This window comes from Endozoicomonas elysicola, from assembly GCF_000710775.1.
In the GTDB taxonomy this organism is placed as follows: Bacteria; Pseudomonadota; Gammaproteobacteria; order Pseudomonadales; family Endozoicomonadaceae; genus Endozoicomonas; species Endozoicomonas elysicola.
Genome location: NZ_JOJP01000001.1, coordinates 176764 through 292106 on the forward strand (window position 1 = coordinate 176764; position 115343 = coordinate 292106).

93 protein-coding genes (1 of these 93 running past the window's edge) are annotated in these 115343 nt (G+C 46.1%); 45 read left to right on the forward strand and 48 right to left on the reverse strand.

From position 1 onward, the window contains the following. Positions 1-10790, reverse strand: a 10790-nt coding sequence (locus GV64_RS00790) for a hemagglutinin repeat-containing protein (RefSeq protein WP_034843871.1), incomplete at its 3' end; no start/stop codon positions are given. A 151-nt stretch (positions 10791-10941) separates the two neighbouring features. Continuing rightward, positions 10942-12714 carry a ShlB/FhaC/HecB family hemolysin secretion/activation protein gene (locus tag GV64_RS00795; protein WP_020582110.1) on the reverse strand — a complete coding sequence of 591 codons (1773 nt, stop codon included), beginning with the start codon at positions 12712-12714 and terminating at the stop codon, positions 10942-10944. A 1154-nt stretch (positions 12715-13868) separates the two neighbouring features. Between GV64_RS00795 and GV64_RS00800 the strand changes: the two genes are divergently transcribed. The 7 genes from GV64_RS00800 to GV64_RS24100 all read left to right on the forward strand — a co-directional run bounded on the left by GV64_RS00800 (position 13869) and on the right by GV64_RS24100 (position 23551). Further along, entirely contained in the window at positions 13869-14699 is an 831-nt protein-coding gene (locus GV64_RS00800; protein ID WP_020582109.1) for a DUF2059 domain-containing protein, read from the forward strand. 85 nt (positions 14700-14784) lie between these two features. Next, positions 14785-15201, forward strand: coding sequence for a VOC family protein (locus tag GV64_RS00805; protein ID WP_020582108.1), 417 nt, complete (start codon positions 14785-14787; stop codon positions 15199-15201). 135 nt (positions 15202-15336) lie between these two features. Next, positions 15337-15822 carry a GNAT family N-acetyltransferase gene (locus tag GV64_RS00810; protein ID WP_236632905.1) on the forward strand — a complete coding sequence of 162 codons (486 nt, stop codon included), beginning with the start codon at positions 15337-15339 and terminating at the stop codon, positions 15820-15822. Positions 15823-15908: 86 nt separating this feature from the next. Next, positions 15909-17180, forward strand: coding sequence for an exonuclease subunit SbcD (gene sbcD, locus GV64_RS00815; RefSeq protein WP_020582106.1), 1272 nt, complete (start codon positions 15909-15911; stop codon positions 17178-17180). Then, positions 17180-20860 (forward strand): AAA family ATPase, encoded by a 3681-nt coding sequence (locus tag GV64_RS00820; RefSeq protein WP_020582105.1) that lies wholly within the window; start codon positions 17180-17182, stop codon positions 20858-20860. Before sbcD ends, GV64_RS00820 begins: the two co-directional genes overlap by 1 nt. A 21-nt stretch (positions 20861-20881) precedes the next feature. Beyond that, on the forward strand, positions 20882-22108 hold the full coding sequence (gltS, locus tag GV64_RS00825) for a sodium/glutamate symporter (RefSeq protein ID WP_020582104.1): 1227 nt from the start codon (positions 20882-20884) through the stop codon (positions 22106-22108). 240 nt (positions 22109-22348) lie between these two features. Continuing rightward, positions 22349-23551 (forward strand): ankyrin repeat domain-containing protein, encoded by a 1203-nt coding sequence (locus GV64_RS24100; protein WP_081622088.1) that lies wholly within the window; start codon positions 22349-22351, stop codon positions 23549-23551. Here GV64_RS24100 and urtE read toward each other — a convergent pair. From urtE to urtA, 5 genes are all read right to left on the reverse strand, one after another. Further along, the gene (urtE, locus tag GV64_RS00835) at positions 23511-24206 is read right to left on the reverse strand and encodes an urea ABC transporter ATP-binding subunit UrtE (RefSeq protein WP_026258197.1); all 696 of its coding nucleotides are present in this window, start codon (positions 24204-24206) and stop codon (positions 23511-23513) included. The genes GV64_RS24100 and urtE overlap by 41 nt on opposite strands. Before the next feature lie 24 nt (positions 24207-24230). Further along, on the reverse strand, positions 24231-24989 hold the full coding sequence (gene urtD, locus GV64_RS00840) for an urea ABC transporter ATP-binding protein UrtD (protein WP_020582100.1): 759 nt from the start codon (positions 24987-24989) through the stop codon (positions 24231-24233). Then, on the reverse strand, positions 24982-26151 hold the full coding sequence (gene urtC, locus GV64_RS00845; RefSeq protein ID WP_020582099.1) for an urea ABC transporter permease subunit UrtC: 1170 nt from the start codon (positions 26149-26151) through the stop codon (positions 24982-24984). The genes urtD and urtC overlap by 8 nt, the downstream gene beginning before the upstream one ends. Before the next feature lie 3 nt (positions 26152-26154). After that, positions 26155-27801 carry an urea ABC transporter permease subunit UrtB gene (gene urtB, locus GV64_RS00850; RefSeq protein WP_020582098.1) on the reverse strand — a complete coding sequence of 549 codons (1647 nt, stop codon included), beginning with the start codon at positions 27799-27801 and terminating at the stop codon, positions 26155-26157. Between the two features lie 68 nt (positions 27802-27869). Continuing rightward, on the reverse strand, positions 27870-29099 hold the full coding sequence (urtA, locus tag GV64_RS00855; RefSeq protein ID WP_236632987.1) for an urea ABC transporter substrate-binding protein: 1230 nt from the start codon (positions 29097-29099) through the stop codon (positions 27870-27872). Positions 29100-29530: 431 nt separating this feature from the next. Here urtA and GV64_RS00860 point away from each other — a divergent pair, with 431 nt between their 5' ends. From GV64_RS00860 to GV64_RS00895, 8 genes are read left to right on the forward strand one after another with little or no spacing between them, the layout of a single operon-like run. Further along, on the forward strand, positions 29531-30421 hold the full coding sequence (locus GV64_RS00860; protein ID WP_020582096.1) for an urease accessory protein UreD: 891 nt from the start codon (positions 29531-29533) through the stop codon (positions 30419-30421). A 42-nt stretch (positions 30422-30463) separates the two neighbouring features. Beyond that, positions 30464-30766, forward strand: coding sequence for an urease subunit gamma (locus GV64_RS00865; protein ID WP_020582095.1), 303 nt, complete (start codon positions 30464-30466; stop codon positions 30764-30766). 9 nt (positions 30767-30775) lie between these two features. After that, a complete protein-coding gene (locus tag GV64_RS00870; protein ID WP_020582094.1) occupies positions 30776-31117 on the forward strand; it encodes an urease subunit beta in 342 nt (113 codons plus the stop codon). Next, a complete protein-coding gene (gene ureC / locus GV64_RS00875) occupies positions 31114-32832 on the forward strand; it encodes an urease subunit alpha (protein WP_034843876.1) in 1719 nt (572 codons plus the stop codon). Before GV64_RS00870 ends, ureC begins: the two co-directional genes overlap by 4 nt. A 16-nt stretch (positions 32833-32848) precedes the next feature. Further along, a complete protein-coding gene (gene ureE / locus GV64_RS00880) occupies positions 32849-33337 on the forward strand; it encodes an urease accessory protein UreE (protein ID WP_020582092.1) in 489 nt (162 codons plus the stop codon). Beyond that, on the forward strand, positions 33321-33995 hold the full coding sequence (locus GV64_RS00885; RefSeq protein WP_020582091.1) for an urease accessory protein UreF: 675 nt from the start codon (positions 33321-33323) through the stop codon (positions 33993-33995). The genes ureE and GV64_RS00885 overlap by 17 nt, the downstream gene beginning before the upstream one ends. Before the next feature lie 37 nt (positions 33996-34032). Further along, positions 34033-34683 (forward strand): urease accessory protein UreG, encoded by a 651-nt coding sequence (gene ureG, locus GV64_RS00890; RefSeq protein WP_020582090.1) that lies wholly within the window; start codon positions 34033-34035, stop codon positions 34681-34683. A gap of 47 nt (positions 34684-34730) precedes the next feature. Continuing rightward, positions 34731-34934 (forward strand): HupE/UreJ family protein, encoded by a 204-nt coding sequence (locus GV64_RS00895; RefSeq protein ID WP_020582089.1) that lies wholly within the window; start codon positions 34731-34733, stop codon positions 34932-34934. 65 nt (positions 34935-34999) lie between these two features. Here the strand turns inward: GV64_RS00895 and GV64_RS00900 are convergent, their stop codons facing one another. Continuing rightward, positions 35000-36010: a hypothetical protein gene (locus tag GV64_RS00900; RefSeq protein ID WP_020582088.1), complete on the reverse strand. Its 1011-nt coding sequence runs from the start codon at positions 36008-36010 to the stop codon at positions 35000-35002. A gap of 107 nt (positions 36011-36117) precedes the next feature. After that, a complete protein-coding gene (locus GV64_RS00905) occupies positions 36118-37554 on the reverse strand; it encodes a hypothetical protein (RefSeq protein WP_020582087.1) in 1437 nt (478 codons plus the stop codon). A 440-nt stretch (positions 37555-37994) separates the two neighbouring features. Between GV64_RS00905 and GV64_RS00910 the strand changes: the two genes are divergently transcribed. Then, on the forward strand, positions 37995-38348 hold the full coding sequence (locus GV64_RS00910) for a hypothetical protein (RefSeq protein ID WP_020582086.1): 354 nt from the start codon (positions 37995-37997) through the stop codon (positions 38346-38348). A gap of 56 nt (positions 38349-38404) precedes the next feature. On the opposite strand, the gene GV64_RS00915 is transcribed toward GV64_RS00910, so the two are convergent. Then, on the reverse strand, positions 38405-38905 hold the full coding sequence (locus tag GV64_RS00915) for an asparaginase domain-containing protein (protein ID WP_152553886.1): 501 nt from the start codon (positions 38903-38905) through the stop codon (positions 38405-38407). Positions 38906-39108: 203 nt separating this feature from the next. Here GV64_RS00915 and GV64_RS00920 point away from each other — a divergent pair, with 203 nt between their 5' ends. Then, positions 39109-39885, forward strand: a complete 777-nt coding sequence (locus GV64_RS00920) for a hypothetical protein (RefSeq protein WP_033402897.1) — start codon at positions 39109-39111, stop codon at positions 39883-39885. Here the strand turns inward: GV64_RS00920 and GV64_RS00925 are convergent. From GV64_RS00925 to GV64_RS00950, 6 genes are all read right to left on the reverse strand, one after another. Further along, positions 39849-40154 (reverse strand): ArsR/SmtB family transcription factor, encoded by a 306-nt coding sequence (locus GV64_RS00925; RefSeq protein WP_345917545.1) that lies wholly within the window; start codon positions 40152-40154, stop codon positions 39849-39851. The two genes, GV64_RS00920 and GV64_RS00925, sit on opposite strands and share 37 nt — an antisense overlap. Positions 40155-40216: 62 nt before the next feature. Further along, positions 40217-41326: a permease gene (locus GV64_RS00930; RefSeq protein ID WP_020582081.1), complete on the reverse strand. Its 1110-nt coding sequence runs from the start codon at positions 41324-41326 to the stop codon at positions 40217-40219. 361 nt (positions 41327-41687) lie between these two features. After that, positions 41688-43406, reverse strand: a complete 1719-nt coding sequence (arsA, locus tag GV64_RS00935; RefSeq protein ID WP_020582080.1) for an arsenical pump-driving ATPase — start codon at positions 43404-43406, stop codon at positions 41688-41690. An 11-nt stretch (positions 43407-43417) separates the two neighbouring features. After that, complete coding sequence (arsD, locus tag GV64_RS00940) at positions 43418-43789, reverse strand: arsenite efflux transporter metallochaperone ArsD (RefSeq protein WP_020582079.1); 372 nt, start codon at positions 43787-43789, stop codon at positions 43418-43420. Positions 43790-43872: 83 nt separating this feature from the next. Continuing rightward, positions 43873-44904, reverse strand: coding sequence for an ACR3 family arsenite efflux transporter (arsB, locus tag GV64_RS00945; RefSeq protein ID WP_020582078.1), 1032 nt, complete (start codon positions 44902-44904; stop codon positions 43873-43875). 152 nt (positions 44905-45056) lie between these two features. Continuing rightward, on the reverse strand, positions 45057-45374 hold the full coding sequence (locus GV64_RS00950; protein WP_020582077.1) for an ArsR/SmtB family transcription factor: 318 nt from the start codon (positions 45372-45374) through the stop codon (positions 45057-45059). Positions 45375-45537: 163 nt separating this feature from the next. On the opposite strand from GV64_RS00950, the gene GV64_RS00955 reads away from it, so the two are divergent. Then, positions 45538-46035 (forward strand): phosphatase domain-containing putative toxin, encoded by a 498-nt coding sequence (locus tag GV64_RS00955; protein ID WP_020582076.1) that lies wholly within the window; start codon positions 45538-45540, stop codon positions 46033-46035. 159 nt (positions 46036-46194) lie between these two features. On the opposite strand, the gene GV64_RS00960 is transcribed toward GV64_RS00955, so the two are convergent. After that, on the reverse strand, positions 46195-46713 hold the full coding sequence (locus tag GV64_RS00960; protein ID WP_034843880.1) for a cysteine hydrolase family protein: 519 nt from the start codon (positions 46711-46713) through the stop codon (positions 46195-46197). 387 nt (positions 46714-47100) lie between these two features. Here GV64_RS00960 and GV64_RS00965 point away from each other — a divergent pair, with 387 nt between their 5' ends. From GV64_RS00965 to GV64_RS23505, 4 genes are read left to right on the forward strand one after another with little or no spacing between them, the layout of a single operon-like run. Further along, the gene (locus GV64_RS00965) at positions 47101-48453 is read left to right on the forward strand and encodes a hypothetical protein (protein ID WP_020582074.1); all 1353 of its coding nucleotides are present in this window, start codon (positions 47101-47103) and stop codon (positions 48451-48453) included. Next, positions 48443-49195 (forward strand): chromosome partition protein MukE, encoded by a 753-nt coding sequence (locus tag GV64_RS00970; RefSeq protein WP_034843884.1) that lies wholly within the window; start codon positions 48443-48445, stop codon positions 49193-49195. The genes GV64_RS00965 and GV64_RS00970 overlap by 11 nt, the downstream gene beginning before the upstream one ends. After that, positions 49192-53604: a chromosome partition protein MukB gene (gene mukB / locus GV64_RS00975; RefSeq protein WP_020582072.1), complete on the forward strand. Its 4413-nt coding sequence runs from the start codon at positions 49192-49194 to the stop codon at positions 53602-53604. The genes GV64_RS00970 and mukB overlap by 4 nt, the downstream gene beginning before the upstream one ends. Beyond that, complete coding sequence (locus tag GV64_RS23505; protein WP_020582071.1) at positions 53604-54575, forward strand: Wadjet anti-phage system protein JetD domain-containing protein; 972 nt, start codon at positions 53604-53606, stop codon at positions 54573-54575. Before mukB ends, GV64_RS23505 begins: the two co-directional genes overlap by 1 nt. Here the strand turns inward: GV64_RS23505 and GV64_RS00985 are convergent, their stop codons facing one another. From GV64_RS00985 to GV64_RS01025, 8 genes are all read right to left on the reverse strand, one after another. Then, entirely contained in the window at positions 54576-55760 is a 1185-nt protein-coding gene (locus GV64_RS00985; protein ID WP_020582070.1) for an iron-containing alcohol dehydrogenase, read from the reverse strand. It abuts the gene before it with no gap. Then, on the reverse strand, positions 55757-56293 hold the full coding sequence (locus GV64_RS00990) for a hypothetical protein (protein WP_020582069.1): 537 nt from the start codon (positions 56291-56293) through the stop codon (positions 55757-55759). The genes GV64_RS00985 and GV64_RS00990 overlap by 4 nt, the downstream gene beginning before the upstream one ends. A 659-nt stretch (positions 56294-56952) precedes the next feature. Continuing rightward, positions 56953-57678 (reverse strand): glutathione S-transferase family protein, encoded by a 726-nt coding sequence (locus GV64_RS01000; protein ID WP_020582067.1) that lies wholly within the window; start codon positions 57676-57678, stop codon positions 56953-56955. Between the two features lie 235 nt (positions 57679-57913). After that, a complete protein-coding gene (locus tag GV64_RS01005) occupies positions 57914-59104 on the reverse strand; it encodes a MalY/PatB family protein (RefSeq protein WP_201772453.1) in 1191 nt (396 codons plus the stop codon). Positions 59105-59221: 117 nt separating this feature from the next. Beyond that, positions 59222-59788 carry an RNA polymerase sigma factor SigZ gene (gene sigZ / locus GV64_RS01010; RefSeq protein ID WP_051087804.1) on the reverse strand — a complete coding sequence of 189 codons (567 nt, stop codon included), beginning with the start codon at positions 59786-59788 and terminating at the stop codon, positions 59222-59224. 72 nt (positions 59789-59860) lie between these two features. Further along, on the reverse strand, positions 59861-61216 hold the full coding sequence (gene yegD, locus GV64_RS01015; protein WP_020582064.1) for a molecular chaperone: 1356 nt from the start codon (positions 61214-61216) through the stop codon (positions 59861-59863). A gap of 228 nt (positions 61217-61444) precedes the next feature. Next, on the reverse strand, positions 61445-62074 hold the full coding sequence (locus tag GV64_RS01020) for a LysE family translocator (protein ID WP_020582063.1): 630 nt from the start codon (positions 62072-62074) through the stop codon (positions 61445-61447). A gap of 232 nt (positions 62075-62306) precedes the next feature. Next, positions 62307-63272, reverse strand: coding sequence for a hypothetical protein (locus GV64_RS01025; RefSeq protein WP_020582062.1), 966 nt, complete (start codon positions 63270-63272; stop codon positions 62307-62309). A gap of 214 nt (positions 63273-63486) precedes the next feature. Between GV64_RS01025 and GV64_RS01030 the strand changes: the two genes are divergently transcribed. Further along, positions 63487-63954, forward strand: coding sequence for an Lrp/AsnC family transcriptional regulator (locus GV64_RS01030; RefSeq protein ID WP_020582061.1), 468 nt, complete (start codon positions 63487-63489; stop codon positions 63952-63954). A gap of 220 nt (positions 63955-64174) precedes the next feature. Here the strand turns inward: GV64_RS01030 and glmS are convergent, their stop codons facing one another. Together glmS and glmU are read right to left on the reverse strand one after the other, a co-directional pair. Then, positions 64175-66007, reverse strand: a complete 1833-nt coding sequence (gene glmS / locus GV64_RS01035; protein WP_020582060.1) for a glutamine--fructose-6-phosphate transaminase (isomerizing) — start codon at positions 66005-66007, stop codon at positions 64175-64177. An 83-nt stretch (positions 66008-66090) separates the two neighbouring features. Further along, positions 66091-67467, reverse strand: coding sequence for a bifunctional UDP-N-acetylglucosamine diphosphorylase/glucosamine-1-phosphate N-acetyltransferase GlmU (gene glmU, locus GV64_RS01040; RefSeq protein WP_020582059.1), 1377 nt, complete (start codon positions 67465-67467; stop codon positions 66091-66093). A gap of 406 nt (positions 67468-67873) precedes the next feature. On the opposite strand from glmU, the gene GV64_RS01045 reads away from it, so the two are divergent. The 9 genes from GV64_RS01045 (at position 67874) to GV64_RS01085 (ending at position 78716) form a co-directional block, all read left to right on the forward strand. Further along, entirely contained in the window at positions 67874-69031 is a 1158-nt protein-coding gene (locus GV64_RS01045) for a hypothetical protein (protein WP_020582057.1), read from the forward strand. A gap of 260 nt (positions 69032-69291) precedes the next feature. Continuing rightward, a complete protein-coding gene (locus tag GV64_RS01050; RefSeq protein WP_020582056.1) occupies positions 69292-69648 on the forward strand; it encodes a hypothetical protein in 357 nt (118 codons plus the stop codon). A gap of 97 nt (positions 69649-69745) precedes the next feature. After that, positions 69746-70486, forward strand: a complete 741-nt coding sequence (locus tag GV64_RS01055) for a TrmB family transcriptional regulator (RefSeq protein ID WP_020582055.1) — start codon at positions 69746-69748, stop codon at positions 70484-70486. A 149-nt stretch (positions 70487-70635) separates the two neighbouring features. Further along, entirely contained in the window at positions 70636-71493 is an 858-nt protein-coding gene (locus tag GV64_RS01060) for a nucleoside-specific channel-forming Tsx family protein (protein ID WP_201772454.1), read from the forward strand. Positions 71494-71759: 266 nt separating this feature from the next. Beyond that, the gene (locus tag GV64_RS01065; RefSeq protein ID WP_020582053.1) at positions 71760-72716 is read left to right on the forward strand and encodes a bifunctional UDP-sugar hydrolase/5'-nucleotidase; all 957 of its coding nucleotides are present in this window, start codon (positions 71760-71762) and stop codon (positions 72714-72716) included. 178 nt (positions 72717-72894) lie between these two features. After that, on the forward strand, positions 72895-74241 hold the full coding sequence (locus GV64_RS01070; RefSeq protein ID WP_020582052.1) for an OprD family outer membrane porin: 1347 nt from the start codon (positions 72895-72897) through the stop codon (positions 74239-74241). Between the two features lie 368 nt (positions 74242-74609). Next, positions 74610-75251 (forward strand): META and DUF4377 domain-containing protein, encoded by a 642-nt coding sequence (locus tag GV64_RS23510; protein WP_020582051.1) that lies wholly within the window; start codon positions 74610-74612, stop codon positions 75249-75251. Positions 75252-75626: 375 nt separating this feature from the next. After that, a complete protein-coding gene (locus GV64_RS01080; RefSeq protein WP_157236976.1) occupies positions 75627-76994 on the forward strand; it encodes an AAA family ATPase in 1368 nt (455 codons plus the stop codon). 192 nt (positions 76995-77186) lie between these two features. Then, positions 77187-78716: an AAA family ATPase gene (locus GV64_RS01085; protein ID WP_020582049.1), complete on the forward strand. Its 1530-nt coding sequence runs from the start codon at positions 77187-77189 to the stop codon at positions 78714-78716. A 22-nt stretch (positions 78717-78738) separates the two neighbouring features. Here GV64_RS01085 and deoD read toward each other — a convergent pair whose 3' ends face one another. From deoD to deoC, 4 genes are all read right to left on the reverse strand, one after another. Further along, a complete protein-coding gene (gene deoD, locus GV64_RS01090; RefSeq protein ID WP_026258189.1) occupies positions 78739-79443 on the reverse strand; it encodes a purine-nucleoside phosphorylase in 705 nt (234 codons plus the stop codon). 94 nt (positions 79444-79537) lie between these two features. Next, a complete protein-coding gene (locus tag GV64_RS01095; RefSeq protein WP_020582047.1) occupies positions 79538-80773 on the reverse strand; it encodes a phosphopentomutase in 1236 nt (411 codons plus the stop codon). 23 nt (positions 80774-80796) lie between these two features. Continuing rightward, on the reverse strand, positions 80797-82116 hold the full coding sequence (gene deoA, locus GV64_RS01100) for a thymidine phosphorylase (RefSeq protein WP_034843890.1): 1320 nt from the start codon (positions 82114-82116) through the stop codon (positions 80797-80799). A 1-nt stretch (position 82117) separates the two neighbouring features. Beyond that, positions 82118-82894 (reverse strand): deoxyribose-phosphate aldolase, encoded by a 777-nt coding sequence (gene deoC, locus GV64_RS01105; RefSeq protein ID WP_020582045.1) that lies wholly within the window; start codon positions 82892-82894, stop codon positions 82118-82120. A 907-nt stretch (positions 82895-83801) separates the two neighbouring features. Here deoC and GV64_RS01115 point away from each other — a divergent pair. From GV64_RS01115 to GV64_RS01125, 3 genes are all read left to right on the forward strand, one after another. Then, a complete protein-coding gene (locus GV64_RS01115) occupies positions 83802-85196 on the forward strand; it encodes a glutamate decarboxylase (protein ID WP_020582042.1) in 1395 nt (464 codons plus the stop codon). A 118-nt stretch (positions 85197-85314) separates the two neighbouring features. Beyond that, positions 85315-86265, forward strand: coding sequence for a LysR substrate-binding domain-containing protein (locus tag GV64_RS01120; RefSeq protein ID WP_152553888.1), 951 nt, complete (start codon positions 85315-85317; stop codon positions 86263-86265). A 187-nt stretch (positions 86266-86452) separates the two neighbouring features. Then, positions 86453-87331 (forward strand): metallophosphoesterase, encoded by an 879-nt coding sequence (locus tag GV64_RS01125; protein ID WP_157236974.1) that lies wholly within the window; start codon positions 86453-86455, stop codon positions 87329-87331. A 6-nt stretch (positions 87332-87337) separates the two neighbouring features. Here GV64_RS01125 and GV64_RS01130 read toward each other — a convergent pair whose 3' ends face one another. The 4 genes from GV64_RS01130 to betB all read right to left on the reverse strand — a co-directional run bounded on the left by GV64_RS01130 (position 87338) and on the right by betB (position 93006). Continuing rightward, the gene (locus GV64_RS01130) at positions 87338-88318 is read right to left on the reverse strand and encodes a zinc-dependent alcohol dehydrogenase family protein (RefSeq protein WP_020582039.1); all 981 of its coding nucleotides are present in this window, start codon (positions 88316-88318) and stop codon (positions 87338-87340) included. Between the two features lie 179 nt (positions 88319-88497). Then, positions 88498-89715, reverse strand: a complete 1218-nt coding sequence (locus tag GV64_RS01135) for a BCCT family transporter (protein ID WP_020582038.1) — start codon at positions 89713-89715, stop codon at positions 88498-88500. Between the two features lie 115 nt (positions 89716-89830). Further along, complete coding sequence (gene betA, locus GV64_RS01140; protein WP_020582037.1) at positions 89831-91531, reverse strand: choline dehydrogenase; 1701 nt, start codon at positions 91529-91531, stop codon at positions 89831-89833. A 20-nt stretch (positions 91532-91551) separates the two neighbouring features. Then, positions 91552-93006: a betaine-aldehyde dehydrogenase gene (gene betB / locus GV64_RS01145; protein ID WP_020582036.1), complete on the reverse strand. Its 1455-nt coding sequence runs from the start codon at positions 93004-93006 to the stop codon at positions 91552-91554. A gap of 696 nt (positions 93007-93702) precedes the next feature. On the opposite strand from betB, the gene GV64_RS01150 reads away from it, so the two are divergent. Next, positions 93703-94167: a hypothetical protein gene (locus GV64_RS01150; protein WP_020582033.1), complete on the forward strand. Its 465-nt coding sequence runs from the start codon at positions 93703-93705 to the stop codon at positions 94165-94167. Between the two features lie 368 nt (positions 94168-94535). After that, positions 94536-95405 (forward strand): SDR family NAD(P)-dependent oxidoreductase, encoded by an 870-nt coding sequence (locus GV64_RS01155; RefSeq protein ID WP_020582032.1) that lies wholly within the window; start codon positions 94536-94538, stop codon positions 95403-95405. A gap of 9 nt (positions 95406-95414) precedes the next feature. On the opposite strand, the gene GV64_RS01160 is transcribed toward GV64_RS01155, so the two are convergent. After that, positions 95415-95876 (reverse strand): nucleoside deaminase, encoded by a 462-nt coding sequence (locus GV64_RS01160; RefSeq protein WP_020582031.1) that lies wholly within the window; start codon positions 95874-95876, stop codon positions 95415-95417. Positions 95877-96023: 147 nt separating this feature from the next. On the opposite strand from GV64_RS01160, the gene GV64_RS01165 reads away from it, so the two are divergent. Then, on the forward strand, positions 96024-96620 hold the full coding sequence (locus GV64_RS01165; RefSeq protein WP_152553889.1) for a hypothetical protein: 597 nt from the start codon (positions 96024-96026) through the stop codon (positions 96618-96620). An 88-nt stretch (positions 96621-96708) separates the two neighbouring features. On the opposite strand, the gene GV64_RS01170 is transcribed toward GV64_RS01165, so the two are convergent. Together GV64_RS01170 and GV64_RS01175 are read right to left on the reverse strand one after the other, a co-directional pair. Continuing rightward, positions 96709-97599 (reverse strand): DMT family transporter, encoded by an 891-nt coding sequence (locus tag GV64_RS01170; protein WP_020582029.1) that lies wholly within the window; start codon positions 97597-97599, stop codon positions 96709-96711. 157 nt (positions 97600-97756) lie between these two features. Continuing rightward, positions 97757-98026: a hypothetical protein gene (locus GV64_RS01175; RefSeq protein ID WP_020582028.1), complete on the reverse strand. Its 270-nt coding sequence runs from the start codon at positions 98024-98026 to the stop codon at positions 97757-97759. 230 nt (positions 98027-98256) lie between these two features. Between GV64_RS01175 and GV64_RS01180 the strand changes: the two genes are divergently transcribed. The 3 genes from GV64_RS01180 (at position 98257) to pyrF (ending at position 101318) form a co-directional block, all read left to right on the forward strand. Next, positions 98257-98856 (forward strand): glutathione S-transferase family protein, encoded by a 600-nt coding sequence (locus GV64_RS01180; protein WP_020582027.1) that lies wholly within the window; start codon positions 98257-98259, stop codon positions 98854-98856. A gap of 420 nt (positions 98857-99276) precedes the next feature. Beyond that, entirely contained in the window at positions 99277-100314 is a 1038-nt protein-coding gene (locus GV64_RS01185) for a hypothetical protein (protein ID WP_152553890.1), read from the forward strand. A gap of 164 nt (positions 100315-100478) precedes the next feature. Then, on the forward strand, positions 100479-101318 hold the full coding sequence (gene pyrF / locus GV64_RS01190) for an orotidine-5'-phosphate decarboxylase (RefSeq protein ID WP_020582025.1): 840 nt from the start codon (positions 100479-100481) through the stop codon (positions 101316-101318). A gap of 45 nt (positions 101319-101363) precedes the next feature. On the opposite strand, the gene GV64_RS01195 is transcribed toward pyrF, so the two are convergent. From GV64_RS01195 to GV64_RS01205, 3 genes are all read right to left on the reverse strand, one after another. Next, positions 101364-102212, reverse strand: a complete 849-nt coding sequence (locus GV64_RS01195; RefSeq protein ID WP_020582024.1) for an ABC transporter ATP-binding protein — start codon at positions 102210-102212, stop codon at positions 101364-101366. Positions 102213-102278: 66 nt separating this feature from the next. Further along, entirely contained in the window at positions 102279-103307 is a 1029-nt protein-coding gene (locus GV64_RS01200; protein WP_020582023.1) for an ABC transporter permease, read from the reverse strand. A 42-nt stretch (positions 103308-103349) separates the two neighbouring features. Beyond that, entirely contained in the window at positions 103350-104771 is a 1422-nt protein-coding gene (locus GV64_RS01205) for a CmpA/NrtA family ABC transporter substrate-binding protein (RefSeq protein WP_034843897.1), read from the reverse strand. Between the two features lie 394 nt (positions 104772-105165). On the opposite strand from GV64_RS01205, the gene can reads away from it, so the two are divergent. The 4 genes from can to GV64_RS01225 all read left to right on the forward strand — a co-directional run bounded on the left by can (position 105166) and on the right by GV64_RS01225 (position 107535). Continuing rightward, positions 105166-105837, forward strand: coding sequence for a carbonate dehydratase (gene can, locus GV64_RS01210; protein ID WP_020582021.1), 672 nt, complete (start codon positions 105166-105168; stop codon positions 105835-105837). 120 nt (positions 105838-105957) lie between these two features. Next, positions 105958-106383: a hypothetical protein gene (locus tag GV64_RS01215; protein WP_020582020.1), complete on the forward strand. Its 426-nt coding sequence runs from the start codon at positions 105958-105960 to the stop codon at positions 106381-106383. Positions 106384-106465: 82 nt separating this feature from the next. Next, the gene (locus GV64_RS01220; RefSeq protein WP_020582019.1) at positions 106466-106891 is read left to right on the forward strand and encodes a hypothetical protein; all 426 of its coding nucleotides are present in this window, start codon (positions 106466-106468) and stop codon (positions 106889-106891) included. A 110-nt stretch (positions 106892-107001) separates the two neighbouring features. Continuing rightward, positions 107002-107535, forward strand: a complete 534-nt coding sequence (locus GV64_RS01225; RefSeq protein ID WP_020582018.1) for a cytochrome b — start codon at positions 107002-107004, stop codon at positions 107533-107535. 58 nt (positions 107536-107593) lie between these two features. Here GV64_RS01225 and GV64_RS01230 read toward each other — a convergent pair whose 3' ends face one another. The 7 genes from GV64_RS01230 to GV64_RS01260 all read right to left on the reverse strand — a co-directional run. Continuing rightward, complete coding sequence (locus GV64_RS01230; RefSeq protein WP_020582017.1) at positions 107594-108697, reverse strand: extracellular solute-binding protein; 1104 nt, start codon at positions 108695-108697, stop codon at positions 107594-107596. Between the two features lie 93 nt (positions 108698-108790). Next, positions 108791-109831, reverse strand: a complete 1041-nt coding sequence (locus GV64_RS01235; RefSeq protein ID WP_020582016.1) for a histone deacetylase family protein — start codon at positions 109829-109831, stop codon at positions 108791-108793. A gap of 116 nt (positions 109832-109947) precedes the next feature. Further along, complete coding sequence (locus GV64_RS01240; protein ID WP_020582015.1) at positions 109948-111009, reverse strand: Fic family protein; 1062 nt, start codon at positions 111007-111009, stop codon at positions 109948-109950. 264 nt (positions 111010-111273) lie between these two features. After that, complete coding sequence (locus GV64_RS01245) at positions 111274-111714, reverse strand: hypothetical protein (protein ID WP_020582014.1); 441 nt, start codon at positions 111712-111714, stop codon at positions 111274-111276. A 215-nt stretch (positions 111715-111929) separates the two neighbouring features. Then, complete coding sequence (locus GV64_RS01250; RefSeq protein WP_152553891.1) at positions 111930-113567, reverse strand: hypothetical protein; 1638 nt, start codon at positions 113565-113567, stop codon at positions 111930-111932. 212 nt (positions 113568-113779) lie between these two features. Beyond that, positions 113780-114517 carry a tRNA pseudouridine(65) synthase TruC gene (truC, locus tag GV64_RS01255; protein WP_020582012.1) on the reverse strand — a complete coding sequence of 246 codons (738 nt, stop codon included), beginning with the start codon at positions 114515-114517 and terminating at the stop codon, positions 113780-113782. A gap of 65 nt (positions 114518-114582) precedes the next feature. Continuing rightward, on the reverse strand, positions 114583-115343 hold the 3' portion of the coding sequence (locus tag GV64_RS01260) for a DMT family transporter (protein WP_020582011.1). The gene runs 124 nt beyond the window's last position; 761 of the gene's 885 nt are visible here — the last part of the coding sequence; its start codon lies beyond the right edge, outside the window; its stop codon occupies positions 114583-114585.

Here is a 115343-nt window from a genome sequence, read left to right on the forward strand (position 1 = left end):
TCATAGTCAGGATTTTTCTCCTTAACCGTTACTGTTTTCTCCGGTTCATAGTCAGGATTTTTCTCTTTAACTTTTTTGGTATAAGCAGGCTCATAGTCAGGGTTTTTCTCCTTGACCTTTTTAGTGTAAGCAGCCTGATAATCAGGATTTTTTGCTTTTTCTACAACGACTACTTTCTCAGTACGAGATTTCTCTGTCATCGTTATCTTTTTAAAGTCATCAAATGACATCAGGCTCTTATCAGAATCCAACTTCTTCTTGATCGCAGCGACATCAGCTTCACTCATCTTTTCTTTGATTAGCCCATCTGCTCGTAATGCATCAATCGCTTTCGTTAGTTGTTCTCCAGTCTTCTTATCAACCGTGGGCTTACTTGCATCAGCCAACATACCACCAGGTTCACTTGTTGAAGTCTTTTCATTGGACTTAAGTATGGCCGCAATATCCTGCTTCTTAGCACCCGTTTTTGATTGCCCATCTTTTGTTCTTGTTTTCAGCCCACCAGGAACATTGGTTGATGAAGAAACGGTAGTTCCTTGTGTAGAATCAACTGATGATATTTTTGTTTGGCTGAATGATCCAATCTGATTGTCTTTTAACTGTTTCTCTAAGGCCTTAGCATCACCTTTTCTGTAGTCGGGAAGCTTCTTAAGTGCATCATATCCTCCTACCGTTTCAAATTTCCTGGCAGCTATATAGAAAGTATCGCTGGCGTAAAGCGCTCTTTGCTCCTCAGGCATATCTTTAAGGTACTCTGCTTTTTCTTTCTTAAACTCGGCTGTCTGTGACTTAGACAATGAATCAGAAAGCCTGGACAGTTCAGCATTTTGTTCCTTTGTTAATTTTCTCGAATCAAGGCTTTTGACAACTTCATTCATTGCCTGCTGTTGTTTACCACGTAAAGCAACATCACCGGTATCTTTCCTGACACCTGCTTTTTGTCCAGATGCGTTAGATGTAACATAACTGGCTCCACCAAAAGCAGGTTTGGATATCTTTTCTTCAATTTTAGGAACACCAAAGTCGAAATCCTTGACCGTAATCTCTTTTTCAACTTGCTTGTCAATATATTCTTTTCCAACAGCCTCCACTACGACTTCTCGCTCAATGTACTCTTTACCTTTAGCCGGTACATTTACGTCTTTTTCGATATATTCAGTGCCTTTCGCAGGAGTAGTCACCGTTTTTTCAACATATTCAGTGCCTTTTGCAGGAGTAGTCACCGTTTTCTCAATATATTCAGAGCCTTTTGCAGCAACCGTCACTTCTTTCTCAATATATTCAGAACCCTTAGCAGGCGTAGTGACCGTTTTTTCTATATATTCAGGACCTTTTGCAGCGACTTTAACTTCTTTCTCAATATATTCAGAGCCTTTTGCAGGGGTAGTCACCGTTTTCTCAATATACTCAGGTCCCTCTGCCGGTCTTGTTTCATATTGAGCATCTTTACCAGGAACCACTTCTTTTTTAACATCTATCTTGGCTTTTTCCCCGGGAATGTATTTAACTGCATATGGGTCCGCTTTATTGGAAGCGGTAGTCGTATCTCGGGTTTTACGTTGACTTGATGAACCACTATCTTTCTTTTTCTTTTTATTCATCAGATTGCCTTCAGAAGATACCGGCCCCGTTGTCAGTCCGAAGCTGACCGCCTTCTTAATGTCTGTTTTCTTTAAATCAACAATATTATTTGCATTTTTTTCGACATTATCGGCTTGCAGCTCTGCTTCCTGGTTTCTTATCGTATCAGCATTGAGCACAATACTTTTCCCGGAAATATTTGAAGCTTTACCTGTCTGCTGTTCTGAGTCGTCATACTCCATACTAAAACCAAATCTAAACCCGGAAGTGGTTCCACCAGCAACCTCAACATCAACTGAAGTTGAAAGAGATCTACTTTTTTCAACATCTTTGGCTTCGAGCATATTGATACTATTCTTCGCATCCAGGGTTATGAAGCCTGCATCGGCATCATTGCTGTCTGCGCTTATATTCGTCCCTTCCAGATTAATATCATTGGCGGATTTGATACTGATATTTCCTCCTCCAGAGCTAATATTGGCAACATTATTTGTCAGTGAATACTCATCCGTCATATCCATCTGATTAGAAACGCTGGTTGATGCATAATCAGCAGAAGCCTGAACATTCAACGATGAATTGGTATCCAAAGAAGAAAAGGTACGAATATCTTTAGCCGATTTGAACGATACATCGCCACCAGAATCAATACTGATATCATTTCCTGCATCTAAATCAGTACCAACAAAGGTAGCATCACCTTTAGTCTTGATATTGATATTGCCACCAGCCCCCATAGAACCGGTTTTTGCTGTTGATTCGAATAAATCAGATTTAGATGTCGCCACCGAAGTATCATTGGAAACTTCAACATCAACAAGAGTAGCACCAACACCAACACCTGCGGTTGTTGTCGTGTCAACACTATAAGATTCTGAAGACTCTATATTAATATCCCTGGCTTCTGCGTAGGTCAGTGTGCCTGCATCAATATTAATATCTCCGCCACTGCTCATGTCCGTTCCAAGAAAGTTCGCATCTTCCTTAATAGTGAAATTGATGTTACCACCAGATTGATAAGAAGCCGTTTTGGCGGTTTTAGATAACTTATTGGACTTTTCAACATCAACCTTAACCTGAACCTTACCACCAACAGAGGCGCCTGCCGCAGCCCCCCCCATCGCACCAGTCGTACCCGCAGCAGCATCGGCGGAGGCATACGCTTCAAAAGAGACTCCAACTCTATTCTCATTAGTTACTTTGTTGTGAGTGGTTGATTCTGAGTCATAAAGTGCCAACTCAGTATAAGACTGACCCGTAGTGTTAATATCACCAGCTGCACTCAATTGCGTTCCTTGATCAACAATCGCTCCTTCAGCCTTACGATTAATATTGCCACCTGCGGTGATCGTACTTCCAACACCTGTGCTTCTATTGTAAGTAGATTTCTCAACGGTTGTTTTTTGCCTGACACCAACGCTGGCACTGGTCCCGGTCTGAGCATCCACAGAGGCCCCACCACCAATGGCACTAGCACCGGCTTCTGCTGAAGCCGATGCATTACCATCGACAGAAGCGTATAAACCCACAGAGGTTTTCGTTGAATCGCTTGTTTCGGTATAAGTATCTTCAGCCGCTAATGTATAAAGATCACCGCCAGCATCCAGATTGACATCATTTGATGCCGCAATATTTGCTGCCTGTAAAGCAATATCATTTTTTGATTTAATATTGATATTAGAGGCTCGGAGTTGACTACCTGTATGAGTGACCCTGTTTTTTTCTTTGGATTGAAGAGTTATGGTCATCAAATCAACAGTAAGATCTGACTTTGCTTCTGCATTTGCAGAAGCACTGCCTGAAACTGAACTTACATCCTGGTTTCCTCTGGCTTGTGCATTCGCTCCAGCAGTGTTGTTAGTTTCAAACATTAAACCGACTGTAGCTGTCTTAACAGACTTTTTAGCGTAATCAACATTTCTACCAGCGAGGATATTTACCTCATCACCCGTGATATTGATATCATTTCCGGCACCAACATTAGCACCGACCATAGTGACGTCACCACCTGATGTTAAGTTCAGGTTGTTACCAGCCCTGATATTACTGGCTTTACTTCGACCAGAGAATTTAAATTCATTTTCAGTCTGCACCTGCATTGCAGCAATTCCTACAGATGCAGAAGCCGATGCATTGGCTCCTGCAGAAGCACTGCCTTCATGACCAGTGTTATTAAGGTTAGATTCACCACTGGCATCGGCATTTGCACTGGCATCAGTTTTGGATTGTGGGCCTAATATTTTACCAAACGCAACCGTTTCAGTTTTTGTTTTCTCTGTTTTGTAATTTATCCCGTCGAGAATGGTAAGACCATTAGTGGCATCTAAATCAATATTACCTCTTGCGGTGATATCAGAACCTCGAACAGTAACTTCATTACCAGAGTTTATTTTAATATTGTTACCAGCCGTAATTTTCGAACCAACACTCTTACCCTCTTCAGTGAGCTTTTCTGTCGTTTTTGATCCCCATATCCCACCACCGACACCGAATCCAGAATTCCCGTCTTTTTTGGTAGTCTTCGTTATATCAACTGCGTCGAGTATATTAATATCATTTTTTGCATCCAGAGATATGACACCTGCACCATTTTCAGTACTGCCTGCCGTTAGTGTCGCAGCCTCAAGAGTCATATCTTCACCAGACTTTATAGTTATATTTCCGGTTGAAGATAAAATATCTGCGCCTTTATTGGTTAACGTATATTTACCAACTCCATCCTCCTTATTTGGTGATAGATCGACAGCAAATTTGTCTTTGGAAATTTCAAAGCCGATTTTAGTCCCTGTTGATGAAGAAGAGCGATTGTGTTCATCTTTAGCTGCTTCAAAGGTCACATCACCAGCAGAGTCAATGTTCACCTCATTTTTAGCATTCAGTTCGGTGCCTACAAATGTTGCATCACCTTTGGACGTTATATTGATCGATGAGGAATTTATAGCTGAAACTGTATTTTGTAATGAAGACTCATCAAGTTTATCAATCTGGTTTGAAAAACCTGCTGCAAATTTATCTGCAGAAAGCTCAATTCCTACAGAAGTACCTGTTTCTGTTGATGTATAACTGTAGTCATCTTTAGCAGATTCAAATGTTACATCACCGGTAGAGTCAATAGTAACGTCATTTACGGCATTCAGTTCAGTTCCTACAAACTTGGAATCACCCCTAGACGTAATATTGATGGATGAAGAGTTAATGGATGAAACATTATTTTTCAATGAAGATTCTTCAACATTGCCGGTTTGGTTTGCCCCCCCAGCAGCAAGCTTATTAACAGAGAGTTCGAGCCCAACCGAAGTATTTGTTTTAGATGATGTGTAACTGCTCGTATCTTTAGCGGACTCAAAGGAGACATCACCACCAGAATCTATATTAACACCCTCAACAGCACTTAGCTCAGTACCAACAAAGGAAGCATCACCTTTGGTATTGATATTAATATTACCACCGGCCCCCATAGAACCGGTTTTTGCTGTTGACTTCGATAAGGCTTCATTAGAAGTTGAGAACGAAGTATTACTTGAAATGCCACTTTCACTAACACTTGAACCAACACCAACACCAATAGAGGTCGATGAGTTTAAGTTTGACGATTGAGAAGACTCTTGATGAATATCTCTGGCCTCTGAATAGGTCAGTGTTCCTGCATTAATGTTGATATCACCGGCACTGTCCATGTCGGTACCCAGGAAACTGGCATCCTCTTTAATATTGAAATTAATATTTCCACCAGAGTTGTAAGATGCTGTTTTGGCGGTTTTTGATAACTTACTCAAATTCGCCACATCAACATTAACATCTACACCTAATCCAGCCGATCCACCTCCTGCTGACTTTGAAAAGGTAGCGCCAATCTTAGTTTCTGAGTCCGTTGTAAAAGATGTGGATGTTTCAGAGTCATATAATTCCAGCTCAGTATATGATGTAGCTGTTGTATTAATATCCCCACCTGCACTGAACTGGGTTCCCTGGTCCACAATAGACCCTTCTGCCTTGCGTGTAATATCTCCGCCGGCAGTTATCAGGGTTGCCACACCAGTACTTTTGCTCTTGGTAGAATTTTCTGTTGACGTTTTTGCGCTCGCGCTGAGGCTACCACCGCCACCAGCAGCAGGACTACCATATATGGATAAATTTATACCCAGCGAACTGCTTGCTGAAGTGGTCTTTTCAGTGGATATATCTTCAGCAGCCAGTGAGTAAATATCACCACCAGCATCAAGGCTAACATCATTCGTCGCTTGAATGTCTGCCGCTTGTAATGCGATATCACTGTTTGCCGTAATATTGACATTATCGCCTTTTAGCTGGCTTCCTGAGTGAGCAATGTTCGTTTTTTCTGTAGTATTAAGATCTACATTCATGAAATCAACATTAAAGCCAGTGCTTGCACTTCCATCGTCAGCAGTTGAGCTTCCTTTTGAGAAGTTCACACCAATTCGTGTTGTTTCGACAGTTGTTTTTGAATAGTCGGTATTTCGGCCTGCCAGGATATTTACATCATCTCCTTTGAGACTTAAATCCTCGCCTGCACTGACATTAGAGCCAACCATGGTGATATCACCATCCGATGCTATATTCAGATTTTTCCCTGCAGTAATATTGCTAGCTTGACTTCGTGTGGAAGCACTGTCTTCATTGCGCTTTTCGGTTTCGGAAAGAGAGAGCCCGCTGGATGACAGCTTACCGATAGTCATCGTCTCAGTGGATTTGTTAACCTCTTTGTAGTTAATTCCATCAAGGATCGCGACACCTTTAGAGGCATCCAAATCAATATTCCCACCAGCTTTAATATCTGAACCACGAACCGTGATTTCATTGCCGGCACTTACATTAAGGTTGCCACCAATGTTCATTGAAGAGGCGACACTGTTGCCTTCCTTAGTCGTGGTGGTGGTTTTTTCTTTCCCCCATAAGCCACCACCTACGCCAAAACCAGATCTTTCTTCTATAAAGACAGTTTCCACCTTATCAACGACATCGAGAATTTTAAAATCATTTTCTGCATTAATATCCGCATTATTACCAACATTTACATCCGTTCCAGCTAATACAATATCATTACCGGACTTCATTGATAGATCATTACCAACATCGATTGATGACTTCAGGTTTTTCGTTTCTGTCCTTTTGTCATTGTCAAAACCAGTTACCGTTACTAATTCCTGTGTACCGACATTAATATCCCCCCCAGAAGTGAGGCTGGCATCATTGGTTGCTGAGATTGAAGAACTCAGAATATTAATATCTTTATTAGCCTCTAATGTTACATTCTCACCGGATATGGAGGATTCTTTGCCAGCGACTGCATTTAGCACCCCTTCCTCAAGGTATCTTTTCGTAGTAATACTACCTTCAGTACTTTTGAGATTTACATTTTTACCCGATATAGTTCCGCTGGTGTTAACAATGTCATTTTTTGCCTGTATGGTTAGATCGTCGGTTGCTTTGATAGTACCACCGGTATTTTCAACACTGTCCAAATCTGCAACTAACGTGTTTGCTGATATCACTGCTCCTGAATTGACCAGCGCCCGAGTCTCACTGGAAAGAAATACCTTGGGAGCCAGAACCGTCTCCCCATTTACCACTGTTGAAACTACCCATACGATGTCTTCAGTCAAATTAGCCAGTTGGACAGGAGAGGGCTCTTTACCATATTCAAACCCAAGTGCGTCGGCCTGCTGTGCCCCCTGCTCCATAAGTTGCCTAAATTGATCCTGCCTGTTGAATCCAGAATACAGGATATTGGAACCGGTTAAAGTGGTCAGCTGCTTCTCAACTAAATACGATTCATAATTAGCATCCCCCAACCTTCTCAGCCTTTCTTCTGGGCTGTACCCATATCTATCTTCAAAGTATTTTGTCGAAATACCATTAGTCACCGTATTGTATAGTGGGTTTGTCTCTACAAGGTACTCGGAGGTTGGATTAGACGAAAAAACAAAGTATCCATTTGGATTTGAAGGTAAAAGAGCAGAAAGGCTAGGTATGCTGAGCTGAGTAATATCATTACTACCTGCCTGCAATTTAACGACACCACTATCGGCTGTTTGAGCATTTGTGGTAGTCGTTTGAGGCTGAGATGGGGATCCTTTATTAACTAAAGAAAACCCAGAGGCGTACATTGTTCCTGCAAATACCCCTGATGGATACGGAATTGGTTGAGTAGCAATAAGGGATCTATTTTGAAATGAATAACCAGGATCATGCGGACCAGATGTTATAAATACACCTCCAGCCGTTTGGCTCCAAGTAACCGTTTTTGTATATCGATCATCATAAGTTCTATTTTCCAAGTCACCCGATTGGTTTGTAAAAACTGCACCGGCATTGCTTGAAGAAATTGTCAGGTTATTTAAAGCAGAGATAATGGCAAAGGTATTATTAACATTGTTAAAATTGGTGACACTTAAGTTACGGGCAGTAATTATTGGATAAAATAAAGGATCTGATGGGTAACTTTCATCCACTTGCACTCTGTCTATGCGTTGATGTGTTCGATGACAGTGCTCCACAGCATCAAAGAAATCATAAGAACAATTTTGACTGATCACTGATTCTGAGGAGCTAACAGTATATTCATTCACATTTTTAGTCGGTGAAAATGGGTTTATATTTTGAATATTAGAAGCATTGATTGAAATATCGCCCTGTGAAGAGATCTCGCTTCGATTTGTCAATTGATTGGTGGTAATAGAGATATTACCATCTGAATAGATCTCACCAGATAATGAAGATGTACCGTTTGAATCGTTGGTAATTGAATTACTAAAATTCAACCCTAAACTCGACGATGAAAAAACAAGCCCTTGATTATATAAGGTGGTACCAGCCAGAGTTAAATTATTCAGTGATGAAATAGCGGCGGTATTACTATTAACGATATTACTGGAATTAACAGTCAAGTTATTTCCCGAGTGAATCAGCCCATTATTCTGAAGATTATTTTGGATATTGAAGACAACATTACCAACCCCTGAAGTAGCACCAATAATCCTTGATGTACTGACAGGAAGTGTCAAATTTGGAACATCCAGGTTCATATCTGTAGCTGAACTAATGGATGCACTATTTCTGAAGTCTAACGAGGTTGCATCGATATCAACAACATTACCAGTTATTACTGCGTCATCTATAACCAGACTGGACACATTCAAATCAATATTACTATCAGAATCAATTTTAGCGTTACTTTTTAAATCTAACGTCGACACATCAATATTCACAGCATTTGCTGCCAGATTCGAATTACTTAAAAGATTAACAACACCAACATTACCAGCTCCATCATTGATGTTCACCAGGCCGTCTGACTGTATATTGCCAGAGTTATTTAACATGCTTGTAGCAGTGATTGTAGAGTTGCCTACTGAATTTATCAGACCGGAATTCTGAATATTTGCATGTGACAATGTCATCATTCCCAATGATGACAGTTCACCACCTGGATTTACCGTAAGACTATTTGAGTTTGCAGTAATGTTTTGACTTGACTTCAATATGTTCAGGCTTAGTGCATCGGTTAAGTTAATATTTATACTCCCTGAAGCCCTGACCTCTCCATCTAAAGCTGCATTATCACCACTGACATTCAAGTCCGATAGCGTTGATATTACAGCACTATTATTGATAGTACTGGAATCAATTGTCATTGTCCCATTTGACTGAACATTATTACTGTTATTGAATACATCAGAATTTATATCAAGCAAACCATTTGCGCTGTTTATTAATCCAGTATTAACCAGATTATTACTGGCATCTATGTCTATATTGCCATTGATGCTTTTTACAAATACATCATTTGGATTAGCTCCAGAACCAACCAGTAAATTTATATCTCCTGCTGTACTTCTTAAGGTAATGTTTTGCTCAGTTTCCACACTTGAGTTGGCAAGATTTATATCACCAGTATCTGAAATAATCGAAGCGGAGTCAGAAACAACTTTGACCGTATCGGTAGAAACGTCACCATTACTGCTAATGTCCAATGATCCTGCTGACGACTTCCAAATTGAATTAGATGTTGTTAAATTACCAGACGTATCAATATTTATGGACCCGGTATTAGCAACCCGCTGCCTCTCGCTACTGTTTGCATCAGTCAAGTTATTAGAATCAATATCAATGCTTGACTCTGCATAAATAGTGGAGTTACTTAATGTCAGGTCACTATTCACAGCATTGATTACAATATTATTATCTGCCGAAAGCCCTGAAGTATCCTCAGAAATAATTACCTCATCAACGTTCGCCTCAGCAATAATATTTATGTCTTTAGCACTTTTTATTTTTGACTTTATCTCAATTCTACCATCAGCCGTAATTACAAAATCATCCGAACTTGATGCAGCATTACCCAGCATCTTAACGCCAACACCATTTTCCGTCGCTCTGAAGGTAATTCTTCCCGCGTACATACCTCCAAATACCGTAGAATCTATTCCATAGTCAGGAGTATTTGAGTCCCCACTGGTCTCAACCACATTACCTGTTTCGTAATCCCACTGGTTAGTTCCTGATACTAGCTGAAGTGTTCCATTTGGCTCAGTACCACTACCTTCATCTGGCTTATCCATAACAATATGACCATCTACAACGATTTTTCTGGCCACAATATTGAACTTTTGCTGGTTGGTTAAATCCGCACCGTCTCTTCCTATACTGATTGTTCCATTTTGCACATCAAAGCCATTCAAGGCTCCTGTGCCATCAATCATTGGATTCCCAGTGGTAAGACTTACTTGATTGGTATTGATAAACCCACATCCATTACAGGTAATACCATTTGGGTTTGCTACGACAACATCTGCATTTTTTCCCACAACCTCGGTATAACCAGACAGTTCACTGGGGTTAGTGGTAACAACTTCGTTTAAAATAATATCAGCTTGTTTAACAGAGTATTGATTTGCCGGAATAGACCCTGCCAAATCTGAAGAATGTGTTAGCCCAGATGCCGTTGTATTGTTTAATACGACTCCTTGGCTGTCGACATTATAATGATGGAATTTATTATGTGATAATCCTTGGGAGTTAGCTGTTGAAATCTCGACAATGGTTGTGCCATTCGTACTTTGGTAAACATTTGTCGTAGATTGTGCAGAAACTACATTACCACCATAGACAAGTCCTGCTTGCTGTGAAAGAAGAAAAGTATAAAGTAATATGTTGGCGGTTGCTTTTTTTACAGCAGAGGGCATCATGATATTTACTCCCTTAAATATCAGTGCACAGACCTCACCACTTCGCCTGTGATGAAAGATCCGTATTATGCCCTTTTCTTTATAAATTTTATTTTAAATATTAATATGACTATTTTTTAATAGTGATTCGAAAAATTATTTTATAAAATTATTATATATCCATATTCAATCTCCACCAGAACTGACCACTTTCCTCAGGCAAAAATCCTGGCCTTTCTATCGGAAAATCATAGGCTAATGTAGCCGCTATTTTTTTCCATAGTATTGTCAATCCTAGTGAACCACCAGATAACGTTCCATCAAAACCATTATTTAGGTCGTGTCTGTTCTTTACCCATCCAATATCATACCCGGCATTAAGCCTGGTTGTTATTTCTCCCGATTTGAACGAAACTGGATTACTCCACAACATTTCATTTCTAATATATCCACCATTATCACCCGATAGTGAATTATCAATATAGCCACGAACACTGAATTTAGAGCCAATCGACATCCTTTGAGAGGATGGCAAGTTATTTAATGCATATTGACCACTCAGGCTACTGGTTAGTGATACATTATCTGAAAAAAATGTTAATGGTTGAGTATAGGATATATTGCTTGAAAATTTGCTAAATAAATTGATTGGAAAACTTGGATGGGTGCCAATTTCATTTTTTTCTGCCCCAAATAGTGAAACCCCCCTAGAATAATCCAGTGAAATTGAAAATGGATTATCAAAAAGCCTGGTGTTGATAGCACTTCCCAGAGTAATAGTTGTTGTGTCTTTACTGCTAACATCAAGGTAAGTACCGTTTAAATAGTTTTTACCTCGATTAAAATTTAATTTTAAATATGAATTAGTTATTGTATCTGCATTCCTGAACATCACTCTATCAATTGTTGCATTTACACTGTCTGTAGAGCCAGAACTCACGAGTTGAGCTCCAGAAGGTGTATTTAAATTACTTTCGTATGTTGATTTTGAATAGCTTAACGTGTGAGTAAAATAGCCAACGGGAATTACCAGCGCTATAGAGTCACTCACAGACTTTCCAGGAGAATTGACTGGTAACTCTGAAATAGATTGCCGGCGAGTGAATGTCAGGATATCATTTAATCCAATCAGGTTATCGGCTGTCAGTGTTGCAGCAGCTTGTACTTGGCCTGTAGACAGAGAACCATGATTATCAACGGACACATTTAAATGTAAGGGAAATCCACGCGTATTTTTGACCACAATAATACTATCACCTGCATTTTTGCCAGGAGCCACCTCCATTTTTGCATTATTTGATCTCTGTTTATTAGCTTGAAAAATACCTTGTTCTATTTTCGCAAGTTCTAATATTTTCCCTTTCATAAAAGGGAATAGTGTTGGTAGAAAAATACTGTCTTTACCACCATCTTCCAAAATAATATCTGAGACAATACCTTCTTGAATTCTTAATTTAAGTACTCCTGACGTCAAGTTCTGGGCTTCTAAATAAACCCTTGTTGTAGTAAAACCTTCATTTATAAACCAATTAACAACGTCCGACATAATTGATTCAATATCAATTGCAGTCAGGCATTTATCAAGGTATTCACTTTTAATTTGCTCTCTAATTTCAGAAGCAACTTTCTCTCCACCCTCAAACTCTATCTTGCTGATATTAATACAATTATCATTCGGACCTGATTTTTTTTTGTTTTTTTCCTGATTTTTGTTTTTTAACTCATCCTGATCCGTTAAGTTATCATAACTACTTTTATTGCCAATCCCTCTCTCTATATCTTCTTTTGTTTGCTCATCAATATTTCTCTGAGTATTAGTTAACTTATTTTGGTACCACTGAAGATCTTCAGGTGTCACAGCAAAGGATTGCTTAGCATATATAAGGGTTAAAAATACGACTGTTTTTATTAAAAAGTCACTCTTCTTGCAAACAAGAGAAATCATGGCTCTTCATAATCCTTTGAATTAATTATACTTTCCGCCAAACAACCCAAAGAATTCATGCTATTAAAAGTCAGCTGAAAGTATTCAGCCAGACCGCATCTCTGGTTAAAGCTCCAAACTACATTTAACTATATGGAATTTAAGGATTAACAATTCAAATAAAACCAAAAACTCAACTTCATAATTAAATGCCATTATTTTAAGCTTAGTATTTCTTTAACCTTGTTCAATATTTAAATAATCTACATACACTCTGAGACTATCTAAAACAAATCAGCCCCTAAAGTTAAACCCATACGGAAAAATATGTCGAGACATGATTACTTCCTGATGGATGGTACAAAAATTTATCACTGCATATTTTTTCTATCCGTAAAATATTTATTTAAAAAACCCGGTTACTGCTGAGCCAGGCAACATGTAAACTAAATAAAAACTCACTCATTGGAAATGATCAAAAATATATCGAATTCATCGTATAAAATCTTGCAGGCATTAATCTAACTTCACCCTCTTTAGTCATTTTTCTCATTCTGTTTAAGCTATTGATTTACCAATAAGTTTAATCCTAAATTTGGCAAATAACTTATTTCCCCAATTTAGAGATAGAACTAGAGAACCGTGTAGATATGGACTTTGTTGTAGTAAACAAAGACTAGCTGAGACAACCTGACTTTTAAGATACTCTGAACCCAGTCTGAATATTTTATAAATAAACACAACTTATTGTTTTAATTCATTTATAATTACTTTTAGTATAAATATAGTCAGTTATTTGACCATTCACATAAACATCAAAAAGCCATTTAATATAATAAGTTGAAAGGCATGAAGCTTCATTTAACCTACCAACTCCTTTGAAGTTCTAGCAATACTGACTAACCCCGAAATAGTAGACAACAATCATTTTTATGATTTCAGTACAGCCAGTTATCGTCACAGGAAAGCAGGTAGAAATAAATCAATTAGTACAGAGTGGTCAGGCAATAGGACTTTTCAGTGTACATTTATAAGAAAACTACAAAATCACATAATTCACCTTATTAGATTTTATACATATTGCACCCAACTGGAACGTTTAATGCGGTACACTGAAATAATGAATCCAAGAAATTATTTTTAAATAAGATATTTAACATTCAGGGCATGCTGTTATGAAAACGTCCACATCAAAAACCAGTATACTGTTGGTTATTTTCTTTTCACTAATTTCACCAATGACTGGTGCAAATGGTCAGAATCAACTGGAAAAACAACTATTAATTGAATCACTCTACGTTGATAGTCAGATGACCAAGCGTGTAACCTTTATGATTAATAATAAAAAGAAGCATTTATCGGATGGCCTAATCAGTTTCTACCAGGAAAAAACTGAGGAAGGTATCAAACTAAAGCCGATTGAAGAATCTCAAAAAAAGATAACGAGTAATATCAATCAACATATGACGGTTGATGCTATTCGACTGGAGTTCACTGGAATTCTTCAAGACGAGCTGACCCTCAAAGAGCTGAAGTCTCTTTTCAAGTGGTTTTCTTCTAGCACTGGCAAAAAATTCCTTAATGATGAGCTGAACAGCGTTCTCTCCGGTGGAGCTTCTGACCAACTTATGGCAGCCAACGCCGGTCACCCGCAGCCAAGCCAGGAATCATTGAGAAGTGCACAGCAACTTATAAAAGTTATGGGTGACAACGACTCTTTTGTCCGTGATCTTGCACTCGATTTTCAAAACTCTTTTCAGGTGATTCTTCAAGAATTTCCTCAGGTAGACCAGCAGCTGCCACCAATAGATAAAATGACTAAAGTCATGGGAGCAGTAATGATCCCAGCCTATACACAAAAACTTGCACTTCGCCTGCAATTAATGAATCCCCAGCAAAAAAATGAGTTACTTTCATTTGCCAAGAGTTCACCAGCATTGAAAAAATTCTATGCTGCAATGAGTCAGTCCTATATCAACGTAATTCAAAGAATGGTTAATAAATAATTTTCGCCAGAGAATTACATTTTTTTCACAGCAAGTGCCAAATTAAGCTAGTTTGACTGCTTATTAGTCAAAAATGGTAATAGCTATGAATCCCTGCATCAATATGATTACGTTGGGTGTTCATGACTTCAAAGTCTCACTGGATTTCTATCAAAACGGTTTGGGTTTCCCGCGTTATGCATATGAGGGAGAAGAAGAGGTCGCTTTCTTTGAACTGACAGGAACCTGGCTGAGTATTTACCCCATTCAGTTATTGGCTGCTGATGCGGGTATCACAACAACACCTCTCCAGTCTGAATTCAACGGAGTTACTATCTACCATAATGTTAAAACACCTGCGGAGGTTGAAGCTATTTTTCATATGGCCATAAGTGCCGGTGCAAAAAAACTCAGGCAACCCGATCAGGCTGACTGGGGAGGCTACACAGCTTACTTCAATGATCCAGATGGCCATGTATGGGGGGTGATACATAACCCTTTTTTCTGGCCAGGTCCCGTGTAAAACAGTGATGAGCTGCAAAAATGTCCCCTGCAGAAAATACTTCGGACAAAACAACCAGAATCGGGTAAAAAGAAATATTCCAAGATCATACTCACTGCCCCCATGTTTAGAAATATAACAACAGAAAGGCTGATATTGAGGCCATTTACCCTTGAAGATGCCAGCCGAATTCAGGCTCTTGCGGGAGACAGGCGCGTATCAGAAATGACAGCCAATATCCCTTACCCTTATCTGGATGGGATGGCTGAATCATGGATACGAGAACACCGTCGGCAAACGAAAGAAGGACATGCTCTGGTCTACGCGATAACCATGCTGAGTTCGGGTGAACTGGCTGGCGCTATTAGCCTGACAGAAATAACCGGTCATGATGCCAACCTGGGATACTGGCTTGGAGTACCTTACTGGGGAAAAGGTTACTGCACTGAAGCAGCAAGGCCATTCCTCAGATTTTGCTTCAGTGAACTCAAGCTTCCGATGGTCTATGCCCGTCACCTTGTTGAGAATCAGGCATCCGCCAGAGTTATTCAGAAGTGTGGCTTCCAATTCATAAGAGAGGTACACCCATCAGGGCAGGGTAAATCACAAATTCTGAAGCATTATGAGCTGCACAACCCATAACCGGACTCAGATCATTGGTCACAGTCTACTTCTGGTGTAGTTTCCCTTTCTCATTTTTTCACAAGCTTCCTGACGCTTAGGTCATCATGCGTATTCTTCACACATCTGACTGGCACCTTGGCCAGCACTTTATGGGCAAAAGCCGGGAGTCAGAACATCAGGCCTTTCTGGACTGGCTGATCGAGCTGGTGAAAGAGCAGCATATTGATGCCCTGATTATTGCCGGTGATATCTTTGATACCGGTACACCACCGAGCTATGCACGAAGACTGTATAGCCGATTTATTGTCAGCCTGCAGAATACGCCCTGCCAGCAGCTCGTGGTGATTGGCGGTAACCATGACTCAGTGGCCACACTGAATGAATCAAAAGAGCTGCTGGCCTGCCTGAATACCTTTGTGGTTGGTGGCGTCAGTAAAGAATCGCAAGACCAGGTTCTGGTTTTGAAAAACAGTCAGGGCGATCCTGGTGCCGTCATCTGTGCTATTCCTTTCGTCCGCCCCCGGGATGTATTGGAAAGTCAGGCTGGAGAGTCGGGTGAAGACAAACAACAGGCTCTTCAACAGGCAATTGCTGCTCACTATCAGGCAATATACACAGAAGCTGAAAAACTGGCAGGAGAGCAGCTTCCCATTGTTGCGACGGGGCATTTAACGACAGTAGGCGGACAGCTGACCGAATCTGTTCGTGAGATTTATATCGGGACCCTGTCGGCATTTCCGGTATCTGCTTTTCCCAAAGCTCACTACATTGCACTCGGCCACCTGCATCGACCTCAAATCGTGGCAAAGCAGGAGCATATCCGCTATTCAGGCTCACCTATCCCGCTGAGCTTTGATGAAGCCGGCACCGAAAAACAAGTCATTATTGTTGACTTCAAGGAAAATGAGCTGAATAAAATTGAGTCCGTTATGGTGCCTGTCTTCAGACCCCTGATCAGCCTCAAGGGCTCGCTGGACAGTATTGATCAACAGCTGGCCACAGTGGCAGGTGAGAAACATCAGTCTGAGCTCAACCCATGGCTGGAGATTGAAATCACCACCGAAGCTTACCTTCATGACCTGCAAAGCCGGGTCGAACAGCTGATTCTTGCCAGAGAGGAGCTGTCTTCATTCGAACTGCTGAGAGTAAGAAGAAAACGGGAAAAAACAGCAGCATCATTAACGGTTGCTGACCAGGAGAGTCTGGCTGAGTTGAATGTTGAAGACGTATTCCAGCAACGGCTTCAGCAGGAAGAGCTTACGGACGAACAATTACAGCAGCTGACCAGCGCCTTTCAGGAAGTACTCGAAAACGTGTTTGAAACCGATAAAGAACCTCCCCTTCTGGCGCAGCATGATCAGGAGGACAATGCCTGATGAAAATCCTCAGTCTGCGCCTGAAAAATATTAATTCCCTCAGGGGCGAGTGGAAAATAGACTTCCAGAAGGAACCGTTTACCAACAGTGGTCTGTTTGCCATTACCGGCCCTACCGGTGCCGGAAAAACCACGCTGCTGGATGCCATCTGCCTTGCCCTTTACCATCAGACCCCCCGCCTGACCACGATTTCAGCATCCGATAACGAACTGATGACAAGGCACACGTCAGAGTCTCTCTCAGAAGTTGAGTTTGAAGTGAAAGGCAAAGCCTATCGTGCCTTCTGGTCGCAACGCAGAGCCAGGGGAAAGGCGGATGGCAAGTTACAGGCTCCACAGGTCGAGCTGGCCGACAGTGATGGTACGATTATTACCACCCGTATTAACGATAAATTGAAAAAAGTCAGTGAGCTAACTGGGCTGGACTTCGGGCGTTTCACCAAATCCATGATGCTCGCCCAGGGTGGTTTTGCTGCTTTTCTGGAAGCCAGCGCCAATGACCGGGCAGAACTGCTGGAAGAGCTGACAGGTACTGAGATCTATGGAGAGATCTCACGACGGGTCTTTGAACGCATGCGTACCGAAGAGCAGAACCTCAGCCTGTTAAAAGCCAGAGCAGGTGGCATTGCCCTACTAAACGACGATCGACTTTCAGAGCTAAGAGAAGAACAGAATCAGCTGACCGAACAGCAACAGGAAACCAGCAACGAACGACTTTCCTTTACTCACCAGAAGCGCTGGCTGGAAGAACTGACCAGCAGAGAACAGGAAGAGGTTAAAGCCCGAGAGTCATTGAATCTTGCCATTCAACAGGGCGCAGAACACAGCGAGCAATTAAACCGCCTGGAACAGTCCCTCCCCGCTATGGAGCTTCTACCGGACTGGGAACGGTTGAACGAATGTCAGCAAAAGCATCAACAGTTACAAAAGACACTGGCTGATCATCAACAGAAACAACTGACCACAGCTGAAAAGGCGGAAACAGCCCAAAAGCAGCATCAGATTCAATTAAGTGCCTGGGAAAACCATCAACAGGAACAGGAGCAGACTGAATCCCTGCTGGTAGAGCAGGTCATCCCCCTGGATTCCGACATACAGAGGCTTACTAACGAACAACAGACCATCAAAGGCAAACTGCTGGCGGCAGAGCATGAGCAGGAAGTACTGAAAAAAAGCATTGCTGATGACCAGCAGTCCCGGCAGCAACTGACTGACCAGCTTCAGGTGGCTAACAATTACCTGAAACAAAATACACACCAGCAAAAGCTGGGAGAACAGCTGCCGGTATTACAAACCCTGTTTGAGCAGCGGGAGTCAACCAGCCAGACTGAACAACAGTATATTCAAGCCATTCAAACGTTAGAGCGGGAGAGCCAAAACCTAAACGCTCAACATCAGAAACTGGAAGACCACATTCAGTCGCTGACCAGTACTATCGAGCAACGCGCCAGCCAGAATAAAACGCTGCTTGAGAACAAAGCAGCCATATTAAATGGCCAGGAAGAAGACCAGCTTCAGGCGGCTCATCAGCAATGGAATGAACAGAACCCACTATGGCTGCATCTGAGTAACCTTAACCAGCAATATATAAACTGCAGCAGTGATTTACAGAAAGAGCAAAACCTCCAAATCAACCTGCAGCAATCAGTAGCGCAGTACACTAATAAAATTAAAGGGCTGAGAGCCGAGTACAGAAATGCCAAACAGCACTGCCATGATCTGGAACAGCTGCTGATTCAGGAACGGCAGATTACCAGCCTTAAGGACTATCGCAATAGACTTCAGGCGGGAGAAGCCTGCCCTCTTTGCGGTGCTAAAGAACATCCAGCGATTGAGCATTATCAGCAGCTGAATATTTCAGACACCGAACAACGGTTGAAAACCAAACAGCAAACGCTGGAACAGCTACAGACTGAGGGAGAGAGTCTGAGTAGAGAGGCTGCGCGTATACAGGCACAGCTGGAATCTTCAGAACAAACCATTAGCAGGCTGCAGAATCAGATTTCTCAGGTCACATCAGACTGGTCCGCTACCAGCAATACACTGTCTCTTACATTCTCGATAAACAACACGGAAGAATATCAGAGCCACTTTAAACGGTTTACAGAAAGTGGGGAGACCCGAAAAAAACAGCTGGAAGAATTCAGTCAGCTCAATCGTAGTATTCAACTTGAGCAGCAGCAGCTGGATCAACTCAATAAAGACATTACCCAGCACAACCATCGACGGGATGTTAATCAGTACCAGAAAAGCCAGATTGACCAGCAGCTGTCCGATAAACGCCAACAGCTCGAGCAGAGCAAACACGCCAGTCAGGCTTTGGAAGAAAAGATCAGGCTCAGAATTCAACATGAGCTGCATCTGCAGATCCCGATCCTTTCAGAGCAGTCAACATGGCTTAGTCAGCAGGACAAAAACTGGCAGCAATGGCAAAAAATCACTGCTGAGCAAAAAGTACTGGATGAAAAAATCCAGGCCATTAGCCTGCAGCTCAGCCATAAGCATCAAAATCAGCAAAAGGCTGATGAAGTCATCCAGGAATTTCAGAAAACACTGAATAACGCCAACGCTCAGCTACAACAACAGCAACAGAAACGGCACGAGCTGTTTGGCCAGAAAATAGTGAATGAGGAGCGACAGCGACTCAAGTCACTGGTTGTTGAAGCCAAGACACACTACCAGCAAAGCCAGAGCCAGTTGAAAACGATTAATGAACAACTGGGCGAGCTGACCGGAATCATTCGTCAGCAGACCATTGAACAGGAATCATTGAGCGAAGGACTGAAAGTCGCAGAGAAAACGTGGCAAATATCATTAAATGAAAGCCCATTCCAGGACAGTGAACATTTCCAGAAAGCGTTGCTGGATAAAGAAGAGCGAAAGACGCTAACAGAACTTAAGCAATATCTTGAACAGCAGTTGCATGAGGCAAAAGGCAAGGTTGCCTCGGCTGAAGCCAACCTGAAAGCACATATTGAACAGCCAGCGACTAAACTGTCATTGGATGAATTAACTGAAAAACTGACCGAGTTGGATAATCATATTCGTTTAATCAATCAACGACAGGGCGAAATTACTCAGGCACTGAAAGACGACGAAGAAAAACGTCTTGGCCAGGCAAGCCTCTTCAAGGATATTGCAGCACAAGAGCATCAATACCAAGTTTGGGCTCAACTCAGTGGCCTGATTGGCTCCAGTAAAGGTGACAAGTTCCGTAAATTTGCCCAGGGCCTGACGCTGGATCATCTGATTCTTCTGGCCAACCGACAGCTGGAGCAGCTGCATGCCCGCTATCTGCTCAATAGAAAGAGCAGCGATGAACTCAGCCTTGAAGTTCTGGATACCTGGCAGGGTGACACAGCACGGGATATCAAAACCCTGTCTGGCGGTGAAAGCTTTCTGGTCAGCCTGGCACTAGCACTAGGGCTTTCGGACCTGGTCAGCCACAAAACCCGTATCGACTCGCTGTTTCTGGACGAAGGGTTTGGTACACTGGATCAGGAAACACTGGAAACCGCACTCAGCGCCCTGGATAGCCTGAATGCCAGTGGGAAGATGGTTGGTATCATCTCCCATATCGAGTCCCTGAAAGAACGGATTCCCACCCGGATAGAAGTGATAAAAGAAACCGGACTGGGTTATAGCAAATTGGATAGACGCTTTGCCTGTATCTGCGACTGATCACTTTTATTTTGAGGGTTTATGAATCAACTATTGACTGTTGGCGCTCTTGAGTCGTTTCTCATTGCCATATTTGTGCTGTTCCTGGGGCATTTTATCAATGCCCGAATCCCTGTATTGAAGAAGTTCAATATCCCTGAGCCCATTGTTGGTGGACTGATCGTTGCAGCGGGTATTGCATGGCTTCATTTCAACGGTACCGAAGTTGAGTTCCATCTGCCCTTGCAGGACACCTTCATGCTGATGTTCTTTGCAACGGTCGGGCTGGCCGCCAGTTATACCCAGCTCATTAAGGGAGGGGCTAAAGTACTGGTTTTCCTCGGTGTAGCATCGGCCTACATCGTGTTGCAAAACGGCATAGGCATGTCATTGGCCACCATGCTGGGGCTTGATCCTCTTATGGGATTGATTGCCGGATCCATTACGCTTTCCGGTGGACATGGAACCGGTGCAGCCTGGTCTCAGACATTCCAGGAAGTCTACGGCATGAACAATGTGCTGGAAATTGCCATGGCATCAGCAACATTTGGCCTGATCATGGGGGGTATTATAGGTAGCCCGGTAGCCCAGAGACTGGTGGATAAAAATGGTCTGAAATCACAGTACGGCAACAACAACAGAACCCACGATCAGTTTCCGGAACTGGTGACATACAATGAAAATGAGGAAGACAAGGTCACCTCAAAGAAGATGATTGAGTCACTGTTCATGATTCTGATCTGTGTGACTGGCGCCAAGTATCTGGAAATCTGGGTCAATGGCTTCGAGATCAAATGGCTGATGATTCCCGATTTTGTCTATGCATTGTTTATTGGTGTCATCATCACCAATACCCTTGAAGTCACCAAGTTGAAAAAGCTGGATATTGAAACCATTGATGTCCTGGGTACCGTTTCACTGGCTCTATTTCTTGCCATGGCCCTGATGAGCTTGAAGCTCTGGAACATTCTTGATCTGGCGATCCCCTTCCTGATCATTCTGATGGTGCAGTCCGCCATGCTGGCAATATTCGCTTACGTTGTCACCTTCAGGGTGATGGGCAAAGACTACGATGCTGCCGTTATATCCAGTGGCCATTGTGGCTTTGGTCTTGGCGCAACCCCGACAGCTGTAATGAACATGGGTTCCGTGGTTAATCGCTTTGGCCCTTCACCTCAGGGCTTCATGGTGGTGCCTATTGTTGGGGCTTTCTTTATTGATATTGTGAACCTGATTATTCTGCAGGCAACGCTATCTATTTTTGGATAATTAGCAACCTTTATACTGTTATTTATCCAGTTAGAGCGGCTTCTTCTAAGAAGCCGCTCTAGAGAAGCACACCCTGTAAAAATTTGAGTTACTCTTGGCTTGGATAAAATTAAAGTACAGATTATAAGTTCAATTATTTTAATACCAAAATCTGCTAATATTTTTATTTAATTTGAACTTGCCAGAAGGCTTCAAGTCGAAGCTAGGATTTACAAATAAAATCTGAATGAGCTAACTTAAATGCCAGCAGTTTCATCTCCCTCAACACAAGCATTTAGCCTTTTGCCTCGCCTCATTAGAACATTAGAGCAAGACCTGCCAGGAACGTTACAACACCGAGCTAATCAACCCACTTGGAATGGACATACGATCAGGTTGGTTCTTAAACATTTCATGGCACAGTACATTCCTCAAAACTTAAGAATAAATCACGATGATCCAACCATGGCACGACAACTTTTATTGTGTGGTTTCTCGACAGATTTATACTCGCAATTTGCAGAAGTAGATACAACCAGAGGTCATCAAGTATCTTTCAGGAATCGCTCTGCAACTGATATTCGCGACACCCCTCGATTGATTTCAATAAATATTAATGACAGAAATGGAATCAATGCACAGGACTGTATGAAAAATACTCCTCTGACTATTTCAACCTATTTTATGAATACTCCTTTAACAAGAGAGTTATTAGAATTAAATGCAAACCCAAACATTCCGAACAGTTTGAATTTATCCCCCCTAAACATAGCAGTGATGAGAAAACTCTGTAGCTCGGACATTCAAAATCTGTACCAGTATGGAGCAAATCAAGATCATCAAGATTTAGCAGGAAATTCTCCTCTTATGTATGCATGCGTATCAGGAAATATGGGATTAGCCGAAGTGCTGCTCACTCAAACTGGAGCAGATGTAAATCAAAGAAACCACATCTATGAAACTCCATTAGTTGTTGCCTGTTCATATGGTTCTAATGATTTTGTTGAATTGTTAGTTCATGCTGGAGCAGTCCTTGATTTTCGCTCTACATGCCAAAGAACCGCTCTTTTTTTTGCCATAATGTATGGATACCCTGAGTGCGTTAATACTCTTCTGAAGTTTGGAGCAGATATGGATCTACAAGACTCAATGGGCAAAACCCCAATAGATTACGCAATAGAAAAACAAAAAAAAGCGGAAACCAAAGAAGATAAGTTCAAGTACGGTGAAATACTCAAACTCCTAGCTAACCCTCCGAAAAGGGTTACTCTCTCCAGGTTTTCAAAATCTAACCAATTGAAAAATACTTGCCGCAACAGGATCCGACAACTCCTGAACAGCAGCTCTCGGGATCATTTATTTACAAAAAAAGTTAAATTACTGCCTCTACCCAACGAGCAAAAAGAATATTTACAAGGTAACTCTACACAGTCATTAAACGACGCACTGCGGCTTCATCCATAGCGTTGCCAGTGCCTTCCAGAGCAACCTCCCCCCTATCCAGCACCACAAAGGTATCCGCCAGATCACGGGCAAACTCAAAGAACTGCTCAACCAGCAGAATAGCCATCTCACCCCGGTCACGGAGCAGACCAATCACCGACTGAATATCTTTAATAATGGAAGGTTGGATACCTTCCGTTGGCTCATCCAGTATCAACAGTTCCGGCTGGGTTACCAGTGCACGGGCAATGGCCAGCTGCTGTTGCTGGCCACCGGACAGGTCGCCTCCCCGGCGATGGCGCATCTGTTGAAGCACGGGAAAGAGATCAAAAATTTCTGGATCAATCCGTCGCTTTGAGCGGGGCAGACAGGCAAAACCGGTTTCCAGATTCTCCTGCACCGTGAGTAATGGAAAAATCTGCCGCCCCTGGGGAACATAGGCAATACCATTCCGCGCTCTTGAGTGAGAAGGGCTGCTGGCAATATCAATCCCCTGCCACAGGATCTTGCCAGAGGCTGGTGTTACCCGACCTGCGACAGCATTCATAAGGGTAGTTTTTCCAACGCCATTACGCCCCATTACGCTGGTGACCTTGCCCTTGCGAGCTTCAATGGTGACCGACTTCAGAGCCTGACTGGCACCGTAAAAAACATCAATGCCCTGTACTTCCAACATCCCTTCCATGACAACTATCTCCCCTTATCTACCAAGATAAACGTCAATGACTTTTTGATTCTGCTGAACATGGTCCAATGAACCCGATGCCAGCACACTGCCTTCATGAAGCACCATCACTGGACACTCAAGCGCCCGGATAAACGCCATGTCATGTTCGACCACAACCACACTGCGCTCTCTGGCAAGGTCTCTTAACAGGTCAGCGGTTCTGAAGGTTTCTTCATCCGTCATACCTGCCGCCGGTTCATCCACCAGCAATAACTCCGGCTCCTGCAACAGCAGCATGCCAATTTCCAGCCACTGTTTCTGTCCATGGGACAATGATGCCCCTAACCACGCTTTACGGTCTGACAGTCGTATCAGCTCCATCACTTCATCGATTCTTCTGGCACCTTTTGAACTGAGAGCACCAAACATGGAAGCAAAAGGCGTTCGACGTCCAGCCAGGGCCAGTTCCAGGTTTTCCCAGACCGTCAGGCTTTCAATCACGGATGGCTTCTGAAACTTCCGGCCAATCCCCATATTGGCGACTTCGGTTTCGTCATACCGGGTAAGATCCACTTCGCCATGGAAAAACACCTCACCAGAGTCAGGCCGGGTTTTGCCGGTTACCACATCCATCATGGTGCTCTTACCGGCACCGTTCGGGCCGATAATCGCACTCAGCTCTTTTTCGCGAACCATAAATGAGAGCTCGTTCAATGCCCGGAAACCATCGAAACTGACCGTGACATTGTTGAGATAGAGTAAGGTGTCATTGGGTATATGCTTATCAACCATGGTCCACTAACTCCGTTTTCTCTATCCGGTTGTTCTGCTGATTCCTGCGTTCAGTAATAAAGCCCACTATCTGCTGATACAGCCCTACCAGACCCTTAGGCAACCAGAGCGTGGTAATAACGAACAGGGCACCCAGGGCAAACAACCAGGCATCTGGCATGACCCCGGTAAACCAGGTTTTCGCATAGTTAACGACGACGGCACCAATCACAGCTCCATAGAGCGTTCCACGACCACCGACAGCTACCCAGATCACCAGCTCAATGGAATTAATGGGAGAAAACTCACCCGGATTAATAATGCCAACCTGAGGAACATAAAGGGCACCGGCAATACCGGCCAGAACCGCTGACAGAGTAAAGGCCACCAGTTTGTAGTGTTCAACCCGATAGCCCATAAAGCGCACTCGGCTCTCAGCATCCCGAACGGCCACCAGCACCCGGCCATAACGGCTGCTCACCAGCCAGCGACACACTAGATACCCCAGTGTCAGCGCCAACGCAGAACTGATCAGAAGAACAACACGGGTGCTGTCACTTTGTAGGCTGAAACCCAGCAGATCCTTAAAGTCAGTCAGGCCATTATTACCGCCAAAGCCAAAGTCATTCTGAAAGAACAACAGCATCAGGGCATAGGTCAGAGCCTGGGTTATGATGGAAAGATAAACACCTGTCACCCTTGAACGGAAAGCCAGCCAGCCAAAAAGGAAAGCCAGTAACCCTGGCACCAGTGCCACCATCACCATGGCAAAAGCAAAAGAGTCAAACCCATACCAGTACCAGGGCAGCTCCTGCCAGTTCAGAAACACCATAAAGTCAGGCAGCTCCGGGTTACCATAAACACCACGGTCACCAATCTGACGCATCAGGTACATGCCCATGGCATAGCCGCCCAGGGCAAAAAACGCCCCGTGCCCCAGGCTGAGAATCCCGCAGTATCCCCAAACCAGATCCAGCGCCAGGGCCAGCAACCCATAGCAGAGATACTTGCCCAGCAGAGTCACGGTATAGTTACTGACATGCAGAGGAGAGCCTTCCGGCATCAACGTATTCAGCAACACAACCACAGCCGTAATTGCCATAACTGACGACAGAAGAAGTTTACCGGCACGATCTTCCAGTAACAGTCGGGTCAGAAAGCCCGGTTGGAATCCTTTCGTCATATCTTACCCCTCAACTGCCCGGCCCTTGAGAGCAAACAGCCCCCGGGGTCGCTTCTGGATGAACAGAATGATGAATACCAATACCAGAATCTTGGCAACCACGGCACCAGCCCAGGGCTCCAGAAATTTATTCACCACACCCAGCCCCATGGCGGCTACCAATGTGCCCCACAGATTTCCTACCCCGCCAAACACGACCACCATAAAGGAGTCGATAATGTAGTTCTGGCCAAGGTTTGGCCCTACGTTGGTCAGCTGTGACAGAGCCACTCCTGCAACACCGGCAATACCAGAACCCAGGCCAAAGGTAAGGGCATCCACCCGGCCGGTAGGAATGCCCATGGAGCTGGCCATGGCACGGTTCTGGGTTACTGCCCGAATATTCAAACCAAAGCGGGTGTAACGCATCACAAACAGCAGAACCATAAAGACCAGCAGACTGAAGCCAACAATGTATAACCGGTTCCAGGTGAGCGACAGAGCCTCATTAATTACCCACGAACCACTCATCCAGGCTGGCGTTGCCACCTCCTGGTTCAATGGTGAGAAAATGGTTCTTACGGCCTGTTGAAGAATCAGGCTGATGCCAAACGTCGCCAGCAGAGTTTCCAGGGGGCGACCATAGAGATGGCGGATAACCAGCCTCTCAATAAGCACCCCAGCCGCACCAGCAACCAAAAAGGCAAGAGGAATGGCGATAAACAGGGACTGATCAATTAACTCCGGAAAAACCGACTGAATGACGAACGTCGTATAGGCACCGAGCATCATCATTTCACCATGGGCCATATTGATCACGCCCATCACCCCGAAAGTAATCGCAAGCCCAATAGATGACAGTAACAATACGGACCCAAGACTCAGACCAAAGAAGACATTTTCTGCCACGGTATAGTACTGCTGCCGCTGGTCAATTTCGGCAAGTGCTGTAGTGATGGCTTGCGCCAGGGCTGGATTTTCAGTACCTGCTAAAGTGTTGGCCAACACTGAACGAATAAAGGGGTTATCAGAGCTGGTAAGTACCTCAAGCGCTTCTATCTGTTCACTGATGGAACCCTGCTGAAAAAGATCCAGAGCCAGGGCCATATCCAGTGCATAGATAACCGCCTGATCCTCTTCGCTGGCTCTCATATTTCGAAGCGTACCCAGCGTTTTGCTATCCAGGGTTTTCAGAGAAGCATATATCGCGCTTATTCGAGTTTCCGGATCACTGGCTTTCAAGTCCCAGGATGCCAGCGCCGTTTTAATGGCTGAGCGGAGTTGATTATTAATTCTTACTTTTTTCAGCGCTCTTTTCTTAACCGTTCCAAGCTCAAGAGATTCGCCTTTCGATTCCCCTTCGGTAAAGAAAGGATTAAAAATCCGATACTGTTTATCGGGCGTTTTTTCTGCAAATACCAGCCGTTTCTGCTTCTTCTCGACAAACAGTTTGCCATTCAGCCAATGTTCCAGAATCTGCTGGCTGGACTCACTGCCTTCTTCAGTCAGAGCCGTGACAACACGTTCCAGCTGTGTCCAGGAGCTTTTGGTTAATAATGGCTTAAGATCTTCGGAAGACACCGCCAAAACAGGGCGTGATAAAACCAGCAACAAGAACAGGAAGAAGCTGGCTGACAGACCATGAAGAGCCTGCCGGACGTTCTGATTCATAATACATCCTTATATGCCCATACCCCCCTTGCGGGATATGGGCATGATTGTTATGCCATCTTTATAAATCAGTAGTTCTGGCCGGAGCAGACACCGGTTGCCAGGTTATAGTTTCCGCATTGAACCGGTGCAGACCAATCAGCAACAATCTTGGAGCTTTCAGGCAGGAAGTCGGTCCATGCATCACCAATAACGCCACCTTTGGTCTCCCAGACAATCTCAAACTGACCATCATCCTGAATCTCACCAATCAATACTGGCTTGGTCAGGTGATGGTTGGTGTTCATCACCGCGGTTCCGCCCGTGAGGTTAGGAACAGTAATGCCATACATGGCTGAGCGCACTGCATCAATATCGGTGGTACCGGCCTTCTCAACCGCCTCAACCCACATGTTAAAGCCGATGTAAGTCGCTTCCATCGGGTCATTAGAAACACGCTCTTCATCCTTAATAAAGGACTGCCATGTTTCAATAAATTCGTCATTGGTTTCACTTTCGGCACTCATGAAGTAGTTCCATGCCGCCAGGTGGCCTACCAATGGCGCTGTATCAATGCCGGAAAGCTCTTCTTCACCAACCGAGAAGGCGATCACAGGAATATCTTCAGCAGAAACCCCCTGGTTACCCAGCTCCTTGTAGAAAGGAACATTGGCATCGCCATTGATGGTCGAGATCACTGCGGTCTTTTTACCGGCATTACCAAACTTCTTGATATCAGAAACAATGGTCTGCCAATCTGAATGACCGAACGGCGTGTAATTGATCAGGATGTCAGCCTCTTTGACGCCTTTGCTTTTCAGGTAGGACTCAAGAATTTTGTTGGTTGTTCTTGGGTATACATAGTCGGTACCGGCCAGCACAAAGCGTTTTACCGCACCACCCTCTTCACTCATCAGATAATCTACCGCCGGAATAGCCTGCTGGTTGGGTGCAGCGCCGGTGTAGAAAACATTTTTGGAGGACTCTTCCCCTTCGTACTGAACCGGGTAGAACATCAGACCATTCAATTCTTCCACAACCGGCAGTACTGATTTACGGGATACCGAAGTCCAGCCACCAAAAATAACATCAACGTCTTCCTTAACCAGAAGCTCTCTGGCTTTCTCCGCAAACAGTGGCCAGTCCGATGCAGGGTCAACGACAACGGCCTCCAGTTCCTTACCCAGCACACCACCATTTTTATTCTGTTCTTCCACCATCATCAGAACGGTATCTTTCAGTGTGGTCTCACTGATGGCCATGGTGCCGGACAAAGAGTGAAGTACACCAACCTTAATCGTGTCTGCAGCCTGAGACATCACTGACAATGACAGTGCTGCGGTAGCCACCGAGGCACTTAAAAAGCTTCTGGATAGTTTGCATAACCGGTTTTTCATAGCTTCCCCGCTATTGATTGTTCGCTGTTCGTTTCCTGAACAGGGGATAGCAAGAGGTGTGCCATGGTCAGCAAGAGTAACGGCAAAACGGGAGAACAGAGCCTTTCTTAAAATTTTCCGATTTGTTTGGCCTTTATAGGAAATAACAGAGGGCATGCCATATTTCGGAGCACAGGAAAAACACAGCAACTTATGTTGCACCAAATCAAGGCATTCATAATGACCATATGGTCAGGTATTATGTCGGCGACAAATGACGTATTCAGCGAAATACGGTGCAAAACGCCGTCTGGCACAGGTTTTGCCATTGATCACCAATAAATAAAAGATCCCGAAAAGCACAAGGCTGTAATATGCAATCATCATCTGGTGAAACAGAGAGCGACCAAAGCAGCAGGCTATGCAGCCCAGAGTCATCTTCATCGGGTTGGCGTGCCGGGATAGAAGTAGAACTGAAACACCTGAATGGCCGAACCCTGATGGGACAAACCCGTCATTACGGGCCCCTGCGTATTCAACGCCCTTTCTGGCCGGAAGGAAAAGACCTTACTCACCTTTATATTCTACACCCCCCAGGTGGTCTGGTAGCCGGAGATGAACTGGTACAGCGCTTTTCCATCAGAAAAGGCGCCAGAGGACTGGTCACAACGCCTGCTGCAGGGAAAGTCTACTTCAACGGCAATGGTCAACTGCAAAAACAGACAACACACATCACCATCAGCGACTCAGCTTCCATGGAGTGGCTGCCTCAGGAAACCATCCTGTTTGATGGCGCCATTACCGAGCTGGATACCCGTATTGAACTGACCGGCAATGCGCTTTATGCCGGTTGGGATATTATCTGCCTGGGCCGAACCGCCAGTGGAGAAAAATTTACCCGAGGGCAACTGACCCAACATCTCAGTCTGACACGGGACAGCAAGCCACTCTATCTTGAAAGGCTCAGTTTTGATGCTGAATCAGAACTGCCAAACTCTCTTTTAGGGCTCCATAACCACACCGTTTTTGGAACCTTTCTGATCACACTGGAAAACCCACCGGACTTATCCAACCTGCATAACCAACTCGTCGATAAAGGCTGGCATCAGGTTACTGCCATCACCTGGCGGGCCGGTGTGTTTATTGTGCGCTACCTTGGTGACTCATCAGAACAGGCCAGAACCATTTTTACCTGGATCTGGGAAGCTGAGAGAGAACAGTTTAATGGCCGAACGGGGTGTCGGCCACGTATCTGGAATACCTAAAACCACTTCATATTTAACGAATAATAAAGCCAGGATCTCACTATGGAACTTACCCCCCGGGAAAAAGATAAGCTGCTCCTCTATACCGCTGCATTGGTTGCCGAACGTCGTTTAAATAGAGGCGTCAAACTGAATTACCCGGAATCAATTGCCCTTATTTCCATGCACATCATGGAAGGTGCTCGTGATGGTAAGTCGGTCGCTCAGTTAATGAATGAGGGCCGAGAAGTCATCACCCGTGAGCAGGTTATGGATGGCATTCCTGAAATGATCCATGAGGTGCAGGTGGAAGCAACGTTCCCCGATGGCACCAAACTGGTCACTGTTCATAACCCCATAGCCTGAGGATTTATCATGATACCAGGAGAAGTGATTGCCTCTGCCGAACCCATTGAGATTAACGCCGGAAGGGAAACTGTAAGCATCTCTGTAGCCAATACCGGAGACCGTCCTATTCAGGTGGGTTCTCACTACCACTTTTATGAAACGAATCCGGCACTCTCTTTTGACCGGGCCCAGACACTCGGGTTTCGATTGAATATCCCGGCAGGTACGGCTGTACGTTTTGAACCCGGTCAGGACCGACAGATAGAGCTCGTTCGCTATGCAGGCAAACAGGAAATTTACGGATTCCGTGGTGAGGTGATGGGCGTACTGCCACAACGGGAAGAAAAAGCGCCGGGAGAAGAGAAATGACCATCAAAACGACACAGATGGACCGGCAAACCTATGTAGATATGTTCGGCCCCACCGTAGGCGACAAAGTACGTTTGGGGGATACCGAGCTGTTTATCAGCCCTGAAAAGGATTACACCGTCTACGGGGATGAAGTGAAGTTTGGCGGTGGTAAAGTGATTCGTGACGGTATGGGCCAGAGTCAGCGGCCCGGTGCTGATGTTGTTGATACGGTTATCACCAATGCACTGATTCTCGACCACTGGGGCATCGTCAAGGCCGATATCGGGATCAAACAGGGTCGTGTCGAAAAAATTGGCAAGGCCGGTAACCCGGATGTTCAGGAAGGTGTGGATATTATTATCGGCCCGGGAACCGAGGTCATTGCCGGAGAAGGCCAGATCATTACGGCTGGCGGTGTCGATGCCCACATTCACTTTATCTGTCCTCAGCAGATTGAAGAAGCCTTAACCTCGGGCGTCACCACCATGCTGGGTGGAGGCACAGGACCAGCAACAGGCACCAATGCCACCACCTGTACGCCCGGTACCTGGCATATCAGCACCATGCTCAAGGCAGTGGATAGTCTGCCCATGAACATTGGCTTTCTGGGCAAAGGCAACGGCAGTCTGCCAGAGGCTCTGGAAGAACAGGTGCTGGCAGGTGCCATGGGCATGAAACTCCACGAGGACTGGGGAACCACACCAGCCTCTATTGACTGCTGTCTGACCGTCGCTGAGAAATACGACATTCAGGTCGCTATCCATACCGACACACTGAACGAATCCGGGTTTGTGGAAGACACACTGGCCGCCTTTAAAGGCCGAGTTATCCACACGTACCATACGGAAGGTGCCGGCGGTGGCCATGCACCGGATATCATTAAAGCCTGTGGCGAAAGCTACGTACTACCATCGTCGACTAATCCAACACGCCCCTACACCGTCAATACGGTTGATGAGCATCTGGACATGTTGATGGTCTGCCATCATCTGGATCCCAATATTCCTGAAGATGTGGCATTTGCCGATTCCCGTATCCGCCGGGAAACCATTGCTGCTGAAGACATCCTCCATGACCTGGGTGCTTTCAGTATGATCGCATCAGACTCTCAAGCTATGGGGCGTGTCGGTGAAGTCGTCAGCAGAACCTGGCAGACAGCCCACAAAATGAAAGTTCAGCGGGGATTACTGCCAGAAGATACGGATGCCGGTGTGGATAACTTCCGGGCCCGTCGCTATATCGCCAAGTACACGATAAACCCCGCCATTACCCATGGTATTGCACATGAAGTCGGCTCCATTGAACCAGGCAAGCTGGCAGACCTGGTGCTCTGGAAACCAGCATTCTTCGGCGTAAAACCCTCACTTGTGCTGAAAGGAGGCGCCATCGCAACGGCACCTATGGGTGACCCGAATGCCTCCATCCCGACACCTCAGCCTGTGCATTACCGCCCCATGTTCGGATCTATGGGACAGGCCGTAGCAGACACCTCATTGTCGTTTGTTTCTCAGGCAGCACTGGATGCCGGCATTGGTGAAAAACTGGGTCTGAAGAAAACCTTATCTGCCGTCAAGAACACCAGGACAGTTCGCAAGGCAGATATGGTACTCAATACCTGGCAACCCCATATGGAGGTTGACCCGGAAACCTATGAAGTGCGAGCTAATGGAGAACTGCTGGTCTGTGAGCCAGCAGAAGAGGTGCCCCTGGCTCAACGTTATTTCTTATTCTAAACACTGAGGACCGTTTATGTTGAAGTTAATCGAGCGCCTCCCAAATGAGAGCAAAGCGTTTACTGACGAACTTCTGCTCCCTTTTGATGAACGCAAGCGTGGACGACTGAAAGCCGTTACGGTGAATGGGCAGGACGCCGGTATCTTTATTGATCGTGGTGAAGTGATGCGAGATGGCACTCTGCTCCAGGCTGAAACCGGAGAGGTCATCAGGATTACGGCTGCCAATGAAGCAGTCACCACAGCCCGCTGCGGTGATCCCCTGACCTTTGCCCGAGCCTGTTATCACCTGGGCAACCGGCACGTCCCTCTGCAGATAGACGACAACTGGCTGCGTTATCAGATTGATCACGTTCTGGATGAAATGGTGAGACTGCTTGGACTGGAGCTTGATCATGAGCAGGCGCCCTTTGAGCCTGAGAACGGTGCCTATGCCAAAGGCCATTCTCACCACCACAGTCATGACCACGGGCACGGACACGAAAATCATGAGCATCACCACTGAGTCTCTGCTGGGACTGCTGCATCTGGCCAGCCCTGCACTGCCAGTGGGTGCGTTTGCTTACTCCCAGGGACTGGAAACGGCCATTGACAGACAGTGGTGCTATGACCGTGAGACGACGGGTAACTGGATCAGCGAGCTGATGCAGCAGGGCATGGCCCGTTTGGATATACCGGTATTTTTCAGGCTGTACGATGCCTTCTCGGTAGAAGATCAGAAACAGGTCACTCATTGGAACAACACCTTGCTGGCATTCAGGGAAACCCGTGAGCTGTACGACGAAGACTGTCAGGTTGGCCGCGCGTTCTCTGTCTGGGTAAAGTCCATGTTTCCAAATGAAACGCGCACGGACTGGCTACAGACTCCCACACAGGCTGCTATGTTTGCCCTGTCCTCGTTATGCCATGGCATCGATAGGAAAATAGCGGCAACCGGTCTGCTCTGGTCCTGGTGTGAAAACCAGGTAACCGCAGCCACCAAGGCTGTTCCGCTTGGCCAGACGGATGCCCAGCACATTCTGAAGCGTCTGATTAACGAGATAGAACCGGCGCTCACCATAGCCAGATCACTGGAAGATCATGAAATCGGTAACAACCTGATGCACTTTGCCATGGCCAGCTGCTGGCATGAGCATCAGTATTCAAGATTATTCAGATCGTAACCAGACAACTTATTCCGCAGTAAAAAGGACAAAAACAATGACAACATCAAGAACTCCACAAACCCTGCGTGTCGGTGTTGGCGGCCCGGTCGGTTCCGGTAAAACTGCACTGCTGACCAAACTGTGTGCTGCCATGCGCGACCATTACAACCTGGCCGTGGTCACCAACGATATTTATACGAAAGAAGACGCTCAATTCCTGATGCGCAATGAAGCACTGGATGAGGACCGGATTATCGGTGTTGAAACCGGCGGCTGCCCACACACAGCCATTCGTGAAGACGCTTCCATGAATCTGGCCGCAGTTGATGAACTGTGCCAGCGCCACCCTGGCCTTGAGCTGGTTCTGGTGGAGTCTGGTGGAGATAACCTGAGTGCGACTTTCAGCCCAGAGCTGTCTGACCTGACGCTTTATGTCATCGACGTGTCTGCCGGAGACAAAATCCCACGTAAAGGCGGTCCGGGCATTACCCGCTCTGACCTGTTAATCATCAACAAGACTGATCTGGCTCCTCATGTGGGTGCGTCTCTGGAAGTCATGGACCGAGATGCAAAAAAAATGCGGGGAGAACGCCCATTTTTCTTCACCAACCTGAAAGCAGACGAAGGGGTTCGGGAGATCATCGATTTCATTATCGATAAAGGCATGCTGGATGCCAAAATGCCGGAAGAAGTGGCTACCGCATAAGAAATCCAACGGTATAACTCATTAGAAACCAAATAGGGAAAACAACAATGAAAACCAAATTACTGACTCTGGCCAGCATGAGTACCCTGATCTCCAGTCAGGCAATGGCCCATCCGGGCGATCACTCTACCGGTGGAGTGATGGCGGCTATCTGGCATCAGCTGACTGAGCCAGATCACCTGCTGTTTGCAGGTTTAGTGGCTGCGGCTGTTATTGTTGGGGTGAAGGTTTTCCGGAAAAAAAAGGCCTGAGCCATTTAAGCATCGGCCTTTGGAAAGGGTCGATGCTGCCCAATAATTAAATTCTGAAAATTCAATCAACGCTCTGACGCAGGGCCTGTCGAGTCAGGTGGAAGGCCAGATAAAATATCCGGCGGCAATTTTGGTAATTCAGGAGGCGTCCCTTCAGTACGCGCTTTTGCTTCTATATAGACCTCACTTTTCGTAAGCTCAGAGGATAAGTACTTTTTATAAACCCTCGGTTCACTGTTTATCTGCTTCCAGCTGAAAGGAACTACTTTTTTCAGCTCTACAAGGTTGATATCACCTTCACTGCTACTTAATAAGTTTTGCAAATTCTGTCGTGCTTCAACTGTTAACTCTGTGTTTAACTGACTCCACTCTTTCAAGCCATTTTGTAATTGCTCAAAAGTCTGGCTATCTCTTTTCAAGACGGGGAACTGATATTTATCACCTTTGAAATTCCAGTCTATACAGGCTAACTCCTCACTACTGAAACCATCACTCTCTTTTGCTTTGGAATATGGGCTTGCTCCTGCAATCCTATCCAGCTTGATTACCAAGTCTTCCAGTTTTTCCAGATGCTGGGTGTGCTGCACAATCTCAGAGGGTGACATTCGCTGAGGTTGTTTATCAAGGCCAAAAAACTTGTGACTAACCAATATGCCTTCGCTATCACTCCCACTTGGAGAATCTTCCAATTCTGCAAATGGCAACTCTTGAAAAGCTGCTAACCGGCCAGCCTCTTCAATGCTGGTTTGCTCCTGTATATAACCATCTACATGAGAAGGCTCCACAGCGTCTCCTATTTCCACCGGATTCTGGTCCGTTCGATCCAGAAAGCGCTGTGTAACAATTGGCTCTGTGGTAATGGAACGATCGCCAACACTCTGACCAGTTTTCGCTCTATCTCCGATATCCATTGTGGGCATGTATTTTTCAACCTGAGAGACAACGGCTACATCATAACCATTAAACAGAGCCTTCAATCCTTCCCATGCTGAGGCCAGGCGGCCAACTCCATTGCTCCGCGAGACCGTATACGCTTCCGACATTGCCTTGAATCCGGCAGAGATATGATTGTCCATAGAGAATCCATGATTCTGGTTGCATCATCATGGATTCATCGACTTACATATGAAAGAGTTAAGCTGTAACAAGGGTGTTCACAATTAGACATGTGACCAGCCCCTAGTCACTCACCGTAAGCCAGTGAATCAACAGCCCCTTGACCACTATGGACTCCACCCTCGGTTACCGATGATGGCTTACTGCGAATCAGGTAGCCTGCGTACCCCAGTTCACTGGTCAGCGAGTGCCCATCCAGATGCAGGGTAAACATACCAATCTCACTGATCAGATCATCCACAGGTGTAGCTTCACCCCTGCGTACAACCAGCGCAGAACGGGAACGGTGTCTTGGATGCAAGCGACGCATCAGGGACCATGCCGAATATTCTTCCTCCTGAAGCCTCTTCAGCTTAGGAAGAATCTCATGGTCAAACACACAATGACCACCGCCTTCACCCTGATTTTTCAATACCCAGTCCTTCGGGCTCTGATGCTCAAACCATCCAGCTGACTGATCATCAACCGGCTTCATTTCTCCAAGGAAAGGTTTGATTCTGCTGGCTTCATCCAGAGTAAGACCAAATTCCATCAGCTGATCAATAGTCATGGATGACAACAACATCTGCACCCGCTTGCTGGTAGCCAGCTGCTGACTGACCGTGGCATTGAGGGCTACTCGATGCTGCTCAATCATCACCCGGGTTTTACCCAGGGCTTCGCAGCACCGAACCTCTTCCAGATCGTGGGCGACATAATCACAATGCTGATAACCTGCACGTAGATAGATAGCATCCACTCCGCCCAGGCCTTCCAGTAATAACCGCTTGTTATCACCCGAAGACAGTTGATCGTAGAGTTGCCGGAATGTCCGGCGTACCGTTTTTACACCCTCTTGCTGGATGGCCTCCTCCAGAAGGTGTTGGTCATAGACATTATCTTCATCCGGTTGAACCACCATAATAAACAGTGGCTGCCCCACATCACCGGATTGAGCCCGGACAGTCTTGGCCGCGCCAGCAATGCCTTTGGCAAGATTTTCGATGCAATGATTAGGGACCAACTCCATTGAGCCAGTTTCTGACCAGCTTTGAAAAGCAGCCGGCCACTGATACCCAAGATAATGATGCAGCTCATGAGCTCGCTGGCCAAAAGGACCCATACCGGCAGCAATGCCATTAAACTCGATCAGTTTGGGCCCATACTCAGCATCATCCATAAAGTCCGTTCTCATCAGCAACATGGGAATCCGTTCTGCAGGCACTGAACTGAGGTGAATGGCCTGATGGAGTTCCAGCAGACTGGCAAAAAAAGCATCGGCGCTGCAAAGCGGTTCGATGGCCTCAATCAGGAACTCATGATTTTCAGAAACCCCATGAATCAGTTTACCCATGAGCGGCACGATGGATTTCAGCAATTCAAAGCGCTCACGCCTGATCAATGTAGGCGCAAAACTGAAAGTACAGTGCATTGCCGAATCCTTCGAGGTTTTCAGTGCCATTCCATGCAGTAAAGACCACTCAATAGCGTCCTGAACAGCAAAGGCAATCATGGTTTCTTTCATGGTTCTATCCCGAGTGCGTAAAAAGAGAAGGTTGTGAATTATGGAGCAATTTTGCAGCACGCAAACGCAGTTGGTTATCAATGTTTACGACTGTCTAAATGACAGATTTGGCTAGGTTCTGTTGACATAAGGTTCCTTTCTCAGCTCAAGCCAGATTACTTCTGACCAGGCGCAAGAACGCAGGAATACCGATGTCTTTCAAGTTCTTGCAACAACGGCAGAAGCATTCTGGCTTGAGCCCTTCGGGTGGTTCGTAAAGCAGCCTTCCAGCTTCGTTGAACTGGTTTGATGTAGAATCACTACACCTGCACCAGCTCGCCTCGTGGAAAGCGGCTTTACGAACCACTGAGTTTGGAAGCTTATGTCAACAGAACCTAAATACCCGGTCATCATCTGCCGATGCAATCAGTTAGACCTTAATGACTGACCGGGAAAAATCCATGGCTAACAAAAGCAAGCCGATGATCAGAACATTTGCCTTTATGCTTTCTGCATTCAGTATTTCTGCTGTAATCGCAGGTCCATCTCCCAAAGAAGTAGAAGTATTTGAGAACAGCTTCAGACAATGCTCCAGCAGCCGCTCAATTATCTCTCCTGGACCAATGGGCCTTTCCGTCACCCACAGAGTTCTGGGACGCACCCCCGGGGGCTGTCAGGTTGAAATACAATTGTCTCACCCGGCAGCCCCGGGAGAAGATACGATTGTAAGATGTCACATGAATCCTGGAGCACCCTATACCCATCAGATTAGTGACCTTTTCAATAATGATTTCAGTGGGTGCACACAGCAATAATAATGGTTTCTGCCAAGAGGATTCCCACTTTCGCGGGAATCCGGTTTATGAATTTCTCAGTGCAACCCACTCCGCGCATCTGGATGAAACAGTTCCCCATTGAATGCCACATAAACACCAGGCTGCTGATTCCTCAACGCACCCAATGCAAATCCGAGGTTGAAACCTGCATCATTCGGTGCAAAACCATCCAGTGGCCACATAGCTCCCGTTAAAACGATAACCTGCTCATGCCCGTCTGGAAGCAACCCTGAGAGACTTCTCGCGGTGTCAAACACAGTGAATGTCCCATGGGTGATTACATGATGCGTTTGTGATGATGTTAGAATCGCATCCAGAACTTCACGAATGTCATCGTCATTTATATCACGACTGTCTTTCATACATATTTCACGAACCTCCAGATTTTCACTGACTACTTTTATGTATTTTTCCAGAAACTCAGGAATGCCTGTACTTTCACGAGGCACCGTAGTGCACTGGTCAATATCATAGTAAGAATCAATGGTTCCCCCGGTAATAATCAACTGCACACTTATAGACTGACTCTGGCTCACGGCTTGACTACTTCCTTTTTTAATACTCAGGGTAAATACTATTTTTTGTTCAACCACCTCGATGAACAATCAATACCTGCAGTTCACCACAAAACACTCAACGTGAACATTTCGTGAAATTGAACAGATCCCATATTCATTACGCAGTAAACTGCGTCAGTTTACGAAGCCTGATTCTATAACCTGTTATTGTGACCACCTGCATGAGCCTGTCTGATAATCTTAGGTATCTTTGTTCTGAGTACAGTTCCATTGCTGAAGTTTGCCGATGTATCCCATTCAATCGACAGCAGTTTAACCGTTATCTTAGCGGTGAAAACCGGCCAAGAGGTCAGAATATCAGGCGACTCTGCGAGTTCTTCGGGATAACAGAAACGGTTCTGCTCATGCCTCATGAACAGTTTCTACAAAACTATAAACGGAAAAGCCCGGCCGTAGAGTTCAATAGTGTTCTGTCTAGTTTTCAAACATTCAGCCAGCAAAGCTCGCCTCAACTGGAAAAATATCTGGGTTATTACTTCCAATACTATTACTCCATGAGCTCTCCCCGACACATTCTTAAAGGTCTGGTACGACTGGAAGAAAAAGAAAATATCGTATGTTATGAACGTATTGAGCGTCTTGAAGAAACCCTCCACCGAAAACCGGTGAATTACTGCCTTTATAAAGGGCTGGCTATTCTTCGAAATGATCGCCTGTTTTTGCTGGATTATGAAAGTGTCACCGGCAATGAGATAGTGGAAACCATTCTTTACCCAAGCTTCAAACACCGTGTTGATTTGCTCGAAGGCACAATGCTGGGTGTTTCAGCAACAAGAAAACGTGAGCCCATGGTACGAAGCGTTGTCTGGGAGTACCTGGGAAAAAAGATACCTTTTCGAAAAAGCCTCAAATCGTGCAGACTCTATCAACCTGACTCATCAGAGATTCCGGCAGGCATCCTTCAGAAGCTGGAAACACCCGAATCTACACAGCACTGATCACGCAGAAAGTCGAGTAATTGATCAAATACCTGAAACTGAGGAATGCAGTATAAAAGACGTCCATCTCTGATCTGTTGAACCAGCCCAACGGAAACCAATGCTGAAAGGTGATGAGATAATGTCGAGCCGGGAATATCCAGTTCTTTCTGTAGAGCACCAACCGGAATCCCTGACCTGCCTGCTTTTACCAGTCTTTTATAGATACTTAACCGGACAGGATGTCCCAATTCCTTAAGCGTTTTAGCGTAGTCATCAATATTCATCATTATTACCTTTACAACAAACGGCTGACTCCCAGGGAAGTCAGCCGCTCTTGTAAAAGAAGGCCTCAGATTAAGGTCATTACCAGGCCCGCAGAGATTGCCATGGTGAAAATCACCGCCAGGAAGGCAACAATCATCGGGTTACGGAACAGACTCTTCAGCAGAATCACCTCCGTCAGGCTGGCACCGGCACTACCGATAATCAACGCCATCAGGGCACCCATTCCCATACCTTTGGCAGCTAGAGCAGCAGCCAGGGGAATAACCGCTTCAGCTCGAATGTACAGAGGTACACCAATGATCGCCGCGAATGGAATCGCCAATGGATTATCCGGGCCTGCGTACTGGGCAATAAAGTCCGCAGGAATGAATCCATAAGTAAAGGCACCAATACCAACACCCAGCATCAGAATCGGGAAGATCTTCTTAAACTGGCTCCAGGTTTCATCCCAGATACGGCCCCAGCGATCATTACTCTTGGGCTTGCTGTCGCCACAGGCGGTTGCACAACCGGAAGCAGCTGGAGCAGGCTTGCTATCACAACAGCTGCTGCTTTTTTCAGAAGACGGAGCTTCTACTACAGGCTTGGCATCGCAACAGCTGGCCTTTGGTGCAGGCTTACTGTCACAGCAACTGCCTGCTTCAGTTTCACCGTATATCACATCTTTGCGAACGTAACGCTCAAAGCCCAGTTTCTCCAGAATGTAACCACCGGCGACAGAAACGGTCAGCGCAATAGCGAAGTATATGACCGTCACCTTCATACCAAAGGTTGCCAGCAACAGACCCATAATAATCGGGTTCATCAGTGGCGAGGTAAACAGGAACGTGATTGTCGGACCAAAACCTGCCCGGGCTTTAAGAAGACCGGTCAGCATTGGGATGGTAGAACAGCTGCAGAACGGGGTCAGCGCCCCCAGAAGGCCAGCTGAAACGTAGCCTTTACCACCCTTGGAACCGAGTATCTTCTGAATTTTCTCTGCTGGCATATACTCCAGGATCACGCCGATAATAAAGCTGACAATCAGGAACAGAATGGTCAGTTCGCCAGCCAGAAAAATAAAGGTACCCAGTGCATCAACCAGATTCTGTGCCATATCAGCACCAATACTGGATTCCAGTGCCGGTTTTATGACCGGACCGATAAAATCGGTTATCTGCTGCTGTATACTCATATCAATAATTCCAGAAAAATAGAAATATAAACCTAAAAAAATTTCCTCTTGCTGACCTGTCTGATCTTCTTATGTAGATAAGATCAGTGATCGCTTCCTTTCATGCGATCATCAGCATGTAGCTTGTCGATGAGCGTATATTAGGTGAATGAAAGAACACACTCAACTATTTTTCTAAAAATATGGAAATATTTATACCTATAGCTATTGAGACACTGCCTTTAACCGAGTGTTAATTACCCTGTAACACTGATGAGAGAAGGGGTTAAAGTCATTTTACATATGCTTTTGGTTTACGGCGTAAAGCAGGAGCCAGCCTATTTTTTACGATGGCTCCAGCCTGAAAACGATGAATTAACAGTCAAAGCAGCCCATTTTCCTGCCAGGGAAGAAGGTACATGACGTCGCTGTGCCTGGAAGCAATCTCATTAAGATAATCAGCCTCTCTCTTCCGACGGGACACCAGCAATGGATCTGTTACCTCCAGCGGCGTCAGTGACTGATTCACCACCCAGCCCGCCGGCTTGATCCCAGCCCTTGCCAGATCTTCCTGAAGGTCAGCCGCCTCATGAACCGGTGTCGCTTCCGGCAGTGTGCAAATCAGGAGCCTGGAAAACTCCGGATCCCGTAATCGTGGTAGCAGCCCGGTCACTTCTTCTGAGTGCGCATCGCCACGCTTCAATACTTCCCGGTGGTAACTCTGGGCGGTGTCCAGCAGTAAGATCGTGTGCCCGGTCGGCGCTGTATCAATAACGGTAATGCGGTTATCGGCATTAAACACGGTACGGGAAAATGCCTGGAAGACCGCAATTTCCTCAATACACGGGGATCTCAAATCCTCTTCCAGCAACGCACGTCCATCATCATCCAGATGAGCAGCGTCAGCCAACACCTCTGAACGGTAACGCTCAATCTCCTCTACAGGGTTGATACGCTCAACCACCAGATTATCCGTCACTTGCCCGACAGCATCGTGCACGTGAGCCGCAGGATCCGTTGTAGTAAGAGTGACTGGTAAGCCCCGTTCAGCAAGCCTTCGGGCGATCATAACGGCAACTGAGGTTTTGCCAACACCACCTTTACCCAATGTCATCACAATGCCACGGCCACTGTCTGCCAGACCATCAATAAATCGGGTGAGGTCTGCACTTTTTGGCGTTGTATAAACTCGTTCCTGTTCAGCTGCTGCTTTACCACTGCTACTTTCAAAAAAAGTTTTGAGCCCTTCAATACCAATTGGAGGATTTGCAGACATGGCAATGGTCGAAACTGGCAGATGACTCAACTGCTCAGGCATATCACTTAGAGCGTTTCTGGCAAGAGCCTCCAGGGCAATGGCAACCCGATCATTTGCATCGGTCGCTTTGAACATTCCATTCACCACCAGATGCTGATTAGTAATACCCAGTTCCAGCAACTCTCCACTGGTACGTGCAGCTTCTTTCAGGGCCGAGTCATCAGGACGAGTGATTAACACCAATCGTGTCTGGTTTTCATCAGAAAGAATCTCCACGGCTCGGGCGTACAGTGCTGTCTGTTTTTCCAGTGCCGCCAGTGGCCCAAGGCAGGAAGACCCTGTCGTATTATCCGCGACAAAGCCCGTCCATGCACGGGGCAGAGAAAGCAGTCGCAGTGTGTGGCCAGTGGGTGCCGTATCAAAAATGACACGGTCAAAGCCTTCGGTGACCTGCTCATCGGCCAGCAACTCGGTAAAGGCATCAAAAGCAGCAACCTCCAGAGTGCAGGCTCCAGACAGCTGTTCTTCCATATTCTCAAGGACTGCGTCGGGCAAAACACCTCTGTAAGGCTCAATGGCCTTTGCACGATAAGCTGCAGCTGCTGCACGTGGATCAATATTCAGAGCAAACAGGTTTTCAACCCGGTTTACCGAAGTCGGTTCGCCACTTAAGCGGGTTTCCAGCACCTCATCCACATTCGATGCAGGATCGGTGCTCACCAGCAATACCTTTTCTCCGGCAAGGGCCTGACGGACAGCGGTAGCACAGGCCGTACTGGTTTTTCCTACGCCCCCCTTGCCGGTAAAGAACAACACTCGTGGCATATTTTCCAGGAAAGTCATCACGTCACTCCTTAACAGGCACCACTGCAGCAACAACCATCTGTAGCCGTTACTGATTTAGCTTCATCCATTTCGACCGGTTCACCAGCCACCATGGCAACCAGTTGCTCACGGGTTGGGTAAGCTCCATAGCTGACCATTTCACCGTCGCGCATAATGATGGGCAGTGCTTCATTTTGATGGGCTTCCAGCATGGCCCTGACTGTCAGGTTGGCAGCAAAAACAGCCGCTTCCTGTGCCAGGTTATGACGGATCACCTGATGCCCCAGGGATTCCAGGTGACTCAGATCTGCCGAAAAAACTGACAACTTCTGGTCCGGCTTTGGACCACAAACACCAGAAGAGCAGCACATAGCAGGATCAAACACGGTAATAGCCGACATCGTTGTGTCCTTATCTCTTTTACATTTCTATGGAATTGGATGACTACCGAAGCCTATCGGTAGTCGAGTAAACGGAAAGATAATTAACCTGCGTGAGCAACCGGGAAACGATCGCGGGTACGATTTGCGTAAGCCACCAGCGCCAGCATGATAGGCACTTCAACCAAAACACCGACCACTGTTGCCAGTGCCGCTCCGGAGTTAAGACCAAACAAGCTGATCGCTACGGCGACCGCTAACTCAAAGAAGTTAGATGCGCCGATCATCCCACCGGGTGCAGCAATACTGTGAGGTTCTTTCCACTTGTACATCCAGTAGTAGGCAATGGCGAAGATGAGTACGGTCTGAATAATTAATGGAATAGCGATCAGTACAATATCCACTGGATTGGCCAGGATCCGTGGAGCCTGAAAACCAAACAGCAGTACTACGGTCAGGATCAAACCGAGAATTGATAATGGTTTCACCCGATGGCCAAAGGTCTGAAGCGCCTGTTCAGATCGCAGAATTTTCCGAGTAAGCAGACCTGCCAGCAGAGGAATCACGATAAACAATACAACGGAAAGAAAGAGCGTACTCCAGGGTACGATGACATCCGTAACACCGAGCAGGAACGCAGCAATTGGAGCAAAAGCCACAACCATCACCAGATCATTAACCGCCACCTGAACCAGTGTGTAGTTGGCATCTCCACGGGTCAGCTGGCTCCAGACAAAAACCATCGCGGTACAGGGTGCAACCCCCAGCAGGATCATCCCGGCAATGTATTCATCACCCAGCTCCGGAGAAATAAGGCCAGTAAAGCTGCCGAAGATATAGCGAATAAACAGGATCGCCAGAAGCGCCATGGTAAATGGCTTAATCAACCAGTTGACAGTCAGCGTGACAATCAAGCCTTTTGGGCGACGATGGATGTTTTTTACAGCAGTAAAATCGATCTGCATCATCATCGGATAAATCATCAGCCAGATCAGCACCGCAATCACAAAATTAATGCTGGCGTACTCCCAGCTTCCCAGGGTAGAGAAGATAGCTGGAAACAGTGTTCCACCGACCAACCCTGCAAGCATGGCCAGAGCCACCCAAACACTTAAATAACGTTCAAAAATACCCATGATTTGAGCCTCTGCAAGCCATCGACAATCGTCGAAAAACGATAATAAAGCACAAAAAAAATCAACTTTCTTTCAAGATTCTCGTTCCCATGTTCAGCATGGGAACGAAGCAGTTCATGTTTAGAGGGTGGAATTGGTATAACTACATCTGGTTAAACACCACCGATATCTGCCAGTAACTGCTGTACACGCTTGATGGCTTCCGGGCGAAGACTGAAACAGGTTTTGGGATGCTTCACTTCAGCGTTGACCAGCCCTGCTTCCCGCAGGATCCGAAGATGTTCTGAAACCGTGGACTGGGCAAGACCAAGCTGCCCTACCAAATCAGAACCCAGACACACCCGACCAGCCAGTATCCGTAACAGTCTTACCCGTGCCGGATGCCCAATGGCTTTGGCATAAGCAGCCAACTCCTTCTCTTCAGACTCGTTAAACTGAAAATCAGCGAGACTTTGAAGGCACTCCATCATTACTACACCCATTTGCACATCATATTAATCGTCAAATCACGATGAACGATACGCCTGTATTTTTCCCCTTGCAAGTACCCATAACAAAAAAATAAAAAAGCGGTAATGTGTACAATACAACTGGTAATCTACCGGCTGCATTTCTGCAATATAGAGCATTCACATGTCCCCCCATCCTTTTGATATTCTGTCATTGCCAAATGGTTCAACCTTTATTTTTACGCCTTGCCCTGGCACCAAAACGGAAACTCTTTCTGACTCACTGAGCACGCTGAAAAAGGCAGGAACTGATGCTATCGTCACCATGCTTCCGGATACTGAAATCAAAGCTCTTGATGTTGCCAGTCTTGGTCAAGAGGCTAAAACTTTTGGAATGCAGTGGTTTCAACTCCCGGTAGAAGATGACTGCGCACCGGAAGAAAGCTTTGAAGTCGCTTTTACAGAGGACAAAGCCCCACTACTCGCTTTGATTGAGAAAAAGGCGACAATCGCCATTCACTGTAAGGGCGGCTCTGGACGCACTGGACTGATGGCAGCAATACTTCTTCTGGAAAGCGGGATGCAATGGGAAGATGTAAAAACACTGGTTCAATCTATTCGGCCAAACGCCTTAACTTTGCCAGTACATCTTGAGTTTTTGCAGAAACACTATGTGCTCTGAACAGAGATAAGCATAACGAGATAGGTTCATCATAGATTAGCCTGATAAGCAGGGTACCGGTTTTATCCCAGTACCCAGCAGGCCACAAGAGTTGTAGAGTCTATCGTAAAAGATAGCGAACACCGTATTGGCAAGTGCAGCCCTTTTGCGAGAGCCTCTTTAAAAAGCCTGATCCATTGTGATCAGTGGAACCCTTGTTGAAACTGCATGCAGAGCAATCATATGAATCATTTCATCCACTGTCGTGCAACAGTCCATCAAAATGGAAACCTTATACTTTTCTGCCGCTTTGGAGATAGCGGTATGAGTGACACAGTTCTGGGTCATCATGCCACAGACCAGTAGCTTGGTGACTCCATGCTCCTGCAACACTGCATCCAGGTTCGTTTTCTCAAAACCATCGGCATACGTTTTAATAACGATATCCGCATCCGGAGCAAGCGCCAGAATTTCTGGTAGCAGATCTTCACCGCCACTGCCTTTATTAAAGAAAGGTGCAAGGCCCAGCGCCGGGTCAGCTATATGCTGAATCAAAACAATGGGAATACCTTCTTTATTAGCTGTTGTCATGGCATTTTTAATATTGGCCAGCGTCTGTTTTGTATTCCAGAGAGGGTACTTACCCCCGGGAAAATAATCTTTCTGCAGGTCAATCACCAGTAAAGCTTTCTTACCCATGACGCATCTCCTGATTTGGACTCAATGCACAGGATTATAGCCCTGATGTACGCAGGTACTTTCTAAAGAAGCTCTATAACATTTAAAACAATTCGGCTCTGCCACATGCAGGACAAGGGTTATACGATGAAGACCAATTAGACATGCAGCAATTTAATAGACAGTAATAATATAGAGCTCTGTCATTCGGTCACCTTTTTCAATGAACTCAACTGTCTTCCAATTGTCTATGACTGGTCAATCAGGAGACTTTCCAGCCAATAGCAAGTTTATTGCTTTACGCTATTGTCAGTTTTTTTCATAATAAATCTGGCCTAAACGCTGAGCCTTACAGGGTTTTGCCTCCCTTCCCCTGATACAGCACCTTAATGATTGATGGAGTAATGATTGCCAGCATCAAAAAACATCCCGTCACTGATCAGCACGATTCTGACTCAGGGTATCAGCCTTAAACTGCAACCCGCAGATCTTGCCTATCTGGCAGCACTGCGCTATTGGAAAGAAACGGAATCACAACCGGAGTTCAGCGAAGAAGAACTGCATGTGGTTTTCCAGAGTGTGGAAAAAGCGAGGCTGGATGATAACAGCGATGATTCATCAAAACGCTGTAATGATGTGATACGACGCCTCCTTCAACAACATCTGCTGATCTGTCTGGAGGGGGGGGATCAGCGAAACCACGCTTATCTGATTACACCATTGTCTGAACAGATTGTTGACTCCGTCTGTGTAGGTATGGAAGCCTCCCAGGAAGCGTTAAGCACGCTCTTTATGACTGTTGCCAGCCATCTCAGGGAGATCCGGGACTCTGCAGAGCAGGGAGGCAATGAACCTTTCTGGAAGCATCAGGTCGAATCACCGCTGAATATTACGGTCAACCAGCTGGTCACCTCTATTGACCATCGTCAGCGACAGCTGGATCAGGAAGCCATCAATACTCGTAAAGAAGTGGTGGAACTACTGAAACAGGACTGGCAAAACAGCATCAGCCAGTGTGAGCAATTATTAACCAGTACCCAATCACACCTTCAGGACCTGCAACGACTGCTGTTAGCTTCCTGCCATGAACTTCGCTCACTGCTGGAGGCCATATCCCGCTCCTGCGAACAGTCACAGCGGAGCGATGCTATCAATAGTGTTCTGCGGCTGGAGCAGCACCTTGACCGGATTGAACACTGGAGTGGTGAACGCATGAACCACTGGGAAGGATTCCATCACCGTGTTCATCAATACCTGCGCCAGTTTGTGACCATGGATGAACGTAAGGCTTTGATGGAGCGGGTACGGGAAGGTATCCGAAACTATCAGGAGATGCCCTGGTATCTGCGCTACACCCATGAAGAACCATTAACCCGGTTACGGGATATTGAGCCACCTCAGCCAAAAGAAAGTCTGGCGCGAGTGATTCATGATGAAGGCGACCCCGCCTCGATTGAAGACTTTGATGCATTAAAACAGCAGGTTAAGGAATGGCTGATTGATCAGCAAAAACAGTCTGGATGCCTGCCATCCTATGAGCATGCGCTGGAACAACTGGCCAGCCAATGGCCCATGGAAAAACTGCATATGGTGGCTGGCTGGCTGTTCAGTGCGCTGACCGAAATGGGTCACCAGCAATCCCAGCAGCACATCGCGGATAGCCAGTGGCACCTCATTATTTCCGAATTTTATGCGGAACGCCTGAGCCTGACACCCAACTCACCACAGCGAGAAAGAGAGAAACAGCTTGTTGACGGATAACCCCTACCAGCAGATCGCTGATCTGATCAATGATGAATGCTTTCCGGAACTGGATACCCGGCTGCGTCGGGGTGAACATATCGATGCTCGCTATCACAGATTATTCAATATCATCCAGGATGGTTTCCCCCTGCTGGCTGAGTACTACCTGCGCTTTGGCAGCGATCTGGTTCAGGCACCGGAGGCATACTATTACCTTCGCCCTGGAACCAGCGGCAAAAGTCTGATCCGCTCCAGAAAACTCGATGAACTGACCATGATCGCAGGTCAGGTGCTGGCCATGTTCCATCTTGACCCGGAACAACTGGAAGGCAGTGGCTGGATATCCACCGATGCAGTGTATGAACGGCTGCGCCTGCTATTGGAGAATGACTATCTCTGCCAGCTACTGGAACGTAAAAAGATTGAAACCCAGGCAGACCGTGACAAAGCCATGGAAACTTTACGACGCGCTATCCGACAGCTGGCAAGGCTGGGCATGGTTCGACTGGAGGGCAACCAGGCCAATCGACTGCAAACCCAGGCACCATTGATGCGATTTATTGACCCAGTCCGTTCTACGGCATCCACAACAGAAGGTACCAGGGCAGCCATGGAGCAACTGGTTCGCGACGGTTATATAAGTCTTGATGAAGATGATGAAAGCCTGAAGCCTGACTGCACCGAATCAGAAGAAAAGGCCAGTAACGAAAACGTCACTGTCGTGGTTGAGCAAGCCATTGAAGAAGAGCAGGAAGCATGAGCCAGAAAAGAACCCAGATCCGCAGCCTGACCATGGTCAACTTCCGGGGTATCTTCTTCAAGACACTGGAAATGCATCCGTTGATGAGCAACCTGATTGGACATAACGGTGCCGGTAAAACCACCATCATGGGGGCGTTACTGATTAACCGTGTGCCTGACAACCGCCTTATCCGCCTGCGCAACAATTCCGACAGTGGTCAGGATCGCAGTGATAATGGTATCTGGGGACGTATCGGTGCCGGCACCTGTTACAGTCTGGTAGATTACGAACTGCACGACGGAAGACGAGTGATAGCTGGCGTTAGAATTCGTCGTCTGACTCAGCCCAAAGTGGAATTAAAGCTCTTTGCCATTACCGGTATTGAAGCCAGTGTACCCGTACGCGATCTGGTGATGAAACCACTACCCGGTGAAGACAATCGCTATGAGCCTCTGGATGGCAAAGCCCTGAGAAACCAGATTACCCTGATGGGCGGCGAACTGCTGACCTTCAATACGACCGCTCAATATATGAACTGGCAGTTTGAACAACGCATTATTCCAAGACGCATGGAAAACAGCCAGGATCGTCAACGCTACTATCGTATGCTAGAAACCAGTCTGTATGGTGGCCTTTCATCAGAGCTGCAAAAAGGGCTGAGGGATTACCTGCTCCCCGCGGATGATCAGGTGCGCCAGTCTATTGGTTCCATGCAGAGTGCCCTGCAGGAGACCCAGACTACCCGCCGGAAAATAGAAACCACCCGCAGTGACCGAAAGGTGATCCGGGAAATTCTGGAGTCCAGTTATGCCCTTGGAGAACATGTACTGGCCTGGGCGGAAAAGCAGAAGATCAAACTTCAGCAGGAGTTAAAAGACAAACAGCAACAGGAGCGCCAGGCTGAGCTCCAACTGGAAACCAAACGACAGCAATTGTCAGCCATCGACGCTCGTCTGCTGACCCTGGACGCTCTTGAGGCCGAGCTGGCAAGTCGTGAAGAGGACGCCAGTGAGCGCCTTGATCATGCAAAAGATCTGGAGCGACTCCACACCGATCTGGAAAGGCTGGAAAACGAGCAAAGCAATCACAGCCAGCAGTTGGAAGAGCTGAACGAACAAAAAAATCTGCTGGATCTTCAGCATCAGGAAGAATCTGCTGACCTTGAGCGCTTACAGGCAGACGTGGCACAGCTGATGGATCAACTGACCAGTGTTGAACAGGCCTATTCCGAAGAGGCTCGCAAGGCAGGTCTGTACCAGGCCGCCCTGAGAGCCCTGAATGAAGTGCGTGAAAGCTTTGACCAGCAGGATCTGACAGCCGATAAGCTCAGTTCTTTGATGGGCACATTGCTACAGGATCACAGCACCACCTCCGAATGCTATTACCGTCAGCTACCGCTATTGGAACAGGCAGAAGCTATTCGAGGTCATTTCAATGCGACCCTGAGCCTGCTGACAACACTTGGCGATCACGAGATTCCCCTGAACCAGGCCGCGAGTCGCAGCGACCACTGGCGACATCACCAACAGCAGCAAACGACACTGGCAGCTCAGATACCGGTGTTAATCCAGCGCCAGCAACAACGTCAGAAAGAAGAAGAACAGCTTAAGAAGCTGCAGCAGGCCATCACCACGCTTCCGGAAAGCTGGCGTCATAATCTTCAGGATGAAGCCAGCTGGAACACCAGCCTGCGCACTGCCGGTCACGAACAGCAATACCAGCAGCAAAAGATGGAAACACTCAGGGAGCAAATCCAGCAGACCCATCGAACTCAGGATCAGGTTAAAGCCAGCCTTACTCAGGCTCGACAGGATCATATCCTGTGGCAGGATGCACGCAAGTTAAGCCAGGATATTCAAACCATTCGTCCCGAAGCCCCGCTGAGCAATCAAGATGATTTTACTGCCCTGCGCCAACAGGTAAGCCATGGCCAGCAGGAAAATCTGCAGGCCAATGCCCAGCTTGGCAAGCAGCTGGATGAACTGCGTGCACGTATGGCCCAGCTGGAAATCAAAGCCTCTAAAGAGCTTCAGCAACTGCAGAAGCTGGCGGATATCACCGGTGGTGTGGTAATCAGTGATTACTTTGATAACGATGATATTTCCCTGGAAGAAGCTGCCTGGCTGGAAGCAAAATTCGGCCCCCTGCGTCATGCTATCCAAGTGCGGGATATCAGTAAGGCAGCCAATATCATTCGGGAAGAAAGCGATCGCCCGGATCATGTCTGGCTTCTCTGCGGTAAGCCTGGAGAGTCTTTCTCGGAAGAAGAATACGTCCATACACCCTTTGATCAGAAAGAAGACGGCAGTGTACTGGTAGAAATTGCCAGTAATGTTGCCCGTTTAAGCAGAGAGCCTGAGTTTCCAACCATTGGCCGACTGGCACGGGAAAAAGAACAGGCCCGCCTTCGGGAGTTGGAAGAGCGTCTGCTGGATCAACTGCAGGAACTGGCCATCGATAAACGACAGCTGGAAAAGTGCCAGCAATACCTGGATCAACTCTCCGCCAGAAGCCAATGGCTGGGAGTCCAGGAGCCACCCATTGAAGAATATGCGGCACAACTTGAAGAGCTCGAACTCCAGGCAGAATCACTGAATACTGAGCTGAATGACACCAGTCAACAACTCAACATACTCAATGGCGTTATCCGCTGCCTTGAGCAATGGCAAACCAGTGCCTGGCTGTTGAACGAAGATCCGGATCGCGAGTCATTAGCTGAAATCAGGGATCAACTGCAAGAAGCCAATCAGGCCAAAGGCTGGTTAGATAAACATCAACGAACCATTCAGAAGCTGAACGACCATCGATTCTATATCGAGCAACCGCCCATCGAGAATCTGGATGCCCTGCGGGCAGAGCTGGCACAACTGAAACAACAGCTAAGTCTGTACAGCCAGCAGAAAGACCTGCTGAGTGCCGCTACAACACAAGCCCCAAACCTTCGCTTTGCAGAGTCTGTTACCCGTCAGGAAGAGACCGAGAGCCTGCAAAAGCAGCTGCGGGGTGAGTACCAGACGAAAAAGCAGACCGAGCAACGACAAAATCAGCAGGTAAAACAACTGGAACAGCAATGTAACCAGCTCGGGCTGAATATAAACTCCATTACTACCCTGTTGGAACAGAATCTGGCTCAACAATCAGAGTTCAAACGACAAATTAATGATATTCCGCTGACGTGGAAAACCGGCCTGAAAGAAGAGTGTGCAGCACAATTAACTGCTATCAGATTGGAAAAAGCCGGGCTCAGTCAGGAAATCAAGCAGCAAAGTGAAAATAAGATCACTGCTAAAGCAGACCGGAATAAAATTGAGGAACAGCTCAGTAACACCATTGCTGATATTCATCAGCTTGAGCCTAAAGTACAGCAAGCCACCCATAACCATGAGCTGATCGTGGAACAGGCTGAACTGTCAGGGCAGCAGCAACGGCTGCATATTCACCACCTGCTCAATCAGGATGATGAGGCTCTGCGTAATGGCATGGCTTCGGCACGCATTGCTTTGGCGAAAGTTCTGGAGACAGAACAAAGCGGCCTGTTTCAACAGATCGAGAAAAGCAGTAGCTCCGACCTGCCGGGACTGTTCCAATGCTTTATTGACGCCCAGCATCATCTGGCCCAGCGCATGGATAAAACGCTGTATCAATCGGATGACCCCAGACAAAACCTGGAGCGGCTTGAAGAGCACCTCACCCGCCTGGAAACCCTGTTAAAAGATGCCGAGCAGCGTTTCCTGGCTGAATCGGATAGCCTCGGGCAGAATATCCAGCGCAAGATCAACAAAGAGCGCAAACAGATTCATCAGTTGAATGCGGCACTGTCCAGCGTCCATTTTGGCACCATTCGGGCGATCAAAATTGAGCTGGAAGTGATCGACAGTTTCCAGAAAATACTGGATGCCCTGCAGCAGGAATTTTACGCTGACCTATTCCGGAAACCGGACATTACTGTGGAAGCGGCTTTGGAATACCTCTTTAAAAAGGAGACTGGGGGAACCATCGTTGGCGATAAACTGCTGGATTATCGCGAATATATCCGCCTGAATATTCTGATTCAACGGGCTGGAAGCAACCAGTATGAGCCTGCTAACCCGACAAATTTATCCACAGGTGAAGCTATTGGCACCGGTCTGGCTATTCTCACAATGGTACTGCATTCATGGGAAGTCGCTACGAATAACCGCGATGGCAAAGGACATGCCGCCAGTCGTCTACTGTTTCTGGATGAAGCGGCACGTCTGGATGCCAGAGCGCTGGCCACTCTGGAAGAGCTATGTGACCATCAGTCTCTGCAGCTGCTGGTTGGTGCGCCTGATAATGTGCTACCTAAAAACGGCGTTACCTATCGAATGGTGCGCCTGATGGAACCTTATGAGCATGTTATTTTCTCGGGCGTAAAGGGTAGACTGCCACAAAGTGCTGAGTCGTGATGTTCTCTCCGGAAGATGCTGTACCCATTGCCCTCGCCCTGCTGGGTGAAGGCTATGTTCAGAAAGGTCAGCAAATGCCGGTCTTTCTGGATTTTCTGATTAACGCTCGCTGGGTAGAAAAGCACAGCTACCGGCAAAGAAACAATCATTTTGCTCTTAGAACAACAGATGACCGCCAGAATTTTCTGGTGTATATGAACAAACATTTTGGTGACAACTGGCAAACATCACTCGAGAAAGGTGAGACACGGGATGAATTTCTCAGCAAACGTTTGCTCTCACCCATACCAGTAAATATCCACAGCCGGGTACAAAATGCCATTTGGGGAGAGCACTCCAAAAAGAAGTTGTCGGCACAGCCTGATATCGAAACAGTAGACAGCGAGCTGATTCAGCTCCGCACCCGGATGGATTGTCAGCTGCACTTTTCAGGAAGGGTCATTAATTGTAAGGATGAAATGGCCTTTTCGGATGCGATCATCATCAATGAAACCGCACTGAGCAAGTTGCAAAGCATACAGTGTGAAGCACCAATTAATATCATCACTGTCGAAAATGCCGGTGCCTGGCAACACCTGCCTCTTCCGGAAAATGTTATTGCTCTGTTTGTTCCCGGTAACAATCAAAAACTGGCATTAAAGCTGCTCTCGTTTTTCCTGAACTACCAATGGGCTCATTTTGGCGACTTAGACCAGAAGGGTTTGGATATTGCAGCAGCATTGGCCAGGGCTCAGAACAGACCACTAAAGCTATTAATTCCTGACTGGTGGAGCGAGTATCGACCCCATTTTGAACTGGACATAAAAAAGAGAAAAACTCTCTGGCGGGAAAACATCTGCCCTCGCTCCAGACAGTACACACGACATCCCTTTTTAAACAGTCTTGCTAATAGAAAAAAATGGATGGAGCAGGAGTCAATTGTACTGGACTCCCGCCTCTTGAATGAGATCAGATGCCTTTTTGATACATGATTACCACGCTGACTTCAAAAGCCCCAGAACCTGCTCATAACTGGCATCCACCCGGTTATAGAGCAGTGCTCCATCATCAATGCTCATACGGGCAACGTCTTCCAGTTGAGACTCCTTAACCTTACCACTCTCTGACAGGGTTCGGGGCAGGCCTGTTTTCTCAAAGAGCTCATCCCGCATTGCACGAATGTAGATAATGGTTTCAGCAGCCCGTCGTTCTTCAGGGATTTTGCTGTAAAAGTCAGCACCGGCCAAGGGAAGCAACAGTTCACCAATCGCCTTTTCGCACTGGGGAAGGTTGTATTCCAGCACATAAGGCAGCATCAGGCTCATGCAGACTCCGTGGGGAAGGTGGGTTATCGCCCCCAGAGAGTGTCCTATGGCATGAACCAATCCAACCATCGAGTTAGAAAAAGCAATACCTGCCATCGTTGCCGACTCAGCCAGTTTCAACCGGATATCTTTGCTCTTGGGCTCGGCGAGCACTCGAATCAGGTTTTCCCGTATGCCTTTAATGGCTGCAACGGCATAGGCGTCACTGAGTGGATTTTTGGCCGTGCCAATAAACGCTTCAATCGCATGGGTCATTGCATCCATGGCCGTTGCTGCCGTGATATGCGGAGGCAACGTCAAGGTCATCCGGGGATCAAGAACCGCTACATCGGGCATCAGGAATGAAGAGCCATAAGGCACTTTGCGACCGCTGGCATCATCGCGAATCACTGCAACTTTAGTCACCTCTGAGCCAGTACCCGCTGTGGTCGGCAGAATAAATAACGGCTTCAGTCGTTTAGTTAGGGCGCCGACACCACTGTATGACAGAAGGTCATTACCGCCTTCGGATACAAGAATATTTACCGCTTTCGATGTGTCGATAACCGAGCCACCACCAATGGCAATAATCCCATCCGCGCCATTTTCACGATAAAACTGAGTGATTGCAGATACGACACTGGTTGATGAGTCTGGCGGAACATCGCTATAAATTCCCGCCATCGGAACCTCACCAACCACCAGAGCCCGCTTAACAGGCTCGATCAAACCGGCGTTAAGCACCCCACCATCGGTAATAATCAATGGCTTCTTAACCCCAAGGCTGGCCAGCTCATAGGGTATATGCTCCAGAGCTTCATTTCCCGAAACGATTTTTACCGGATTGAAGAATTCATAATAGCTACGGCTCATTTCACAAATACCCCCATAACAAAACCAGCAAATACACCCAGGTAGATTTGCAATGCACCCACCATCTTTTCTTTTAAGGATATGTCCGGGTAATGGCGCATGATTTTACGGCCGATAAACTTTGGCAGCGTGACCACTTCAAGCCGTTCAAAACAACGGACCAGCTTCATAGAGGCTGGAATATCACCATCTACCACCATTCTCTCTCTGGCAAAAGCATCAGCTGTGCCTTCCTGAAAGGAGAGCGTGCCAAAGGCATGGGCAAGGTGTTTGAATTGAATATCCACATCGGGCTTTGTTTCACTGTTTTTCCGGCCCGGCTTTATATATCCGTCACCTTTCTTCATATAGAGACAAGGGCCACCGGGCATAACACTCATAGAGAAGGTAAAACCGTCTGGAAGCGATGCGATTTCATTTTGAATCACCTTGTCAGTTCGACAGGCCTTAGCCAGTCCATGACCGATGAAAGCCAGCATAAAACGGACATATAAGCGCTTTATACGCCAAGAAAGGGGAAGAGATGGAGACACCCGATACTCCTGCCAGCGAATCGCTGGACAATAATTATTATTGTTATTCCGGAGCGATATTATCCAAAATCCCTTAAGCCTGCACTATTACAGGCCAACTGAGAGTATAAATTTAAAAAATATTGCGTATTGATGACATTAATAACTCCCAGTCAATACTCACGACATAGTCCGAAAGTAAAAGCGTAACCATAGCTGGAATCCCATCTTTCCAGGTATCAAATAGCAGGTGGCAAATAATCGCACCAAACAACTCTAACAACCCGACAAGAAACATAATCTGCCGATTAAGGCCATACTTCACGAACATCCCAAGCTGGATAGCAAACACCTTCTTTTGCCAACCAAGTATTTTTATTGAACTTGCCAGTAAAAAGAACATAGATAAAAGACTAATGACCAGGGGGCGTTCTCAATTAGCCATGAGACCAGCCACCCACGGTTTGTGCCAGACAAGGCGCGAACTGCGCGATGTGGTTATTCCACATAAGCAGTGAGCAACGATGAATGGCGCAAACCGTGGGTGGCCCTTTGGGTTGATGTACAACCCATTCTCAAACATCTATTGTGCTTGACCAACTGCCTGATAAACGGTCGGTCAAATTATTCTGAAGAGCCTCGCCTGTTAACCCCGCAGTTATCGCTATTGGTGCGGCTATCTAGCCTTCCACATCGCAGCAGCCGGATTCCTGGCAACCCGTATCAAGATTTGCAGCACTGCAATCACAATCATTTTTGCATCGTCCCAGGAATGTTTTTTCAGATAAATAAAAATCACTGAACTTTTCAAGAAAATCTTCAGATACGGTTTTTTCAGCCAAACTGGTGTCCATAAGCGCTGCCTGCCAAGCCTGAACTTTCGGATATCCAACCAGAAAATCATAGCCGCTCTTCTCTCGAATGATCTGAGCACGATGCAATAGTGGCAGCCATGCCAGATCAACCATACTCAGCGTATCGCTGTTGAAAAACCGATACTCTCCAAGCACTTTCTCAACTTTTGCGAATGCCGTTGCCAGCTTCTCGGTCCGTTCCTTCAGAGTCTGAGCATCTTTACTGCTCTGAGCCCCACATTGAGGAAGGTAGTTTTTGGTACCCAGGTAACTCCAGGCTCTATTCAGCGCTTTCTGTTCAGCACTTAACTCTTGCTGCAGAACCGGATAAGCATCCTCCAGATACTCGGCAATAGCATCAGATTCAAAAAGGGCTATACCATTTTCCGTAACCATCACTGGCACCTGACCATTTGGAGAAATATCCATAAACCATTGGGGTTTATCACTCAGACTGATGTATTCCACCTGATAGGAAAGATTCTTGGCTTCCAGCATGGCAGTGATGCGCTGAACAAATGGGCAAATTTTAAAACTGATAACCTTCAACATGATTATGGCCTCTATAGTGAACACAGCCCGCTAAAACGGGCTTTAAATCCATCGGTACCTATACAGACGCTATGGACACAAAAAGGACGCAGTTTTTTACATTTTTCCAACCACATTCCTGTTTTTTAATCAAAGAGATAACTCTGTTATTCCACGTAACCATGTAATGAAGGCCATAAAAAAAGGGCTGGTCATTGACCAGCCCTTTTTTTAATTTCCTACTGAAACAAACGAATTAGGATGCGCTCAAATGTCTATTGACTTCAATTCCTAACCGCTCGAAAGAGTCCTGAATTCTGGCCAATGGTGACGCAATGTTCATCCGTAGAAACTGATCACTTCCCGCTCCAAACCAGCTTCCCGGAGTCAACCCCATGCCCGCTTTATGAAATACCAGAGACTTTAATTCTTCATCGTTCAAGCCCAGTCCAGAGAAATCAAACCAGATCTGATACGTTCCCTCAGGCTTGAACATTCTCACCTGTGGCAGCTCTTCTTTAATAAAGTCCTCAATCCACCCCACCGTCGCTTCAAGATAAGTTAACAAGTCATCAACCCACTGTTCACCTTTCTCATAAGCAGCAATGGTGGCGAAGGTACTGAGCGCATTGCCATGATCGAGATACATAGCTGATGCCAAAGCGTCAACCTTAGAGAACACCGCCTGATTCTCTGTGTAAATGTAACCATTGGAGATGCTGTGCATACCAAATGTTTTGGCAGGAGAGCCCAATAAGGCAATACTCTTGTCATAAGCAAGAGAGACTATGGAGTTGAAGTGATGACCGCTATACACAATATCAGAGTGGATTTCATCGCTGATGATGTATACCTGATGTTTTTCAGCGATGTCGACCAGTCGTTGCAGCTCATCTACTGTCCAGACCCGACCCGTCGGGTTGTGGGGGTTACACAGCAGCATCACTTTTATATTCTCACTGCAAAGTTTTTTTTCCAGATCGTTGAAATCTATTTCATACTTTCCGTTATTAATGACCAGTGGGTTTCGAACAACCTTCCGGTTCACTCTGCTGATTACATTGTCAAACTGATGGTAGGCCGGTACCTGAATCAGAACGCCCTCTTCTGGCTCAGTCAATGCCTGCAACAACAGAGAAATGCCTGTCAAAACCCCTGGTACCTGAATAAATGAATCAGCATTCAGCGATAGATTATTTCTTTTCCCGTACCAGGCTACCAGCGCCTCTAACACACCACGTGAATTAAACTCATAAGCGTAAATCCCTCGATCAACCAGCCTTCTAAGTTCTTCAGTAATGGCGTTGGCAACTGGAAACTCCATATCCGCCACCCAATAGGGCGTGACCGCCTGGGATCCATAGATATTATTGAGCATTTTCGGGTCATGCTTGATAAACATATCCTGAAGACCGTCTTTAATTTGATCAAACATTGTTACTGACACGATAAACACCTCTATATCGAATGGCAGCCAATATTCATGGCTGACCTATACCTTGTCGTTTATAGAGACGCTGATTATTGAAAAAAGACGCAACAGGCATGACTTAACAGGTATTTCTTAACGGTCATTATCCGCAGTGCATTTTTTATAGCAGCTGACGGCATCAGGGGTTTTAGGCTGGTAGCCAATAACGCCACCCTTTCCAACTTCAATGTCACAACACGCTGTGTAGCGTTCTCGTAAGAGTACTCTCCCTCTCTGTATACGACTTTTAGCGCCAGACAGTGACAGGCCCAGCTCTAGCGCAACCTGCTTCTGACTCATCCCCTCCAGCTCTGACATCATCAGTGGCACCCGGTACTTTTCGGGTAGCTCATCCATCATTGGCTTTATACACCAGGCCAGCTCTTGATGAACCTGCTCGACTTCATCCTCCGCGGGGGCTTCAAGAAATTCCGGGAGTTCCTCTATAGGGTATTGCTTACGGTAATGATCGACCACAGTGTTATGAGCAATACGATAAAGCCAGCTGCCTATACTCTCTTCAGACTTTAACCGATGAAGCTGAGTATGAGCCTTGATATATACATCCTGCAAAATATCCTCAACCACAGACTGATCATTTACCTGCATAGCAATGTAGTGCTTTAACCGAACTTTATACTCTTGCCAGTGAGTATCCATGGGGACCTCGAAGGGTACTGAAGAGGGAGGGTATAGGAGTTATACCACACACCTACGCTGTCAGGAGAGACACTACCGTTTAAAGCAAAGATCTGCCCACCGTGCCAGGCCGGATGTAACCGAGCCATCAAAGTCACCACTGACGATAGGCGTATCCTGAAGCACGCTTTTAACCGCCGTCCTTAATATCGGGGAGCGGGCAGATCCACCGGTAATATAAACGACATCAGGTTTTACACCAGACTGAGTGATTGACTCCTGCACCTGTTTTTTAATACTTCTTAATGAGTTTGCAATCGCGTCTTCCATCTGAGCAACACTGACCGGTATTTCCAGCAGTTCTTTCATCAAATCAACACTGGCAGTCGCGTTATTCATTTGACCAAGTGCAATTTTTGTATACTCCGCCTCCTGAACAATCCGATGTCCAAGTGTATTTTGATAAACCTGAAGTAAACGACTGACCATGCTTGGTTCTTTGGCATTTACAACCAGCTGTTTTAGTGTTTTCAGGTTGTCGTGAGTATAGAACCGCCGCTGCGCTTCTACATCATTAATGGCAATGGCATCCATAAAGTAGCCAACCGGAATTTCTTTGCCATCAAGACGCTCGGTTCCCTTACCAAACTCAGCCATAAAACGCCGGAAGGCAATGGCGATATCCATATCATTACCACCGATAAACTTTCCAGTATGGGCAATCATGGAATCAGCCCTGTCTTTTTTACCGAACCATGTCGGTCCCATCTGAAGCATGGAGCAGTCAGTGGTACCACCACCAACATCAACTACCAGAACGATCTGGTTTTCTCTCAATGTTGATTCATACTCAAGACCCGCCGCCACCGGCTCAAACTGAAATTCAATGTCTTTGAAACCGGCCCGACTGGCAGCCTGATACAAAATATTCTGGGCTTGCTGGTTGGATTTCTCCCCGCCCCGGTTATGAAAGTTAATCGGCCGACCAATAACTACCTGGGTAATATCTTGTTCTAACGACTGCTCAGCCAGATGTTTGACATTGGCCATCATGGCACAGACCAGGTCCTCAAAAATGGCCAGTTGCATATCCCGAAGCCCCAACAATCCAAGGAATGATTTTGGAGACTTTACGTAATAGCAATGGGCAGGATCCTCCAGATACAAAGCTGTTGCCTGTTTACCAAACCGAATATCCTCAGGCATCAGTTCCAGCCCCTCCCTCCAGTTCGTGCGAGTGGATGTGCTGAGCAATGCCTCTCCCACTTCACCGATGGGCAGGATATTTAAAAATCGATACAAGTACTCTGTTACAGACTCCCGATTGGGAGCACTCAGCGTTGATGGAATAAATGTTTCTCCATTCACCAGAGGTACTGGTTGGACACTATTGTTGACTACCTGCGCAACAGAGCAATTGGATGTCCCATAATCAAAACCTAAGGCCATATCACCTCTTCTCTACATATCTTCATAAATGGTGTGTATGTTCAACGCTGGCCATTGGTTGAACAATTAAGTGTATCGCCTTGAGCTTCTATACAGGTATCAGATAGCCACTGCCAAAATCAGGTGTAAGATCTTAGACCTTACACTTATAGACGGGTCAATCAGTGAGTGTAGACACACACATGCTTCGTAGATAAGGGATATATGCCCTTTACTTTTGAGTCAGCCTCAGCTGGCGGCAACCTTAATGCCAAAGGCAATCAAAACACCACCCACCAGCTTTTCTATCGTACTCTTTGACTTCATAAACAGAGCCAACAACCTGGGTTGCGTTAAAAATACCGAAACACAACTAAACCAGATCAAGTGAGCCATTGAAATGATTGCGCCGTATAACATCTGTACTACCAGCGGGGTTTGTGGGCTCACAACTTGCGTGAAGATACTGAGAAAGAACAGAGTTGTTTTTGGGTTCAGCGCATTGGTAATGAACCCTTCCTTTAAGGCTGACAGTGCACTTAATGAGCCACTCACCGGCGCAATGTCTATATCGCTCCGGTTTTGAAAGGTCTTCCAGCCAATGTAAATCAAATAGGCAGCGCCAAGATATTTAACGATCGAAAAGAGCAGAATGGATTTCGAGATAATGACCGCAAGCCCTGCAATGGAATAAGCAACATGCAGCCAGATCGCCGCGCAGATCCCCAGTGATGAATACAGTCCGGCTTTTCTACCATAAAACAGGCTGTTTCTTGTCACCATAACAAAGTCAGCACCGGGACTGATCGCCATAAACCCAGCAATCATGACCATCGATATTAATTGAGCCATATACTCTGACACATTAATCGTTTCCATTTTTACTCCTGCTATGAAACGGTGAGTGACGACTTTAAAGTCCCTAGGAGCCTGTCGGACTTACCACTGACCTACTGCGAAAAAGCCGGATTTGGCCATTTTTTATACTGATTTTCGTTTAATAGCCCCGCTATTCGCCTCAAATCAGCATAAAAACTGTCTCAAACCGACTTTTTCTCGCTACGGTCGGCTAAATCCGACAGGCTCCTAGAAAAAATCACATCAGAATCACTTAACCAGACACCGAACGGTAAAAATATTTCTGATACTTCTCAACAACAAACATTCGCATACAAAGGGATATAAACGACACCAGAAGAATTGAAAAGATCATGCGCCCCCAGAGTATGGCGCTGAGGTCAGCGCCGATCAGTAGAATCAATAGCGTGTCTTCAATAACACTGTGCAACAAGTTGAGGAGCATGATGGAACAGAAGATATCTCTGGGTTGAATACGCCCGTTTCGAGCCTCTTGTATCAATAATCCACCGCCATAAGAAAGCCCCAGGGTAACCCCAACAATCGTCAGGTTGGTCGCCTCCCGGCTAATACCAAGAAACCTCAACAGCGGGCTAAGTGCCATAGCCATCAAGGCTTCTATACCCAACAGTTTCAAGATTCGCAGCACCAGCAGCAGCGACGTTAAAATCAGGTAAATCATACCCAGATTCTTTATCTGAGCCATTGCCCATCCTGCCAGACTGGCATCAGCACCCTGCCCGTTTTGCTGCCACAGCATGTTTACCTCTTGCTGAGAAAAGCCGGATATTGCATAGAACTGATAGAGTAGAAATCCAAAAAGAAGACTGGCGCCCACTCTCACTAGCAGTGTGGCCCAAAGTGATACGCCCGCCTGACGAGCAATGGCTCCCTCTACAGGCAATGAGTGTGCAAGCAACATCATACTGCCCAAGATAGAGGCCTGGGCAACACTCAGTTCAATATCTAAATTGATGAGTACCAGTAACCCACTATAGATATTAACCAGCAGCGTTGTCGCCCAGACAAGCCCGAGTTCACTGGGCAGGCCAACAGCAGACATCACTGGACTCAACACCTGGCTCAGATAAACGATGCCACCACTCTCCTCGATAACTTTAAGCACAAGGATGGTCGGAATCATGATCCGAAACAGGGTCCAGCTGACTTTTATACTGTCTTGAAAGATCTGTTTAAAAAATAGAAAAGAACGTTCCATAAATCACACCTTCCCCCTAAAGGTTTTATGGATAAATTGTACTAAAGCTTAATTTTTAATTATTAAAAAATAGAGTATAAAAACTCATGTAAGTTTTGTATTTTGATCACAATTAGAAATTTTAAGATGCTTACAGATCTCTTTATTAATCTATTGTTTTCATGGCCACCCTATATACAGCTCTTTAACCATATTAACAGATACTGAAATCCCTATGAGCCTTGATCGAATCGACAGAAAAATTCTCACACTTTTGCAGGAGAATAATCGTTTAGCCAATGTTGAACTGGCTGAAAAAGTCGGACTCTCTCCACCAGCCTGCCTGAAAAGAGTCAGGCAGTTGCGTGAGTCGGGGGTTATTATTGGTGATGTATCGCTGGTTAACCCGGAGCTATCGGGTAACAAGATGACGATGCTCGTCTCGGTAGAAATGGAAAGGGATCGCAAAGATATCTACGCCCGGTTTCAGGCTTCCATCAACAGGGCACCAGAGGTTATAGAGTGTTATCAGACTACAGGCAGCTATGATTTCGTACTGATCGTATGTGTCAAAGACATTCAGGCATACGAAGTGTTTTTAGAGCGTGTTCTAAGAACAGACCCTAATATTCGTAAGTTCCAGAGCTCAGTGTCCATAAGGCGAATAAAATACGCTACCGCCATTGATATACAGCAGACATAAGGTCATTTCAGTAATACGATGAAATGGATGAATCATGGCCTGACCTGATACTGGCCTTTCCTTACCCAATGCCAGTTCCTTACCTCTGAACTACCTACTGTTCTTTACCATAATAAAAAACCGTCCAGCGCTACCCTCAAGATTCATAGGGTAGCGCTGGACGGTTTCAGTATGAAATATTATTACTCACCAATACAAAGCCAGTGGCTGACAAGACTTATTATTCCACAGTCACTGACTTAGCCAGGTTGCGTGGTTGGTCAACATCCGTTCCTTTGATGATGGCAACGTAGTAAGAAAGCAGCTGAAGAGGAATGGTATAAAGAATAGGAGCAATAATTTCCGGCGCTTCCTCTACCGGCAATACACTCACTCCTTCACCATTCTTCAACTTGGCGTGTTTATCCGCAAAAACAAACAGCTGGCCACCCCTTGCCCGAACCTCTTCCATATTGGATTTCAGTTTTTCCAGCAGGTCATTGTTCGGTGCAACCACAATAACTGGCATATCGTTATCGATCAGTGCCAGTGGACCGTGTTTCAGCTCACCAGCAGCATACGCTTCCGCATGGATGTAGGAGATTTCCTTAAGCTTCAAAGCCCCTTCCATGGCAATCGGGTACTGGCTGCCACGACCCAGGAATAAACTGTGATGTTTATCGGCAAAGGCTTCTGCCATGGCTTCAATATCATCACTCAGAGCAAGCGTATTCTTGAGAATATGCGGCAGGTTTCGCAATGAGGAAACGACATGTGACTCCTGCTCGGGCGTCATACCGGTATGACGGCCAATAGCGGTTACCAACATCAGAAGAGCGGTTAACTGTGTGGTAAATGCCTTGGTAGAGGCCACTCCGATCTCGGCACCAGCCCGGGTCATCAGGGCAATATCAGACTCACGTACCATGGAAGAGCCAGGCACATTGCAGATACTGAGTGAAGCCATGTAGCCGAGCTCTTTAGCTAGTTTTAACGCGGCAAGGGTATCTGCTGTTTCTCCAGACTGAGAGATGGTGACAAACAGACAGTCGTCCGGCACAAAGAATTTCCGATAACGAAACTCGGAGGCAATCTCAACCCGACAGGGAATGCCCGCCAACTCCTCAAACCAGTAACGCGCAACCATGGCCGCATGGTAGCTGGTGCCGCAGGCAACAATCTGTACCGCACGGGTTTTATTGAGAATTTCCTGACCTTCTTTGCCAAGAATATCGAGATTGAGCTGATGTTCACCAAGACGGCCTTCCAGCGTATTGGCAATCGCTTCTGGCTGCTCATGGATCTCTTTCAGCATGTAGTGACGGTAAGGGCCTTTATCTCCGGCATCATGCTCAACATCACTCTCCCGGGCATCGCGTTCAACCGGGTTCCCGGAAGCATCCAGAACTGTGACCTGTGTGCGGGTTACTTCCGCCACATCACCTTCTTCCAGAAACATGAAACGCCGGGTTACCGGGAACAGAGCAAGCTGGTCAGAGGCGATAAAGTGTTCACCAATACCAAGACCGATCACCAGTGGGCTGCCGGAACGGGCAACCACAAGACGTTCAGTATCGTTACAGTCCATCACCACCATGCCATAGGCACCTTCAAGTCTGGCCACTGCTTTCTGCACAGCCACCAGCAGGGAATCACTGCTCTTAAGCTCAAGACTGACCAGATGAGCAATGACTTCAGTATCAGTATCGGAGGTAAAGACGAAGCCCTCTGCCTGAAGAAAGGTTCTCAGCGTTTCATGATTCTCAATAATACCATTATGAACAACCGCAATATGATCACCGGATACGTGTGGGTGAGCGTTACGCTCGTTGGGTTCACCATGGGTAGCCCAACGTGTATGAGCAATACCGGTTCCACCTTGAAGTGGGTTTTGAGCAACCGCATCTGCCAGTTCAGAGACTTTACCGGTGCGCCTTTCTCTCTGGAGTTCACCATTGGCATTAATGATGGCTACACCCGCCGAGTCATAACCACGATATTCAAGGCGGCGAAGCCCCTCCAGCAGAATATCTGCCACATCCCTTTGCGCTACAGCACCAACAATCCCACACATAGTTTTTTGATCCCTTATGTCATCAAAAACGTTGCCAAAGTCATCAGGGAGCGCAATGTCATCCGCTCCCTCTCAGGCGAATTTCAGTCTTCTTTTACCGGGCGCTGCCAACCTTCTATATTCCGCTGCTTCCCACGGGCAACCGCCAGCTGTTCATCAGGAATATCTTTGGTAATTGTGGAACCAGCACCAGTCGTTGCACCACGCCCAATAGTGACAGGAGCAACCAGTGAGCTGTTGCTGCCAATAAAGGCACCATCGCCAATAACGGTTTTAAATTTATTAACACCATCGTAATTGCAGGTGATCGTACCGGCACCAACATTTACTCCTTCACCGATCTGGGAGTCACCCACATAGCTGAGGTGGTTGACCTTACTGCCTTTACCAATAACGGTTTTCTTGATTTCAACGAAGTTTCCAACCCGAGCTTTTTCCTGAAGCTCAGTTCCCGGACGCAGACGTGCAAACGGGCCGACCTCACAGCCTGCGGCAACAACCGCATCTTCCAGAATGGAGTGAGCTTTTATAATGGCACCTTCGCCAATGATAGAGTTGCGAATAACACAGCCCGGTTCGATGTAAACGTTATCTGCCAGTTGAACGTTACCTTCCAGAACGACATTGATATCCAGAGTGATATCCTGGCCTGCTTTCACATCTCCACGAATGTCCAGACGACGCGGATCAATAATGGTGACACCATTAACCATCAGGTTGGTGGCCAGCTGCTTTTGGCGAGCCCTTTCCAGCTCCATGAGCTGAACACGGCTATTAACACCTTCTACTTCAATGGGGATTTGTGGCTGGACATGAATAACCGGCGTGTCTTCTACCACGGCCATCGAGACAATATCCGTCAGATAGAACTCATGCTGGACATTCTCATTCTTCAGGCCATTCACCCAGCCACTCACTTTATTGCCGGGAATGGCCATGATGCCGGTATTCACTTCATTAATGGCAAGCTGCTCAGGGGTAGCATCCTTATCTTCAACAATGGCCTGAATATTGCCAAAACCGTCACGGATAATACGACCATAACCGGAAGGGTTGGCCAGGTTGATGGTCAGCAGACCCAGACGTTCACCATTACTGGCCGCCAGAAGTGACTGTAAAGAGGAAGAATGGATCAGGGGAACATCGCCATAGAGTACCAGTACAACATCAGCACCCTGGCAACCCGGCAGAGCCTGCTGAACAGCATGGCCTGTGCCCAACTGTTCTTCCTGTACCACCCAGTTCAGATCGTAATGACCCAGTGCTGCTTTTACCTGCTCTGCCCCATGACCAATCACTACATGGATCTTTCCCTCACCCACCTTTCTCTGGGTATGCTGGGCACTGAGAATAACGTGCTCCAGCATGGGCTTGCCAGCAATGCGATGAAGCACTTTTGGCAGTTTTGATTTCATACGACTGCCCTGGCCGGCAGCAAGAATAACGATATCAGCTCTCATGGTAGCCTCAATATAAAAGGCGCCTGTTTCTGAAAAAGCAGGCTTTTACTTTTAACTGTGTCGTCTGGTAATTCAAAAACAAAAGAAGCATCAGGCGTAAAGTCTGATAAAACGAAGCTTTTGTCAGGGGAAAGCTACCAGGACAGTGAATCATGTTTTTCGGAAGTGTCAGAAATACTTAACCATTTCAGCTCTTCATACATTCTATGGCTGTTGTTTATTGCCAGTATAGAATTGCAAAAATCCGAATATTTTGACTAGGTTATCGCCAGAAGATAAAAAGACAACCCTATTTGTCATAAAATAATTGACAATAATCCTTCGTATAAGGATACGGTCTGATCATTAGACAGCAACTTCAGCCGATAGCCAGTCTGGGCATATTCATCGAACCAGAGTGAGATCAATGGCGGAAAGCGTTGGCAGACCGAATACCAGTACAGATATAAATACGGTTCAGAAAGAGGGAGCACTAAAGACAGCCTGTAAATGGGGAGAAAGAGTCGTCCGTAGTCTATTGTCAGAAAGAAAAAGTATTAACGCCCCTTTCAATTCAAAAGATAACTCCGAGCAACTGACTGGTAATTTCAAGACGTTAGAAAGTTATAAGATTGAGTCTCGTCCGGTCTTTAACATACTACCTCCATCGAAAAAAAGTCTCCCTGCCATCAAAGCCTTAAAGCCAGAGCTTTTCAGCTATGTTGAACAACAATTAACCAAGAACTTAATAGCTAAAGGCTATTCTAAGAAGGGGGCTGAACTGCATATTGTCAGTTGGAAAGCCGTCTGTAACGACAACTTCGTTCAAATCGCCGATAAGGTCAGGTCTGCACCATTTCTGCAGAGCGATCATCAGAAACGTTTTAACTGGTGTAAAAAGCAACTAATACAACGAGGCTTCTCAACCTATGAAGCAGAACATGAGGCAACCAAGGCCGTTATGATTGACTGCCAGAAGTCCTCTCAGAACAGGTCATACAGCCCAGGCAGCTCCTCTGAGTACCTTATCAATTTGCCTAACCCCAAAAAAAATATTCAGCAAAAATATCCCCCTTCATGGGGTATTGAATGGCTCATGCAAAGTGGCTATTCACAGCTTGATGCTGAAATCTCAGCTGAATGTGCCTGGGAGTTTTTCGCCGAAGACACGGATCTGTTTGCACTATGGGCAAAAGGGCTTTCAACAGGGGAAGTGCAAAACAGGAAGGCAGATGTCCTTTTTGAAAAGTACGGAGGAAATACGCCTGACGGACCTGATGCAGATATTAGAGAAAAAGTGTTTGCAGAGCTTTCTCGCCTTCCAGACAGCTTCCAATCAGAAATACGAGTCAAGCTGGACTGTATATTACCACCAGAAATGATTGCTGATGACCTTCTTGAGCGGTTTGGTATCAATAGTCTGGAGGGTGCTGATTATGATGTTCTTGAAAAAGCCAGACAGATACTTGCCCATCACCCAAAGGGATTTCGAGAAGAAGTTATTGCCTTTATGGAGCTTTTGTTAAATCCCGAGGATGATGCTCCACTTTATCAAGCACCGCCGCCACCAAAAGATAGCGCTTAGCAGCTCCCAGTCTCTCCAAAGAATGTCGACAAGTAGCTTATTTTTTATTCTGAATACAGGAAGCTCTACCATCAGACCCTCAGCTCAGTTAAATGGTAAGTAGTTTCGGATGAGCTCCCTCTCTGAAATATTTTTGCCCTTTCCGGCTACCCTCTTCTCCCCGGTTTGACAATATAACGGCTCTTAAAGCTGAAGCGATTTATCAACGTTATGGAGGAAATTATCCGGATGGATCAGAGCCTGATACTTTGTACAAGGCGATGAAACATGACCTATTAACATCATCCCCAGACTTTACCAGTGGTGTTGTAAAACAGCTTGAGGACAAACTGAGTCCAGAGCGAGTAGTAGAACAATTGCTAATCAAACACCCAGGTGAAGCAGGGCAACAGTTTTTCTCCGGTGATCGAGTCACACTCCCAGACTCATGGGATACTTTGAAAATACTGGAGGCAAGCAAGCACGATATTTTTTTTGATAGTAACGAGTTTCAAGATGAGGTGCTGGCGATTCTTGACCTGATTCTGCTCCCAAAAGATGCCCCGGGCCAGCCTCCCCCTTTACTACCAATGCATCCATCTAGCCGGCACACTAATAATAGAAAACCGGGTTCATAGAGACACACTTTTCTATAAACTGCCTACTGTTTATATTTTTACTTGTATTATGGTTGATGTTTGCAAGGACATTTACCGGATAGCCATACTTAAATTTATGAATCTTGATACTCTGGAAAACTTGGGACTCAACCAACGGGAAATCAGCACCTACCTGGCTCTCCTTAAGCTTGGATCAGCATCAATCAGGGATATCGCAGCTCAGACAGGCATCAACCGCGGCACCACCTATGAAACATTGAAAGATTTGGCAGGCAAAGGCGTTGTCAGTTACTTCCCCAAAGGTAAACGCCGTATTTTCTCGGCTGAGCCACCAGAAAAGCTTCTCGAACTGGCAGAAGAAAAGCGCCAGTCACTGGAAGCGACTATTGAAGAGATGAAGATCCGGCTGATCCCACAGCTGAATCACCTAAAACCGGATTTCAGTGCAGGAAACGTCCGTTTTTATGAAGGTGATAGCGGTATTGAGTTTGTTCTCAAAGATATTCTCAATACGGTGGCTCAGCAGAAAGAGCGGGAGTACAGCGTATTCTCATCGAAATTGATTCGACAACATCTTTACCGCCCTTTTCCCAACTACACACAACAGCGCATCCGGAAAAATATTAAGGTTCGGGTTATTGCTATTGGTGAAGGGGGTGAGGATGCCGAGCTCTCTGAGCGAAAATGGATCGATGCCAAGGGACGAATGGATGCCAGTTATATTGCGATTTACCCCCCAAAAGTCGCAATGATTTCTCTTGGTTCCAGGAACTATCCTGTAGCAGTGGTGCTGGACTCACCGGAAATTGCTGCCGCTCAGCAAATTATATTTGAGACGCTCTGGAGCACTCTTTAATTTCATAAGCCGGGGCAAAAGGCTGTCAATTCTTTCCTATACTTGACGCAACCTGGATCAGGGTTTGCGTCATGCTCGTCTGTATCCAGTTCTTCTTCATTTTTTCACACACCTCTACTCATCTATTGAGCCGGAAACGGAGCCTGATCGTGAAAAACTTCTGCCTGAAATCATGCTGGTTGATCAGTATCATCACGCTTGCCCCCTTAGCTTTTGCCACAGATTATAACGATGGTATTCCGCCCAATAATGACTTTAAATGGATGAATCTGAACCTTATGTATGCCTATAAGGAGCAGCCAAGACCCAAAAATACGCCCAATGATGGGCATGACTATTTAGAGCTGGAATTTGGTGGACGCTCAGGTATTCTGGATCTATATGGATATGTTGATGTCTTCAACCTGACCAATCGCGATAACAGTGATAAGAAAGGTCAGCCCAAGATGTTTATGAAATTCGCACCCCGACTATCTCTTAAGGATCTGTTCAAAAACCTTCCATGGGGGCCCGTTACTGACATCTATTTTGCTACATTGTTTAACTGGGGAGGTGGTGGTGCCACAAACTATAACGAAAATGATGTCGGTATACCCAGTGAAGATACCAACAACTCATTCTGGGGAATTGGCTCTGATATTCAGGTTCCCTGGTTTGGCAAAATGGGTCTTAACCTCTATGGCCTGTACGACCTGAATAAAAAAGACTGGAATGGCCTGCAGATATCGACCAACTGGTTTACTCCATTTTACACGTTTGATAATGGTAGTTTTCTCTCCTACCAAGGGTATATCGACTATCAGTTTGGTGCCAAAGATACTTTCGCTGGGAACCCACAAGCTAAGCATGGCGGCGCGATGTTCAACGGCCTTTACTGGCACTTTGATAAATTTGCCCTTGGCTATGGTCTGAAGCTTTATTCTGATATTTATCTGGTCAAAAACAATACGAATAATATGAAATCTTCAGGAGCCAGCCATTACTTCGCTGTCACCTATAAATTCTAAGAACCATTACAACCAAGATCTCTGCCCATTAACTTATTACCGGCAAGGATGCCAGCCTCACAGAGGCTAAAGTGCCATAGGCTAATTCAGCTCACCTCTGAATCTGATTTTTTGATCACAATAGTAAACAAGAAGCTATGAAGAATACTTATTTTTATAGATGATTTAGTGCTTACAAAATGCTTTCAGGATAATTAACTCATAAAGACACACGTACCAAAGAACAGATGTTATATTGTTGATAACTTTTCCCGGAAGCTGTCTTTATGCACTCCAGACCAGCGGGTTCCTCAGTTACGCAGCATAGATCCTGGTCAAAGCTGATCATCAAAACCTCTCTGACATCTATGCTTATCGCGCTGGCTTATTTCTGGACTGCTAATGAAAGCCAGAAGCCCAGTTATATTCCGGATAAAACGTACAAACTCACTATTCTAAACACCAGTGAACTGACTCGTGAATATGATAATGAAAGGACAGATAGTAATGCGCAGCTAATTAAAAAACAGGAGCTTATTAATAAAATACGTAAAGAAGTAGAAGCCGATGGGGGCAAGCTGTTATTACTATCTGGAGGTGAGCTCAGTACTGATGATGACATCCTGAATCTAAAACAGCTAAACCAACTGGGCTATAATGCCATGGCGGTCAGCCCATTATTATTTGATGAACCCATGAATAATATCCGTACACAGGAAGCTACAGCAGATTTCCCATTCCTTTCTGCCAATCTTTATGAATCTGAAACTGGCAGGCCTGTATTTGATGCCTATGCGTTATTTGATTTCGATGGCCTCCGTATTGCCGTTATGGGACTCACCAGACCGGGGTATCTCAATGATGAAATTGCAGAGTATCGCCGAGGTATTGAACTCATTGAACCCGAAGTAGCTGCCTCAGAGCTTATACCCTATCTCAGAAGACAGGCTGATATTGTTATTGTTGCTACTCACGCCATTCATTACCCCAAACCTTCAAACAATGGAAATAAGTCTGCTTCCCCAGTTTCAAAAATGGAAGGTATTGACCTCATGGTAGGAAACAGCGCCCAGACACCCGACGAAGCCTATCGTGTTACAGAAACAAGTGCTTCTTTAAATATCTCTGCATGCTGCCCAAGCATTCGTCGTATTGATCTGGAGTTTCGTAATGGTGAGTTAAAGAAAACAAACTCTGTACAAATAAACCTGATTAGCAAAATAGATCCTGAACATGGTTACTGAGTACTTATTTAAATACAGCAATCAATATTAATAAGACCATCGTAACAAAATAAAAACCTTATCCTTCATTTAGCTTTAAATTCTCTTTTTATTCTATCGGTTAATTTCTATCAGCTTCTGCCACAGCATCTATACTTGCTTCACTCAATCACTACCATTGATTTAGCAGGTACTTCCCTTGTCCAGTTTAAAACCCTCTTTACTATCCTGTGCTGTTGCTTTTTTCAGTCTGCCTGTTTTGGCCAGTGACAGTTATGATTCATTCATCAGTGATGCCAAAGTTGATGGCAAAGTTCAGACCGTCTTTTTCAATGATGAGAACACTACAGATAATAAAACCAAAGGTGCCTGGACAGGTGCTGTCTGGCTGAATGCCCAAACTGGTTACCTGGCTGACTTCTTGAGTATTGGTGGTTCCGCCTATCGCGTAGCCAAGCTGGATATGAAAGATGGCAATGTTGGCTCCAGCGATCTGTTGAATGCCGGTAATGAAGGCTTTGGTAAACTCGGTCAGATATGGGTTGATTTCAAATTACCTGAGAGCTACGACGGCCTGTCTGCCGATGTCAAAATTGGCCGCCAGCTGGTTGAAACCGGTCTGGTCACCATCTCCGGCTCCCGTTCTGTCCCCAGTGCCTGGCAGGGGGTTGATGCCTCTGTTGAAATGGATGGCTTCAAAGGCAAAATTGCCTGGTTGAACGAGGTATCCAAAAGGTCCCAGTCAGGCTTTCACCACATAGTGAATGAAGAAGGGAAAAAAATTGACTGGGTCATGGGTATGCAGCTGGGCTATACCTTTGAACTGGCGAACCAGCGTAGCCTTGAACTTCAATACCGGAACGGCCTTGCAGACAATTATTTAAATGCCCACAACGGTAATGTCTGGTTCAAAATGCCACTTTACGATGGCTCAGAGCTGACTCTGGGAGGTATGTATTTCTACGCCAAGCAAGATGGGGATCTTTGGGGAACAGATGAGCGTGAGGGCTCATTTGATAACAAGGCTGAATCCGGAAACCTGAATGCAACACTGAACAATGGTCCATGGACGTTCAATGCGGCCTTCAACTATACCAAGGCCAATACTGCGAGCAATTCTTCCAGCAATGGTTATCACACCATTGGTTATTACAACTACTACTTTGGGGAGAACACTCAGGGCGTATGGGATGTACCCACCTCAGCCATCGTATCCGACTTTAACTTCAACAAAGAAAAAGCCTGGCTGATTGGGGCTGAATATGACTTCAGTAACATTGGACTTGAAGGTTTATCGCTGGGCTACACCTTCTTCTATGGCTCAGGCATGAAAGCCAAAGATCTTAACACCGGCACTGAACACGATGTTGCTGAGCACGAACACGACCTGACAATGAAGTACGACTTCTCCCAGTGGGGAATGAAAGGTCTCCAGTTCAAACTTCAATATGGCTACTACAAAAACGATGAAGCATTCCGTAAAGCTACAGGCCAGAATGAGACCGAAAACTTGCGAGCCTGGTTAAGTTATAACTTCACTATTTAATAACAGACTTTAATTAGCCCGCTTTCACAAAAAGCAGCTCTTAGGGCTGCTTTTTACTTTCTGTTGATTCAGTGCATTGTTTTAGTTTTGCTGACTCTCTTTTTATAGCTAACCGATACTATAATTAGCGAGAATTATCATAAGTACCCAGCATATGGTAAGTAGTTGGGCAAATGGAATCGAATATTTCTGGGTGAGTGGACAGTTACTATGCAAGACACAGCGACGGGAATACAGCCGTAGCTATGTGACCAAAGTTGTAACGCCGCTGAGTGACCGGCCACTTGCTCAGAAAATATGATTTCATTTGGTTAACTACTTAAGTACTTAATTCAGCCTCCTTTATGGCTAGCCCGCCGGAGTTTTCAATGAAAGCAGTTCAATTTGGGATTGTGGTTATGTCTGCACTGTTGACAGCCTGTAATACTTTGCCCGAAGGCCGATGGCAGGAAACCAGCCCTGCAGTAAAAACATCACCTATCACTCTGGACATTAAAAAAGATCGCATCTCAGCCAATGCCGGATGCAACCGATTGATGGGCTCCGTAAAAATGGCTGGTGACCAGCTGATTGTGGAGCAGTTGGCCAGCACCCTGATGATGTGCCATGGTGAAGCTGCCAGAAAGGAAGCCGCTTTAAAACAGCTTTTGGATGATAAGCCAAGGGTTCAGATGTCTGGAGATCAACTGATACTCAGTACCAATACATCCAGCTATGTATTCAAAAAGCAGCCCAATATGGAAGATGGTGTAACGCGCTTCATTTACATTGCTCCGGAAAAAACTCACTGTACCGGCGTCGGGCCAATGGAATGTTTGCAAATTCGCGAGTCCGAAGATGATCCCTGGACCCTGTTCTATGGAAACATCGAAGGTTTTGAGTTCAAATCAGGTACGGCTTATCGTTTACGGATCAAAGAGTTTGATGTGCCCAACCCTCCGGCTGATGCCTCCAGTAAGCGGTGGATACTGGATCTGATTGTCGAGCAGGAGTGGGTTGGCAACCAGTAGAAATCATTTAATACCATTTCCGCTCTCATAGTTAAAAGGTGGAAATGGTATAACCCCTTGGGTAGATCACAATCATTCAGAGGCTCACACTTGTCTCGCAACGAAACATCAATAGAACCTAGGGGGGTGTTCATTCTGAGAATAAGCAAACTTATCATTTAACAACTAGTTCCATGGAACCAATTAGATTATAAAAAGTCCAAGCAGCTTTATTTCACTAAAAATGATATTCACGCTGCATCCGGATGAATGATGAGACTTCAAAAAAACTTACTCATTGCTTTCTTGCTATTTACAACCACCCTACGTGTAAATATTACTAATGCAGAAGAATCCACAAATATATGGTCTCAAAGAAAAGGTATTCGGAATTACATGTCCGAGACGCGTTTCTTTGACAGGCTCGACTTTTTCAAAACAACGGCAAACTATCACTCTCTCAGCCCGGAAGAGCAGGTTTCAAAAGGCCGTGAAGCCACCCGAAAAGCATTAACAGATATATCCGTTGAATACGCTCATACTCAATTAAAAAAATATGGAATCTATGGGGGCATACCACTGGCGGCAACAGGCGTGATATTCAGCAAATTACCTTCACACCTCATTGGATCGGTCCTGACCAGTGCATCTCCGGTAGTCCTGACATTGGCTGGTTTTTTATTTATTGGTGCCGGGGAGCAGCTTTACTATATTAAGGAGCCCCCTCAACTTCCAGAGGCCGACCTTATTGTTGAGTATGGGGCAAAAAGACACCTTCTTAATAAAGTTACCAGAGCATATCTGGAAGAGTCTATTTTTTACCGATTCTGGCAAACTGAAAATACTGATCAGTATGACAAATTAGTTAAGGTGATGGATAAAGCTCTCCGCATGCCGATGCATGCCAAGCTACTGGTATACGATCAGGAGAAAACGCAGGAAAAGCTATGGCATTATTCCACAGAACTGAAAAATAGATTAATCCGGTTTGCTTTCTCTGAAATAATGATTCAGAAAATGACGCCTAAACCAGAGGGTCACTACCCGGTTTATTTTTATGGGTCTCCCGGGACTGGTAAAACTTATGCGGCCAAACATCTTGCCTGCGCCATGGGAACTAATCTTGCCACAGTGACGCTGGATGGCGCTAACATTGATGACATTATCGGAACGTCATTTGACAGTCTGGAGGCCAAACCAGGATTACTTTTAGAAGCTATAGTTGCGAACACTGCATCTATTCAGGATATCAACCATCACAATCAGGTACTGTTAATAGACGAATTTGACCGTCTTTTCATTGATGGAGATAAACAATCTCAGGATATTCTGGCATTTTTCCTGAAAATATTAGATCCTCACCATCGATATTTTTACAGCCCTTATTTAAAAACAAATATCCGCCTTCCCGATACGATTATACTGGCCGGAAATACTGATATTCATACCGTCAGTATTCAAAACCAGCAACTACAATCTATGGCATCAAGACTGGAAAGAATATTTTTTGATGGCTTTTCTTCTCAAACAAAACAAGAAATAGCATTCAGCTTAATGATTCCTAAAATGGAGCAAAGCTATAAGTCTATTTCCGAGGAGCTTGCCGAATTTTCAATATCAGAAATTGACCTGACAAGAATTGATAATTTTATTCAGTCTGATTCAGACCCAGGACTGCGAAGCCTGGAAAAATTCACTCACGAAATTTTTGAAATAAACCTTCAGCAGCTGGGTAAAGCAGGTCTGCTTCAGACAGATTTTTGACAACAGTCCTAAAATAAGGACTTTTTTCCAAAGCTTAACTGGACACCAATAGTTTATGGCAACAATACAGTCTTAAAATTAAAAATGTAAATATATACAACAACTATCCTAGTCTGAGTCTAGAATTCTCTTTTTGTTCCAGAAATAGATCTATTAATTTATCTCAAAAATCCGAATAAAAAATGAACTCTTATGAAATTCAGGCTAGAAAAAATTATATACATTACTCTTCTTTTGATTATTGTCCCATCTAAAGCATCACAAAATATCGCCGGAAGTCTTGGAGATGACCAGCAGCAACTTAACTATATCCGAGACTATATGGCGACTCATCGAATATTTGATCGCCTGGACTTTCTCCCTGCCAGAAACAGTTTCCGAAGAGCCAATATTCTCGGAAAAATAAGACAGGGTGAACAGGCATCGAAACAGATTTTATGGTTGATTCAAAGGGAGTATCCTCTTTATACAATCAATCAACACCTAATGGCATACGCAGTCCCATTGGGACTTTTGTTATGGAATCGACAGTATTTATGGCAATGGTTCCTGATCATGAACCCCGAATCAAAAATGATTCTTACCGTAATACCGGCAGTATTATTAATTGACCCAATATCAACAGTCTGCTCTCAAATATATTATGCAACCTTACCGCCCTCAATTCCCGAGACAGACCTGATCTACACCTATGGATCAAAGAAAAACCTTCTTGATAGAGCTACTCAGCGCTATATTGAAGATGAGCTATTTTATACTTTCTGGCAAAGCCCCAGTAGTGAAGGTATTACCCGACTTCACAAAATCCTTGATAAAGCATTAAGGCTACCTTTCTATACAAAACCGCTGGTTTACAATAAGAAAAAAATTACTGAAGCACTGAAACACTTTCCTGATGAGCTTATTGATCGCTTAAATCGTTTTGCACTGGCAGAGATCACATTCCAGAAAATGGATGTGCACCCACAAGGGCACTACCCAGTATATTTTCAAGGTGCGCCAGGGACAGGAAAAAGCTATGCAGCCAAACAACTGGCACAAGCGATGGGAACCAACCTGGCGATAATCACCCTTGACGGGGCCACCATCGACGATATGACAGGAACCCCCTTTGAAAGCTTCGATGGTAAAGCAGGCCGACTGGTTGATGCCATCATTGCCAATACTGTTTCAAGTAAAGATATCAATCATAAAAACCAGGTTCTATTTGTTGATGAATTTGACATGCTCTTATTAAAAAGCGATAAGCAAGCCGAGGAAGTCATCGGCTTTCTCTTGAAACTGCTCGACCCAGCACACAGGTCCTTTTACAACCCATACCTGAAAACTAATATCCGGCTACCGGATACTGTGATTCTGGCAGGAAACTCGGATATCCATGAACTGAGTACAAAAATCCCACAACTGGAAGCGATGGCTTCTCGCCTGGATAAAGTGGTCTTCGAAGGTTTCTCTGCAGAGGCAAAAAAAGATATTGCCTTTGAATCAATAATTCCTCAGCTTGAAGAAGGTTACCAGTCAACCGGTGAGAACATGAAGACTTTCTCATTGTCAGACTTCGAAAAGGCTAAAATAGAAGCATTCATTCTTCAGGATAGTGATCCCGGACTCAGAAGTCTTGAAAAGTATATCAATGAAATTTTTGAGGTGAAGTTGCAATTATTGACTGATGCTCAATCCAATAATGAATTATGGTACAAAGAGCCTGCTCTAAATGAATGAGCAAGCCCTTGTCGTGGGATAATTACAACAATGAGTTCAGAGCCACTTCAACCATTTCATTAAACGTCGACTGACGATCTTCTGAAGGCAGGGCTTCACCCGTACGGATATGGTCGCTCACTGTACAGATTGCCAGACCCTGTGCACCAAACTCAGCGCAAACGCCGTATAGGCCCGCAGCTTCCATCTCCACACCCAATACGCCGTACTTTTCCATAGTGTCGAACATGGATGGGTCAGGGTTGTAGAAAAGATCTGCAGAAAACAGGTTGCCAACTTTAACCGGCAGCTTCATGGCTCTGGCAGAGTTTACTGCATTTTCCAGAAGCCCGTAGTCTGCAATGGCAGCAAAATCATGATCCTTGAAACGCATACGGTTAACTTTGGAATCAGTACAGGCTCCCATACCAATAACAATGTCACGCACCTGGACATCCTTGGAAATAGCTCCACAGGAACCAACGCGGATCAGACTCTTCACACCGTATTCAGTGATCAGCTCTTTGTAATAAATAGATGCTGAAGGAATACCCATACCAGAGCCCATCACAGAAACTCTGACACCCTGATAGGTACCGGTGAAGCCCAGCATGTTCCGTACATCCGTCACCTGCTCAGTGCCTTCCAGAAAGGTTTCTGCAATGTGTTTTGCCCGCAGAGGGTCGCCCGGCATCAGGCAGACATCAGCAAAAGCTCCGGGCTTGGCATTAATATGAGGTGTCACGATTATATCCTCGTTCTCGATACACAGATCAAAACAGATAAGAGGAACGATGGGGAATCTTTTGCTCCTCTATCCAAAAACTGGTTATGGTCGAAAGTTACCCTTGCTCAAAGATTTCGGGCAAAAATGATGTGCCGTAGTCCAGAGGCTCCAGGCCAAAGAAGCTGGCCAGCGTCTGTCCGATATCGGCAAACGTTTCTCTCTGCCCCAGGGCACAGGGGATCAACTTCTTACTGAAGACAAGCACTGGAATATGCTCACGGGTATGATCGGTTCCTGGCCAGGTGGGGTCACAACCATGGTCTGCAGTGATAATCAGAAGATCATCGTCGTTCATATAGTAAAACAGGTCAGGTAGCATGGCATCCAGCTGCTCCAGCGCTCCAGCGTAACCGGCTACATCTCGACGGTGACCAAATGAAGAGTCAAAATCCACAAAATTAGTGAATACAATCGTTCGATCACCGGCTTCTATCAATGCTTCACGGGTTGCTTCAAAGAGTGCCGGTATACCGGTTGCTTTTACCTTTTTGGTAATGCCCTGATTGGCAAAAATATCCGCAATCTTACCAATACTGACCACTTCTCCACCGCTGTCCACCAGTTTATCCAACACCGTAGGCGCTGGAGGAAGCACAGAAAAGTCCCGACGGTTACCGGTACGCTGGAAGTCCCCCGCATCATCACCAATAAATGGACGGGCAATAACACGACCAATATTGTATGGCTCAAGAATCTCCCGGGCTATCTGACAAACCTCAATCAGACGATCCAGCCCAAAGGTTTCCTCATGGCAGGCAATCTGAAATACGCTGTCTGCCGATGTGTAGACGATCGGCTTACCCGTTTTCATATGCTCTTCGCCCAACTCTTCCAGAATCGTTGTTCCAGAAGAATGGCAGTTACCCAGAACCCCGGGGAGTTTTGCTTTTTCAATCAGCTCATCCAGCAGCTCCTGGGGAAAGCTGTTTTTCTCATCACGAAAATAACCCCATTCAAATAGTACCGGGACACCGGTCATTTCCCAGTGTCCACTGGGCGTATCCTTACCACTGGACAGCTCTTTGGCATAACCATAGGCACCAATGATGGGCATATCATTGGTCATCCCCTTGGGGAATTCACCACAGGAATCTCTGGCTGCATGAGCCAGGCCAAGACTGGAGAGTTCTGGAAGGTTTAATGGCCCTTTTCGACCAATATCGGCTTTGCCATCAGCACAAGCCTGGGCAATATGTCCAATTGTATTGGAACCAGCATCGCCAAACTTCTCAGCGTCGTCAGTGGCACCAATGCCGAATGAATCCATCACAAGGATAATGGCACGTTTCATTCGCTACTCCTGACCTGTCACCATCATGACAGTTTTTTGTATACCATAGAATTAGGTTGTGGCGCCTGTTCTGACAGGGTAAGTGCACCACGAAGCATATCTGCAGCCTGGTTCCATGACGCTTCTGAGCTGGCATGAAGCATGGCAATCGGTTGTGAAGAGTCAATCCTGTCACCCAACCGGCAAATTTCCGTGAAGCCTACTCCATAATCAATCGTATCAGAAGCCACTTTTCGACCTCCGCCCAACTGCACCACAGCCATACCCACTTCTCGGGTATTCATTGCCGAGAGGAAACCGTCACCTTCCATGTAAACCGGCTTAATAATGGATGCACCTGGAAGGTAATGCTCATAACGCTCAGTAAAGTCTGCTGGCCCACCCAACCCATGAACCATACGGCTGAAAATTTCAGCAGCCTGACCATTGTCCAGTACCAACTGAAGCTTTTCCCGAGCCTGTTCTATATTGGCTGACAAACCACCAGATACCAGCAACTCAGCAGATTGAGCCATGGTAATTTCCAGCAGGCGTTCATTCCGGTATTCACCGGTAAGGAACTGAACCGCTTCACGCACCTCAAGTGCGTTTCCGGCTGATGATGCAAGACACTGGTTCATATCTGTAAGCAATGCGGTGGTTTTAACGCCTGCACCATTCGCCACCTGAACAATGCTCTGGGCCAACTCAACGGATTGATCAAAGGTTGGCATAAAAGCACCACTGCCCACTTTTACATCCATCACCAATGCATCTAGACCCTCAGCCAGTTTTTTTGACAATATGGATGCCGTAATCATGGCAATGGACTCAACCGTAGCGGTGACATCCCGGACACCATAGATACGCTTGTCTGCAGGAGCCAATTCACCGGTCTGCCCAACAATGGCCACTCCTGTTTCTTTGACCACTTTACGGAACAGCGGTTCCGATGCACTGGTGGTATAGCCCGGAATGCTGTCCAGCTTATCCAGTGTTCCACCGGTATGCCCAAGACCGCGCCCCGAGATCATCGGCACAAAACCACCACAGGCAGCAATCATAGGGCCAAGCATCAAACTGACCACATCACCGACACCACCGGTTGAGTGCTTATCCAGAATAGGACCAGAGAGGTTGTCTGACGACCAGTCCATCACCTCTCCGGAGTCACGCATGGCACAGGTCAGGGCGATGCGTTCTTCGATATTCATCCCCTGAAAGTACACGGCCATGGCGAAAGCACCGATCTGACCTTCCGACACAGAGTCATCCGTAACACCGGCAATGAAATCGCGAATCTCCTGCTCGCTGAGAACCTCGCCTTCCCGCTTACGACGAATAACCACTTGTGGAAGAAACATATCAGTATCCTTCTTTGCTGGCTTCACCCTGTTTCAGGCCAAGAGCAATCAACAGGTTGCTCAACAGGCTACTGGCTCCAAACCGGTAATGACGGCGGTCCACCCAGCCTTCACCCATGATTTCGTCAGCCAGATCAAGATGCAGAGCAGCATCTTCAGCCGTTTTGATACCACCCGCAGGCTTGAAGCCTACCTGTGTATTACCGCTGTCACGAATAGCTTCCAGCATGATACGAGCTGATTCTGGCGTCGCATTAACAGGCACTTTACCAGTTGAGGTTTTAATGAAATCAGCACCAGCATCAATGGAAATTTCGCTGGCTTTACGAATCAGGGAGGGATCCTTCAACTCGCCTGTTTCAATAATCACTTTTAACAATACATCTGCACCACAGGCCTCTTTGCAGCGACGAACGAGCTCTGCACCTACTTCCTCATTACCAGCCATCAGTGCACGGTATGGAAATACGACGTCGACTTCATCGGCACCATAAGCGACAGCAGCCTTTGTTTCAGCAACAGCGATTTCAATATCATCGCCGCCTTCAGGAAAGTTTGTTACCGTCGCAATGGTAACGTCATTCAGGCCGAGAGAGTTCAGTGTCTTCCGGGCAACCGGAATGAAGCGGGGGTAGATACAGACAGCAGCAGTATTCCCGGCTTCCGTATGAGCCTGATGACAAAGCTCAATAATTTTCTCTGGCGTATCGTCATCATTCAGGGATGTAAGATCCATCAATTGCAGAGCCAGACGGCTACGGACATTAAGATCGGTCATGAGGCAATCCCTCTGGAAAAATTGGCAACCAGCCAGTGACTGATAATTGAGAATAGCCATGAACCAGAAGCATCAAGTTCATAAGCCAGTGGAACCTGTTTCAATAGTATACCAATCAACAACTCAAGCCCTGAGTGAATCCTGTTTTCAGATAGGACGTATCGAACTTACTCATTCATTGGCTTGATTCAGAAAGAATCAGAAGTGATTGGCATCAAAATTCAGACACAAAAAAACCCTGTAAAAATACAGGGTTTTTTCGCTGATCATCCACCTGAGTCTACAGGGCATACTGCAGGCTCATTCGCCCATTGCTGAAGCATCGGCCTATTGGAACAGGCAACGGTAATAGCCCGAGCTTATTTCAGCCAGCCATACTGGTTCCCGCCAGTATCGCCATGGAACGACGAAGAATACTATCGGCTGATGACAGCAGGGTATATCAACAAAATAAGGATGCTCATTCTAACTTTTTGAACAACACCCGAGCTCTGTTAGAACCTGACACCTGTCTGGAAACAGCACTTCCTTCAAAGCGACAATTCCTGTCTATACTCCTGATAGATCTCTGATGCCAGCCATCGTGCATCTGTTTTCCTCATACAGTTTTCTAAAGCTAGGGCCTGTTGACGTTTCGTTGCGAGGCTCAGTGGGCCAGAAAAGCGTCATATGCGCGAAAGACATGTGCTGTCCGTAGCCATTCTACGTCAAGCAAGTCTAACAAAGCAGATGGCGCTTTTCTGGGTCACCCGAAGGGCGTATCAGGGCGCCCCTATGACGTTGTTGCTGCATTTTGAAAGGCAACGCGCATTCCTGCAATGCCGCGCCTAGTCATAGGAACGCACTGATACGCTGAGCACACAACGAAACGTCAACAGGCCCCAATGCCTGTCCTGGAGCCTGAATCATGCCACTGCATTACCGCGATGATATTCTGGACAATCTTGTAGACGACGTTTACGCCTCGTCGGATCTTTCGGTCAGCATGCCAAAATACAAGATGCCGGAAAAACAACAGGAACCACGGCATGCTTATCAGGTGGTTCATGATGAGCTAATGCTGGATGGTAACTCCCGTCAAAACCTCGCCACGTTCTGTCAGACCTGGGTTGATGATGAAGTCCACAAAATCATGGATGAGTGTGTCGACAAGAACATGATCGACAAGGATGAATATCCGCAAACCGCAGAGCTTGAGAGCCGCTGCGTGCATATGCTGGCGGACCTCTGGAACTCTCCTGATGCCATGAATACCCTTGGCTGCTCCACAACGGGCTCCAGTGAAGCGGCCATGCTTGGAGGTATGGCTCTGAAATGGCGCTGGCGTGAAAAAATGAAGCAGCAGGGAAAACCAACAGATAAACCTAATATGATTTGTGGCCCGGTTCAGATTTGCTGGCACAAATTCGCTCGTTACTGGGATATCGAACTCAGAGAAATCCCTATGGAAGGGGATCGCCTGATTATGAATCCCGAAGAAGTCATCAAACGCTGCGATGAAAACACAATAGGCGTCGTGCCAACCCTGGGCGTAACCTTTACCTGCCAATACGAACCAGTCGAAGCGGTCAGTAAAGCACTGGACAAACTTCAGCAGGATACCGGGCTGGATATTCCCATACATGTGGATGCAGCCAGTGGCGGGTTTCTGGCACCCTTCTGTGATCCTGACCTGGTCTGGGACTTCCGCCTGCCCCGAGTTAAGTCCATTAATGCTTCCGGGCATAAATTTGGACTGGCGCCTCTAGGCGTCGGCTGGGTCGTTTGGCGTGACAAGGAAGATCTGCCAGAGAATCTGATCTTTCGCGTGAACTATCTCGGCGGTGATATGCCAACCTTTGCGCTGAATTTCTCTCGCCCCGGTGGACAGATTGCTGCCCAGTACTACATATTTCTTCGACTTGGAAAAGAAGGCTATCGCCGTATACAGCAAGCCTGTTATGAAACCGCTCAATATCTCAGTAAACAGATAGAACAGTTAGGCATATTCGACATTATTTATAACGGCAAAGGTGGCATACCCGCCATGAGCTGGTCATTAAAGAAAGGGCTTAGCCCAGGCTTCAACCTTTACGACCTATCCGATCGCATCCGCAGCCGAGGCTGGCAGATCGCGGCTTACTCCATGCCAGCCAACCGCGAAGATCTGGTTATCATGCGTATTCTGGTTCGTCATGGCTTTACCCATGACCTTGCTGACTTACTGGTGGATGACCTGAAACGCTGTCTCGATTATTTCGAAAAACATCCGGTTCAAGAGCCCGGCAATGCCGAAGACTCCTCCGGTTATAACCATAATTAACTCACTGCCCGCACGCTTACAATAAAGAGAGTGTGCGGGAATACAAAAAATCTGCAAACAAAAAGCACTGATCAGGTATTATTGCCAGCCTCATCGACACAATGCATTGCAGCCTTCTATGATTCCAACGGAAACGCTTCAGATTGTTCGGGCAGTTGCCCATTTTCGTAACTTTACAGCTGCCGCCAAACATCTGCATAAAGTGCCATCGGCAATCAGCTATACCGTTAGAAAACTGGAAGACCGCCTTGGTGTGCAACTGTTTCTACGCGACAGCAAACGTGTTGATCTGACACCCGCTGGCGAACACTTCATTGAACATACTGACAAGCTTCTTGCATCCCTCGAAGAACTTGAAAACAGTACACGACAATTAGCTACTGGCTGGGAACAGGAACTGCGCATAGCGCTGGACAACGTGGTTAACCAGGGAAAGGTCTATGACCTGATCCACGACCTTCAGGCCGTGCGACCTGAAGCAGGGCTGGTTATCAATACCGAAGTCTATAACGGTTCCTGGGACTCACTTTTCCATGGCCGTTGTCAGGTAGTCATTGGAGCTCCTCAAGATATTCCCGAAGCCATCCTTAATCAGGATCGTTTTGCCTGGCGCTCTATGGGTAACATGACCTGGGACTTTGTGGTCTCTCCAGACCACCCGCTGGCTAAACGGAAAGAACCCCTTTCTATGGAAGAACTTCAGGAATACCGCTCAATCTGTATTCAGGATACTTCACGCTTCTTCCGTCAGGGTTATAACCTGCTTCTGGAAAATCAGCAGGTACTGCTGGTTCCCAGTTTTCGGGCCGCGATCGAGTGTCTGTTAAGAGGCCTGGGTGCCACCATTCTGCCAAGCCATTTTGCAAAGCCTTATATTGCAGAAGGTTTGCTGGTTCGCAAGGAAGTCATTGACCTGCATTACAACGATGGCTGCCTGCTGGCCTGGAATCAGGAAAATATGGGACAGGGTCTGAAGTGGGTTCTCGACTGGCTGGGATCTGAAGCTTGGCTGAATAAAGTATGGCTTCAATACGATGACCAGGCTCCCATGGGATACCACGTTCCCTGAGACTGCTCTTTTCATCATAACGGACACACAGAGGCTGAAGTCTTTGTGTCCGTTATGATGAAAGATTGCACCATTAATCGCATTTTCTGAACAGCCCCACCCTGATTTACTCTTAAGTAATCTAATACCTCTCCTAGCGCCAACTAATATTTGCCACTTCCAAAAAGGCTTAGGAGCTATGGTTTTTATGACTGTTCGATCGGGTTGTCTTTTATTACTCAGTATTCTTACCAGCTCTTTTTCATGGGCTGAAACCGTAAAGCTCTCTCTCCACTCCGATCTGCATCAGGAGCATGTACCTAAAGACAAGAAGGAGCTCGTTACCGTCCCCGGAGCAGATATTATTATTCTTGCGGGTGATATTGATGAAGGCACGGACAGTATCGAATACGCTGAAAGTGTTGCAGTGAAGAATAATGCGAAAGTCATTCTTATTGCTGGAAACCATGAGTTTTACGATCATGACTTGTACGCTCTTCAGCATCAGTTAAACGATGCCGCCAATCAAATGTCTAATGTTTTTTTTCTGGAAAGAAATCAGCTTAATCTGGACGGAGTTCGCTTTCTTGGCTGTACATTATGGTCTTCGTTCGACCTTTTTGAAGAAGACCAGCCAGAAAGCACAACACACTACCAGCAAAGGGCAGAGGAAGCGGTATACGATTTTTACAAAATCGCTGTGGGTAACCGGCTGATAAGAGCTACTGACCAGATAAAGGAAAACAACGCGTGCAGGCAGTGGCTGGAAGAACAGCTGTCTATCCCATACTCTGGTCCAACGGTGGTTATCACACACTTTGCCCCAGTGCCTGAATGTATAGATTCCAAATGGGCTGGCTCAGAGCTATCCCCCTACTTTATAAACCGACTGAATGACATGATCTGGAAATGGCAACCAGACTTCTGGTTCTACGGCCATACTCATAGCAACATTAATCGAACGCTGGGAAAAACCCGTATCATGACTAACCAGAAAGGGCATGATAAACACACCCCTCCGGACTACCAACCAGAGCTGATTATTCCTATAGAGGTGAGCCCCACTTCGTTGCATCAAGAAGGATAATTTACTTCAGTCAGCAGTAAGAATAATCTTGCCAACCGCTTGCCTTGACTCAAGATGGCGGTGGGCATCAGCCACTTGCCAGATAGTAAAGGGGTGAGGATCAATCAGTGGCTTAATCACACCGTTATCCACCAGTTGAGCGACTTCCGTCAGAATCCGACCATGTGCCGACCTGTTGATACCATTAAAAAGGGGGACCAACATCAAAACACCGTGCAGACTCAAGCTTTTCATCAGCACCGGAAACGTATCTTCCACCGGCAGGGTGACAGCCACGTCACCATAAAAACGAACGGCCTCGAAGCTGTTTTTGATGTTCTCACCTACAACGGTATCAAACACTTTGTCATAGCCTACACCACCGGCAAATTGTCGTACGTATTCCTGCACCGATGTATCCAGCACATTAATCAGGTGATCAGCTCCAAGACCAGCCGCAATATCCAGCGTTCTTGGTTTGGTGGTTGCTGTTACCGTTGCACCAAAATGTCGGGCCAGCTGAATGGCAATATGGCCAACGCCACCGGTAGCACCATGAATCAGCACCCGATCACCCTTGGTGACTTTCAACTTGTCATGCAGCCCTTCCCAGGCCGTTATGGAAACCAGCGGCAAAGCTGCCGCTTCGCTCATTGACAGTGACTCAGGCTTTTTAGCCATCAACTCTGCATCGACCAGCATATAGTCAGCCAGAGCACCATTCTGCCCCGCAACACCACCGGCACATCCATACACCTCATCGCCGGGTTTGAATAAGGTAACACCCTCGCCAACATCATGAACGACTCCGGCAACATCGCCGTGAAGTATTTCCGGCCTGTTCTCAGACCATGGGTTCTTGGATGAACGCAGCATTACATCCAACGGGTTGACGCTACTGGCCTTAACCTCAACCACTATATGGCCGGGTTTAACCTCGGGCATTGGGTACTCAATACTCTCGAAAACATCAGCCGAACCAATGTGCCTTACGACCATAGCCTTCATAAAAACCCTCCGGCTCTTGGGAAAAACGACAGGAATTGGTTGCTTTAAAGTAGTTGATACAATTGGAAAGAAGGGAGAATTTATTGAAATGTACTTATTTATTGAGCATCTGCTTTAGACGGTAATAAAGAGGTGAGCAGTCATCCACCCATAATTTATGGATGGATGACCATTCTTCATCAGTTCACCAGCTCAATCTTGCCGTAATCCACTGCAGTCTTTTCATCGTTTGCTTTAATGTTCATCACTGGCTTCAAAGTAGTCAGCAGGATATAACCAAAGCAGGCAAAGAACAGCCCGATAACCAGAGCGCCAACCCATTGGATCTCCAGAAAATCCAGTTTGAACAGCATCGTCAGAATACTCATGGCAGCGATATTACCGAGGAGGTACTTCACCTTGCCAAGGCGCGCCACGGTCAAATTCAGGTTATCGGTGTAGAGCCGAACCAGAGAATCCAGAGAATTAATAACAAAGGTGATGCCAACCAGTGCCATCGCCAGATTGTAAAACCCTGCAGTTTCAAGCCCATTTGCATGATAGTAATACAATACTGAGAACCAGATACCCACCGGAATAGAGGGCACAATCAGCATCGCTGCAAATAACTGGCGCGTGGTCAACCCACCCACAAAACGGGAGGTAAACTGGCCAATCATAATGCTCCATGCGAACCACCAGAGCAGATAGAACTCATGGTAGTCATTCAACGGTAAAACGAACTGGTGAATGTTGCCAAAATAGTCACCCAGCAGAGCAGCGGTCTTGACCATTTCGACAGCACCATTCTCAGTGGAGACCATTGCACCGAGCCCCATGACAGCGATCAGCCCCAGAAACAGCAGCGTTGTAGCCACACTCAGGAATCTCACATAACGCAAACTGGTGCTGGAATAAACCGCAATAGCAATAACGACGAAAACAATCAGATAGAAAGAGGCAACAATCGTTTCCCCGTCCCCAACCTCGGGCAGGTACCAGGGCAGGTTGGCCAGCAGTAGATAAGCAGTGAAAGCACAGGTGCCAACAATCACAAGATTATTGATGAACTTAACCAGAGGTAATTCGAAGAAGCCCACCTTAGGCTCAATCACACAGAAATAGAAACAGGTCAGGAAATAAAAGGCCCAAATCAAAAAGCCCCAGAACCCAAACTCAATAGCCAGCGGGTTGGCAAATCCGTACTCAGGGCTCGCCGACAGATCTGCATAACCAGCAAATTCGGTTAACGGGAACATGATCAGCCCCACGTCCAACCCGGAAGTAAATAGAATCGCGATGAATGTCAGGGTGCGCACCGGCGTATTCCCAATACATCGGACACTCCCCCAACGAACCAGGATAAATGCCACCGCTAAAAACGTGAACAGTATGCCGGCTGATAACCAAGCAGTCATAAGCTTCTCCAGAGTTTGCTTGTTTATTATTATTCGGTCTGTGTGCTGCCCCTGTTGTTATAAATGATCAGAACAACACACCGTTTGGCCGGGTATCCGTCACCAGCCCCAGAACTTACATCGCAACACGCTCAGGGCTCCCCGAGCGTTGTCGTTCAAGCCAGCTTTCATCCATACCAACCACAGCGTCAGATGGACTCAGAGAGCCTTTGCCTCGAATAATATCCGCAGCTTTTTCCGCAACCATGATAGTGGGCGAATTCAGGTTCCCGTTGGGAATCGTTGGAAAGATGGAAGAGTCGACTACACGCAGTCGGGATATTCCATGGACACGGGTTTCAGGGTCAACAACAGCCAGATCATCACTGCCCATGCGACAAGAGCAGGATGGGTGATAAGCACTCTCCACAGCACTACGGACAAATGCATCGATTTCAGCATCTGTCTTTACACCATTACCCGGCTGAATTTCATCACCTCGAAAGGGGTCAAACGCTGGCTGATTGATAATCTCGCGGGTCAGGCGAACACAGTCACGGAAGCCCTCTCTGTCCACTTCATGTTCGAGATAGTTGAACTGTATTTCCGGATTATCCGATGGGTTGGCACTTTTCGCCCTTATCCAGCCACGGCTCTTAGGCTTGTTATGCCCGATATGTACCTGGAAACCATGCCCGTCAAAGGCACTTCGCCCGTCATAACGCATGGCCGCCGGCAAAAAGTGATACTGAAGATCTGGCCACTCCACACCCGCTTTGGAACGGATAAAACCACAGGACTCAAAATGGTTCGTGGCTCCAAGGCCTTTTCGATCAAGTAACCAGCGGGCACCGATCAGTCCCTTACTGAACCAATTCAGTTTGCCGTTCAGGGTGATGGGCTGCTTACACTTGAACTGGAAATAAAACTCCAGATGATCCTGCAGGTTTTCTCCTACGCCAGGCAGTTCATGCTGTACTGCAATGCCCGCCTCTTCCAGCACCGCTTTCGGCCCAATGCCCGACAACTGCAAAAGATGTGGAGAGCCAATAGAGCCAGCAGAAAGAATCACCTCCCGCTTTGCACGCACTTCCTGAACGTTACCCTTGCGTTCATAGCGGATACCAACGGCAATTTTTTCTTCAAGTAAGACTTTATGTACCAGCGCATGGGTAACAACCGTCAGGTTCGGGCGTGTCATGGCTGGCCGGAGATAAGCGTTAGCAGTTGACCACCGACGTCCATTCTTCACCGTCATGTGCATGGGACCAAACCCTTCCTGCTGACGGCCATTGTAATCATCGGTAGAAAAGTAACCGGCCTCTACACCCGCATCGACAAAGGCCTGATAAAGGGGGTTCTTCATCTCGTTGCCGTTGTTCACCCCCAGAGGGCCGCTATCCCCACGATAATCATCACCGCCAAATGCCCAGGTTTCTGCTTTCCTGAAATAAGGCAGGCAGTGTGCATAGCTCCAGCCTTCGGCTCCATGGCTCTGCCATTCATCAAAGTCCCGTGCATGACCACGTACGTAGACCATGCCGTTAATGGATGACGAGCCCCCCAGTACTTTGCCTCGAGGACAGTGCATACGACGGTTATCGAGGAAAGGCTCTGGTTCAGTTTCAAACTGCCAGGCAAATTTCTCGGTATTCATGGGAATAGAAAGTGCAGTTGGCATTTGAATAAACAGACTGCGATCACTGCCCCCATTCTCCAGCAGCAACACATTAACCGCAGGGTCTTCCGTCAAACGGTTCGCCAGCACACAACCCGCCGAGCCAGCACCAACAATGATGTAATCGTAAGTGGAAAGATTGTTCGATGATGTGGACATAAATAGCTCTGTCTTTTTTGTTAAAATGGGCTTTCCAGTGGTGTCATGCCCACATAGACAGACTTCAACTGCGTATAGTGACGAAGGGTTTCCATGCCGTTCTCACGGCCGATACCGGACAATTTGTACCCACCCACAGGCATCTCCGCCGGCGATAGCCCGTAGCTGTTAATCCAGCAGATTCCGGCCTCCAGTTGCTGGGTAACCCGATGAGCACGCCGGATATCCTGGGTATAGACACCCGCGGCCAGACCGTAAGTGGTGTTATTGGCCCTATGTACCACCTCTGGCTCATCGTCAAATACCAGCAGCGACATGACTGGCCCAAAAATCTCCTGACGAACAATGGTCATATCATCATGGCAGTCGGTAAAAATGGTTGGCGCTACAAAATAACCACCGGACGCGTTTTCAGGCGACAATGGATTACCACCCTCAAGCAGGGTTGCCCCTTCATCCAGCCCGGACTGAATAAAGTCCAATACCACTCGATGATGCTTCTCGGAAATCAGGGCTCCGAAATTGGTAGCAGGGTCCATTGGATCACCAGCCACAATATTATTGCGGGTACGAGTCAGCAGCTTTTCAACAAACGCGTCATAAACTGAACGATGCACAAATACTCTGGTTCCATTGGTACAGATTTCTCCCTGAGTATAAAAATTACCCAGCATCGCCGCAGATACTGCTTCGTCCAGGTCTGCATCTTCAAAAATAATCAGAGGAGATTTACCACCAAGTTCCATGGTGACTTCTTTCAGTGAAGAGGCTGCAGCAGACATGACTTGTCTGCCGGTATTCACTTCCCCAGTGAACGACACTTTTGAGATATCAGGATGCCCGGTCAGCCACTTGCCAACCTCGGCATCCCCCAGCACAACATTGAACACACCTTCCGGTACACCCGCCTCAATAAAGATTTCGGCCAGCTTAAGGGCACCATGTGGCGTCTCTTCTGAAGGTTTGAAGATCATGCTGTTACCACAGGCCAGTGCAGGAGCTGATTTCCAGCAGGCAATCTGCAGGGGGTAATTCCAGGCCCCAATACCTGCACAGATCCCCAACGGCTCGCGGCAGGTATAATAAAAATCGTCACCCAGGCTTTGCTGGTTGCCCTCGATGGCAGGAGCGAGCCCAGCAAAAAATTCAATTGAGTCAGCACCGGTAACGACATCCACAACCGATGCTTCCTGCCAGGACTTACCGGTATCTTCCACCTCAATAGCCGCCAGCTGATCATTGCGCTCTCTTAACAGAAGTACCGCTTTTTGCAGAATACGACTGCGTTCTATGCCAGTCATGGCCGACCACTGTTCAAATCCCCGGCGGGCACTGCTAATTGCTGCCAGTCTGATCGCCTCATCAGCCACTTCAGCCTGATAAGCAACTTGTCCAGTCGCAGGATTAATAACCTCAAATGTCTCACCGCTACTGTTACTGCAATAGTCGCCATCCACAAAGTTTCTGAGGCGCATCAAGTTTCTCCGTACTACTTCGTCTTGTTTTTAAAAAGCTGTTCAACCAGAGATTTATCAATAGAACGCTGCGAAGCCCTATTCATAAAAAACCACAGGCAAGAATTACTAAAACGCCAAACACTGCATTGGAGACTTTGGGCGGATAGATCTGGCAGGAGCAGCGGCCTGAGAGCCATGGATTTAATAAGATGAAACCATGAACAGAATCTATCAAAAGGCATATATTGATAGATAAATGGAACACTAACTTTCAGCACATTCTTATTATTTAACAGCCAATTGATTAGAAGTCTAACCAACATAGCATTACACATCAATACAAAAACATTGAATAAAATCATCAAACTACAGCAAAACCACACTCAAAATTAACAAGTTTCAAATTAGCTACAGAGAAATATTTTAGACCACTAACTAATTTTCTGCTGAGATCTTCCATGCGAGAGCAGGCCTTGCTTATTGATGGCAAAGAAGCCCTTGAGAAAAGACTGAATCCATAGGAAGAGGTGCATGACTTGGAAACTCATCAAACACAGGGGCATTTATCCTGATGATTCTTATTAATTTACTGCTTATTTGCGAATAATTGGCCTGATTTTCCGCTTGGTCAGCGATACTGGCAGCTTTGTTAGACAATCTTCTTCAAAATCAATGATATAAAAGACTGAAAATGACTTGTAGGGGAGTAAAGCCATGGAATCGATCAAGCCAGTTTTCGGTCAGCAGGAGTTAACCATACAGGACCTAAGCCAGGATATGCTCGGTCTGGATAGTATGGACAGCATAGATAACCCTCTGGGCTGTCATGACAGTGCACTTGTGCAAATCGAGATGTACAGCCGGATGATCTGCTATGGCATCAATAACCCATTCCCGCACTCACGCCAACATTTGGCTTTTGCACTAATTGGCATTAAAAGCTTACTCAACCAGATCAGTCTGGCAGAACTGGTAATGGGTAGCTCGGAGATTAAAGAAACGCCAGTCAAACAGGTACGTCCGGATATCCTGCACATGGAAAAACTCGACCAGTTATTAGACTGCCCTATGATTGCCGGCAGCCTGCCCACACTGAGAGAAGCACTGCGATTTGTTCACAGCAAGGACCAACAGGAAATTTACAACATTCTTAAGCGTAAGCTGAAAGGGGAAAGTTAATGCTGTCAGGGGTAGGCTTCTGCCCCTTGGGCATTCTTTCGTTCATACAAGGACTGATACGCAGGACATAAACAAGCCCACTCTTTTAATTACTGCTCTCTCCATCCAATTATAACTAAATCAAAATTTTTCTATGTCGTTTAGATAAAAACAAAGAATCTTAAAGTGGATATTTTCGTCAATATAAGTAAATCATTTTTTCAACCTTCTATAAGATCACTTATGTTAAACCTACCGTATAAACTCGGTGCTTAAAAAACAAGGTGTTAACACAACCTTTTTATTACTGTGTTAGAGTTGCCAACGGATTAAGCCAGAGAAGCTCTTTCCATAACGGAAGATATTCGAAAAATAAAGGGATGACAAAAGTGAAAAAAAAGAAATATGCACTTATTACCGGAGCTACCAGTGGTATCGGTATTCCAACAGCTATTGGAGTTGCAAAGCGTGGTTATCACACCACTCTGATCTGCCGCAATCCAGCAAAGGGCGAATCCCTGAAGCAGCGTATCACTGAAGAAACGGGTAATCATGACGTTGATATTATTCTCGCAGACCTGACTTCTCTGGAAGATGTCCGTAAGGCAAGCCACAGCTATATCAACTCAGGAAAGTCACTTCACCTGCTCATCAATAACGCAGGTATTATTAATACGACTCATGAGATGACTCAAGATGGCTATGAGGCAATGTTTGCCGTTAACTACCTGAGCGTTTTCTTGCTGACAAGCCAGCTCCTTCCTTTACTTAAAAGCTCTGGCGATCAAACAGATAACAATAGCCGAATTATTAATGTCAGCTCTGAAGGCTATAAGATGGCAAAGCGCATCGATTTTGAAAATATCAATGCCGAGAAGGGATTTAAAACTTTCCCGGTTTATGGCCACTCAAAGCTGGCCCTCATGCTGTTCAACCTTGAGCTAGCTGAGCAGCTTTCCCAACACCCTGTAAATACTTATACCGTTCACCCTGGCGCAGTAAACACCAATCTCGGCTCTGGGGATAACACCATCCTCAGTCGTTTTTTATTTCCGATGCTACGGCCATTTTTCAAGACACCGGAACAAGGTGCAGCAACGACCTTGTACGTAGCCTTTGAGCCAAAAGCTGATGGCCAAAATGGTTTTTATTATGCTAACTCTAAAGTCAGGAAATTGGGGAAACAGGCCAAAGATAGTGTCCAGGCGAAAACCTTATGGAGCTGGACTGATAACCGGCTGTCTGAGTTTTATAATTAATGAGTTAAGTCATGAAGGGTGTGGCCAGAATTCCATTATCAGCTCTGCAGCCAGCTCTTCTTCAAGTGGGCCTATAGATTCAATTACTGGATGGCATTTATTAAAAATATCCCGACAGCTCACATTGATGGATTGTCCGGCAATCTGTTGAAGGGCTTTTCCACTGCAACCAAATACAACCCTTGAAATACCAGCCCAGTAAATAGCTCCAGAACACATTGCACATGGTTCAGAGCTGACAAACAGGGTACATTGCTTCAGCTCATTCAGAGAGAGCTGCTGATGCGCTTTGGTGATCAGATTCATAACTGCATGCCGAGCCACATCACCATCAGCATTCGCAGTATTTCCTGCTTCTAACAGCACTTGGTCTTCCCGTGCAAGCAAAGCTGAAAATGGCAATTGCCCCCGATTAGCCCGTTGCCTTGCTAAATCAATGCTGCGTATAAGCAAAGATGAATACTCATTCATGAAACACGACCGAGCTTGATAGCTACTACTGTTTCAGTAGTTTAGCTCGTATTAAATTGTCGTCTATATTATTTTTTATCGTATATAAAAACTATTCAACTAATAAAGCATTCTTTAGCAACCAGTCAGATAGTAATTGATAATATTGTGAATACTTATGGTTTTACTTGTACTTTTATTGAGGAAGTTATTGCAATGCTCTTCAAGCCTTTAAATAGAAAAGGTTATTCAACTTCATTATTATTTACGCCAATACTGCTTAGTTTGAGCATCTCAGCAATAGCCTCACCTATTGCTTATTACTCTAACTCTTCATTGAGTGGTGTATGGGTCTATCGGTCATTTAAAAACGATCAGAACCTTGATACCGAATTTAATAAGCTGCAATTTGGCAAAGGGTATTTGACTCTGACAATTGACGGAGGTGAAGTGACTGGCTGTATAGGGAACAATGGCTGGCAACTTGAAATATCTGGCCAAAAAAGTGTACGGCCTGATGGAAAACATACCTTTGACCTAACAGGGAAAGGTATCGTTGACCATGAGCCATGGCAATACGACTATTCTGCTCAACTTGAGCCTACTATGCATGGTGCCCAAAATCAGGCACTGGCCATAACTGGCTCAGTTCTGAGAGTTTTGTCTCACAGTGAAGGTAAATCTCCCGCTGGTGAAGTCGCGTCATTTACTGCAGTAAAAATAACGGATACTGACTTAATCCCTATGGACTTTCAGTGCGACTAGCTAAGCTTCATTTTCTATCGATATAACCCACTCCACACAGGGCCTCAAAAAATCAACAGAAATTGCCTTCTCCCCGCTGAAGTGCAGTTTATTTAGCGATGTGCGCTTTATCAAAATTCACCCCAAGCGCGATATAGTTACCAGCAAGGACAACCAGAACCCCCAGCAAGCTCAATGTCGTCCACTGATAGCCTTCAAACATGGTAGCAATAAATAAAGCGATGATTGGATAAATAATATCTACATAGGCCGTGCGATCAGCACCAATTCGCCCAATCAGGGCAACATAGGAGGTCATTGCCAGAATCGATCCGAATAAAGCAAGGTACAGCAAAGAAAACACATAAGGTTTGCTCCATTGAAACGAAGGCAGTTTTCCCAGGGAAAGTGCAAAGACTGCAGTAAATATTGAACTGTACATCATCGCCGTCATTACTACAGGTAATAAAGGAAGCCCACTTTTTTTATTGATTTCACATATCAAACTGCCAATTGAAAAAAATATACAGCCAACAAACGCCATAACAATACCTTTCATCAGATCAGTCGTCAGACTACTCGCTAACTCAGGCAGAAAGACCATCACGATTCCCAGAGAACCAAGCACTCCACCAATGACTACAGGCAAACGGACCGGATTCCCAAGCCAGAAGCGGCCAATGATGACGTTGAGATAGAGCATACTGGTACACACCAGCGCAGACTGTGCACTATTGATATAGAGCTCACTGAGATACACCAGCCAGTAAGAAATACCGCAGAAGCAAATACCCTGCAGAAATATTCTGAGATGTTGTCGCACAGTGAATTGGACAGGAGCCCGCTGCAGGAAGCAGACCGCCATTAAAATAAGGCCAGCCAGGAGAAATCGGTAACTGATAGACCATAGAGGATCAACATCACCCAACTGAAAAGTAATGGCATACCATGTCGAACCCCAGACAAAGGAACACAGGCTGAACAGCAGGATATTCTGCATTTTGTCTTACCTACAAAAGCAAGAGCCATACACTGCAAAATAGCCCTAAACCATCAGGCAACAACCCTGTTTTTTATGATGGTTTAAGCGGTATGACTCAATTATTAAAATCAGGAAGAGACAAAATAGTTGATGATAATAAGTAAGGAGCGTTTTTTCAGAGTTCCTCTACCCATGGCATCTCTGGTAGAGCATTCAGGTTAGTGTTGTATCGCTGCTCATTAAATGCAGCTTGATTATTAACCACATCCACCAGTTCAACGCACAAGGCACAGGCTATGTATTGAATTGCTTCTTCTCTGTCGATCCCCTCAAGCATGAGCCGCATCAGCGTTTCTTTCACCCTTGGCGGGTTATTTTCTGCCAGCTGATTCTCTACTATTTCGATGACCGCTTCACCACCCATCAAGTCATCATTATCAATCATTCCAAACACCTTATATTCTCAGAAAAGTCTGCATTTTATAGGTGGCAGCTTTTAAAAGCCCACTCTTTATAAAAGACTGAACAGTGTCGTTTATCACGCAGTCTTTATAAAACCACCAAATACCCCGAACGCTTCCCCGCTGTCATCACCAACCTACAAATTGAACTTGCGTCGTCTTTAAATAAAGAGTACGAATGACGGCTTGAACCTTGGCAAACAGGAGGAAGCCTGTGTACAAAGTTTACGGAGATGCTCAGTCCGGCAACTGCTATAAGATTAAGCTACTGATGAGCCATCTTGATATTGAGTGTGAGTGGGAGCACATCAATATTTTGGGTGGAGGCACCCATACCGATGAGTTTCTGGCGATGAATCCCAATGGTAAGATTCCGGTAATGGAATTGCCCGATGGGAATTATCTGTGGGAATCCAATGCCATCCTGAACTACCTGGCTGACGGCACAGACTACTTACCTTCGGACCCTTTCCTCAGGGCAAAAGTTCTGCAGTGGCAGTTTTTTGAGCAGTACAGCCATGAGCCTTATATCGCAACAGCCCGGTTTATCGTGAAATACCTGGGCAGGCCCAAGAAACATGAGGCAACACTTCAGGCAAAGAAAGCCAGTGGTTACAAGGCACTGCAGGTTATGGAAACTCACCTGGAGCACCACGACTGGCTGGTTGGTGACCGGATGACCATTGCCGATATCAGCCTGTACGGCTATACACACGTTGCGCCAGAAGGCGGATATGGCCTGACTGACTTTCCTTTTATCATGGCCTGGATCAAACGAGTTAGAGAGCATCCTAAACACGTGAAAATGGGCTAACCATTCTACTCAAGCTGACTGTTCTCGGCACTCTCATAACTCAGCTTGTCTAGATAGCAGTTATGAGAGGCTAAAATAAGTCCAGTAATGAGTCATATTATTTTTCCACCTAAAGGAAACCATTTACTATTAGACCAGTCATAAGAACATCACTATCTTAAAATTCTATGACTACAGGTCTAATTATTTATGCAGGCGTCAGCCCCCTTAAGCTCTGACCCACTGGCCATTCTTACTAAAACACCCGAAAAGAGCGTGTCAGAAAGTCCACAAAACTCAAAAGCAGCCGTCGTACCTGTTGAAAAGAAGCTGCCGCCAGCCGACCTGGACTGTCACTACCTTCCCATCAGAACCCAGGCACAGCTTAATGAACGGCTGGTACACCATATGAAGATGGTATGTGACGCCCAGGCCTATAGTGTGAAAGTAATCAAACAATACATTCAACACCTTAAAGAAGGGATCGTTGACAGGAATGAAGAACAGCTGGCACTGGCCTGTTTGAATAAAGGGTTTCACTACCCGAATCAATACCTTGAGTTTCTTGAAGAATTGCAATCAACCAACCCTCTTTTGGACAAAACATTATCTCTGCTGCGCAAAAAGCAAGCTTTCTCAGAAGGCTACCCTCCGACACTGAAATCTAAAGCTGAATCTCAAAGAACGTTGATGGTGCTACAAAAGGATATTGATCGATTTTCAAGAGAAGCTAAAGCAAGACCTTTTTGCTATGTTAGGCCACCAAACTCTCAACTGACACCCAGCGAGACATTGTTAAAACTGCCAGAAGCTCTCTGTTTTTTTGATTGTGGTCAGGCAATAAACTATTCGGCTTATAGAGCAGTGCTTGATGTTGTGGGGGACAAGCGTTTTGACGAAATCTTACGTCAGGTTAAGTTCCGAATAAGTGCTAACCTTAATAATAAAAACGACTATATTACTTTACTTTTTGAATTTCCGAGCATAAAGCGCTCTGAGCCTTTAGTTTCAGGTCATTGTTACTCTTTCAGAAATCATCCTTTTTACCAATACAAAGACCCATATGGCCCTATGGCAGCATGGAATGTGGTTTATTCTGGTGAAGCGCAAGGAGAGAAGACTTTCATTGGGTTTGGTTTACCGGTCCCCTGTTCTGAAGAGCATATACATAAAGTGATGGTGAATGCCTGCAATAGCTCACCTTACAATGAGCGTTACTTTCTTCCTGAACATAGGGAGTCAATAAAGCAGAATGTAGCCCGTTTAAGGGCATCTCATGTAAAGCAATATGACTTATCCAAGACAGTTACGATGGAAGAGTTTAATGCACACACAGAGACAGGCCTTGACTATGATATTTCAGCAGAACTCACTTTAGAGCATCTACAACACATAAGCTTGTTATCTCGAGCAAGTTACTTTAATCAACAGATTGAAACAGGAAAATGGCAAATACAGCGCCCAAGAATAGTGGAGTAAAATGGTAAAGTAAGGAGGTTAGGCTTATACAAATGTTAGGCAATTTCACTTGCTCCGGTGATTACTCTAATTAGCCTATGAAGCAGCCATACAGGGCATGTAAAAGCTGACGGATACTGCTAGACTCCCCGCTCAGCACTTTTTAGATAACGCTGAGGTTTAAAATGGGGTTTCTTGATCGGGTTCAGGCTGCCATGGAGAAAAACAACTCTCTGTTGTGCGTAGGCCTTGATCCTTCACCCGAGCGCTTTCCTGCATCGATTCAGGCGATGGAAAAGCCTATCTTTGAATTCAATAAAGCCATTATTGATGCAACAGCTGACCTTGTCTGCTCTTATAAGCCTCAGGCTGCCTATTACCATGCCTGCGGTGCAGAAGATCAGCTGGCCATGACGATTGATTACATTCGTACTCAATATCCTGATATCCCGGTTATTCTCGACTCCAAGCGTGGTGATATTGGCAGTACTGCCAGTCAGTATGCCATTGAAGCCTTTGAGCGCTACCAGGCCGATGCGGTAACCGTAAACCCCTATATGGGAATTGATACCATAGAGCCATTCTCAAGTTATGCTGATAAAGGCACTGTTGTTCTTTGCCGAACCTCCAACCCTGGCGCTGCAGCTATCCAGAACCTGCTAGTCCAGCAGGACTCTTCCGTAGAGAATGGCAACACCGCCATGCTCTACGAAGTCATCGCCAGAATGTGCAAGGAGCAGTGGAATGGAAACAACAACATTCTGCTGGTTGTTGGCGCAACAAACCCAACTGAATTAAAGCGTATCCGGGAAATTACCGGAGATATGACATTTCTGGTACCTGGTCTTGGGGCTCAGGGCGGTGACGTTGAGGCAACCGTTAAAAATGGCCTCAACAGCGAGGGTAAGGGAATCATCGTGAACTCATCTCGTGGCATTATTTATGCCAGTGGTGGCGATGACTTTGCCGAGGCAGCAAGGAATGCAGCTGTCAAATTACGGGATCAGGTAAACCTGTACCGATAATAGCTTTAAGTGCTCTGTAGCAGTTACAGAGCACTTCCTGTCTCCTTAAGCAGCTTCATGCTGCCTGCTTTCCTCCAGCTTTTTCTTAGCCCTGGATTTAGCAATGGGTTCGACCTTCCTTTGCTTCTCATAAAGGAACTTCAAGACTTCTGAGCGCAGTCGTGTATATTCCGTATCCTGTGCCAACTCCAAACGGTCACGGGGCCTTTCCAGGTTAATCTCAAGAATCTCCCCCACCGTGGCGGCGGGACCATTGCTCATCATCACGATACGGTCTGACAACAAAACAGCTTCATCCACATCATGGGTGATCATGATCACTGTGTTATTCAGCTCCTGCTGGATTTCCATCAGAGAGTCCTGCATATGAGCCCGGGTGAGTGCATCCAAAGCACCAAATGGTTCATCCATCAACAGTATCTCCGGCTGCATGGCCAGTGCCCGGGCAATACCTACCCGCTGCTTCATGCCTCCACTGATTTCATCCGGGCGCTTATGCATGGCGTGATCCATATGAACCAGTTGCAGATTATGCTCAATCCAGTTTTTGATCTCGGCTTTGGTTTTAGAACGGCCAAACACCTGTTTCACCGCTAGCTCAACATTCTGATAAGCCGTCAGCCAGGGAAGGAGAGAATGATTCTGAAAAACTACAGCCCGATCAGGACCAGGCTCGGAAACCTCCCGACCATTTAAAATCACACCGCCGCTGCTGGCCTGCAGAAGCCCCGCCACGATATTCAACACCGTTGACTTACCACACCCTGAGTGACCTATCAGAGAGACAAACTCACCTTGGGCTATTTTCAGGTCAACACCTTTGAGTGCGGTAAAAGGGCCCTTCGGTGTATCAAAGACCATATCGATATGACTGATATCCAGCAGTGTACTCATGAATTGGGTTCCCTTTATTTGGCTCTGTTGACATAAGGTTGCAGGCTCAGTGGCTCAAACCAGAGCCTAATGACTGACCTTTGATTTATCCCAGGAGACAAAACGTTGAATCTGCAGCATGGTTCGATCAAGGCCAAAGCCAATTACACCAATCACGATGACGGCAACCATAATGCGCGCCAGAGAGTTGGAACTGCCATTCTGAAACTCATCCCAGACGAACTTGCCCAGCCCTGGACTCTGAGCCAGCATTTCCGCAGCGATCAGTACCATCCAGGCTACCCCAAGGGAGAGCCGCATTCCGGTAAAAATCATGGGCACCGATGCAGGTAGAACAATTCTCTGAACATGCTTAAGTGCGGGCAGTCGTAGTACACGACTAACGTTTAACAAATCACTGTCCATTGAAGACACACCGACCGAGGTATTGATCACCATTGGCCACAGACAGCAGAGCATGACGGTGATCATCGAATTTAAAAAAGACTTGGCTACCAGGGGATCAGGGCTGATATATAGAGCACTGACAACCATGGTCACCAGCGGCAGCCAAGCCAGGGGAGAAACCGGTTTAAAAATCTGAATGATCGGGTTCACCGCAGCATGCAGTGTTTTGTTGAGGCCTACGGCAATACCAAGGGGTATTGCAATCAGAGCCGCCAGCAGAAAACCACTCATCACAGTCACCAGACTGGTAACAATCTGATCGAGAAAGGTTTCCTTACCGGTATAGGCCCGGATTTTCGGAACATAGTCAGGATCTTTGGCGACACGGGCAGCATTACGTTTTTCCTGCCGCTCATAGAACGCTTCTGCCTTTTCCCGCTCGGTTATATGCTCCTGGTAGAGAGAGCCAAACTGCTCCCATACAACAGCAGGTCCAGGAAATTTGCCTAACGAGGTATCAATATTCCGGGCAGCTCCTGACCAGAGCATCAGAAAGGCAACGATACCGATAATGGGCATCAGTACCGCACCGAACAACTTCCCGGGATTCACAGCAGCTTTTGCACTCAGCCCGGAAAGAAAAGGCAATGGTGATGACTTGCTCTGTTCACCATTCACTGGCTGGCTGACAACCGTGGCATCCGTCATAATCCACTCTCCTTCACTTTCTCTTCAAGACAGGTAACAGGATCAAATCCTGTCACCCTGCTTCAGACCGATGGTGAACTGATTGATGTAGTCGTTTGGTTTTTTGCCGTTGTAGACCAGGTTGTCGATAAAGTGGGTCTGTGGGTCGCGGAAACCATCTTCTGACTCGAAGTCAGGGAAGTCCTGCAGACTGACCAGTGCTTCATCCACCAATGATAGCGCCGCTTTTTCATAAATATCCGGACGATACACTTTAGCTGCCAGCTCCTTGTACCACTCATCGCTCTTATCATCTGAAATCTGTCCCCAGCGACGCATCTGAGTGAGATACCAGATCGCATCCGAGTAATATGGGTAAGTAGCGTTGTAGCGGAAGAAGACATTAAAATCTTCTACAGGTCTCTTGTCGCCTTTCTCATACTCAAAGGTGCCTGTCATGCTATTTGCGATGACTTCGTAGTCAGCACCAACATAGTTGGATTGCGAAAGGATTTTGACCGCCTCAGGCCGGTTGGCATTATCATTGGCATCCAGCCATTGGGCTGCCCGAATCAGGGCTCGCGTCAGACGGATGGTGGTATTGGGATACTTTTTATAGAACTCCTCGGTAATCCCAAACACCTTCTCAGGATTGTTTTTCCAGATTTCATAATCAGTCACCACAGGCACACCAATGTTCTTGAAGACCGCCTGCTGATTCCAAGGCTCACCCACACAGTAACCATAGATGGTGCCAGCCTCCATGGTGGATGGCATCTGTGGTGGTGGAGTGACAGATAAAAGGGCATCGGCATCTATCTGCCCAGAAGTATCCCCTTTATGAGGGGCATAAAATCCTGGGTGAATACCTCCGGCTGCCAGCCAGTAGCGAAGTTCATAATTGTGGGTAGAGACGGGAAAAACCATACCCATATTAAACGGCTTGCCTTCAGACTGGTATTTCTCAACCACCGGTTTCAGGGCATCCGCTTTAATCGGGTGCTGAGGGCGGCCATCGGCCATTTTGGGAATATTTGGCTTCATCTGATCCCAGATTTCATTGGAAACAGTGATCCCATTGCCATTCAGGTCCATGGAGAATGGCGTAATGATATTGGCCTTGGTACCAAATCCCATGGTGGCGGCCAGCGGCTGGCCTGCCAGCATATGAGCACCATCCAGACGACCATCAATCACGCCATCGAGCAGCACTTTCCAATTCGCCTGTGCTTCAATCGTGACGTAGAGCCCTTCATCTTCAAAAAAGCCCTTTTCATAAGCAATAGCAATGGGCGCCATATCCGTCAGCTTAATAAAGCCTATAGTCAACTCTTCCTTTTCCGGATAGCCAAGCTCAAACTCAGCCTTAGCGCTGGCATGACTGGCAACACTACTCACCCCAATTAATGCACTGATTACAGTGGCCTTGCTTAGTTTAGAAACCTGTTGAACTGATACCTTTTTAAAAGGCTTTAACCACTTCATTCTTCCCTCCCCCCTATAAGAGATCTCTCTACTTCGAACTGGACTCTCCGTAATCAAGCATCACTCTTTTCCGGTTCCAGTCCATGTACAGAGATGAACTATCGGGTAGCCAGCAGAAAGCATGCCAAGTGCGGACCAAATTGATAACCAACTGAATTTAAAGGCATTAGCTTATTCTGACTGACAAACAACTTACGTCTTTGCCGGGGGTGAAACTCGATCAGAGATACCAATGGAGGTGCAACTGCATCAAGCTTTCCGCCTGACTTGCACCAATCCAAGTCATTTCAAATACATCACTTAACGGTATTTTCGGTTACAAACCTCTTACATTAGAGTGCTGGTCTTGCCACGGCGGAGTTGCTATAACGTTCTCCAGTTATGGAACAGGAATATGGATCTGGAAAATATGTCTAATCTGGAAAACCTACTTGAAAATAATAACCAGTGGTCCAAGTCCATTCGTGAAGAACATCCTGGTTTTTTTGAAAAGCTGTCAGAACAGCAGGCACCTAAGTATCTGTGGATCGGATGCGCAGACAGTCGGGTACCCGCCAACGAAATCGTTGGCCTTTTACCTGGCGAGTTATTTGTGCACCGTAATGTTGCCAATGTGGTGGTCCATACTGACCTGAATTGCCTTTCTGTTCTTCAATATGCGGTTGACTACCTTAAGGTCGAGCACATCATTGTTACGGGACACTACGGCTGTGGCGGTGTACGCGAAGCCATGAACAACTCCAAGCTGGGGCTGATTGATAACTGGCTGAGACATGTTCAGGACGTAAAAAAGAAACACTCCGAGCTTCTTGAAAATGCTGGTACTGACGATGAACAGTTCCAGAGAATGTGCGAGCTTAACGTTCTGGAACAAGTGCTAAACGTGTGTCAGACCACCATTGTTCAGGATGCCTGGGAGCGTGGCCAGAAGCTTACTGTTAACAGCTGGGTTTATGGTTTGAAGGATGGTCTTGTTAGAGACTTGGGTCTGAGCGTTGGTTCAAACGAGGAGATTGACGCAAAGTATCCAGCTGCGCTTGATAAGATTGCCCATAAATCAGGTTAATTCCCGTGATCATTGGAGTTGCAGCTCTCCTGCAATTCCAACCATAAAGGGCATAAAACTCACGTCTTAGATTCCAAAGTCTATACTTCCATCCGTTCACACAAATGGAAGTATGGTTTTATGTTAATTGCCTGTCGCAGAGCCTCCCTCCTTATTTCCGGCTTTTTGCTGTCCAGTGCTGTTACCGCAGCCCTGGCCGTACAACCAACACATCCTACCGGATACTGGGTACTTAAAAATAAAGATCCCGAAACACCTTATGGTGGCTTGAAGCTGAATCGACCGAAATCTTTTTCCCTGCTGTTGTTTGACAGTAATTGTCAGCTTTATCGGGCAGAAGGGAGTATCCGGCAGAAAAAAGGGACATGGGAACTGAAAAATCAGGCAGATCACAGCAACGTATTCACTATGACTGAGGAAAATCACAAGCTGAAACTGGTGGATACGGAAGGGCAGGTTATGCTGTTTACATCTGTTTCTGAAGCTGAGCTGGAAAAAGAGTTAAAAACAGCAAGGCATCAGCAATGCCACCTTTCCAAGCATTAGAGAGAATTCACCAATGTACCCGGTTATTCATAAAATGGGGCTATCCAGAAATTACCTTCGACAACTAACTCCATGTCTTCTCATGTTTCTGCTTCTTGTCTGTTCATCGATACAGCAGGTAGCGGCTGCTCAAAACTCAGACCTCACCAAAAATACTCCCAAAGCCATTAACTACAACAATTTCTATCTGGTAACTTGGGATACCAAATCAATTACGGACCGCAAAGCTTTTGATGCGCTTCTTTCAGAGCAGGCAGGCAGCCTGCTCAAACTATGGAAAGCTGGCAAGATTGAAAATGTCTACATTGATCCAAAACCAACCGACCAGACTGGCCATAGAGTAGGTACAGTGGCATTTTTTGTCCGTGCGACAACACCCGAAACTGCCGATGCTGTTCTTGCAGAGATGCCTTTTGTAAAAAAGCGGATAGTGAATTACAACCTGAAGGAGGTCGGTGCCTTCTGGCTGGGACGCCCTGAGGATCTCGGTATTGGCACAAATGACTGATAATCTGGCTGCTGATACGCTTTGATACAACCTCGGAATGAATAGCTGTAGCACAAAAACACTATAATAAATTACGATACCGTATTACCTAAAAAAAACAGGTCGAACCGATGAGCAACTCTGATAAATACCCCGTACTCATGCGACTGATGCACTGGATTGTTGGCCTTCTTATCCTTGGGATTATAGGTGCAGGCTGGTACATGGTCGGGCTGGATGACAGCGTTAGCTATAAATATGATATTTACCACTGGCACAAATCTTTCGGTGTTTTGATCATCTTCCTGTTATTTGCCCGTCTGGTGATTCGCTGGGCCAGCAAGGTTCCAAAGCTACCCGACAGTATACCCGCTTATCAGAGAAAACTTGGAACTCTGGTGCACTGGCTCCTTTATCTCTTTATGTTCCTGGTACCAGTGAGTGGATACATGATGTCTGACGCTGGCGGTCGTGATGTGCCTCTCTTCAATCTGGTGATGCCCAGCTTCCTGGAAAAGAACCCAGAGCTGGCAGGTCGACTCCATGATATGCACGTAATCATCCCCTACGTTCTACTGGGCATCGTGGTATTGCATACTCTGGGAGCTATTAAGCATCGCTTTTTTGATAAGCCTGAGCATGATGTGCTTCGTCGGATGCTTTGATTCCTTCAATTTAAGAAAAAGGCCCTCAATTGAGGGCCTTTTTGATTATCTACTTTTCTCAGCTTTTACTTGCCGTTTTCGCTCTATTCCAGGCACGGGTTACCGTTCGGACAATCTTCTTGTCCGGAGACTTCACCACAAATAGAGAGTTCAACCGCGCTTCTGATGGATAGATACCATCATTATTGCGCATCACTTCATCCACCAAAGGCGTCGCCTTACGGTTAGCATTGGCATAAGCAACGTAGTTACTGATGTCCGCAGTTACCGATGGCTCCAGAATATAATTCAGGAACTGGTAAGCACTCTCCTTGTTCATGGCGTCTTTTGGCATGGCAAGAACGTCATACCATACGGTCGCACCTTCTTTGGGAATGTAATAACGAATATCAATCCCGTCTTTTTTACCCAGCTCGGAGGCCTGCAGGGTACCGCCTGAGTATGCAATTGCGGCACAGATTTCACCACTGGCCAGACCATCTACAAACTGGGAAGAGCTGAAATAACGAATATGAGGAACAATCTTCGCGAGATGATCACCCGCAGCCTGCCAGTCCTTGGGGTTCTTGCTGTTTGGATCTTTGCCCTGATAAACCATGATAGACGCCAGAACATCCATCGGATCATCAAGGATAGCGATACCGCAGGAAGACAACTTCTCAGCATTCTCCGGATCGAGAATCAGGTCCCAGCTATCAAGGGGGGCATCATCGCCCAGCACTGCTTTCACTTTCTCAACATTATAACCAATTCCAGATGTACCCCACATATAAGGAATGGTGTAACGGTTGCCCGGGTCAAAAGCTTCGAGCTTTTCCATCAGGATAGGATCCAGATTCTGCCAATTGGGAATACGGCTCTTATCCAGCTCCTCGTAAACTCCGGCTTTAATCTGATTCGGCACAAAGTAACTGGAGGGAACCACGACATCAAAACCTGAACGTCCTGCCAGCAGCTTCCCTTCCAGCATCTCATTGCTATCGTACAAACTGTAGGTGACGTTTATACCGGTAGATTTCTCAAAGTCAGATACCGTATTTTCGGCAATATAGTGAGACCAGTTATAAACATTCAGTTGAGGCTTCTCTTCTGCATGACCAATGGAGATGGCAGAGATGGAAACCGCTACAGACAACAACCCGGAAATCAATGCTTTCAACAATCATTACTCCTGTTGAAAGTTAAGAGTGATACAGTCCTTTGACTGCCCCATAAAAAAGGCCACTGAATTCAGTAGCCATTATTTAAAGCCCTTTCAGGCTCTGTATTGTTGAAACCCTTCAAGCACATTGGCAGTGTTCGTGCCCAGAGCATCAACAGCGTACCCACCCTCAAAAATAAATTGAGTAGGTAAACCCAGTTCCGCAATCAGGCGGCCCATCGTTGTGTAATTATCAGACTTCAGTTTGAAGAACGATATAGGATCCTCCTCGTAGCTATCAAGGCCGAGAGAGATCAGTAAAATGTCTGGCTGATAAGCGGCAATTTTATCCAGTGCTTTCTGCAGGGCTGGCTCATAGTCAGACCAGTGACTGTTCAGGGCCAGGGGCAGGTTAAGGTTGAAACCTTTACCATCACCTTCCCCAGTCTCTTCCGAATAGCCCAGAAAATAGGGGTAGTCCCAAGATGGGTCGGCATGGACAGAAGTGAAGAGAACATCAGCACGATCGTAGAAAATCGACTGAGTACCATTGCCATGGTGATAATCCACATCAAGGATAGCTACTCGCTGACAGCCATTATCCAGGTAAGCCTGTGCAGCAATCGCTGCATTGTTCAAATAACAGTAGCCGCCCATCTGGTCCTGACTGGCATGGTGTCCTGGTGGACGACAAAGACTGAATACAGAGCGTTCACCATTTTGAATCAGTTGCTGGCCAGCAAGAGCACACTCAACGGAGGCCCAGATCGCCTGCCAGCTGCCTTCTACGATCGCAGCCGTCAGATCTGACGAGTAATAACCCAGCTTACCTTCGATATGATCCGGACAGATCGACCGGAACCTTCTGACAGGAAGGCAGTAAGGCATGGCCTGCGTGGTACTTTCAGGAAACGTTTCCTGCCACTGCTGCCAGGCGACCTGCAGAAAATCCACATACTCCCTGGTATGAACACGAGCAGCCGACTCGATCATAAAATGATCCGGTTTTATTACCGGGCCAAGGCCTCTGGCCATAATGTGCTTAAGAACGATTTCAGTTCGCCCTGCCACTTCAAAGCTGGGTACCAGTTCTCCACTGAGAACTTCTTGTATATTGCAGTGAAGCGCCTGCTGCTCGGAATATAGGGTGATCATTTCTATAGGAAGAGCCTTAGCTATTATAAAAAAGCAGGCAATCCTATATAAATCTTATGATCAGGTATACACGCATATATCCGTTGCTTTTGATATGACTGAAGTATTGGCCCAGCTCAAGCGATCGTTAACCGATTGCACTTCTGCCATTGCGCTCCACGCCCTCTCCCTACCGGCTCCAGCAAACCTTCAGCTCGCATTTGCTGTACGACTTTTTTTACCAGCTCCCGACTGACTGTGGGTATCTGCAAGCAGATATCAGCAATAGAAAAGGCACGGCTGGTCTGTTCAATAGCCATCCTGACCAGCTGGGATTTTGGCGCCCGGCTTCCCTGCCATTGCAGAGCATGTATCTTATCTTCCAACTCATCGTAAGCACGAATCAACGTATGCAGAAAAAAATCAATCCAGGGCATCGGGTTGTGCTGTCCCTCATGCCAGCCTTTGACGCTGAGTTGCAATGCCCGTTTGTAGGCCTGTTCATGCCTGGTCAGTACCCGTTCCAAACTGATCAGCTGTGCTACCTGATAACCATTGAGCGCCAGCATCATTGCCATGATCAGCCAGGCAATTCGGGCATTGCCATCACTGAAAGGGTGAATACAGAGAAAATCCAGTACCACTGCGGGTATCAGTAAAAGCGGCTCAACCTGATGCTGAAGTCCTTCATGATAAAGTGCAATTAACTCTTCCATCGCTCCGGCAATGGCAGCAGCTGGCATGGTTCGGTATAAAACACCAATTTTCTGCCCTTTTGTATCTCTCTCAACAATTTCTTTATTGGTGACCCGCCAACGACCACCCTCATGGGGAACATGGGCATACAACATGGCATGGAGCTGACGAATAAGACTGACTGAAAGCGTCATATGTTCACCCGGCTCAACCATAATCTCTAAGCCATCTCGATAGCCCGCCACTTGTCGTTCAACGGGGGCAGTCGGGCGGTATTCCTTGTGAACCAGCTTACGAACCAATTCTCTGGAAGCAACAATACCGTCTAATCGACTGCTGTATTCCACGGACTCCAACACAGCCACTTGTCGAAGCGTATCCAGCACTTCCGGCTGCTGACGAATGGTAACCAGTTGTCTCCCTTTGAATTCTCCTAATTGCCTGAACAAAGCAAGCTGATAGCTGCTGAAACTATAACCGGATAAATGCTGTAGTGTTTTCATACGTAATACGACTAAAAATATAATAGGTATTTATCGGGCACAAAGCTGAGAACCAAAACACAGCGTCAATTAATACCCATAAAATTCAGAAATTTAAGAAAACTCCAAGAATAGGATATTTTTTGGACAATTTTTAATCAAACTCGTAAAAACACCTATTAGATATAGGCAAGCAGGTAGGATCAAAGCACTGAAGAGCGAGAAACAAAGGAAGGAGACATTTCGCAAAAGCTTCAAAGAAGCTTTTGCGAAGTGAGGAAATGCTTATTCAGCAAAACTGCAGACTTGCACACACATCAATACACATACCATGGCTTCAGGATCATTGCGACAGGCTGATGCACAGGGATCAAAATCCCCACCCAGCTCTGCACAGATTTCTTCGGCCATGTACTCACATTCCTGCTGTTCTTCCAGCCAGCGGCTGCCCTCAGAAGAGATGCAAGCCAGAACATTCTCAGGGCCAGTCGCTGTGATCTGGGCAGGAATAGAGCGGGTCATACGAACATTTTTCAGGACACCCGCTTTACTCAACTCCATAACCTGCTGCATAACTGGATCCGGAGTCATGGTTGAACCGGTAAACTGACGGGTTACTTCCACTTCCGAGTTTTCAGCCATAACCTCCTGTGACTCTTGGGTTGAAGCACAACCAGCTAAGAAGAGTGCCAGTGAAACCAGCATTCCAGAAAAAACATTTTTCATTGAAAGACCTCAATACGTTGAAGAAACAAAACAGGCAGATATTAATACATTGCCGTTTAATTATGTCTAGCCAATTAAATGCTTTATTTGTATTTCATGCGATGCTAAACCTTGTTGATATTCTGGCTGATCATTAAATCAACGACCCGCTTCATACTTCCAACATTCTGACGTTACAAGAGCACTCATAATTTGTTTTTAACAGTACCTTTCAGCTAAACATCAATTATTTTTTCATCAACACCTTCGGTAGATGGGTGTAAGTGATAAAAAACAAGATCATCGGCCTCTCTCCCATGCTCTGGAGACTCCACACGAGCAGAAATGTAGCAATCATCGATAATTTCAATATTTTCTGAGTCTAGTGCAGGCCCAATAGAGTTAATAATCCAATCTCTTGAGCATTCAAACCAATGTTTAATCCCGCCCTTTTCAGTCCAGGATAATATACTTCCATCTGTTTGAACCTTGAACCATGGCTTAGAGTCCTTATGCTCTCCAATGCTTTTTGAGAACCAGATCTCTTTTGAGCCCCCTTCCCACCATACCGTAAACTTCCCATCCTTTTCTGCTGTCACCACTCTACCATCAGGAAGAAGGTCCATATCCCATAGACCGGATATTCTGGCAATGACACTTACCTGTGATTCTCCACTTTGCTCAATAATGTTTACAGATGAGATTGTAGAATTGTCGTTATCATCTTTGCTCAAAACAACCAGATAGCCTTCCGGGTGAAGTCGTACTTTATTTATCGAATTATCGAACTCACTCAGCCTTTCAGATTTCCAGTGTCCTCCATCATCCTGCTTCAGTACCATTAATTGCCGTTCCACCCAGTATGCCACTGTTTTACTGTCCATCTTGCACACACCATTAATCCTGTGTTCCGGGGATGAACTTTCAGATGAAGTCAAACTTGCTGAATCGCTAATTTCAGAACCCGCTTCCGATACTTCATCAACATCACTGCCACCAACCTCAGCGTCACGTTCAAATAGTTGGCCTGAGCCTAAAGCTTCACTAGTTAAAGAAGGTTGTTGTACACAGTTAGTTGCTAAGAGAGGATTAAAATCAAAAGCCGGTTGTTCTTCATCAAGATCTGATTCAGTTCTAACTGGCTCTTCATCGTAGTCATCAGGGGATTCAAAATCTGGAAAAACATCAATCTTTTCAGGAACCCATTCACCATGTTTTTGGGTCCATACAAAAATATGATCATCATCCCATGACACAAAATGATGATCATCTAAGTCCTCTATATCACAATGAGAATCAAATGGGCCATATTGATTCAACGCAAAAGTGGTGGGATTCCAGGAACCATTTTTCTCCAACCATAAACATATATTGCCATTATCTTCCCATGAGAGCATGCGCTGACTATCTAATAACTTCAGTCCTAATGTTGGGTAATCCTGACTGTTAGATACTACTTTATTGTCCCACTGTCCCCCTATTTTTTTCCAGATGATAACTTCGCCCTCTTCATCCCAAACAACAATACCTTTGCCAGAGCCAGACATCGGTTTAGAACTCATATTCCGATCAAAAGCAAAAGGAAGCCTTTCCGCAGGAAGCTCTCTACTTTTACAGTTATTAATTCTATCAGTAGATAATAAATAACTTACTGAAGCATTGTTGATTATCTTTCCTATGAATGGCCTTTGATATAGGTGGCGATGAAGATTAAACTCTCTCGGGCACAATAAATTTTTTATGCCAAAATCAGATTTACTAGGAAGGACCTTTATCTTTCTAGCACTCTTAATTCCATATGAATGATCCCTTAATTCATCGATAGTTGTTTCTGCTGTCCTTTTTGGGCTGATTGTTACTTGGCTTACTTGCATGAACAAAATCCCTACTCATTAAATATTCAATTAGGTTTTAAAAATCAATAAAATTATGACAAAAAAAATTAATAATAGTTCCAATTCAAATGAGAAATAGGATTAATAAATCTAAAAAATCATGCTGAATTTAAGAAAATAAGTTGCAATATTGAATTTCAGACCACCAAAATTAATAGGAAGCCAGTAACCATGCTGTTACTGGCAATAATTTACAAAGTCCAATCAAACAAATTAGCTAGTCTTTCAAACACATCATCAACAGGCGCTTCAAAACAAATACCTATTCCTGTAAGAGGGTGCTTCATCTCCATTCTGGAGCAATGAAGCAACAAACGGTTGGCACCAAAATGTTCAGCAAAATATCGGTTATGGTTTCCCTTACCGTGTTTGGCATCACCAATAATTGGGTGGGCAATATGTTTCAGGTGCCGACGAACCTGATGTTTACGCCCAGTTATGGGCTTAGCTTCCACCAGTGAATATCGGCTGCAGGGGTAGCGGTCGATGGCTATTGGCAGCTCGACAGTGGCCAGCCGACGAAACTCGGTAACTGCTTCCTGAGCCGGTTTATCCTGACGTGCTTTGCGGTCAGCAATTTTATCCAGTTTTTCCTTCAACGGACGATCAATCACGCCGGACTCAGGTGTATAGCCACGAACAATGGCAAGATAGGTTTTACAGATCAGCCCCGTCTGAAACTGCTCACTGGCCATTTTGGCGACTTCAGAAGACAAGGCAAAAACAAGAACCCCGGAAGTCGGTTTATCCAGCCTATGGAGAGGAAAAACATGCTGACCAATCTGATCCCTCAGCAGCTGAATCGCAAAACGGGTTTCATGACGATCAATCATGGAACGATGAACCAGCAAGCCGGAGGGTTTGTTGATGGCCACCAGCCACTGGTCCTGATAGATAATGTCCAGATGTTCAGCAGGCGCTTCGATCATACCTTTTACCCACTCAAGCCAAAAAGCACGGAGGATAAAGACAATTGAAGCGCAAAGCTATTCCATCAAATAGTCTGCCTTTTCTCTTTGAACAAACTGCCAACCGTGATTGCCCCAAGAATCACAACACCGCCTGCCAACGTTCTCAGGGAGGGTATTTCTGAAAGCAGGAGTGCGGCAAGCACAATGCCATAAACCGGCTCAAGGCAGGTCACCAGGCTCACCAGCTGAGCCTTTAGGTAGCGGAGGCTACTTAAAAACAACATGAGAGGCACAGTTGTACATAGGAAGCCAAGAATGAGGAATTCTGGCCAGTAATTAAGCATCACACTAACGCCTGACTTTGGCATAATCAGTGCCGTCGTGATGACTGCCCCCATATTCTGGAGACAGGTTAACGCCATGGCACCGGTCTTCTGAATGCGACTTCTATTAGCCAGAGAAAGGATGGCAAAAAGCAGAGCACTAAAAATTCCCCAGGCCAACCCTTCAACCTTCCCTTCAAAAAAAGTGGATGAAGAACCCACCGATGAGAACGGGAAGACAATAACAAGCCCAGCCACGACACCTGCTGCAGTCAATACATCCAACCACCTTAATCGCTCTTTGAACAGCAATGGCTCAAGCAGGGTTACAAATACTGGAAACGATGAAAATGCCAGCAAACCAACAGCTACCGAGGAGACCTGAATAGCCTGAAAAAAGGTCATCCAGTGGATAGCCAGAATACTTCCCAAGGCCATATTGATCGGCCACTGACCAGGTACCAACATCTGTCGGACCTTTCCCTTACAGGCCAGTAAGAGTAACAATACAGTACTGCCAA

What these genes read in the sequence shown, in the direction of transcription:
- GV64_RS00795 (WP_020582110.1), bottom strand. Translation starts at nt 12,714, where the DNA reads ATGATTTCTCTTGTTTGCAAGAAGAGTGACTTTTTAATAAAAACAGTC.
- GV64_RS00800 (WP_020582109.1), top strand. Translation starts at nt 13,869, where the DNA reads ATGAAAACGTCCACATCAAAAACCAGTATACTGTTGGTTATTTTCTTT.
- GV64_RS00805 (WP_020582108.1), top strand. Translation starts at nt 14,785, where the DNA reads ATGAATCCCTGCATCAATATGATTACGTTGGGTGTTCATGACTTCAAA.
- sbcD (WP_020582106.1), top strand. Translation starts at nt 15,909, where the DNA reads ATGCGTATTCTTCACACATCTGACTGGCACCTTGGCCAGCACTTTATG.
- GV64_RS00820 (WP_020582105.1), top strand. Translation starts at nt 17,180, where the DNA reads ATGAAAATCCTCAGTCTGCGCCTGAAAAATATTAATTCCCTCAGGGGC.
- gltS (WP_020582104.1), top strand. Translation starts at nt 20,882, where the DNA reads ATGAATCAACTATTGACTGTTGGCGCTCTTGAGTCGTTTCTCATTGCC.
- GV64_RS24100 (WP_081622088.1), top strand. Translation starts at nt 22,349, where the DNA reads ATGCCAGCAGTTTCATCTCCCTCAACACAAGCATTTAGCCTTTTGCCT.
- urtE (WP_026258197.1), bottom strand. Translation starts at nt 24,206, where the DNA reads ATGTTGGAAGTACAGGGCATTGATGTTTTTTACGGTGCCAGTCAGGCT.
- urtD (WP_020582100.1), bottom strand. Translation starts at nt 24,989, where the DNA reads ATGGTTGATAAGCATATACCCAATGACACCTTACTCTATCTCAACAAT.
- urtC (WP_020582099.1), bottom strand. Translation starts at nt 26,151, where the DNA reads ATGACGAAAGGATTCCAACCGGGCTTTCTGACCCGACTGTTACTGGAA.
- urtB (WP_020582098.1), bottom strand. Translation starts at nt 27,801, where the DNA reads ATGAATCAGAACGTCCGGCAGGCTCTTCATGGTCTGTCAGCCAGCTTC.
- urtA (WP_236632987.1), bottom strand. Translation starts at nt 29,099, where the DNA reads ATGTCTCAGGCTGCAGACACGATTAAGGTTGGTGTACTTCACTCTTTG.
- GV64_RS00860 (WP_020582096.1), top strand. Translation starts at nt 29,531, where the DNA reads ATGCAATCATCATCTGGTGAAACAGAGAGCGACCAAAGCAGCAGGCTA.
- GV64_RS00865 (WP_020582095.1), top strand. Translation starts at nt 30,464, where the DNA reads ATGGAACTTACCCCCCGGGAAAAAGATAAGCTGCTCCTCTATACCGCT.
- GV64_RS00870 (WP_020582094.1), top strand. Translation starts at nt 30,776, where the DNA reads ATGATACCAGGAGAAGTGATTGCCTCTGCCGAACCCATTGAGATTAAC.
- ureC (WP_034843876.1), top strand. Translation starts at nt 31,114, where the DNA reads ATGACCATCAAAACGACACAGATGGACCGGCAAACCTATGTAGATATG.
- ureE (WP_020582092.1), top strand. Translation starts at nt 32,849, where the DNA reads ATGTTGAAGTTAATCGAGCGCCTCCCAAATGAGAGCAAAGCGTTTACT.
- GV64_RS00885 (WP_020582091.1), top strand. Translation starts at nt 33,321, where the DNA reads ATGAGCATCACCACTGAGTCTCTGCTGGGACTGCTGCATCTGGCCAGC.
- ureG (WP_020582090.1), top strand. Translation starts at nt 34,033, where the DNA reads ATGACAACATCAAGAACTCCACAAACCCTGCGTGTCGGTGTTGGCGGC.
- GV64_RS00895 (WP_020582089.1), top strand. Translation starts at nt 34,731, where the DNA reads ATGAAAACCAAATTACTGACTCTGGCCAGCATGAGTACCCTGATCTCC.
- GV64_RS00900 (WP_020582088.1), bottom strand. Translation starts at nt 36,010, where the DNA reads ATGGACAATCATATCTCTGCCGGATTCAAGGCAATGTCGGAAGCGTAT.
- GV64_RS00905 (WP_020582087.1), bottom strand. Translation starts at nt 37,554, where the DNA reads ATGAAAGAAACCATGATTGCCTTTGCTGTTCAGGACGCTATTGAGTGG.
- GV64_RS00910 (WP_020582086.1), top strand. Translation starts at nt 37,995, where the DNA reads ATGGCTAACAAAAGCAAGCCGATGATCAGAACATTTGCCTTTATGCTT.
- GV64_RS00920 (WP_033402897.1), top strand. Translation starts at nt 39,109, where the DNA reads ATGAGCCTGTCTGATAATCTTAGGTATCTTTGTTCTGAGTACAGTTCC.
- GV64_RS00925 (WP_345917545.1), bottom strand. Translation starts at nt 40,154, where the DNA reads ATGATGAATATTGATGACTACGCTAAAACGCTTAAGGAATTGGGACAT.
- GV64_RS00930 (WP_020582081.1), bottom strand. Translation starts at nt 41,326, where the DNA reads ATGAGTATACAGCAGCAGATAACCGATTTTATCGGTCCGGTCATAAAA.
- arsA (WP_020582080.1), bottom strand. Translation starts at nt 43,406, where the DNA reads ATGACTTTCCTGGAAAATATGCCACGAGTGTTGTTCTTTACCGGCAAG.
- arsD (WP_020582079.1), bottom strand. Translation starts at nt 43,789, where the DNA reads ATGTCGGCTATTACCGTGTTTGATCCTGCTATGTGCTGCTCTTCTGGT.
- arsB (WP_020582078.1), bottom strand. Translation starts at nt 44,904, where the DNA reads ATGGGTATTTTTGAACGTTATTTAAGTGTTTGGGTGGCTCTGGCCATG.
- GV64_RS00950 (WP_020582077.1), bottom strand. Translation starts at nt 45,374, where the DNA reads ATGATGGAGTGCCTTCAAAGTCTCGCTGATTTTCAGTTTAACGAGTCT.
- GV64_RS00955 (WP_020582076.1), top strand. Translation starts at nt 45,538, where the DNA reads ATGTCCCCCCATCCTTTTGATATTCTGTCATTGCCAAATGGTTCAACC.
- GV64_RS00960 (WP_034843880.1), bottom strand. Translation starts at nt 46,713, where the DNA reads ATGGGTAAGAAAGCTTTACTGGTGATTGACCTGCAGAAAGATTATTTT.
- mukB (WP_020582072.1), top strand. Translation starts at nt 49,192, where the DNA reads ATGAGCCAGAAAAGAACCCAGATCCGCAGCCTGACCATGGTCAACTTC.
- GV64_RS23505 (WP_020582071.1), top strand. Translation starts at nt 53,604, where the DNA reads ATGTTCTCTCCGGAAGATGCTGTACCCATTGCCCTCGCCCTGCTGGGT.
- GV64_RS00985 (WP_020582070.1), bottom strand. Translation starts at nt 55,760, where the DNA reads ATGAGCCGTAGCTATTATGAATTCTTCAATCCGGTAAAAATCGTTTCG.
- GV64_RS01000 (WP_020582067.1), bottom strand. Translation starts at nt 57,678, where the DNA reads ATGTTGAAGGTTATCAGTTTTAAAATTTGCCCATTTGTTCAGCGCATC.
- sigZ (WP_051087804.1), bottom strand. Translation starts at nt 59,788, where the DNA reads ATGGATACTCACTGGCAAGAGTATAAAGTTCGGTTAAAGCACTACATT.
- yegD (WP_020582064.1), bottom strand. Translation starts at nt 61,216, where the DNA reads ATGGCCTTAGGTTTTGATTATGGGACATCCAATTGCTCTGTTGCGCAG.
- GV64_RS01020 (WP_020582063.1), bottom strand. Translation starts at nt 62,074, where the DNA reads ATGGAAACGATTAATGTGTCAGAGTATATGGCTCAATTAATATCGATG.
- GV64_RS01025 (WP_020582062.1), bottom strand. Translation starts at nt 63,272, where the DNA reads ATGGAACGTTCTTTTCTATTTTTTAAACAGATCTTTCAAGACAGTATA.
- GV64_RS01030 (WP_020582061.1), top strand. Translation starts at nt 63,487, where the DNA reads ATGAGCCTTGATCGAATCGACAGAAAAATTCTCACACTTTTGCAGGAG.
- glmS (WP_020582060.1), bottom strand. Translation starts at nt 66,007, where the DNA reads ATGTGTGGGATTGTTGGTGCTGTAGCGCAAAGGGATGTGGCAGATATT.
- glmU (WP_020582059.1), bottom strand. Translation starts at nt 67,467, where the DNA reads ATGAGAGCTGATATCGTTATTCTTGCTGCCGGCCAGGGCAGTCGTATG.
- GV64_RS01045 (WP_020582057.1), top strand. Translation starts at nt 67,874, where the DNA reads ATGGCGGAAAGCGTTGGCAGACCGAATACCAGTACAGATATAAATACG.
- GV64_RS01050 (WP_020582056.1), top strand. Translation starts at nt 69,292, where the DNA reads ATGAAACATGACCTATTAACATCATCCCCAGACTTTACCAGTGGTGTT.
- GV64_RS01055 (WP_020582055.1), top strand. Translation starts at nt 69,746, where the DNA reads ATGAATCTTGATACTCTGGAAAACTTGGGACTCAACCAACGGGAAATC.
- GV64_RS01065 (WP_020582053.1), top strand. Translation starts at nt 71,760, where the DNA reads ATGCACTCCAGACCAGCGGGTTCCTCAGTTACGCAGCATAGATCCTGG.
- GV64_RS23510 (WP_020582051.1), top strand. Translation starts at nt 74,610, where the DNA reads ATGAAAGCAGTTCAATTTGGGATTGTGGTTATGTCTGCACTGTTGACA.
- GV64_RS01080 (WP_157236976.1), top strand. Translation starts at nt 75,627, where the DNA reads ATGTCCGAGACGCGTTTCTTTGACAGGCTCGACTTTTTCAAAACAACG.
- GV64_RS01085 (WP_020582049.1), top strand. Translation starts at nt 77,187, where the DNA reads ATGAAATTCAGGCTAGAAAAAATTATATACATTACTCTTCTTTTGATT.
- GV64_RS01095 (WP_020582047.1), bottom strand. Translation starts at nt 80,773, where the DNA reads ATGAAACGTGCCATTATCCTTGTGATGGATTCATTCGGCATTGGTGCC.
- deoA (WP_034843890.1), bottom strand. Translation starts at nt 82,116, where the DNA reads ATGTTTCTTCCACAAGTGGTTATTCGTCGTAAGCGGGAAGGCGAGGTT.
- deoC (WP_020582045.1), bottom strand. Translation starts at nt 82,894, where the DNA reads ATGACCGATCTTAATGTCCGTAGCCGTCTGGCTCTGCAATTGATGGAT.
- GV64_RS01115 (WP_020582042.1), top strand. Translation starts at nt 83,802, where the DNA reads ATGCCACTGCATTACCGCGATGATATTCTGGACAATCTTGTAGACGAC.
- GV64_RS01120 (WP_152553888.1), top strand. Translation starts at nt 85,315, where the DNA reads ATGATTCCAACGGAAACGCTTCAGATTGTTCGGGCAGTTGCCCATTTT.
- GV64_RS01125 (WP_157236974.1), top strand. Translation starts at nt 86,453, where the DNA reads ATGACTGTTCGATCGGGTTGTCTTTTATTACTCAGTATTCTTACCAGC.
- GV64_RS01130 (WP_020582039.1), bottom strand. Translation starts at nt 88,318, where the DNA reads ATGAAGGCTATGGTCGTAAGGCACATTGGTTCGGCTGATGTTTTCGAG.
- GV64_RS01135 (WP_020582038.1), bottom strand. Translation starts at nt 89,715, where the DNA reads ATGACTGCTTGGTTATCAGCCGGCATACTGTTCACGTTTTTAGCGGTG.
- betA (WP_020582037.1), bottom strand. Translation starts at nt 91,531, where the DNA reads ATGTCCACATCATCGAACAATCTTTCCACTTACGATTACATCATTGTT.
- betB (WP_020582036.1), bottom strand. Translation starts at nt 93,006, where the DNA reads ATGCGCCTCAGAAACTTTGTGGATGGCGACTATTGCAGTAACAGTAGC.
- GV64_RS01150 (WP_020582033.1), top strand. Translation starts at nt 93,703, where the DNA reads ATGGAATCGATCAAGCCAGTTTTCGGTCAGCAGGAGTTAACCATACAG.
- GV64_RS01160 (WP_020582031.1), bottom strand. Translation starts at nt 95,876, where the DNA reads ATGAATGAGTATTCATCTTTGCTTATACGCAGCATTGATTTAGCAAGG.
- GV64_RS01170 (WP_020582029.1), bottom strand. Translation starts at nt 97,599, where the DNA reads ATGCAGAATATCCTGCTGTTCAGCCTGTGTTCCTTTGTCTGGGGTTCG.
- GV64_RS01175 (WP_020582028.1), bottom strand. Translation starts at nt 98,026, where the DNA reads ATGATTGATAATGATGACTTGATGGGTGGTGAAGCGGTCATCGAAATA.
- pyrF (WP_020582025.1), top strand. Translation starts at nt 100,479, where the DNA reads ATGGGGTTTCTTGATCGGGTTCAGGCTGCCATGGAGAAAAACAACTCT.
- GV64_RS01195 (WP_020582024.1), bottom strand. Translation starts at nt 102,212, where the DNA reads ATGAGTACACTGCTGGATATCAGTCATATCGATATGGTCTTTGATACA.
- GV64_RS01200 (WP_020582023.1), bottom strand. Translation starts at nt 103,307, where the DNA reads ATGACGGATGCCACGGTTGTCAGCCAGCCAGTGAATGGTGAACAGAGC.
- GV64_RS01205 (WP_034843897.1), bottom strand. Translation starts at nt 104,771, where the DNA reads ATGAAGTGGTTAAAGCCTTTTAAAAAGGTATCAGTTCAACAGGTTTCT.
- can (WP_020582021.1), top strand. Translation starts at nt 105,166, where the DNA reads ATGGATCTGGAAAATATGTCTAATCTGGAAAACCTACTTGAAAATAAT.
- GV64_RS01215 (WP_020582020.1), top strand. Translation starts at nt 105,958, where the DNA reads ATGTTAATTGCCTGTCGCAGAGCCTCCCTCCTTATTTCCGGCTTTTTG.
- GV64_RS01220 (WP_020582019.1), top strand. Translation starts at nt 106,466, where the DNA reads ATGTTTCTGCTTCTTGTCTGTTCATCGATACAGCAGGTAGCGGCTGCT.
- GV64_RS01225 (WP_020582018.1), top strand. Translation starts at nt 107,002, where the DNA reads ATGAGCAACTCTGATAAATACCCCGTACTCATGCGACTGATGCACTGG.
- GV64_RS01235 (WP_020582016.1), bottom strand. Translation starts at nt 109,831, where the DNA reads ATGATCACCCTATATTCCGAGCAGCAGGCGCTTCACTGCAATATACAA.
- GV64_RS01240 (WP_020582015.1), bottom strand. Translation starts at nt 111,009, where the DNA reads ATGAAAACACTACAGCATTTATCCGGTTATAGTTTCAGCAGCTATCAG.
- GV64_RS01245 (WP_020582014.1), bottom strand. Translation starts at nt 111,714, where the DNA reads ATGAAAAATGTTTTTTCTGGAATGCTGGTTTCACTGGCACTCTTCTTA.
- GV64_RS01250 (WP_152553891.1), bottom strand. Translation starts at nt 113,567, where the DNA reads ATGCAAGTAAGCCAAGTAACAATCAGCCCAAAAAGGACAGCAGAAACA.
- truC (WP_020582012.1), bottom strand. Translation starts at nt 114,517, where the DNA reads ATGATCGAAGCGCCTGCTGAACATCTGGACATTATCTATCAGGACCAG.